We start from the raw sequence: 112512 nt of genomic DNA, 5'->3' as shown, positions 1-112512 counted from the left end.
GGGCAGTCGACGCAGGTCACGGCCGATGTCGTGGTCGCGGGCCCGGCTCCGGAGGGTCGCACGTTCTTCGGTGAGCTGTCGCTGGTCAACCAGGCCGGCACCAGCACCGGCGGCGGCAGCGTGCAGATCGCCAAGGTCATTCCGTAGCACGCGGTAGTACGCGGTAGTACGCGGCCGGCCCCCGGACCGTCGCCCGACAGGCGGCGGCCCGGCGGGGCCGGCCCCACACCCGGCGGGGCGAGCCGACGCCATCGGCTCGCCCCGCCGCGCCGTGCCGGGACCGGCCACCGGGCGAGCGGAATATTCGACGGGGCCGCCCCGCGTGGCGTGGAAGGATGGCTGGTCACTACGGCTCACGTACGTCGAAAAGTTAGGAGATGCCCAGGTGCCTGGCACGAATCTGACCCGCGAAGAGGCGCAGGAGCGGGCGCGCCTGCTCACCGTCGACGCGTACGAGATCGAGCTCGATCTCTCCGGCGCGCAGGAAGGTGGCACGTACCGCTCGGTGACCACGGTCCGGTTCGACAGCGCCGAGGGTGGCGCTTCCTCGTTCATCGACCTGGTCGCGCCCGCGGTGCACGAGGTGGTGCTGAACGGCACGGCGCTGGACGCGGCCGAGGTCTTCGCCGACTCCCGGATCACCCTCCCGGACCTGCGCGCGGGCCGCAACGAACTGCGCGTCGTGGCCGACTGCGCGTACACCAACACCGGCGAGGGGCTGCACCGGTTCGTCGACCCGGTGGACCAGCAGGCGTACCTGTACACCCAGTTCGAGGTGCCGGACGCGCGCCGGGTCTTCGCGTCCTTCGAGCAGCCGGACCTGAAGGCGACGTTCCAGTTCACCGTGGTGGCCCCGGAGGGCTGGACGGTCATCTCCAACTCACCGACGCCCGAGCCGAAGGACCGCACCTGGACCTTCGAGCCCACGCCGCGCATCTCCAGCTACATCACGGCGCTGATCGTCGGCCCGTACCACAGCGTGCACAGCGCGTACGAGAAGGACGGGCGCTCGGTGCCGCTGGGCATCTACTGCCGCCCCTCGCTGGCCGAGTACCTGGACGCGGACGCGATCTTCGAGGTCACCCGGCAGGGCTTCGACTGGTTCGAGGAGAAGTTCGACTACGCGTACCCGTTCGCCAAGTACGACCAGCTCTTCGTGCCGGAGTTCAACGCCGGCGCGATGGAGAACGCGGGCGCGGTCACCATTCGCGACCAGTACGTCTTCCGGTCCAAGGTGACCGACGCGGCGTACGAGGTGCGGGCCGAGACGATCCTGCACGAACTGGCCCACATGTGGTTCGGCGACCTGGTCACCATGGAGTGGTGGAACGACCTGTGGCTGAACGAGTCGTTCGCCACCTACACCTCCATCGCCTGCCAGGCGTACGCCCCGGGCTCGAAGTGGCCGCACTCGTGGACCACGTTCGCCAACTCGATGAAGACCTGGGCCTACCGGCAGGACCAGTTGCCGTCCACGCACCCGATCATGGCCGAGATCAACGACCTGGACGACGTGCTGGTCAACTTCGACGGCATCACGTACGCCAAGGGCGCCAGCGTCCTCAAGCAGCTCGTGGCCTATGTCGGGCAGGACGAGTTCTTCCGTGGCGTGCAGGCGTACTTCAAGCGTCACGCGTACGGCAACACGCGGCTGAGCGACCTGCTGGGCGCCCTTGAGGAGACCAGCGGGCGCGACCTGAAGACGTGGTCGAAGCTGTGGCTGGAGACGGCCGGCATCAACATCCTGCGCCCGGAGATCGAGACCGACGCGGACGGGATCATCACCTCCTTCGCCGTCCGCCAGGAGGCCCCCGCGCTGCCCACCGGCGCCAAGGGCGAGCCGACGCTGCGCCCGCACCGGATCGCGATCGGCGCCTACGACCTGGACGCGAACGGCAAGCTGGTGCGCGGCGCCGGCGTCCCCGACGGCGAGGACTGGGGGCGGATCGAGCTGGACGTGGACGGCGAGCTGACGCCGGTCCCGCAGTTGGTCGGCAAGCCGCGCCCCGCCGTGGTGCTGCTCAACGACGACGACCTGTCGTACGCGAAGGTGCGTCTGGACGAGGAGTCGCTGCGCCGGGTCACCCAGCACCTGGGCGACTTCGCCGAGTCGCTGCCGCGCGCGCTGTGCTGGGCCTCGGCGTGGGACATGACCCGCGACGGCGAGCTGGCCACCCGCGACTACCTGGAGCTGGTGCTGTCCGGCATCGGCAAGGAGTCCGACATCGGCGTCGTGCAGTCGCTGCACCGCCAGGTGAAGCTGGCCCTGGACGCGTACGCGGCCCCCGCCTGGCGCGAGACCGGGCTGGCGAAGTGGGGCGAGGCGGCGCTGGAGCACCTGCGGGCCGCCGCGCCCGGCAGCGACCACCAGTTGGCGTGGGCCCGCGCGTTCGCCGCGACCGCCCGCACCGACGAGCACCTGGACCTGCTGGCCGCGCTGCTCGACGGCAGCCAGACCATCGAGGGCCTGGCCGTGGACACCGACCTGCGCTGGTCGCTGCTGCTGCGGCTGGCCGCCACCGGCCGCGCCGACGACGCGGCGATCGACGCCGAGCTGGAGCGGGACAAGACGTCGGCCGGCGAGCAGCACGCGGCCAGCGCCCGCGCGGCGCGCCCGACGCCGGAGGCCAAGGCGGAGGTGTGGGCGGCGGTCGTGGAGTCGGACGCGCTGCCGAACGCCATGCAGGAGGCGGCCATCAACGGCTTCGTCCAGGCCGACCAGCGCGAGTTGCTCGCGCCGTACGCGGAGAAGTACTTCGCGGCGGTCAAGGGCGTCTGGGGGGACCGCAGCCACGAGATCGCCCAGCAGATCGCGGTGGGCCTCTACCCCTCGTTGCAGATCTCGCAGGCCACGCTGGACGCCACGGACGCGTGGCTGGCCAGCGCCGAGCCGAGCGCGGCGCTGCGCCGCGTGGTGACGGAGAACCGCGCGGGCGTGGAGCGGGCGCTGCGGGCGCAGCGGGCCGACGCCGACGCGGCAGCGGCGGCATAACGCTGTCGCGGCAGCGGCGGCATGACGCTGCCGCGGCAGCGGCGGCATGACGCTGCCGCGGCAGCGGCGGGTTCACGGTCTGTCGCGACAGCGGCGGGCTCACGCCGAGTCGCGGCAGCGGCGGGTTCGCGGTCTGTCGCGGGAGCGGTGGGCTGAGGCGAGCCGTGGTCGTCGGTTGACAGGGGTCGGCCCCCGTCCCTCCTGGTGGGGGGCGGGGGCCGATCGCGTGCTGGGCGGGGCTCGTGTGGCCTCCCCCGGTGGGGGTTAGCGGCCCCGGGCGGCCCGGCGGGCGAGCAGCGCTTCGCGCCGCTCGTCGAAGCGGGTCGCCTGCTCGTCGAGCCCGCCCATGTACATGCCCAGCTCCTCCTGTGCCGCGAGGCCGTCCGGGCCGAGACCGGAGATCTCCAGCACCTTGAGGTAGCGCAGCACGGGCTGGAGCACGTCGTCGTGGTGGATGCGCAGGTTGTAGATGCCGCCGATGGCCATCTGGGCCGCCGCCCGCTCGAAGCCGGGGATGCCGTGGCCCGGCATCCGGAAGGCCACCACCACGTCGCGCACGGCGCACATGGTCTGGTCGGGGGCCATCTCGAAGGCCGCCGAGAGCAGGTTGCGGTAGAAGACCATGTGCAGGTTCTCGTCGGTGGCGATGCGCGCCAGCATCCGGTCGCACACCGGGTCGCCCGAGTGGTGACCGGTGTTGCGGTGCGAGATGCGGGTGGCGAGTTCCTGGAAGGCGACGTACGCGATCGAGTGCAGCATGCTGTGCGCGTTGTCGGACTGGAACCCCTCCGACATGTGCGACATGCGGAAGCGTTCGAGTTCGACCGGGTCGACGGCGCGCGAGGTGAGCAGGTAGTCGCGCATCACGATGCCGTGCCGGCCCTCCTCGGCGGTCCACCGGTGCACCCAGGTGCCCCAGGCGCCGTCCCGGCCGAAGAGGGTGGCGATCTCGTGGTGGTAGCTGGGCAGGTTGTCCTCGGTGAGGAGGTTGACCACCAGCGCCACCCGGCCGACCGAGCTGACCTTGGACTGGTCGGGGGCCCACGCCTCGCCGCCCATCACGCCGTCGAAGTTACGGCCGTCGCTCCACGGCACGTACTCGTGGGGCATCCATTCCTTGGCGACGCGCAGATGCCGGTTGAGTTCGGTCTCGACTACCTCTTCGAGCGCGTACAACAACTGGCTGTCGCTCCAGGCGGCCTTTCCCGTACGACGAGTTATAGCGGTGGTCACAGCGGAGACTCCTGGGGACGGGGAGTAACGGACTACTGGGGACGTGTCCGACCTACGGTTCCGTAGGTTACGACAACGTAGGTTAAAGCGTCCGTAAACACCAAGCCGTCCCCCTCCGCCGCGCCTTCGTGACGCGTGGGGCGGCCGGGTCAGTCGGTGAGGGCCGCGTACCGCTCCACGAGGCGGGCCTGGCCGGTGGCGGTGAGGGCGCCGTGGGCGCGCAGCCGGGCGATGCCGCCGTCCGGAAAGACGTCGAGGCGCAGGTGGGTGGCGGTGGCCGGGGCGGCGAGACGGAAGCGGTGTGGGGAGTCGGGTCGCAGGGCGGTGCGCGGCAGGATCTCGTACCAGGACGCCGCGTCGGCCGGGTCGGCGGCCGTGGCGTCGCAGCCGTACACCGCGGCCCAGCCCGCCGCGTTGCCCTTGAGGTAGGCGGTGTCGATCTCCAGGGCGCGGATCTCGCCGTGCCCGGCGAGCCGGAACCGCACCCAGTCGTGGCCGCCCCGCGCCCGGCGCCGGCGGGTCTCCCAGCCGTCGTCCATCTGGCGGGCCAGGTCGGGCCGGATGATGTTGGTGGGGGGCGAGTAGAAGCGGTCGGACGCGTCCTCGACCGCCCCGCCGTGCACCACCGACGCCAGGTCGAAGGTGCCCAGCAGGCCCAGCCACTCGGGGTCGGGCACCACCGTGCCGTGCACCCGCAGCCGGGCGATCCCGCCGTCGGGGTACTGGCACAGGCGCAGGTGGGTGAAGCGCCGCTCCGCGTCGACGGCGAAGCCGTTGGCGGCGTGGCCCCGTACGGGCGTGGGCGGCACGAGCGGCTCCCAGCGCACCGCGTCCGAGAGCAGGTCCCGCGCGCTCGGCGTGCCCGGGACGGCCGCGGCCTCGACGCTGACGCGCTGCGGATAGTTCCCCCGAAAGTGGGCGGTGTCCACGATCACTCCGTGGACGACACCGGGCGCGCCGAGCCGGATCAGCGCCCAGTCGTGGTCCCCGTCGGCCGGGAAGGGGTGATCGGCGTCGACGCCCCTGCGGCGCCGGGTCTCCCAGCCGTCCATCACCTTGCCCTTGTGACCGAACGCCCGCGGGTCGAACACCGCGGGCCCGGGCAGCAACAGGTTCTCGCGCTCCGCGAAGAACTCGTCGTTGGCGGCGATGACCCCGCCGCCCAGCCGCCGGTCGGCGAGGTCCACGAGCGCGGCGAACGGGAACTCGCCGCCCCGGTAGTCGGCGTACGGGTCGCCGCCGCGGTAGGGGCGGGCGTCGGTGGCGGTTTCGGGACTGGTTCCGGTGTCCGTTAGGGGGGCGATGGCGGATTCGGAGCCGGTGGCGGATTCGGGGCCGGTAGCGGGTGGCGGTGGTGCGGTGGAGGTGGCGGGGGGCGCGGGGGTCGGGTCGGGGCGCGCGTCGGAGCTGGTGGGCATGGGTGGCCTTTCGTGAGCGGGGTCGCCTGTCGAGGGTCGCGGGGTGGGTTCGCCTGGCGAGAGTGGCGGGGTTCGCTGGCCCGGGTGGAGGGGTTCGCTTGGTGGGCGTGGCGGGCTCGGCGATGGCGGGGGACGCCCGACGAGGGTGGTTCGCCCGACGGGGGTGGTTCACCTGGTCGCGGCGGGTGGGTGAATCGGCGGGCTCGGTGGCCGGGCAGAGGAGCGACGTGCCGTTGGGGCGATCCGCCACCGGGTGCCTGCGCCGAGCGGACGGACGAACACGAACGACAGACGGCGGGCGAGCGGTGGCAAACGGGGCGGCGGGTGGGCGAGGTTGGTCCGCTTCCCGAGCGTGGCAGTCGCGACCTCGCCGGTCCATCGAAAGTTTCTGACCGGACTTTTCAGTTGAGCTGAACGTTCTTGTCCTTGCCCGCGCGGGCCACGCCCGGAAGGGGTTCGATGCGCTTCGCCGTCGGCCGACCGGGCCGCGTAGCGGCCACGGCGTGCAGCGCGTCCAGCACCCGGGCGAGCCCCGGCGCCCCCTCGGCTCCCTTGCGTACGGCGGCCACGACGTGCCGGCACGGCCGGTCGGCGCGCAGCACCCGCACGGCGACCGCCGGATCAGCGCCGCCGTACTCCGCGGCCATGGCCATCCTCGGCACCAGCGCGACGCCCATCCCGGCGGCGACCAGGGCCAGGATCGAGGGCCAGTCGGCGGCGGCGTGCGCCTGCCCGGGTACGAATCCGGCCGCCTGGCACGCGACGGTGGTGATCTCCGACCAGGGCCCGCTGCTGCCGTAGATCCACCCCTCCCCCGCCAGGTCCGCGAGGCGCAGGTCGGGCGCGGCGGCCAGCGGGTGCCGGGCGGGCAACGCGACGTCCAGCGGATCGGCGAGCAGGGGTACGCGCGTGAACTTCGGGTCCCGCGCCGGCGGCGCGTGCGCGGCCAGCGACAGGGCCAGGTCGACGGTCCCACGGGCGAGCAGTTCGTACGCCTCCGCCGCCTCGGCCTGGTGCACCCGTACCTCAAGTGCGGGGTGGCGGCGGCGCAGTTGCTGGGCGGCGGGCACCACGAGGGCGGGGATGGCGGTGCTGAACGCGCCGACCCGGACCCGCCCGCTCTCCCCGCGCCGGTACCCGGCCAACTCCGCCTCCGCCCGTTCCAACTGGGCGAAGACCTCCTCGGTGTGTCGCAGGACGAGTCGGGCGGCGTCCGTCAGCCGCACCCGCCGCCCGTGCGCCTCAAGGAGCGGCACGTCCAACTGCTTGGCCAGCCCCGAAAGCTGCTGCGAGACCGCCGACGGCGTCATGCGCAGGGCCTGGGCCGTCGCGGTGACCGTGCCCAGCTCATCGAGGGTGCGCAACACGCGGAGCTTTCTGACATCCCAGTCCGCCATGGGGAAAAGCTACCCAGCCCGGCCCCACGGGGAGCCCACCGCGCACGCCCGGGGCCGACGCCTCCCCCACCCGGCCGACGACTGGCCGGGCACGGCCCGCAGCGCGCGGTGGTGTGGTGCGTCGGGGGTCGTACGTGTGCGACCCGGCGGCGGTCCGGCGCGCGCTAGCGGATACGGTCCCGGAGTCCGGGCACACCAAAGGCGCTCACGGCGTGCGCCGCGAGCGCCTGGCGGTGGAGCGGGGCTTCAGCTCGTGGTCTGCTTGTCGCTCTTGCTGCCGATCATCACGAGGCCCGCGATCACGAGGAACGACACGATGGGAGCGGCGACGTAGAGGCCGAGCGTCTCCATGACGCTCAGACCCGGACCCGGGTCGTCACCGTCGTCGCGGGTGAGCGCGAACGCGGGGGACGACATCAGCAGCATCAACGTCAGCCCGGCGGTGATCGTACCGGCGCGCAGGGCGTTCTTCTTGGCCTTAGTGCTCACAGCAGCAATTTACCCAACGGGTCCCGGCACCGCGCGCCCGGGGTGCGCGTAACTCCCGCCCGGACTCGTACGGGACAGCCGGCACGGGCGGTCCGGTCCGGGTCGCCGCGGCGTTGGCGTGACGGGGGGTGGGGGCGGCGTGACGCGTGCGCGGGAGGCGGGGCGGCGCACGGCGCGGGTGGAGACGCCGCCGGCAGGTGGGCGCGGGGCGATGTAGTGCGGCGTGCGGCGTGCGGCGTGCGGCGTGCGAGGGAGGCTGAGGTCGGGGCCCGGTACGGCGCGCAGGTCGAGGCCCGGTGTGGCGCGCGCGGAGGTTGGGGTCGTCCGTGCTCGTTCTCGGTGCTCGGGTTCCAGCGGCCGGTCTCGGTGCCGGCGCTGGTTCACGCGTCGCGCGGGTCACCGTGCCCGCGGCGCACCCGGCCCCTGTTCTCCCGCGCGCGCTGTGGTCATCGGGCGGCGGCGGTCAGCAGGCCGCGGGCGCCGGACCCATGTCGACGCGCTCGACGGGGTAGGCGGCGGCCGTGGGCTCGCTGGTGAGCGGACGCTCGGCGCCCAGCGGCGGCTCGCTGGTCAGCGGCGCGGCGTCGGACAGTGGCGGTTCGCTGGTCAGGGGTTGCTCGAACCCGCAGGCACCGGAGCCGTCCAGCGCCGACTCGAGGTCGGACACGCCCTCGTAGAGATCGGGCTGGGACGGCTCCGTCTGTTTGGAGAGGGTGTGCGGGAAGATGTGCACGGGCGCGGCCACACGGGCCTCCTGATGTCGGTGGGCAGTGAGACACGTCGAGCCCTACCCATTACGGGCCGGGCCAGACGCATCTCACCCTCGAACGTGGTCCAGGTCACATTCTCGCCCCGGCAGGCGATTCCTCGCTCCCCACGGCCGTTCACAGCGAGATGTGGCCCGAGCAGCGCACTGTGACGACGGATTTACGGAGTAATCCGGGCCGCCGATCCTCCATCGGAGCACCCCGATAACCGGCAATCGCGGCACTTCGGTCACCGCCGTTGACACCTCGACCGGCCGAGTGGTGGGCTCGGCGAGCCGATCAACTCACGGCACCCACACGCCACTCCGCGCCCGCCCGCGCGGCCACCGGGTCAGCCCACTCCCCCCGCCCGCGCGGCCACGGACGCCGTCGACTCCGGGGGCGCGCCGCGTACGGCGACAGGGTCGGCGGAACCGCCAGCGGGCACGGCACAGGGCGGGTTCGGGGCCGCACTCGGGCTCTGGGGACGGGACCTGCGTACGGGGGCAGCGAGGACACGATCGAGAGCAGCGAGGACACGACCGTAGCGCGTTGTGGCGGGCGCGATGACTCGTCATCCACACCCCCATTCGCGTTATCCGTTTATCCGACAACAGTTATCCACAGCCCTCGTCACGCCCTCCCCGCATCGACCACAATTCGCTGTATCCGCCACGTCCCACGGCTCCCGCCGCGGACGACGCAAGGCGCTGGAAGAGTTAAGGAGGGGGCTGTGCGGCTCCGGGGGAACAGGGCGCGGGCGACACGGACCACGGGCGCCGCGGGGGCGACCGCCATGGCCGCCGCCATCATCGGGGGACTGCTCGGCCCCGCGCCGAGCGCCGTCGCCGCCCCCGCGCCGGGGCGACCGGAGGTGCCCAAGACCGCGGAGTCCCAGACCTCCGCCGACGGGCTGCCCCCGGTGTGGCCGCGCCCCCAGTCCATGCGCGCCGCGGGCCCGCCCGTCCCGGTCTCCACCACCGTGACGCTGGTCGCCCCCGCCGACGCGGACCCGCACGCGCTGGGCGTGCTGCGCTCGGCGCTGCGCGCCGCCGGCGCCCGCACGGTGACCGACGCGGCCCCCAGCGACCGGCTGGCCGCCGACGGCCTGGTCGTCCACGCCGGAGGCCCGAGCGCGGACGACGCGCTGCGGGCGCTGCGCGCCCCGGCCAGGGGCGACCTGCCCAGCGGCGGCTACCGGCTCGCGACCGGGCTGGTGCGGGGCCGCGCGACCCTGGCCCTGTCCGGAGTCGGCCCCGACGGCCTCTTCCACGCCGCGCAGACACTGCGTCAGCTCGCCGTCGACCGCGCCGAGAAGGCCGGCGCGCCACGCACGCTGCCCGGCGTGAGCGTGCGCGACTGGCCCGCCACGCGCACCCGCGGCATCACCGAGGGGTTCTACGGGACGCCGTGGTCGCACCGCCAGCGCCTGGCCCAACTCGACTTCCTGGGCCGCACGAAGCAGAACCGCTATCTGTACGCGCCGGGGGACGACACCTTCCGCCAGGCCCGCTGGCGCGACCCGTACCCCGCGAGGCAGCGCGCCGAGTTCCGGGAGCTGGCCGACCGTGCCCGGCGTAACCACGTCACGCTCGGCTGGGCACTCTCCCCCGGGCAGGCCATGTGCTTCTCCTCCAACGAGGACCTGCGGGCGCTGGAGCGCAAGGTGGACGCGATGTGGGCGCTGGGCGTGCGCTCCTTCCAGCTCCAGTTCCAGGACGTGAGCTACAGCGAGTGGCACTGTGACGCCGACGCGGACACCTTCGGCTCGGGCCCCGAGGCCGCCGCGCAGGCGCAGGCGACGGTGGCCAACGTGCTGGCCGCGCACCTCGCCAGTCGGCACCCGGGCTCCGAGGCCCTGTCGCTGCTGCCGACCGAGTACTACCAGAAGGGCGCGACCGAGTTCCGCGAGGCGCTCGCCGACGCCCTGGCCCCGCAGGTGGAGGTGGCCTGGACGGGGGTGGGCGTGGTGCCCAGGACGATCACGGGCCAGGAGATGGCCGAGGCCCGCACCGCCTTCGACCACCCGTTGGTCACCATGGACAACTACCCGATCAACGACTACGCGCAGGACCGCCTCTTCCTCGGCCCCTACTCCGGCCGCGACCCGGCCGTGGCCAGCGGCTCGTCGGCGCTGCTCGCCAACGCGATGAAGCAGCCGACGGCCTCCCGTATCCCCCTGTTCACCACCGCCGACTTCGCCTGGAACCCCCAGGGGTACCGGCCAAGCGACTCGTGGCGGGCGGCGATCGACGACCTCGCGGGCGGCGATCCGCGCACCCGCGCCGCCCTGAACGCCTTCGCCGGCAACGACGCCTCCTCGCTCCTCGGCGGCTGGGGGCGCGACCGCTCGCGGACCGTGCCCGAATCGGCGTACCTGCGCCCGCTGCTCGACGAGTTCTGGGCGGCGCGGGAAGCCGCCCAAGGCGGCGGCCACCCGCGTGCCGCGCGGGCCGCCGAGACATCGGACCGGGCCGCTGAGGAGCGGTTCGCGCGGGCGGCCGAGCGGCTGCGCGCCGAGTTCCACACGCTGCGCACGGCGCCCAAGCTCCTGGCCGGCACGTTCGACGGCGAGGTCGCGCCGTGGCTGGAGCAGTTGGGCCGGTTCGGCGCGGCCGGCGAGCAGGCCGTCGCGGCCCTGACCGCGCAGGCCGGCGGCGACGGCGCGGTGGCCTGGCGGGCCCAGCGCGAACTGCGCACGTGGCGGGCCCGGATCGCGGCCAGCCCGGTCACGGTCGGCAAGGGCGTCCTGCCGGAGTTCCTCACCCGCGCGGTCACCGAATCGGACGCCTGGTGGGGGCTCGACGCCGCGGGCGGCAAGGAGCGGGCGCGGAAGCTGTCGCCCGACGCGGGCGCGGAGCGAGCCGCCGACGGCGACCCGACGACGGCGTTCCGGCCCCCGGCGCCGCCCGCGGCCGGTGCCCCCGGCGACCCCGCGGGCGAGGCCCAGCGGGCGGAACCCATCACCGTCACCTTCGGCGAGCGGCGCCCGCTGAGCGCCGTGACGGTGCTCACCACGGGGCCCGCCACCCCGGACTCGGGGCGGACCGCCCGCTCGATAGGTCAGGTGGAGGCCCGCGTGCCCGGGCACGGCTGGCGGCGGATCGGCGAACTGTCGGCCAGCGGGTGGACCCAGGCGGCGGGCAAGGGAGTGCGGGCCGACGCGGTGCGGCTGCGCTGGGACGCGGGCGTGCGACCGCCGGCCGTGCAGGAGGTCACGCCCTGGTTCGCCGACGCCCCGGCGGCCGAGTTGCGCCTGTCCCAGGCGGAGACGGACGCGGAGATAGGCGGCCGGCCGGCGCGGGTGAAGGTCTCGGTGGTGGGCCGCCGACCCGGCGACGTCAGCGGCAACCTCACGGTGCGCGCCGGCCACGGCTTGCGCGTCACGGCACCGTCCCAGGTCACGGCCCCGAGGGGCGGCACGGCGACCGCTGAGGTCGAGATAGCCGTGCCGGCGGGCACCAAGCCCGGGGCCTACCGGCTGCCGATCCGCTTCGGTTCGGAGGAGGTCACGCTGACCGTACGAGCCCACCGGCGCACCGGCGGCCCGGACCTGGCCCGGACGGCGCGCGCCACCTCGTCGGCCAACGAGACGGCGAAGTTCCCGGCCTCGGCCGTGATCGACGGCGACCCGACCACGCGCTGGTCATCGCCCGCCACCGAGCACGCCTGGCTCCAACTGGAGCTGGACCGCCCGACCCGGCTCGGCCGCGTGGACCTGCACTGGCAGGACGCGCACGCGGCCCGGTACCGGATACAGGTCTCGTCCGACGGCCGCACCTGGCGCACGGCGGCGACGGTCCAGGACAGTGCGGGCGGCCGGGAGACGATCCACCTGGACGCGCCCAACACCCGCTTCATACGGGTCCAGGGCGACGAGCGCGCGACCCGCTTCGGGTACTCGCTGTGGTCGGTACGGGCCCACGCGGTCACGCCGTAACCACGCGAGGCACGGCGCCGGCCAAGCGGTGGGCGAGTGCGGAGGGCCGGGGGGCGGGGCGGAGGGGGAGGGGCGGGGGCGGGGGCGGGGGGGGGAGCCCCCAAGGAAGGCCACTTCTCCCGGCGGCCCACCCACCACCGGCGGACCGCACCCGACCAGAGCCGCACCCAGCCCGAACCACACCCGGGCGTAACCACGCCCGCCCCGAACCACACCCAGCCCGAGCCGCACCCCAACCGAAACCGCACCCGGCCAGGGCCGCACTCGACCCGAACCACGCCCAAACCCGCACCGCACCCGGCCCAAACCGCACCCCAACCCGAACCGCACCCGGCCGGAGGCGTCAGGCGCGCCGCGCACTTGGTGCGCGGCGCCGCGTACACACGACGATGGCCCGGTTCTCAGGCGGATACGCCGTCGATCCGAGCCATCGCATCTTCCGCGCCGTACGGCTGCAGGTATGGCAGCCAGCGCGGATCCCTATGCCCGGTGCCGATGATGCGCCAGGCCAGGCCGGACGGTGGGGCGGGTTGGTGGCGCAGCCGCCAGCCGAGTTCCGCCACGTGGCGGTCGGCCTTGACGTGATTGCAGCGGCGACACGCCGCGACCACGTTCTCCCAGGCGTGCTGGCCGCCCCGACTGCGCGGGATGACGTGGTCGACGCTGGTTGCGACGCCACCGCAGTAGGCACAGCGACCGCCGTCCCTGGCGAACAGGGCGCGGCGGGTCAGCGGAACGGGGGCCCGAAAGGGGACCCGCACGAACCGCTTCAAACGGACGACGCTCGGTGCGGGTATCACGCGGGTCGCGCTGTGCATCAGGGCGCCTGACTCCTCAAGGCTGACAGCTTTGTCATTGAGGATGAGTACGAGCGCGCGGCGGAGCGGTACGACGCCGAGTGGCTCGTACGACGCGTTGAGGACCAGAACATGCGGCACGGGTGCCTCCCTGTACGCCGGCGGCGCGTGGCTCGCGCCGGGACGATCTCCCCTTAGTGTCTACGCAGCCCTGGTGAGAGCGCCACCACCACCAGGTAACGGACCAAGAGTGTTTTCAACCACAGCCTGTTCATCTCCTTGTTCATCCCCGCGCTGCTCGTGGTTGTCGTTGGTTGTCGTTCGAACATCACAACGAGACACCTGGCGTGCCCCGTTAGTGTGGAGGGTCTGCCGAGGCGCTTTTGCCAGGCATATCCCCACAGAAGGGTTACTTGCCGTGCTCCGGTCCGCCGCTCCGTCCGCTGACGCGACGCCACGCGCCACGGCGCTCGACGAGACGCAAGAGGCCGCGGAGAGCGCCGCGAGCTGGCTCGGGGAGAACTGGTCCGACTGGCTGGGTCTGGGCCTGCGCATCCTGCTGATCGTGATCATCGCGTTCGTGCTGCGCTCGGTGATCCGCCGGTCGATCACGCGGTTGATCTCCCGGATGAACCGCACGGCGCAGGCCGTGGACGGCACGGCGCTCGGCGGGTTGCTGGTCAACGCGGAGCGCCGCAGGCAGCGCTCAGAGGCGATCGGCTCGGTGTTGCGCAGCGTCGCCTCGTTCATGATCCTCGGCACGGCGGCGCTGATGATCCTCTCCGCCCTGGAGATCAACCTCGCGCCGCTGCTCGCGAGTGCGGGCGTCGCGGGCGTGGCCATCGGCTTCGGCGCCCGGAACCTGGTCACCGACTTCCTCTCCGGCGTCTTCATGATCCTTGAGGACCAGTACGGCGTGGGCGACTCGATCGACGCGGGGGTGGCCTCCGGCGAGGTGATCGAGGTCGGGCTGCGCGTGACGAAGCTGCGCGGCGATGACGGCGAGATCTGGTACGTACGCAACGGCGAGGTCAAGCGGATCGGCAACCTCAGCCAGGGTTGGTCCACGGCGGGCGTCGATGTGCAGGTCCGGTACGACGAGGACCTGGAGAAGGCGAAGAAGGTCATCCTCCGCGCGGGCGAGGAGATGGGGACCTCGCAGCCGTGGGACGAGGCGCTGTGGGAGCCGGTGGCGGTGCTCGGCCTGGACGCGGTGTACCTGGACTCGATGGTGATCCGGGTCTCCGCGAAGACCATGCCGGGCAAGGCGCTGAGCGTGGAGCGGGAGTTGCGCTGGCGGATCAAGCGGGCGCTGGACGCGGAGGGCATTCGCATCGTGGGCGGCCCGCCGCCGGTCGGCGAGGGCGCCGCGCCGGCCCCCGACCCGACGGCCGGCGTTTCCGCGCCCTCCGCCCTGGCCAGCCCGACCTCGCCGCAGTCCCTCGCGGCGTCGCCGATACCGCCACCGCCCCCGAACCTCCAGAAGTAGCCCGCCCCTCCCCTGCGGCCCCCGCCCCGTAACCCCACACCCCGGCACGCCCGCGACCCGCCCCGGCACGCCTCCGCACCCTGGCCGCGCCCGCCCAACGCCGCCCACCCACCACTACTCACCCCAGGCCCATCCCGTCACACGCGCCCCGAACCACCCCACCTCACGCACCTCGCCCCACCCACTCCTCCACCTCGCCCCACCCACCCCACTCTTCGCCGACCCGACCCGACCTGAGCCGAGCCGAACCGCGCCGCGCCTGTCCGGGCGCGGCGCGGTTCGGCGTTGCGCGGGGTGCTTGGAGGGCGGGCCGTCGATAACGCTTTGGGCAGGCGTGGACGGACGTTCGGATCGAACCATTGACGAGGCGCGGATGGACGCCTACCTTCCTGTTCACCGTTAGGAAACTTTCCTAATAGATGGCGCGGCAACGGGGCCCGTCATCTGAGCAGCGAAGGGCGGTGGTCAGCCATGGTCGGTACGCCAGGAACGCCACGCGTGTTGCGGGCCATGAACGACCGGGCGGCCCTGGACCTCCTGGTGGCGCACGGGCCGCTCACCCGCACCCAGCTCGGTGAGCTGACCGGCCTGTCGAAGCCCACCGCCTCGCAGTTGCTCAGCCGGCTCGCGGCGGCGGGCCTGGTGCGCGCCACCGGCACCGCCACCGGACGCCCCGGCCCCAACGCCCAGCTCTACGAGATCAACGCGACCATCGCCCACGTCGCGGCGCTGTCGGTCGACCCGCTCGGCGTCACCGCGGTCGTCGCCGACCTGGCCGGTACGGTCGTCGGCGAGCACCGCCTGCTGGCCGACGCGATGGCTGACGGCGTGCGCGACCGCACGTCCACCGTGGTCGTCGAGGCCGTGGACGGTGCGCTGCGGGCGGCCGGGCTCGGTCGCGACGCGCTGCACCGTACGGTCATCGGCACTCCCGGCGCGCTCGACCCGCGCACCGGCGCCCTGCGGTACGCGCCGCATCTGCCCGGGTGGCAGTCCCGTACGGTGCGGGAGGACCTCACCGCCGCGCTGGGCACCCCGGTGGTCATCGAGAACGACGTGAACCTGGTCGCGCTGGCCGAGCACGACCGGGGCACCGCGCAGGACTTCGACAACTTCGTGCTGGTCTGGGCCGACGAGGGTGTGGGCGCCGCGATCGTGCTGGACGGGGCGCTGCTGCGCGGCGCCACCGGCGGCGCGGGCGAGATCGGCTACATGCCGTTGCCCGGCGCCCCGCTCGCCCGCGAGGCCGAGACCTTCGCCCGACCGGACGCCGGCGGCGGGTTCCAGCGCCTGGCCTCGTCGCCCGCCGTCCTCGCGCTGGCCGAGGCGCACGGCATCTCGGCCCGGGACGCGCCGGCGGCGCTGGCCGAGGCGTTGGTGACCCCGGGCGCGGGTGACGCGGTTCTCGCCGAGTTGGCCCACCGGCTCGCCACCGGCATCGCCTCGGTGGTCGCCGTCGTGGACCCGGAGTTGGTCGTGCTCTCCGGCGAGGTCGCGCAGGCGGGCGGGGAACGGCTGCTCTCCCTGGTCCAGGAGGAGTTGACCGGACTCGCCCTGCCCCGGCCGCAGTTGCGGCTCAGCGCGCTCGACGGCAGCCCCATCCTGATCGGCGCGCTGCGCACCGCGCTGGCCGACGCCCGCGACACCGTCTTCGATACCGGCTGACCGCACCGCCACCACCGCGACCAGCACCGCCGCCCCTTCCGCCACCGCCCTCCCCCGCTCCTCGTCTCCTGACCTCCTCCGCCCGCCGACCGCGCCGCTTTCCCAGCGCCGTCTCACAACCCCGGTGTGCCGCCATGTCTCTCGTACGACTCTTAGCCCCGTGACCCCGCCGGTTTCCCGGACTCCCGAAGCCCGCTCGGTTCCTCGCTCCCGTGGCTCCGCATAGCTCTCGTCGCTCTCCTGGCTCCTGAAGTCCCCGGCTCCGCCGAGCCCCGCGATTCCCTGTCGCTCCGCTCGCCCCTCCTCACCGCTCGTACCACCCGTGTCCCTTTCCCCGCCGCTAAGGAAGTCCGCCATGCCGCGAACGCGTACGCACCGCGCTCCGGCCGTCCTCGCCGCCGTGCTCGCCACCACCGGGCTACTGCTGGCGGGGTGTGCCAATCCCAGCACCGGTAGCGCGAACGACGACCCGACCAAGCCCGTGACCCTGAAGTTCTGGCACGGCTGGGCCGAGAAGAACGAAGTCAAGGCCATCAATGACAGCATTGACCGGTTCGAGAAACTGCATCCGAACATCAAGGTGAAGGCCACCGGCAACGTCACCGACGTCACCATGAACCAGGCGCTGCGCGCCGGCGGTGGCAAGGCTCCGGATGTGGTGTCCTCGTTCACCACCAACAACGTGGGCCAGTACTGCTCGTCGGGGATGTGGGTCGATCTCGACCCGTTCATGAAGAAGACGGGGCTGGACAAGAACAAGGTCTTCCCGAAGACGTTGTTGGACTACACGCAGTTCGAGGGCGAGCAGTGCGCGTTGCCGCTGTTGGCCGACGCGTTCGGCATGTACTACAACAAGGACGCCTTCAAGAAGGCGGGCATCGAGCGCCCGCCGCGGACGATGTCGGAGCTGAAGCGCACCGCGGTGAAGCTGACGCAGCGCAAGGGCGACGGTTATGAGCAGCTCGGTTTCATGCCCAATTTCCGGCTCTACCAGAACAGTCCGGACCGGATGTTCGCGCAGTGGGGTCCGCGTTACTTCGACGAGGACGGCAAGGCCCGGTTGGCGGACGAGCCGGCCGCGAAGGACTTCTTCACCACGCAGCGGGACCTGATCAAGGCGCTGGGCGGGTACGGGGCGCTGGAGAAGTTCCGTACGACGTTCGGTGACGAGATGTCGTCCCAGAACGCGTTCCTCACCGGCAAGCTCGCCATGCACATGGACGGCGAATGGCGCGGCCTGATGTTGAACGACGCGAAGGCCGACTTCGAGTGGGGCACCGCGCCGATGCCGGTCCCCGATGACCAGGCCGACACGTACGGTCGCGGCTATCTGACGGGGACCGTCGCGGGTATCGCGCACAGCAGCAAGCACCAGAACGCCGCATGGGAGTTGGTGCGTTTCCTGACCGCGGACACCGATCAGGTGGTGGCGTTCGCCAACGCCATCCACAACGTGCCGTCCACGAAGGCGGCGCTCGCCTCGCCGAAGCTCGACGCCGATCCGACGTTCCGCACGTTCCTCGGCATAGCCCAGCACCCGGACAGCGTCGCGCTGCCGCCGTCCATCAACGGTGGGCAGTACGTGCTCGCGCTCCAGGACTTCGCCTACGACGCGGAGTCGGGAAAGATCGACGATTTCGACAAGGGGCTGCGAAAACTCGATGACCAGATAGACGCCGACACTCTCCAAGCGCAGAATTGACGGGGCCCACCATGGCAAGAACACGTAAAGCAGTGGAGGCCGTCCCGTCCGGCGGGTCGGACAACGCCGCGGCGTTGCGCCGCAAGCACCAGCGGGACCGGTTGCGCACCCTCGGGTTCCTCTCTCCGTGGCTGATCGGCTTCACCGTCTTCTTCGGTTATCCGCTGGTCGCCACCGTCTACTTCTCGTTCATGCACTACAACCAGATCGAGCCGGCCACGTTCGTGGGCTGGCGGAACTGGAAGTACGTGTTCGAGCAGATGCCGTTGTTCGGCCCCGCGCTGTGGAACACGCTGTGGCTGGTCGTGGTGATGGTGGCGCTGCGCGTCGTCTTCGGTATCGGCATCGGGTTGTTGATCACGAAGTTGAAGACGGGTGTCGGCTTCTTCCGGACGGCGTTCTACCTGCCGTACCTCGCGCCGCCGGTGGCCGCGACCGTGGCGTTCGTCTTCCTGCTCAACCCGGGCACCGGGCCGGTGAACGAGATGCTCGGCGCGGTGGGCATCGAGGCGCCGAACTGGTTCAACGATCCGAACTGGGCCAAGCCGTCGCTGGTGATGCTCTCGCTGTGGGGCATCGGTGACCTGATGGTCATCTTCATGGCCGCGCTGTTGGACGTGCCCAAGGAGCAGTACGAGGCGGCGGAGTTGGACGGCGCGGGTTCCTTCGCGAAGTTCCGCTACATCACCTGGCCCTCGATTCTGCCCATCGTGATGTTCGCGGTGGTCACCGGGACCGTGCAGACCATGCAGTACTACACGCAGGCCCTGGTGGCCGGAAAGCTCGCGTCGGGTGTGAGCGTCGGTCCCGGCACGACGATTCAGCCGGGTTATCCGGACCATTCCACGCTCACCGTGCCGCAGCTCGTCTATTCGCTGGGCTTCCAGAACTTCAACACCGGCGCGGCATGCGTGCTCTCCCTCGTGTTGTTCGCCATCGCCATGGCCGTGACCACCCTGCTGATGCGCAAGCGCGCCGGGCTGCTGACGGCGGAGGACTGATCCATGACCACCACCGCACTTCCCCCGCGCGCCACACGCGCCTCCCGGCCCACGCCGACGCCCGCGCAGGCGGCGGCCCGCGCGCGCCGTAAGTCCGTGCTGCACTGGATAGCCGTGCACACCGGCGCGCTGGCCGCCGCGCTGTTCTTCGTGCTGCCGTTCGTCTTCGTCTTCCTCACCTCGGTGATGAGCGACAGCCAGGCGATGAGCGGTGACCTGTGGCCGCACGAGTGGCGCTGGTCGAACTACGCGGACGTGTTCAACACGCCGGGCTTTCTGACCTGGTGGCGCAATTCGCTGCTGTACGCGGGACTGGGCACGCTGTTCACGGTCTGTTCGTCCATTCCGGTGGCGTACGCGCTGGCGAAGTTCCGCTTCCGGGGTCGGCGCGGCGCCATGATCCTGGTCATCTCCACGATGATGCTGCCGCCGCAGGTCATCGTGATCCCGATGTACCTGGTGTGGGCCCAGCAGTTCGGGCTCTCCGGGTCGCTGTGGCCGCTGATCATCCCGATGGCGTTCGGCGACGCGTACTCGATCTTCCTGTTGCGTCAGTTCCTGCTGACGATCCCGAAGGAATACCTGGAGTCGGCCCGCGTGGACGGCTGTGGGGAGATCCGTACGCTGCTGACGATCGTCGTGCCGATGGCCAAGCCGGGCATCGCGGCGATCGCCCTGTTCCAGTTCTTCTACTGCTGGAACGACTATTTCGGCCCGCAGATCTATGCGGCACAGAATCCCGGAGCCTGGACGCTGAGTTACGGTCTTGAGTCGTTCAAGAGCGCGCACAGCGTCAACTGGAACCTGACCATGGCGGCGACGCTGCTCGTCATGGCGCCGGTCATCATCGTTTTCTTCTTCGCACAGAAGGCCTTCGTCGAAGGCGTCACTCTCACCGGAGTAAAGGGCTAATTGGCTATGAAGCTCGCAGTGGTCGGCGGGGGTTCGACCTACACCCCCGAACTCATCGACGGATTTGCCCGGTTGCGCGACGCGCTGCCGCTGGAGGAACTGGTTCTCATCGACCCGGCGGCCGACCGGTTGGAGTTGATCGGCGGCCTGGCGCAGCGGATCTTCGCGAAGCAGGGTCACCCCGGCAGGGTCTCGTGGACCTCGGACCTGGACGCGGGCGTGGACGGCGCGTCCGCGGTGCTGCTGCAACTGCGCGTCGGCGGCCAGGCCGCCCGCAACCAGGACGAGACGTGGCCGCTGGACTGCGGCTGCGTCGGACAGGAGACGACCGGCGCCGGCGGCCTGGCCAAGGCGCTGCGTACGGTGCCGGTGGTGCTGGACATCGCGGAGCGCGTACGCCGGCGCAACCCGGACGCGTGGATCGTGGACTTCACCAACCCGGTGGGCATCGTCACGCGCGCCCTGCTGACGGCGGGCCACCGCGCGGTGGGCCTGTGCAACGTGGCGATCGGCTTCCAGCGCAAGTTCGCCAAGCTGCTCGACGTCGCCCCCGAGCAGGTCTACCTGGACCACGTGGGCCTCAACCACCTCACCTGGGAGCGGGGCGTGCGCATCGGCGGCCCGGAGGGTGAGAACGTGCTCCCCCGGCTGATCGCCGAGCACGGCGAGGCGATCGCGGCCGACCTGCACATGCCGCGCACCCTCGTGGACCGGCTCGGCGTGGTCCCCTCGTACTACCTGCGTTACTTCTACGAGCACGACGCCGTGGTGCGCGAGCTGAAGTCGAAGCCGTCGCGGGCGGCCGAGGTCGCGGCCATCGAGAAGGAGCTGCTGGGCCTGTACGGGGACCCGGCGCTCGACGAGAAGCCGGAGCTGCTCAGCAAGCGTGGCGGCGCCTTCTACTCGGAGGCGGCCGTGTCGCTGACCTCCTCGCTGCTCGGCGACACCGGCGACGTGCAGGTCGTGAACACCTTCAACAAGGGGACGCTGCCGTTCCTGCCGGACGACGCGGTGATCGAGGTGCCGGCCGCGGTGGGCGCCGGCGGCGCTACGCCGTTGCCGGTGGCGCCGCTGGAGCCGCTGTACGCGGGGCTGACCTCGCACGTCACGGCGTACGAGCACCTCGCGTTGCGGGCCGCGCTGCTGGGCGCCGACGCGGGCGAGAAGGCCGGGCGGCGCGCGGTGTTCGAGGCGCTGCTCGCGCACCCGTTGATCGGCCAGATCGAGTACGCGGACCAGCTCACGGACGCGCTCATCGCACACAACCGGGAGCACCTGGCGTGGGCCTGACGGGTTCTGTGCTCGCCGTCGACGCGGGCAACAGCAAGACCGACGTGGCGCTGCTCGGCGCGGACGGATCGGTGCTCGGCTCGGCCCGCGGCGGGGGCTTCCAGCCGCCGATGGTCGGCACCGAGCGTGCCATCGCGGGCCTGGCCGGCATCGTCGCGCGGGCGGCGGCCGACGCGGGGCTCGGCGAGGCGCCGGGCGTGCTGGCCGAGCACGTCTCGGCGTGCCTGGCCAACTGCGACCTGCCGATCGAGGAGGAGCGGCTGACCGAGGCAATAGCGGCGCGGGATTGGGGGCGTACCGTCACGGTCACCAACGACACCTTCGCGCTGTTGCGCTCCGGGCTGCCGGACGGGGGTGAGCCGGCCGGCGTGGCCGTCGTGTGTGGTGCGGGCATCAACTGCGCGGGGCTGGCCCCCGGCGGGCGCACCGCGCGTTTCCCCGCGATCGGCCGGATCTCCGGCGACTGGGGCGGCGGCGGCCACCTGGCGGACGAGGCCCTGTGGTGGGCGGCGCGGTCGTGGGACGGGCGGGGGGAGCGCACGGCGCTCGCCGACGCGCTGCCCGCGCACTTCGGGCTCACCGACATGCTGGAGCTGATCAGCGCGCTGCACCTGGGGGACGTGGAGCGCGGTCGGCGCTACGAGTTGACGCCGGTGCTGTTCGCGGTGGCCGACGCGGGGGACGCGGTCGCGCGCGCGATTGTGGACCGGCAGGCGGACGAGGTGGTCACCATGGCCACGGTCGCGCTGTCCAAGCTCGATCTGCTGGGCGAGGAGGCACCGGTGGTGCTCGGCGGCGGGGTGTTGGCGGCCCGGCACCGGCTGCTGGACGACGGCGTGCGCGAGCTGCTGGCCGAGCGCGCGCCGAAGGCCCTGGCCCGCGTGGTGCAGGCGCCGCCGGTGCTGGGCGCCGCGCTGCTGGGTCTGGATCACATCGCGGCGGCGCCCGCGCTGTACGAGCGGCTGCGCGCGGAGTACCCGGGGTAGGCGGCGTGGCCCGCCGTGGCGTGGTCCCGCGCGGTGGTGCGGGGCGGCCTTGGCGGGCCGTGCCGGGCCGGCCGTGGTGGAGCGGTGCGGAACGGGTCGGGTGGGGCGCTCGGGGCAGATGCCCGGAGCGCCCCGCTCGTCGCACCACCCGGTGGGCGACGCGGTCGCGGGTGGCGCACGCCCGCGGGTGCGTGCCTCGGCCTCCGCGCGGGCCCGCGCGCCCGGCCGTGGAACGGCGGCCGTGGCGGGCCGGCCGTGACGGGTCGGCGAACCCGCGTCCGCCACCCGGCTTATCCGTCTAGTCCGTTTTGCATAACAAGAGGCCGTGAGTAGTAACTTCCCATCTATTGTCCCTCATTCGGAGCACCCCCCAGCAGGCCATCCCGTCGTTAACCGGACGTGACTTCATCCACCGCGCTTCCCGGTCCGACAGTCCCGGCCGCGCCCCTCACGGAGTCTCATCGCATGGGGGACTGGGTTCTCACGGCCACACCACCAGGCAGCCCCCGAGGCTTCACTCACGCCCATCTGCAACGCGGCGCCGAATGCGTGCAACTCCGCTACTGCCAAGCCGAGTTGACCGATCTGGCCGCGACCATCAAGGGCATCGAGACGGACTTCGCCCGGCGCTGTGACGCGCTGCGCGCGTCCGGCGGAGCCGAGTCGGCCCGCGCGCCGGCCAGCCGCTTTGAGACCCCGTACGCGGACCAGCGCCCGCCGCTGCCCCTGGACCGCCATGCATGAGCGCTACGACTACGGCGGCTACGGCGGGCGTGGCCCCGAAACCTTCCCGCACCCCGACTTCGGCCCGGGCCACGAGTCCGGGCTCGGCTTCACGTCGACCTTCGGCACCGGCCTCTCGGCGTACGACTCGACGCCCGTCGGGCCCGAACCGGCCACCGGGTTCACCACCTACGACACCTTCACGGCCACGCCCGAAACGCTCACCGCCCCCGACCTCGCCGTGCTCGGCGGGCACTGGGACTCCGAGGCCGAACTGACGCAGCTCCTGCGGGAGTCGGCCCAGACCGAGCACCTCGATCCGCTCACGACGACCGGGGCCATCCCCGCGCCGCGGCTGCCCCAGCCGCCGACCACGCACCGCCGCCGCCGCTTCCGCCGGCTGCGCAAGGCGCTGCGTACCCGGCCCGAGCGGACGGTGACCCGGGCCGAGGTGCTGAGCTGTCTGATCGCGGTGCTCGTCGCGGTCATCGTGGCGCTGGTCAGCGTGCTCGGCGGGATGTGCGCGCACGAGCCGCTGCGCCAGGTGGTGGCGCCGAACGTGGCGCACCACCTGACGACCTGGTGGCCGGTGCTCATCTACGGGCCGTGGCTGGCCGCCTCGTTGTCGATCATCCGACACGCGGTGCACTACCAGCGGGCCCCGCACGCGTGGCTGATCGTGGTGCTGTTCAGCGCGTTCTCCGTGGCGCTGGCCGTGGCGCACGCGCCACGGACGGTGGGCGGCGTCGCCGTCGCCGCGCTGCCCGCGATCGCCGCGCTGACCTGCTTCCACCAACTGGTCCGCCAGATCACGTTGACCAGGCCGCCCCGGCGCTCCGTCCCCGGCCAGCACGGGGCGCCCCGCCGCTAGCCACCCATCGGCCCGGGCCACGGCACGCCGGACCTCCGGCGCGCGCCGCGAGCCCGGGCCTTCGCACGCCCGGGCCTTCGCACGCCCGGGCTCGGAGCCACCTGGCGGGCCGGCCCGGCCGGCTGGGCGGCCACCTGGTGAGCTGGGGCCCCGGCGGGCGGGCGCCCGCCGTGCGCCGGGCCCAGAGCCGGACCCGTGACCGGCGACCGGCGACCGGCGACCGGCGACCGGCTCAGAGTCGGACCCGGATGCCCTCCGGGGCGTGCCGCTCCACGGCGACCAGGAGGGCTTCCCGGTCCATGCCGGGGCCGAAGCGGGCGAGCAGGGCCGCGCCCTCGTTGGTGTGCCGCCGCCTCGGCAGCCGGTCGACCCCCTCGATCGCGTCGTCGATGACCCACAGGCGCAGCCAGCCCGCTTCCCGCCCGGCGCCGGCGTCCAGTCGCCGCACGCGGCTCCACGGCACCCGGAAGGTGGTGCGGCCCGCGGAGCGGGCGATGACGCCGCGCTCGTCGAGGCCGACGGCGTCGGGCGCCAGGTAGTCGTCGCGCACCTCCCGCAGCACCCGCAGTCCGGGCGGGAAGGAGAGCAGGCCGAGGACGACGAGGCCGGGCAGCGCGATCCAGGGTCCGACCTGCTCCGCGATGGCGCCCGCGATGATCAGCGGCAGGCCGAAGTGGGCGAGGAGGCGGAGCCAGGAGGCCGTGTCCGGCGGAACCCGTTCTCGGACAAAAAGGGCGCCGGGCCCGAAGTCGGAAGGTGGCTGGAAAACGCGCATACGCGTTCCTTTCGGCTTTTCTCTCGCTCTCTCGCGTTCCGGCCCCGCGGGGGTGCCGTTCACCATGCCGTGGTCCGGGTGCCGCAGCATGAGCCGCCCAGGGTGCCATGCCGCGGTGCCGGCGCCGCGACCAGCCCCTCCCCCGAAGGCGCCGGCGCCGACCCGGCGGCCGGGCCCGCGCGGGAACCGAACGGCCCCGACGGGCGTGTTGGGTGGCGGGAGCGCGGGGGGAACGGCCGGGCCGCGGCGGCCAGTCCGGGCCCCCGGCGCACGATTCGCCCATGTCCGGTGTGGTAGTCAGTGCTTGCCGCCATACTGCTTCCGACAGGTGCCGACCGTCCCGGTCCACCGGGCTCGGGCCCGCCGCCAGCGAACCAGGGGGAGGTCTCGTGTCACACCCGCCGACCGGCGGTATCGCGCCAACGACCGCGCCCGAGCGGCCGACCGCCTCCCCCGCCCGGCCGACGCCGACCACGCCGGCGCCGCCCGCCGAGCCCGCCGCCCGCCGCCCGGCCTGGCGCGAGGGCCTGGACACCCTGCGCGCGGCGGCGGTGACCGAGCCGGGCCGGCTGCGGGCGATCGGGGCCGTGCTGGCCGCCCTCGTGCTGCTGTTCGGCGCGCTCGCCGCCTGGCAGGTCGACGCGCGTACGGACGCGGCCCGCGCCGTCACCGGGCGCAGCCAGCCACTGAGTTCCGACGCGGCCGAGATCTACCGCTCGCTGGCCGCCGCCGACGCCACCGCCGCCAGCGCCTTCCTCGTCGAGGGGCCGGAGCCGCCCGCCCTGCGCGAGGACTTCGACCGGGACCTCGCGCACGCCTCCAAGCTGCTGGTCAAGGCCGCCGCGTCGAGCGGGGGTTCGGGCGCGGCCCGCGCCCAGATCGACCGCCTCGTGCGCGACCTGCCCCGCTACACCGGCCTGGTGGAGTCCGCGCGCGCCAACAACCGGCAGGGCCTGCCGCTCGGCGGGGCCTACCTGCGGCACGCGAACGCGCTCATGAGCACCGAACTCCTGCCGGCGGCCGACGAGTTGTACCGCACGCAGAGCGACCAGCTCACGGCCGACTACGCGGACGCGCGGGCCTGGCCCTGGGTGGCGTTCGGCGCGGGCGTGCTGGCGCTGGCCGCCCTGGCCTGGGCGCAGCACCGCACGTACCGGCGGACCAACCGGGTGTTCAACCTGGGCCTGTTGGCGGCGACGGCCGCGACCGCGGCGGCGTTGGTGTGGCTGGCGGTGGGACACGCGGTGGTCCGCTCCGGGCTCGGCGAGTCCGACCGGCACGGCGCGCGGTCGCTGCGAGTGCTGAGCGAGGCGCGCATAGCCGTGCTCCAGGCGCGGGGCAACGAGAACCTGGTGCTGGTGGCGCGGGGCGCGGTGGTCCGCGAGTCGCCCCCGGAGAAGGGCCAGGACGCCTACGAGGTCGGCTACGACGAGCGGATGCGGGCGCTGCTCGGCACGGCGCCGGCCGCGGACGCCCCCGACGCCGAGGCCGGCGGGCTGCTGGGCCGGGCCCAGCGGCTGGCCGACGACGCGTCGGGGCGCGGGCCGGTCGGCGAGGCGATCCGCGCGGCACGCGAGTGGCAGCACCGACACGAGGGGGCCAGGCAGGCCAACGAGGAGGGCGCGTACGACGCGGCGTTGGGGATGGTCACCGGCGCGCGCGGCAGCACCGGCGAGTCCTTCGAGCAGGTGGACGCCGCGCTGACCCGGGCGATAGCGCACGAGCAGCGGGAGTTCGAGCGGGCCGCGGACGACGGGCGCGGCCTGGTGGCCGAGCTGCCCGTCGGCGCCGGGGTGCTGGCGCTGGTCGGCGCCGTGAGCACGGTGCTCGGCGTGGGACGCAGGCTCTCGGAGTACCGGTGAAGGGGGGCGCGAGGATGAGGACGGTGACACGCGGGAAGGGCGCGGCGGGCCGGCGCCCGCCGGAGCGGCGGCGCGCGGTGGCGCTGTCGGCGGTGGGCTGCGCCCTGGCGGCGGTGGCCGCGCTGCTGGCGCCGGCCGCCCTCGACGGCCCGGGTGAGCGGAGCCGGCCGGCCCCCGAGCGGCGGGCCGCGGCCCCGGCGCGGGACGCGGAGGGCGCCACGCACGAGAGCTGCGAGCGACCGGAGGCCAGCCTGCGTCCCTCCCCCGACTCCGGGCCCGCGGTGCGCCGGATCAAGGCCCGCGCGTCCGGCAAGCTGATCGCGGGCGTGGACCAGAACAGCTACCGCTGGGGGTACCGCGACCCCGCCACCGGCGACCTCACCGGCTTCGACATCGAACTGGTGCGGGCCATCGCGGAGGAGATATTCGGTGACCGCGACGCGGTGATCTTCCGTACCATCCCCACCAACCAGCGCGTCCCGGCGCTGCACGAGCGCAAGGTGGACATCGTCGTACGGACCATGACGATCAACTGTGACCGCATCACGGGCGAGGACAAGGTCGCGTTCTCCACCGCGTACTTCCAGGCCGGGCAGCAGCTCCTGGTGCCCCGCGACTCGCCCATCACCTCCTACGGGCCGACGTTGCGCGGCAAGCGGGTGTGTACGGCCAAGGGTTCGACGGGCGAGCAGCGGCTCGACGACGGGCGGCGGGGCGTGCGGTCGCTCGGCGCGACCAAGGTCACCGTGCCCAACCAGCTCGACTGCCTGGTGCGGCTCCAACTCGGCGAGGTGGACGCGGTGTTCACGGACAGCGCGCTCGCCGCCGGCCAGGCGGCGCAGGACCCGTCGGTGAAGCTGGTCGGCGAGCCGGTCACGCGGGAGCCGTACGGTGTGGCGATGCACAGCGACGACACCGACCTGGTGCGCCGGGTGAACAAGGTGCTGGAGGATTACCGCAGGGGCGGGGCGGACAGCCCCTGGATGCGGGCGTACCGCACATGGCTCCAGGACGACCTGCCGGGGATCAAGGCGCCACCCAAGCCCGCCTACAAGGACTGACCGCACGCACAGGAGAGGTGATCGATGGCGGCCTCGGGACCCGCTCCCAGCTCGTCGGGGATGCCCCAGCTCCCGGTCATGGACCGGGAGGAGGTGGACCGCGCGCTCGCGCGCCTCGGCGCCGAGCACGAGGCGATCGAGACGTCGCTGTTGGCGTTGCAGGACCACGCCGGACGCAGGCTCCTGGAGGGCGCCGACCTCGCCGGCACCACCAAGGTGCGCTGGGCCGCCGCCGAGCAGACGATCTCCCAGCTGTGGACGTACTACGACGCGTACGCCGCGGCCTGCGCCAAAGCCCGCGAGGTGCGCGCCCGGCGCCGCTGGCCGGGTCAGGCCGAGCTCGCGGAGCTGACCGACCTGCTGCGCGGCGAGCACGTCACCGTGCCCGGCGACGCGCTGGCGCCCTCGCCCCGGCTCAGCGAGCGGTTCACCCTGGAGGCCCTGGTCGAGCGCATGAACAGCGGGTACGCGCAGGCGCTTGACGTGGTGGTCACCGCGGACGCCGTCTGGTCGGCGCTGCCCGCCCGGATCGACATGCTGGCCGCCGAGTTACAGCGCACCCGTTCGCTGGCGCACTCGGTGGGCGTGCGGCCGGGCGAGCACCCGTCGGGGGACGACCTGGAGGAGATCACCGCCGAGCTGACCGCGCTGCGCGCGGAGGTCATCCGCGACCCGCTGGCCTTCTGGTCCGGCGCCTCGCCGAGTTCGGCGCCCGGCGGCGGCCGGCCCGACACCGAGCGCTACGACCGGGCGGCGCGCGCCCTGGAGGACGTGCGGCGCGAGATCGAGGCGGTGCTCACCGTGCGGCAGGACGCGGAGCGGCGGCTGATGCTGCTGCGCGACCTGCTCTCGCGCGCGGACCGCACGCTGACCGAGGCCCGGCAGGCGCGCGGTGAGGTGCTGGCGAAGATCGCCGCGTCCGACGTGCCCGCCGTCAGCGGGCCGTCCACGGCGCTGCACGAGCAGTTGGCGCTGGCCGCCGAGTACCGCAGGCGCTCCCAGTGGCACCGGCTCTCGCCGCTCCTGGAGAGCCTGGAGCAGCGGGCCGACGACGAACTGCTGCGGGCCCGCGAGTCGTTGACGGCCGTGACCGCGCCGCTGGCGGTCCGCGCGGAGCTGCGCGGCCGGCTCGACGCGTACCGGGCGAAGGTCGTCCGGCACGGCCTGGCCGAGGACCCGCTGTTGGTCGAGCGGTACGACGCGGCCAGGCGGCTGCTGTGGAGCGCGCCGTGTGACCTGCGCGCCGCGGAGCAGGCCGTGCTGCGCTACCAGCGGGCGGTGGCCGAGACGCTGCCGCCCCATCCGCCGGCCGGGCTCGCCCCGGAGTCGGAGGTCGGTGGGCCGGGGCGGGCGGGTCCTGGGGGGCGCGGGTGAGCGCCGACGACTGCCAGCGCCCGGACTGCGGGGGCGCCTACGAGGACATGGGCGGCGGGGAGCTGTACTGCGACACGTGCGGTCTGGCCCCGGTGGTCTCCCCCAGCGGGCTGTTGACCGCGCCGCCGACGGGCGTGGCCGCCGAGGGGCGGGCGGCCGGTTCGGGCCGCTCGGGCAGCGCCGGCTCCGCGACGGGCTCCTCGGTGCCCACGCACTCCGCGCGCTCGGCCTCGGGAGGGTCCACGGGCTCGCGCCGCTCGGTCTCGGGCCGGCTGTCCCGGACGGCGGGGCACGCGTCGGGCCGCTCGGTCTCGGTGGTGACGTCCTCCGGGCAGGCGTCCTCGTCGGGCCGCAGCCGGCTGGGCGCGGGCCTGGTGAGCGTGCCACAGGTGCCGCGCCCCGACCCGCACACGGCCGTGCTGGCCCACCCCGAGGTGCCCGAGCGGAAGCGGTTCTGCAGCCGCTCGGAGTGCGGCGCCCCGGTGGGGCGGGCGCGCGGCGCGCGGCGGGGCCGTACCGAGGGCTTCTGCACCAAGTGCGGCCACCCGTACTCCTTCGTGCCCAAGTTGCGCCGCGGCGACGTGGTGCACGGGCAGTACGAGGTGGTGGGCTGCCTCGCGCACGGCGGACTGGGCTGGATCTACCTGGCCGTGGACCGGGCGGTGGCCGACCGCTGGGTGGTGCTCAAGGGCCTCCTGGACACCGGCGACGAGGACGCGCTCGCGGTGGCGCTGGCCGAGCGGCGGTTCCTCGCCGAGATCGAGCACGCCAACATCGTGCGGATCTACAACTTCGTCGAACACCTCGACCAGCGCACCGGCAGCCTCGACGGCTACATCGTCATGGAGTACGTGGGCGGCAAGTCGCTCAAGCAACTGGCCAACGAGCGGCGCGGGCCCGACGGGCGGCGCGATCCGCTGCCGGTGGAGCGGGCGTGCGCGTACGGCATCGAGGCGCTGGAGGCGCTCGGGCACCTGCACAGCCGCAACCTCCTGTACTGCGACTTCAAGATCGACAACGCGATCCAGCAGGGGGACCAGCTCAAGCTGATCGACATGGGCGCGGTGCGGCGGATGGGCGACGAGGACAGCGCCATCTACGGCACCGTCGGCTACCAGGCGCCCGAGGTCGCCGAGCGCGGCCCGTCGGTCGCCTCCGACCTGTACACGGTGGCCCGCACGCTGGCCGTGCTCACCTTCGACTTCCAGGGCTACACCACGGTCTTCGCGGACAGCTTCCCCGACCCCGGGCACATCGAGGTCTTCCGCCGCTACGAGTCCTTCTACCGGCTCCTGACGCGGGCCACCGACCCGGACCCGGAGCGCCGGTTCGCCTCCGCCCAGGAGATGGCCGACCAGCTCACGGGCGTGCTGCGGGAGGTCGTCGCCCTCCAGTCGGGCCGGCCCCGGCCGGCGCTGTCCACGCTGTTCGGGGCGGAGACGCGGGTCGTGGACACCCAGGTGTTCCCCGACGGCACGGAACCCGACGGGCTCGGCGCGCGGCTCGGCACCGGGCGCGGGCGGCGCGCGCGGCTGGCCGCGGCGGCCTCGCGCACGCCCCTCGCGCCACCGGGCCCGACCACCGCTGGTTCCGCCGTCGCTGGCCCCGCCGTCGCGGGTGGGCCGGCCGCCGTCGCGGGCGCGCCGCCGGGCGGCAGCGCGCCGGCGCCGGGCGGCCTGCCCAGCCTGCCCGGCGTGCCGAGTCAACCCACGCACCTGCGGGGACGGGTACCGCTTTCGGGGACGGCCGAGCCGGGTGCGGCGGGCGCGGTGGCAGGACCCGCGAGCGGCGTGGCGACCGGCGCGGACGGCGCGGGCGGGTCGGGCGAGGCGCCGGTCGGCGGCGAGCCGAACGCGGTCGCCGCTGTGGCCGCGTCCGGCGCCGGGGCCGTCCGGCCGTTGGACGTACGGGCCGCCGCGCTGGCGCTGCCGGTGCCGCGCGTCGATCCGGACGACCCCAACGCGGGCTTCCTGGCCGGACTGCTCGCCGCGGCACCGGCCGAGCTGAGCGCCGCCCTGGCCGCCGCCCCCGCGGACTCGACGGAGCTGCGGCTGCGTCGCGTGCGGGCCGAGTTGGCGCTCGGCGACGACCGGGCGGCCGGGCAGCTCATCGACGCGCTGGAGGCGGTGCGCCCGGACGACTGGCGCGTCGTCTGGTATCGCGGGTTGCACGCGCTGGCCAGCGGCGACCGGGTGACGGCCGCGGTCTCCTTCGACGCGGTCTACGACGCCTTCCCCGGCGAGACCGTGCCCAAGCTGGCGCTCGGCGTGTGCGCCGAGGCGCTCGGCCAGCTCGACAACGCCGCCGCCTACTACCACCTCGTGTGGGCGACCGACCCGAGCTTCGTGAGTGCCGCGTTCGGGCTGACCCGGGTGCGGTTCACGACGGGCGACCGGGCCGGCGCCGTGGCGGCCCTGGAGTCCGTGCCCGAGGCGTCCATCCACTACACGGCGGCCCGCGTGGCGGCCGTACGGGCGCGGCTGCGGCCGGGCGCGCGGGCGGCGGGCGGGGCCGCGCCCGCCGAGCGACTCGCCGAACTGACGGCCGCGGCCGATCAGGTGGAACGCCTTGCGGAGTTCGGACTTGACCCGGTAAGGCGCGAGCGACTGCACACCGAGGTGCTCGGCAGCGCGTTGGACTGGGTACTCTCCAGCGGCAGCGGAATCCCCCAGGCCGCCGGACCCGAAGCGGCGACGGGAGCCCGACCCGTGTTGCTCGGCAGCCGCCTGGACGAGCGCGGGCTGCGCTTCGGTCTGGAACGCTCGTATCGGGTACTCGCCCGGCTCGCGCAGCGGGGCGAGGAAAGGATCGAATGGGTGGAGCGGGCCAACCGGCTCCGCCCCAGGACGTGGGTGTGATCGATGTCGCAGAAGCCTCGGCTGTCAACCTGCCCGAGCTGTGCGGAGCCGCTTGACGCGGAGGACAACTTCTGCGGCGCGTGTGGCACCAGTGTCAACGCCGCGAGAGCGGCGGCGCCTGGCGCGCGCGGGGCTCACCCCGCGCCGGCCGGCGCGGGCGACGGCCGGGGCCACGGCCCCGCCGACGCCCGCGCGCGCGGCGCGGACGCGGGCGCCGCCGCCGGTCCCGCCGCCGAGCCCGCGCTCGGCTTCGCCCCTGGCTACGCGCCACACGTCGGCCCGGCGGCGCCCGTCGCGGGCGCGCCGGGCGCCGTGCCCGGAGCGTGGGACGCGCGGGCCGCCGCCCGCTTCCCGTACGCCGACACCGCCGTACCGCCGGCACCCCGCGCGGCGGGCGGCGCGGCCCAGTCCGACTTCGCGCCGCGGCCCGGGTCCGCGCCACCACCCGGTTTCGCACCACAGCCCGACTTCGTACCGGAGCCGGGTTCCGCGCCGCAGCCGGACGTCGGACCGCAGCCGGGCGCGGCGGAGTCCGGCGCGGCGCGCCGTGACTCGGCGGGCGCCCCCATGGCCGGGGCGCCGATCCCGCAGCAGTCGGGCGGGGCCGCGCCGTGGCCGGCGGCGCAGGCTGGCCCGGCGGATGCGGGCGCCGGGGTGGCGGGCGGAGACGGGGCGGTCGGGCCCGCTTTCCCCGCGCTGACCCCGACGGTGCGGCCCATCGCGGGCGCCGAACCCGCCCCGGGCCAGGCGGTGGCGCCGCAAGCCGCCGCCCCGGCGTACGGGAGCGCCGCCGCGGCGGCCTGGGGCACGGCGGACGCGGGGGTGGCGCCGCCCGACCCACGGGAGTCGGCCGCCCTCGACCCGCTGGCCGACATCGACGAGCCCACCCTGGTGATCTGCTCCGGCGCCGACCCGGCCGACGACCACGAGCCGCGCCCCGACCGGGAGCCGGCCGGCCAGCCCCCGGCCCCCGACGCCACGCCGGCCGGACCGGCGCAGCCGGCGCCACCGACACAGCCAGCACAGCCAGCACAGCCCGGCGGTGGGGCGACGGCGCCCGTGGGGGCCACCGCGGCGGGCGCGGGGGGCGCGCCGGGGGTCGGGGCGCCGCGGCCGGAGCCGCGCCGGTGCGCCGAGTGCCGGGCCGGCGCCATCGATGACGACGGATACTGCGAGAACTGCGGGCACGCTCAGCCTCGGGAACGGGATCACATGGAAGAGGAGTTGGCGTTCGTCGCCGCGGCCAGCGACCGCGGGCTGCGACACCACCGCAACGAGGACGCCTTCGCCCTCTCGGAGGCGGAGCTGCCGGACGGTTCGCCCGCCGTGGTCGCCGTCGTCTGCGACGGCGTCTCCTCCGCCACCCGCCCTGACGACGCGTCGGCCGCCGCGGCCCGGGTGGCCGGCGAGCGGCTGCTGACCGCGCTGCCACGGGGTACGCATCCGCAACAGGCCATGCACGAGGCGATCATCGCCGCGGCCGAGGCGGTCAACGCGCTGGCCCAGGAGGCCCGCCCGGCCCACCGCGACCCGCACCGCCACGAGAACGCGCCGGCCTGCACGATCGTCAGCGCCGTCGTCGCTTCGGGCATCCTGACCGTCGGCTGGATCGGCGACAGCCGCGCGTACTGGGTTCCGGACGACCGCGCCACGCCCGCCGCCCGGCTCACCGAGGACGACTCGTGGGCCGCGCAGATGGTCGCGGCCGGCCTGTTGTCGGAGCAGGAGGCGTACGCGGACGAGCGGGCGCACGCCATCACGGGCTGGCTGGGGGCGGACGCGTACGAGATCGAGCCGCACACCGCCGCGTTCAAGCCCGACCGACCGGGCGTGGTGGTGGTCTGCACGGACGGGCTGTGGAACTACGCCGAGTCCGCGCCCGAGATGGCGGCGGCCGTGCCACCGGACGCCCGGGTCCGACCGATGGACAGCGCACGGAAGTTGGTCGGTCACGCGCTGGAGGGCGGGGGCCACGACAACGTAACGGTGGCGGTGGTGCCGTTCCCGCTCCCGCCGGAAGGGGCAGGATCGGCCTGACGACGGGGCGGCGCCGGGGGGCGCCGACGGCGGGAGGAGAGCGGGGCCCGCCGACGCTCCACGGGGCGGCGGCGGGGTGCGAGGAGGGGCGGCGGCCGGGTCGAGCGGGCCGCCGCCGAAGAGCACGAGGCCACGGGGGCGAGGGGGCTCCCGTGGCGCCACGGGGGATCACCGGGGTACGGGCAGGCCGTCAGGGAGCCGTCGGCGAGCGCGTCCCCCGTCCGCCCATGTGCCGATGAGTCCACGCGGAGCGTTGAGGGACGTCAAGGAGCGGAACAGATGGCCAACTTCTCCAAGTCGAACGTGCCACGGTTCTCGGTCGAGGTGTACCAGAACGAGTTCCTCCCCGAGGGCGGACGCGACGTCAGCGCGATCGTCACCGTCACCGCCACCGGCGGCGGCACCACCGGCCGTCTGCCGCTCGTCTCCGTCGGCCCGCACGACGCCGCGGCGCGGCAGCGGGGGCCGAGCGCCGCCGTGGCCGTCATGGTCGACTGCTCCGGCTCGATGGACTACCCGCCCACCAAGTTGCGGCACGCGCGGGAGGCGACGGCCGCGGCGATCGACACGCTGCGCGACGGCGTGGCCTTCACCGTGATCGCCGGCACCCACAAGGCGGCCGAGGTCTACCCCGGCGGCGGCAGGCTCGCCCGCGCCGACGCGGCCACCCGCGCGGCGGCCAAGGACGCCCTGCGCGCGCTGCGCGCGGGCGGCGGAACCGCGATCGGCGAGTGGCTGCGGCTCGCGGACCGGTTGCTGCGTACCCAGGACGCGGCGATACGGCACGGCATCCTGCTCACCGACGGCCGCAACGAGCACGAGAGCCCCGAGGCGTTGCGCGCGAGCCTGGACGCCTGCGCGGGGCGCTTCACCTGTGACGCGCGCGGCGTCGGCACCGACTGGGAGGTGAAAGAGGTCACAGCAATCGCCTCGGCCCTCCTGGGCACCGCCGATATCGTGGCGAACCCGTCCGAACTGGCCGAGGACTTCCAGCGCATGATGGAGTCCGCTATGGGGAAGGAAGTCGCGGATGTCGCGCTGCGTATCTGGACTCCCCAGGGCACGGACGTCACATTCGTGAAACAGGTCGCCCCCACCGTCGAGGACCTCACCCACCGCCGCGCCGACGCCGGGCCGCGCTTCGGCGACTACCCCACCGGCTCCTGGGGCGACGAGTCGCGCGACTACCACGTGGCGGTGCGGGTGCCGGCGGCCGACGTGGGTCGGGAGATGCTGGCCGCGCGGGTGGCGCTGGTGCTGCCGAGCCCGGACGGCGCCCCGCCACGACCGCTGGCGCAAGGGCTCGTACGCGCCGTGTGGACGGCCGATCTGGCGGCGTCGACCTCCATGAATCCGCAGGTCGCGCACTACACGGGGCAGGCGGAGCTGGCCCAGGTGATCCAGCAGGGGCTCGATGCGCGCAAGTCGGGCGACTGGGACGGAGCGACCGCGAAACTGGGCCGCGCGGTGCAGCTCGCCGCCGCCTCGGGGAACGCCGAAACGGCGAAACTGCTTTCGAAGGTGGTGGACGTCGTGGACGCGGTGACAGGTACTGTGCGACTGAAAGCGAAGGTCGCGGACGCGGATGAGATGACCCTCGAAACCCGCTCCACCAAGACCGTTCGCGTAAAGAAATAACGCGGGTACGCGGCCGGGCGACCGGGCGGGCCGCCCGCCACACAGCGGGTCACGACGGGCCGCCACGGCCCCGTCCGACCACCAGTTCCACCAGCGACACCAGCAGTACCCGTAGTACACAGCAGCACCAGCAACACCTGTAGCGAACAGCAGCAAACAGCACCAACGCCAAGAAACGGCACACGAGGGGGAATCACCGACATGCCGACTTGCCCAAACGGCCATCAGTCGTCGGCCGAGGACTACTGCGAGGTGTGCGGGCACCGCATGTCGGCCGCACCCGCCGGCGCCGTTCCCCCGCCTCCGCCGCCGCCCGGGATGATGGGCCCGCCCAACCCGCCACCGCCGCCCGGCCACCAGGGCCCGCCAGGGCCCGGCGCGCCGGGCGGGTACGACGGTCCTGGCGGCCCGGGGCAGGGCCGTGGCTTCGACGGCCAGGGCGGTCCCCCCGGTTCCGGCGGCCCCGCTGGCCCGCCCGGACCTCCCGGCCCCGGCCCCGGCCACGGCCCGGGTCCCGGCGGCTTCGACCACCAGGGCGGCCCCGGTGGCTTTGGCCCCGGCGGCCCGGCCGGCCCACCCGGACCCGGCGGCTTCGGCCCCGGCCCCGGCGGGCCTGGCGGTCCCGGTGGCCCCGGTGGCCCCGGTGGCTACGACGGTCAGGGCGGCCAGGGCGGCCCCGGTGGCCCGCGCGGCTTCGACGGCCCCGGTCGGCCCGGCGGACCCGGTGGGTTCGACGGTCCTGGTGGGTTCGACGGCCCCGGTGGACCTGGCGGCCCCGGTGGCCCGTTCGGCCCGCCCGGCGGCCCTGGTGGCCCCGGAGGCCCTGGCGCGCCGGGTGGTCACGGTGGGCCGGGTGGTCACGGTGCTCCCGGTGGGTACGGCTACCCCGGTGGGCAGCCCGAGTCCGGCTTCCCGTCGGAGCTGTGCCCGCAGTGCCGTACGCCGCGCGAGGCGCAGGCGCCGTTCTGCGAGGAGTGCCGCTACAACTTCATCACCCAGTCGGCCACCTCGTACACGCCCTACAGCCCGGCCCCGGCGCCCGGCCAGGGCGGCTTCCCGCCGCCCCCGGCGCAGGGACAGCCGCCGCAGGGCCCGCCACACGGCCAGCCCGCGCACCCGCACGGGTCCGACGCCTCCCAGCCGCCCGGCCCGCAGGGTCCGCCGCAGCCGGGCCAGGACTACCGGGGCGGTCACCAGCAGCAGAACCGGCCGCCGGAGCCGTCGCACCCGTCCCCGCTGCCGCCGCACGCCGGTGGCCCGCAGGGTGGCGGCCAGGGCGAGCAGCGGCCCGGGGGCCCGCCGAGCGGTCAGGGCTTCGGGGGCGACGACGACTGGATGCTCCCGCCGCCGAGCACCCCGGAGGCGTCGGCCGCCGCGCCGCCGCACGGCGCTCCGGCGCCCCCCGCGCCCCGTCCGTTCCCGGACGCGCCCGGCCAGGGCCCCGGTGGCCGGTCGCCCTTCCCGGGTGACGACGGGTTCCCGGGCGCGGCCCCGCCGCAGCACGGGCAGCCGGCGTTCCCCGGCCAGCCCGGGCAGCCGCCGTCCGCGCCGCCCCACCAGGGGCAGCCGCAGCACGGCCAGCAGCAGCACGGCCAGCCGCCGCAGCAGCAGGGCCAGCCGCAGCACGGGCAGCAGCAGGACGGTGGCTACCGGCCCGACGGCGCGTACCAGCAGGGTCCTCCCGGTGGCGGGCAGGCCGGGTCGGACAACTGGGTCGCCGTCGTCGCGCCGGACCGCGAGTACTTCATGGCGATGATGACGCGCAGCGGCCCCGAGGCCGCCGGGCTCAACCTGCCCGCGTACTCGCCCGAGCAGCAGTTGCCGCTCTCCGGTAACCAGATCACCATCGGTCGCCGCAGGCACAGCACGGGCGAGGCGCCCGACATCGACCTGTCGCGCCCGCCGGAGGACCCGGGCGTCTCGCACCAGCACGCGGTGCTCGTGCCGCAGTCGCACGGCGGCTGGGCGGTCGTGGACCAGGACTCGACCAACGGCACGACGATCAACGGCGGTGACGAGCCGATCCAGCCGTACGTGCCGGTCCCGCTCCAGGAGGGCGACCGGGTGCACGTCGGCGCGTGGACGACGATCACCCTCCGCAGGGGCTGACCAGCCCCGCCCCGGCGACATCCGGTCGCTGACGGGCCCGCCCCCCGGGGCGGGCCCGTTCGCGTCGCCAACCCCCGCCGCCCCGTGGCGCGCCGGCCGCCTCGTGGCGGGTCGCGCGGTGGCGGGTCGCGCGGGGGCCCGGGGTGGTCCTACGACTTCCGGCCTCCGTCGCGGCATCTGCGACCATGGAGGGGTGAATGAGATTCCGCGCGGCACGCTGCAGGAGCAGACCTTCTACGAGCAGGTCGGCGGCGAGGAGACCTTCCGGCGCCTGGTGCACCGCTTCTACCAGGGCGTCGCGGAGGACCCGTTGCTGCGGCCCATGTACCCGGAGGAGGACCTCGGCCCGGCCGAGGAACGCCTGGTGCTCTTCCTGATGCAGTACTGGGGCGGCCCCCGTACGTACAGCGACCAGCGCGGCCACCCCCGGCTGCGGATGCGGCACGCGCCGTTCACGGTGGACCAGGCCGCGCACGACGCCTGGCTGCGGCACATGCGGGACGCCGTCGACGAGCTGGACCTCGCGCCCGAGCACGAGCAGCAGTTGTGGAAGTACCTGACGTACGCCGCCGCTTCGATGGTCAACACCCCCGGCTGAGCGGCCAGTACGCCGGGCCGGGCCGCCGGCACGAGCGGTCGAGCCGCTACGCCGAGCCCCCCGGCGCCCCGAGCCGGCGGCGGGCCCGACGGCGGCCGGCGGCCGGGCGTCGATGCCCCAGGAACCGGCGATTCCGGACGACGTCGGCGATGACGCCGCATACCCTGCGTATCGCATAGCGGACACTGCGTATCGCATGTCGGTCACAATCGGATCAAGTCCAGACCGCAACCGCTTTCAGACCGCACCTTTCTCTGACAACATCCAGGCACGCTGCCGAGTCGACACACCGCCGTCACCTCCGTGACCGCGCGCCGTCGCCGGCTGGCGACGGGTCCGTTGGGCGGGGAGCAGCGCGGGGGGTTCAGTGGCGGGCTTTGTGTTCCTGCGTGTCCGCGCGCACCGATTGCTGTTGTCGGCGGCGCTGTTGACGGTGCTGCTGACCACCGCGGTGCTGGCCACGCTCGGGGCGTTCAGCGCGGCCATCGGTGACGCGGGGTTGCGGCACGCGCTGCGCGAGCGCAGCGCCGCGCCGGCCGCGCTGCGGGTGGCCACGGACCTGCCGGAGTCGGAGCGCGCGGCGGCCGAGCAAGCTGTGCGGCGCGGGGCCGAGCGGACCTTCGACGGCCTGCCGGTGACGCTGCGTTCGATGGCCCACTCGGGCCCGTACGCGCTGCCCCGCGAACTCCAGTCCGCCGCGGCCCGGCAGGGCGAGCCGGACCTGACGCTGTTCGCCGCGATGGACCGCACCCGCGTCACACTGACCACCGGCGCCTGGCCGAGCGGCGCAGCCCAGGGGCCCGGCAGGAGCGGCAAGAGCGGTGCGCACGACAAGGACGGCGAGGGCGACAAGGCCGCCGCGGCGCTGCCCGTCGCGCTCCCGGAGACCGCGGCGGCCCGCCTCGGCCTGCGCGTCGGCGCTCATCTGACCCTCACCGACCGGCTGTCGGGGCCGCCCGTGCAGATCCGGGTCACCGGCCTGTACCGGCCCAAGGACCGCACCGACCCGTACTGGCAGTTGGACGACCTGGGCGGCAGCGGCGTGCGGACGCTGGCGTTCACCACGTACGGGCCGCTGCTGACCGACGACGCGGCCTTCCGGGACGGGCGCGTCGCCCAGGCCGGGATGTCCTGGCTGGCGGCGGCGGACTTCTCCGGGGTGAGCGCGGACGACGTGGACGGGCTGCGGTCGGCAGCCGAGCGGGGGCGGGCCGCGCTCGCGAAGGACCCGGCGCTTGGCAGCCCGGAGGTGAGCACGGGGTTGCCGACCGTGCTCGACCAGGCCGACCGTTCGCTGCTCGGGGCCCGTTCGACGCTGCTGATCGTGACGCTGCAACTGGTGTTGCTCGCCGGGTACGCGCTGCTGCTCGTGGCCCGGCTGCTCAGCACGGAGCGGGCCGGCGAGACGGAGTTGCTGCTGGCCCGTGGCGCCTCCGGGCCCCGGATCGCGCGGCTCGCGGCCGTCGAGGCGCTGCTGCTGGCCGGGCCCGCGGCGGTGGCGGCACCACTGCTCGCCGGGCCGCTGATGGAACTCATCGCCGCCTACGGCCCGTTGGCGCGCATCGGCCTCGACCTGGACACCGGGCTGACCTGGCAGACCTGCGTCATCGGTGGCGCCGTGGCGCTGGGGTGCGCCGCGGCCGTGGTGGCGCCCGCGCTGCTCGGGGCCCGGGCGCGCGGCGGCCCGTTCGTGGTGCGCGCGCGGGCCAACGCCCTGCCCGCGCCGCTGCGCGCCGGCGCGGACGTGGGCCTGCTGGTCATCGCGGGCGTCGCGTACTGGCAGCTCGACCAGCAGTCCGGCGACGGCGGCGGCGTGCTCAGCGGTGACGGCGGCGCGCTCGGCGTGGACCCGGTGCTGGTCGCGGCCCCCGCGCTGGCGCTGCTCGCCGGCACGGTGCTCACGCTGCGGCTGCTGCCGCCGGTCGCCAGGATCGCCGAGCGGCGCGCGGCGCGCGGGCGCGGCCTGCCCACCGCGCTCGCCGGTTGGCAACTCGCCCGCCGCCCGCTGCGCGGCGCGGGGCCGGTACTGCTGCTCGTACTGGCCGTGGCCATGGGCATGTTCGCGGTCGGCCAGGGCGCCTCCTGGGAGCGTTCGCAGGACGACCAGGCGGACTTCGCGGCGGGCACCGACGTGCGCGTCCTGTCCAGCCGCATCCCCCAGCTCGGGCAGGGCGGCGCGTACGCGTCGGTGCCGGGGGTGGCCGCCGCGGCGCCCGCCGCCCGCGTGCGGTTCGGGCTCTCCGGCGGGCGCGGCGCCTCGCTGCTCGCGCTCGACGCGCGGCACGCCAGGGGTTCGCTGCTGATGCGCGACGACCTGGCCGACCGCGACGCGCAGGCCGTGTTGGACACGATCGCGTCGCCCGAGGCCGACGAGCGCCCCGGGATCACGCTGCCCGGCACGCCCGACGAACTGCGCCTGACGGCCCGGCTCGGCGCGCCCGGCGCACCCGGCGGCACCTCACCCAGCAAGGCTTCGGCCGCCGTCACCGTGACCGTCGAGGACCGCTTCGGCGTCCCGTACCCGCTGCGGATCGGCCAACTGCCCGTCGACAACAAGGCCCGCACCCTGGTCGCCGGGATCGCGCGGACCGCGGGCGCGCCGGGCGGCAAGCCCGCCGGACCGCTGCGGCTGACGTCGATCAGGTTGGACCTGCTCCAGTCGGCCCGCGCGGAGCGGCACGCCTTCGAGGTGAGCGACCTGCGGGCGGTCGGCGCTGACGGCGCGGCCGAGGCGGTGCCGGTGCCGGACGGCTTCGACTGGCGGGCCACGGCCACGTTCGCGGAGGAGGAGCCCGGCAACGTCCGGGCCAGACCACGGGCCGATCGCCCCCGGCACACGGCGGACCGGCCGCTGACCGCCGGCTACGACACGGGCCACCACGTCGGCGACGACCTCGTCCCCTCGCGCCCCACCAGCACCTTCACCTTCGCCGCTCCCTGGCCTCGGCAGCCCGGCCCGCTGACGGCCGTGGCCACCGACCGCTTCCTGGACTCCAGCGGCGCCAAGGTGGGTTCGACGGTCAGCGTGCCCGTCGCCGGCGAGACGTTGCCGGTGCGCGTCGTCGCCGCCGTGCGCGCGCTGCCCACCACGGGAGCCGCGGCCGAGCGCACCAGCGGTGTGGCCACGGCGGCGGGCGGCGACCAGGGGGTGGCCGACGCGGCGGCCACCGGCGGTTCCACGTCGGACGGTGGCGCGCTGCTCGTCGACTTCCGGTCCGTCAACCAGGCGCTCGCCGCCCGCGACTCGGCCGCCCTGCCGCCCAGCGAGTGGTGGCTGCGGCCGGCGCCGGGCAAGGGCGAGCAGGTGGTGGCCGCGCTGCGGCAGCGGCCCGACACCGACCCGGCGCAGGTCATCGCCCGCTCGGAGATCGCGGACGAGTTGCACGACGACCCGTTCGGCGCGGGCCCGCAGGCCGGGCTCGCCGCCGCGGCCCTGGTCGCGGCGGCGCTCGCCGCGGTCGGCTTCGCCGTCAGCATGGCCGGCTCGCTGCGCGAACGCGGCGCCGAGTTCGGCGTCCTGCGCGCCCTCGGCGCCCCACGGCGCCAGCTCGCCCGCATGGTCGCGGCGGAACAGGCGCTGCTCATCAGCCTGGCGCTGGCCGTGGGGCTCGCCCTCGGCGCGGTGCTGACCCGGGCGGTGGTGCCGCTCATCGTGTTGACCGGCGAGGCGGCGCAGCCGGTGCCCGAGGTCCTGGTCGAACTGCCGTTGTGGCAGGTCGGCGGGGTGCTCGCGGCGGTCGCCGCCGTGCCCGTACTGATCGTCGCGGCGGTGGCGCTACGACGCGGCGACCCGGTCGCCACACTCCGCCACCGGGGAGGTGAGTAGGCCATGCCCGCGTCCACGGCAGACCACGAGGGGCCCGAGCGGCCCACGGAAGGCGGGCCGACCGCCGCCGAGGCGGCGGCGCCGGACCGGCCCGACCGGTCAACGGGCCGCGACGGTTCGACCACCGGCCGCCGCGCCCCGGTCGTGACCAACTGGGTCAGGCTGCGGCTGCGCGCCGCGCCCGGCGCCGCCCTCGCGCTGGGCGTTCTGGTGCTGCTGACCTCGTTCCTGGCCGCCGCGTTCCCGCGCGGGGTCGACGCGTACGAGTCGCACGCCATCCGCGACCAGATCAGCGCGGCCTCGCCGGACCGCAGCGCCTACCAGGTCACCTCGGGTCCGCCGGGCGCCCAGCGTCCGCAGCGCGAGCGGGCCGCCGCGCTGGCCCCGGGACCGCTCGGCGAGCAGTACCGCGAGGTGCGCGAACGCCTGCCCGACCTGGTGCGGTTCGACCCCGCGCAGTCCGCGTACGGGGTGCGCACCCCCGAGGCGCTGGTGGCCAGCGACGCGTGGCTGCCGCGCCCGGACGGCCTGCCGCCCAAGCTGACGCTGACGGCCCAGTCGGGCCTGGCCGAGCACAGCCGCGTGCGCGAGGGCCGGCTGCCGCGCGGCACGGGCCCCGCCACCGACGACGACGGCGGCGCGGAGGGCGCCGGGCAGGCCGACCGGCTGGAGGTCGAGGCGGCGGTCACCCGGGAGACCGCGAAGGCGCTGGGCCTGCGGATCGGTTCGCGCGTCCACCTCGACGCGGTGGGCACCACCGCGCTCTCCGCGCGGATCGTGGGCGTCGTCGACCCGCGCGCCCCGCAGAAGACGTACTGGTCCATCGAGCCGCTGCTGCGCTCCCCCGGCCTCGCGACGGAGAAGGTGGCGGGCGACACGCCCAAGCGCTTCTGGGTGGGGGCGCTGCTCCTGTCCCCCGACGCCGGGCCTTCCCTGCTCTCCGCGACCGGCACCCCGCAGACCTTCTGGCGGCTGGCCAACGACCCGAGCCATCTCACCGGGCGCGACGTGACGCGCCTGCGCGAGCAGGTCGCCGCGCTCGAGAACGGGCCGACGCTGGTCGCGATGCGCGAAGCGCTCGGGCCCACCGCCGCGATCAGCACCGAAGTGGACACCATCGTCGGCGAGTTCGGCGACATGCGGAAGGCGGTGGCACCGGTGGTGGCCGTCGCCGCGTTCGGCGTGGGCACCGTCGCCGCGATCGTGTTGCTGATGGCCGGCGGCCTGGCCGCCGCCAGGCGCCGCGCCGAACTGACCCTGCTGCGCTCCCGTGGCGGCTCGCTCGTCGGCGTCGGCCGCCGGCTGCTGGCCGAGACCTCGGTGGTCGCACTGCCCGCGGCGGCTCTCGGGTTCACCCTGGCGCTCGTGCTCGTACGGGAGGCGCGGCTGGCGCCGGCGCTGCTGGCCGCCGCCGCGGTGGCCGCACTGGCCTGCTGCGCGCTGCCCGCGCGGGCGGTCGCGGCCCACCGCCGGACGCTGACCAGCATGGAGCGCACCGACGTGGTGCGGGCCAAGCCGTCGCGCCGCCGCGTGGTCGCCGAACTCACCGCGCTGGTCCTGGCGGTGGGCGCGGTGGCGGCACTGCGCCAGCGCGGCACGGCGGGCGGCGAGGTGGACGCGCTGGTCAGCGCGGCGCCCGTGCTCGTCGGGGCGATCGCCGCGCTGCTGCTCGTGCGGCTGTACCCGCTGCCGCTGCGGCTCGCCGCCCGCCCGGCGACCCGGCGCCGTGGCGTGCTCGGCTTCCTGGCGCTGGCCAGGGCCGGCCGCGCGCAGGCGACCGGGGCGCTGCCGCTCCTCGCGCTGATCATCGCGCTGTCCACCGCGTCGTTCGGCGGCTCGGTGCTCGCCGGCGTCGACGACGCCCGCGAGCGCGCCTCGATCCTGGCGGTCGGGGCCGACGCGCGCGTGGACGACAGCAAGGGTCTGCCGAAGAACCTGGCCGCCGCGCTGCGCGAGGTGTCGGGCGTGCGCCAGGTGGTGCCCGCGCACATCGAGTACGACCTGTGGCTCAACGACGACGGTGACCAGGTCGCCCTGGTGGCCATCGACCCGGCCGCGTACAACAGGCTGGCCCGCCACGTGGGCACGGACCAGGTGCCGGAGAAGGCGCTGCGCGGGGACCGGGGTGCCGTGGTGCCGGCCATCGCCTCGCCCGGAGTCGCCAAGCGGCTGGGGACCGGGCCGCAGAAGCTGCGCCCGCTCGGCGGCGACATCACGGTCAAGGTGGCCGCCGTGCACGAGGGCACCCCGGCGACGCAGACCAGCGAGTACCTGCTGATCGACGCGGACCGGCTGGCCCGCCCGTACCCGACCGCCATGCTCATGGCCGGGTCCGGCTCGCACGGTTCGGGCATCGACATGGCCGCGGTGCGCGCGGCGGTGGGCACCGGCGCGACGGGCGCCGACCGGGGCGCGGACGCCGCGGCCCGCGCGGCCGGCCTCACGCCGCAGCAGGGCGGCGACGCCGGGAAGGCGTCCGCGCGGGGCGAGGGCTCGGTCCGCGTCAAGGCGCGGGCCGAGGAGTACGCGGCGCTGGCCGACTCGCCGCTCCAGGACGGTACGGAGCGGTTGTACGCGGCGGCGGTGGCAGCGGGCGCCGGGTACGCGGCGCTGGCCGTGCTCCTCTCGCTGCTCCAGGCCACGCCGGAGCGCACGGCGCTGCTGGCCCGGCTCCGCACGATGGGGCTCACCCGGCGCCAGGGCCGGCGACTGCTCGTCCTGGAGGCGCTGCCGCAGGCCCTGCTCGCCGCGTGCGGCGGCGTGCTCGTCGGATACGGCACGATCCGGCTACTGGCGCCCGGCCTCGATCTGACGCGGCTGGCGCTGTCCGCCCGCGCCGGCTTCGACGAACTCGGCACCGTACGCCTGCACGCCGACGCGCTGTCGCTGGTGGTTCCCGCGGTGGGCGTGGTGCTGCTGACGCTGGCGGTGGTGCTGGCGCAGGCGTGGTGGAGCGGGCGCCGCAAGGAGAACACCGAGCTGAGGGCGGGAGAGAGCCGATGACGCAGACGGCGGCAGGCACGGGCGGGCACGACGGCGACGGCGGCACGCGCGGGCGCGGTACGCGGGGGGCCGCGGCGGACACCGCCTCCACGGCGGCAGGCCGGGCGGCCGGAGACACGGCGGTCGCGGACGGGCCCGCCATGGGCGGGGGCGCTGCGGGCGGAGACGCTTCGGGTGGAGGCGCTGCGGGCGGGGGCGCTTCGGGTGGAGGCGCCGGGCGCCGGCCGGCCGTGCCGTCGCTGGCCGAGCTGGAACGCCGGGCCACCTCGCACCGCGACCGCCCCGCCTTCGGCCACGACGCGCTGATCACCTGCGACCGGCTGGTCCGCGTCTTCTCCACCGACGGCGTCGAGGTGCAGGCGCTCCAGGGGCTCGACCTGCTGGTGTCCGAGGGCGAGTTGATGGCCCTGGTGGGCGCGTCCGGCAGCGGCAAGTCCACGCTGATGAACATCCTGGCCGGCCTGGACGTACCCACGGCCGGCGCGGCCTCGGTGGCCGGCAGCGACCTGCTGAACATGGACGCGAAGGCCCGGCTGCGCTACCGCCGCGACATCGTCGGCTTCGTCTGGCAGCAGACGGCTCGCAACCTGCTCCCGTACCTGACCACCATCCAGAACGTGCTCCTCCCCATGCAGTTGCGGGGCCGCGGCCGGCAGCGCGCGGCGCGCCTGAAGCACGCCGACGAGCTGCTCCGGATGCTGCGGATCGACCACTGCCGGGACAAGCGCCCGCAGCAGATGTCCGGCGGCGAGCAGCAGCGCGCGGCCATCGCCGTGGCGCTCGCCAACACCCCCTCCGTACTCCTGGCCGACGAGCCGACCGGCGAGCTGGACTCGGCCACCGGCGAGGAGATCTTCGCCGCCTTCCGCACGGCCAACGCCGAACTCGGCACCACCATCGTCATCGTGACGCACGACCAGACCGTGGCCAGCGAGGTCCGTCGAACGGTGGCCATCCGCGACGGCCGCACCTCCTCGGAGGTGCTGCGCCGCACCGAGGTGGACGCCGAGACGGGCCAGGAGTCCCTGGTGGCACGCGAGTACGCGATGCTCGACCGCGCCGGCCGGCTGCAACTGCCCGCCGACTACACGCAGTCGCTCGGCATGGAACACCGCGTCCTCCTCGAACTCGAACCCGACCACATAGCCGTCTGGCCCGACCACTCCCCACCGCCCGACGCCCCCCAGAACGGCAGGGCTGGCGAGGACAGCGAGAGCAGCCAGGGCGACCAGGACGACGACCAGAGCGGCCCGGGCAACGCGGGCGGTGCACAGCCGTAGCCCCACCTACCCCGGCGGCACCCGTGGTGGGGCGCGCTCGGGAAGCCGCTGCCCGCCCGGCCCGCCGACCACCGCCTGGCCGGGTGGGTGACCGCACGGACAGCGCGTCAGCCGGCGGTGGTACGGGCGGGGCCAGCAGGAACAGCCGGGGTAGCAGGGACAGCCGGGGTAGCGGGGTCAACCGGGGCGTACGAATTGCGGGTCGCCAGACGCCGCACGGGCGCGGGTCAGCGGGCGGTAGCGCGCTCCGCGAGCCAGCGCAACGCGGCCTCGGCGCCACTCAGAACCGAGATGTGCCCGTCGCCTTCCCGCAGGAGCAGCTCGGCCGCGGGGATCTGGTGGGCCAGCCACCTGGCGTGTGCGCTGGGCACGATGCGGTCAAGGCCGCCGTGCAGGACCAGCGTCGGCGCGACGACCCGCGCGGGGTCGAACCCCCAGGGGGCGACATAGGCCAGGTCGTCGGCTATGAGCCCGCCCGGCCCCGCCGCCACCGCCGGGCCCACGATGTCCTCGAACCACGCCCACTCCCCGGCCAGGGCGGCGTGATCGGCCGGAACGAACATCTCCGGGTCGTACGCGGCGTTCGCCTCGTACCGTTCCTTCGCCGCCCGGCCCGCGACGGCCGCGCGCAGCGACGCCGCGCCCGACTCCGTCATGCCGGCGAACCAGTCGAGCCCCTCCGCGTCGAACGGCGCCAACCCCGCCACGCTGACGACGCCCACCACCCGCTCCGGCAGCCGCGCAGCACAGGCCAGGGCGTGCGGGCCACCGCCGGAGTGGCCCAGCACCGCGAACCGGTCGATGCCCAACGCGTCGGCCACGGCAGCGGCGTCGTCGGCCGCGGACGCCACGTTCCGGCCCGGCCGCGGCGTCGAGCCGCCGTACCCGGGGCGGTCGTACGACACCCAGCGCAGCCCCAGTCGGGCCGCGGCCGGCAGGAGGGGACGGGGCGGGGCGCCGATGTTCGGCGTGCCGTGGTGCCAGAACAGCGCGAGCCGGTCATCGCCGCCCGGGCCACCCGTGTCGTACACCCGTAGCTTGCTGCCCCCGCCCAACTCCAGATCGAACTCCGCCACCCGGTCGCCGTCCACCACACCCGCCCTCTCGTCCGTCCCACCGCTACCGCACGCCATCACAGCTCACGCCGCGCGTCCCGCCCCCGGCACACGACAGCGCCCGGGCCCCTCGGGCCACCGGTGTCACGGCACCCCGACCGCTCTCCGCGCGGGCGCACCCCAGCCGTGCGTGCTCGGCCCCCGGCCTGGCGCCGCTCCCGCACCATCGCAGGCGGTGAGCGGCCCTGCGGCGGGGACGAGCCCGCTACGCCGGGGTGACCGAGAGGCCGGGTGGGCCCGCCGTGCGCACGGCTATGGACCCGTACGGCGTCCGCAGCCGCAGCCACCCGCGGGCGGCGAACAGCACCAGCGGCGGCTCCGCCGCCCCCGGCGTCGCCCCGGCCCGCTCCGCGCCGTGCGCGGCGGAGGACGCCACCGGCGTCGAGGTCGCGGGCGCGGTCGCCGTGCCCAGCGCGGATGCCGGGCTTTCGGCTACCGCCGTGGTCGGCGAGCCGACCGTTGCCACCCCGGTCTCGGGCGCCCGGGCCGTTCCGGTGCCGAGCGCGGCGGTGGGCGGTGTGGGCGACCCCGGGTGCGCAGCCGTCGCCGTGCCACCGCTGGGGTGGGTGGGACGCAGGAAGCCCAGGGCCTGCGCCGCGTGCGCGGCCCGCAACGGCAGCTGCGTCTCGCCTAGGGTGCGGGACCAGATCTCACGGCCGATACGGTCGCGCTCGGCGCGTGTGCGCAGCTCGGGTGCCAGCGCCTCGTCCCGGGCCCGGAACTCCGCGACCGCCGCCGCCACCGCCCCGCGCACCGCCCGCGCGTCGGGCAGCCCGGCCACGCGCTGCCAGCCGCCACGCGGCGGGAGCACACCCGCCCACGGCGGACCGGTGACCGGCTGCGGCACCACGACGGTCAGCCCGCGCGGCCCGCCCGCGCCCGGCGCGGCCCGGTCCGAGCCGGCCTCGTCCATGACGGGCCCGGCGCTTTCTCGGGCCGCGTCCACCGCGTCGGCGAACTGCCCGGCCGAGACCGTGACGTCCAACTCCCACGGCGCACCGGCCACACCGTCTCCGGCGCTCGCCTCGGCGGCGCCGGCGCCCCCTGCGGAGGCGTCCGCCGCCGCTGGCACGGGTTGAGCCGCTGGCGGGGGCGGTGCCAGCAGCGCCGTACGGATGGCCAGCACTTCGAACGAGGCCGGGCGGCCGAAGACCGCGAGTACCCCGCCCGGCCGCGGGCCGGCACTGGTCACGCTCGCCTGGAGCCGCACCGCCGCGGCCCGGTCGTAGTGGATCAACCGGGCCAGGAAGGCGGCGAGGTCGGCCGCCTCCCTGGCGTCGGCGAAGTGCAGCGCTGGCGCCGTCATGCGGCGACGGCCTCCTCCGACTCGTCGTCGCGCTTGCGCCTACCCTTGGCCGGCGCCTCCTCCAGGTACGCCGTGAGGAACCGCTCCTCCACCGGCGTGAGCCGCCGGGGGCGACCGGCGTCCAGGTCGTACGGAACGACCACGGTGGAGGCTCGCACGTACACGGTTTCCTCGTCCTTGACCTCGTACGAGAGGGTCAGCGACGCGGCGCCGATCTTCGTCACCCAGGTCTCGACGAGCACCGGCTCGTGCCGGTGCACGAGCGGCTTGCGGTAGTCGATCTCGTGTCGGGCCACCACGGAGCCGCCCGAGAACGCGTCACCCTCGGCCTCGGCCGCCAGCCGCCACATCAGGTCAACGCGCGCCTCCTCCAGATAGCGGAGGAAGACCACGTTGTTGACGTGCCCGAAGGCGTCCATGTCCGACCAGCGCAGCGCGCACGCGTACTTGTGCCGTGCCATCGCAGCTCAGCCCCTGGTCAGCTTCTTGTACGTGGCGCGATGGGGCCGGGCCGCGTCCGGGCCGAGCCGCTCGACCTTGTTCTTCTCGTACGACTCGAAGTTGCCCTCGAACCAGAACCACTTCGACTCGCCCTCGTACGCCAGGATGTGCGTGGCGACGCGGTCGAGGAACCAGCGGTCGTGGGAGACGACCACGGCGCAACCGGGGAACTCGAGGAGCGCGTTCTCCAGCGAGGACAGCGTCTCGACGTCGAGGTCGTTGGTCGGCTCGTCGAGGAGGAGCAGGTTGCCGCCCTGCTTGAGGGTGAGCGCCAGGTTGAGGCGGTTGCGCTCACCACCGGAGAGCACGCCGGCGGGCTTCTGCTGGTCCGGGCCCTTGAAGCCGAAGGCGCTGACGTACGCCCGCGAGGGCATCTCGACCTGACCGACGTTGATGTAGTCCAGCTCGTCGGAGACGACGGCCCACAGCGTCTTCTTCGGGTCGATGTTGGAGCGGTTCTGGTCGACGTAGGAGATCTTGACGGTGTCGCCGACCTTGATCGTGCCGGAGTCCGCGGTCTCCAGCCCCTGGATCATCTTGAACAGGGTGGTCTTGCCCGCGCCGTTCGGGCCGATGACGCCGACGATGCCGTTGCGCGGCAGGGTGAAGGACAGGTCGTCGATGAGGACCTTGTCCCCGAACGCCTTGGAGAGGTTCTCCACCTCGACCACGACGTTGCCCAGGCGCGGGCCCGGCGGGATCTGGATCTCCTCGAAGTCCAGCTTCCTGGTCTTCTCCGCCTCGGCGGCCATCTCCTCGTAACGGGTCAGGCGCGCCTTCGACTTGGCCTGTCGGCCCTTGGCGTTGGAGCGCACCCACTCCAGTTCTTCCTTGAGGCGCTTGGCGCGCTTGGCGTCCTTCTGCCCCTCCACCTTGAGGCGGGTGGCCTTCTTGTCGAGGTAGGTCGAGTAGTTGCCCTCGTACGGGTGGGCCCGGCCGCGGTCGAGCTCCAGAATCCACTCGGCGACGTTGTCGAGGAAGTACCGGTCGTGGGTGACGGCGACGACGGTGCCGGCGTACTTGGCGAGGTGCTGCTCCAGCCACTGCACGGACTCGGCGTCCAGGTGGTTGGTGGGCTCGTCGAGGAGCAGCAGGTCGGGGGCCTCAAGCAGCAGCTTGCAGAGCGCCACGCGACGGCGCTCGCCACCGGAGAGGTTGGTGACCGGCCAGTCGCCCGGCGGGCAGCCCAGGGCGTCCATGGCCTGCTCGAGCTGGGTGTCGAGGTCCCAGGCGTTGGCGTGGTCAAGATCCTCCTGGAGCTTGCCCATCTCCTCCATCAACGCGTCGGAGTAGTCCGTCGCCATCAGCTCGGCGACCTCGTTGAAGCGCTTGAGCTTGCCCATGAGCTCCGCAGCGCCGTCCTGCACGTTCTGCAGAACGGTCTTGGACTCGTCCAGCGGCGGCTCCTGGAGGAGCATGCCGACGCTGAACCCGGGCGCGAGGAAGGCGTCACCGTTGGACGGCTGCTCAAGACCGGCCATGATCTTGAGAACGGTCGACTTACCCGCGCCGTTCGGGCCGACGACACCGATCTTCGCGCCCGGCAGGAAGTTCAGGTTGACGTCGTCGAGGATCACCTTGTCGCCATGGGCCTTTCGGGCCTTGCGCATGGTGTAGATGTACTCAGCCAAGAGAAACCGTCCGGCAATCATGAGAGTGGGCAGATAGAACCATCTTGCCGTACGGGTAGAGCTGGGCGAAAACGAGTAAGGTCCCCGGTCGCCAGCCGTCTCCTCCGGCATCGCGCGGCCCTGTCGGTAGGCCGCGCACGAGCTGTACACGTCATCCGGTCGAGCGCCCCGCCAGCCCGCCGCCGCACGCTCGCCTTCCCCGCCCGGGGCACCCCCGCCGCCGCCCCCGGGGCTCGCTCCGCACCCGGCTCGGGCCGGGCCGGCCCGAGCCGGCTGGGTCCGGGCCGCCCCCTACGACGCGGCGGCGGTAGTGACGGGTCCCACAGTCGGCGCCGGTACGCGACCGCTCACATTCGGTCACCCGGGCCGGCCGTCGGGCGACCACCGGGCCGCCTGCCAGCCAACGGTCACCGGCCGCCAGACACCGAGCGGCACTCGCCCCCCGTACGCGCCGCCGACGCAGAGCCGCTCCGTGGCCGTGGGCCGTAGGTCGCGGACCCTACTCGTTCGGCTCGCTCGACGGCGCCGTCCTCTTCCTGCGGACGAGGAACAACGCACCGCCGCCGACGACCAGCAGCCCACCCGCTATACCCGCGATCAGGGCAACCGGACTGCTGCTCCCCGTGTCGGCCAGGTCACCGCTCTCGGGTGCCGCCACCTCGTCCCCCGTGGGGCCGTCCGCCGCGGCGGGGCTCGGCCGCGCGGTCGGCGGGGCCCCGCCGCCGGCGACGATGGAGGCGTCGTCGGCACGACCATCCTCGGTCACGGTCTGGCAGTCCAGCGCCCCGGTGAAGGTCTTCTCCAGGCCGTCCGGGCCGACGAGCGTGAAGCGGTACGCCTGGTCCTCCCGCGCCGGCACGGTGATGGTCTTGGTCGCGGACGACGCGACCGTGTGCTCGCGCCCCGCCAGTGTGTAGGTGAACGGCGCGTCGCCCTTGTTGGCCACCGTGACGTCCACGCCGCCCTTGGCGCAGTTCTGCCTGGCCGAGACCGCCGGTATGGCCCCGCTCCTGGCCCAGACCGCCGTGGCCTTGGCCGAGACGGTGCTCTCGCTGGAGCCCGCCAGGATCTGCGTCTGGCTCTTGGTGTGCTGCCCGACGCCGGTGAAGGCCCGGCCGACGGGCACCTTGGCGGACGCCTCCACCGTCAGCCCGGCCGTGCCGTCCGGCGATCCCGCGGGCACGTCGAGGAAGAGCTTGGTGCCGTTGACCGCCCGCGTGATCGGCTTGCCGTTGCCGCCGACGACCTTCACCCCGGAGGGCACGGTGGTCGTGGGCGGCGCGACGGTGACGCTGCTCGCGTTCGTCCGCACCGTCACCGGGCCCAGCCGCTTGCCGGTCTTTCCGGCGATCGCGGGCGGGTCGAGCGTGAGCGACGCCCTGGGCTCCGCGACGGTTCGCGCCGCCTTGTACAGATAGTCGGCGAGTTTCTCCGCCTGCGGGTCCACGGCGTCCACCCGGATGTGATCGGAGTAACGCCAGATCGCCACCTGCGTACCGGCTGCGGCGGTCTTCTCACTCAATGTGCCCGTGCCGGCCACTTCGGCCAGTCGATCGAGGTCGTTTATCTGCGGGTACGAGTGCTGGAGAATCCAGCGAATCTTTCCCGCGTCAGGGTTGTCGTGGAGCGACGAGGACTTCCAGGGGACTTCCTGGTACTTCGCCTGGTCCTGGGTCGGGTTGCGGATGTCGATGCAGTAGCTCTGCAGCGTGCCGCCATTGTCGACGGACATCTCGAAAAGGCCGGCACCGATCTTCTCCGTCTTCCCGCCCTCGCGAATGATCGCCTGGTCGAAGGTCTTGAGGCCGCCGAGCGTCGCCGTCGCGCCGCCGCGGTGCATGGGCACCTCGTCCGCCGCGGCCGGCCCCGCCACGCCGATCGCACCCGCAGCGACCAGCCCGAAGGTCAGGGCCGCGACGGCAAGGCGGCCGGTACTCCGCCTCGTGACAGAAAGCATGGATTTCCCTTCCAGGGCAGGCGCGAGCGGTCACCGACCTGCGTCGCCCTGACAGCGAACTCAAAACCCGGGAGCCCTCGTTACTACGGACGGCGATCCTAAGTACGGGCCAGACCCTGACCCCCTGGTAGCCAGCCTTGGCCACCGATCCGACTCGGAATCGTTATCCGCATCGCGGTTCACGGGCCACGATTATCGATAAATCCCCGTGGATTCATGGGGGTGTTGCCCCCATAGCCGAGATTTCCGACACCGCCTCACGGGCTCCCCCGCCGGCCGCCGCTGCCACGAATGGTTCAACTCCCGTTGGCACGCCCGAAGAGGGGGATTCAAGCGCTCCGGATGTCGGCTGCCTCACCTGGGTCACCCGCCGGAACGCCGACGTACCGCGCGCCAGATCGTGGCCGATGGCGAACGCGTCGAGGTCGGCCGAGAACCACCACTTCCCGTCCCGCTCCCGCTCCTGAATACGCAACCGGCCCCGCACGATGAGGGGTTCACCGAGCGTCACCGACGCGGCCACGTTCCCCGCCAGAGCCCGCCAGGCCCGCACCGTGTAGAAACTCGTCCCGCCGTCCGCCCACTGCGTGCGCTCACGGTCCCAGCGGCGGGCGGTCACGGCGAGCCGGAACCGCACCACCGCGACCCCCGCCGCCGTCTCCTTGTACTCCGGCCGCGTCGCCGCGTTGCCCACCACCGTCACTTCGGTCTCGTTCATCTCGCTCCTCGCTCTCTTGGCCACGCATCCGTCAGCCACTCACCCGGGCAGCGCGTGTGACCCGCGCCGCCGGGTGGTCGGCTGTCCGGGCCGGCCCCGTCGCGCCCGGTGGCACAACGGGGCCGCCCCGCCACTCGCCGCTCCTGCGCTACCGCCTGCTCTGTGTGCTTCGTCGGTCGCAGCCGCCGCGAGTGGTCCCATCGTGCGCTCGGCCCGCGAATCTCGCTGGGGCGTGTGGACAGACCGACGCCTGTGGATAACTCGCTCACACGTAAGGGCTGTTCGTCCCCTCGAACAGGCTGTTCGCCTCTCTTGACCCCTAGCGTCGGGAGCGTGAAGACGAACGACGACTCATCACGCTCAGGCTCCCTGCTCGGCCTCCTGCCCAGCGGGCTCCGCCACATCTGCCTCGTCGCCCTCCGGCTCATCGGCGCCGATGGTGCCGACGTGCCGCAACACAACGGCCGACAGGAACGCGAGCACCAGGGTGCTCACCGCGGCGACCAGCATGGCGACGTGCAGCCCCGAGGTCGCGGCCTCCTTCGCCTGGTCGAGCCAGCCGGCGGGCAGCCGGTCCGCCGTCGAGGACGCGCCGGCGAGGCTGTCACCCGCCATGTCGGCGACCTCGGACGGCGTACCGGCGGGGAGCTGGTCGTCGACGCGGGCGCGGTAGACGGCGGTGGCCAGGCTGCCCAGGATTGCCACGCCCAGGGCGAGGCCGAGCTCCTGCACGGTCTCCGACATCGCCGACGCGGAGCCGGCCTTCTCCGGAGGCGCGGCTCCCACCACCAGGTCCGTACCCAGGGCCGCGATCGACCCGAGCCCCAGGTAGACCAGCCCGAAGCCCGCCACGAGCAGGGCGACACCGCTCGTGGCCGTGACCTGGGTGAGCAGGACGTATCCGAACGTCGCGAGACCCAGCGCGGTAGCCACCACGATCCCCGCCGGGACGCGGCGCGCGACCAGCGGCGACCCGATCGCGGCCACGAGCATCATCAACGCGGGCGGCCCCATCCACAGGCCAGCTTCGATCGGCGGCAGTTCCGCGACAAGTTGGAGTTGCTGCGTGATCAACAGCATCGCGCCGCCCACGCCGACCAGCCCGACGAGCAGGACGCTCAGCGCGGCGCTGAACGTGCGGTTGACGAAGAGCCGTACGTCCAGCAGCGGGCTCGCCAACCTGCCCTGCCGGCGGACGAACAACACCGCGCCCGCCAGGCCGATCACCGTGGCGCCGACGGTGGGGGCCTGGAAGCCGTCTGCGGCGACCCGCTTCACCGCGTAGATGACCGGCAGGATCGCGACCAGCGACAGCGCCACGCTGAGCAGGTCGAACCGGCCGCTCCCCGGCGCCCGGTACTCGGGTATCAACACCGGTGCGGCCACCAGGAGGACGATCGCGACCGGGACCGCGAGGAGGAACGCCGAACCCCACCAGAACCGGTCCAGCATCGCGCCACCCACCACCGGCCCGAGCGCCATGCCGAGCGCGAAGCTCGTCGCCCAGACACCGATGGCCAGCGACCGCTGGCGTGGGTCGGCGAACATGTTGCTGATCAGCGCCAGCGTGGACGGCATCAGCGTGGCGCCGGCGATGCCCAGCGCCCCGCGCGCGGCGATGAGCACGTTGACGCTGTCGGAGTACGCGGCCACAACCGAGACGACCCCGAAGGCGGCTGCCCCGATCATCAGCAGCTTGCGACGACCGATGCGGTCGCCCAGCGTGCCCATGGTGATCAGGAAGCCGGCGATCAGGAAGCCATAGGCATCCATGATCCACAACTCTTGGGTGGCGCTCGGGTGCAGGTCCTCCGCGAGCGAGGGAAGGGCGAGGTACAGCACGGTGACGTCGAGGCCGAGCAGCACGGTGGGCAGCGAGAGGACGGCCAGCCCTCCCCACTCCCGAGGGCCGGCTCTGCGTGCGGTCGGTGTGCTCATGGCGCTCTCCTGCGTTCCGTGTGCGCCGCGCGACGTACCGGGACGCCGCACGACATGGGGGTAGAGATCAATGGAGGTCGACGGAGATCTGTGGAGATCGGTCGAGAGACGCGCGTCGGCTCGCGTCACCGTCCGCCGAGGTGGCGGGAAAGCTGCGAGGACGTGCGACGTCACCCTGCCGACGAGCGCGCACGGTTTCCTGATGGTTCGCCGGAGCTAGGCTGTGACCATGCGCTACGGGGTGCTCGGCCCGCTGGCCGTCTGGGACGCCGAGGGGCGGCAGGTCAAGGTCCCCGAGGCGAAGGTGCGCGCCCTGCTGGCGAATCTGCTGATCCACGGGGGCGGCCCGGTCCCGGCGGACCGGCTCATCGAGGATCTATGGACGGGCAACCCACCGGGCGGGGCGGCCAACGCGCTGCAGACCAAGATCTCCCAGTTGCGCCGCGTGCTGGGCCGGGAACAGGTGATCCGCGAGCCCGCGGGCTATCGACTGTTGCTGGCCGACGACACGGTCGACGCCCTGCGGTTTCAGGAACTGGCCGAGGATGCCCGCGCGCACGAGGAGTTGGCGGTCAAGGGGGAGCTGTTCGCCGACGCGCTCGCGTTGTGGCGGGGCCCTGCCTACGCCGATGTCGCCGAGTCGTTGTTCGCCCGCGGCGAGATCTCGCGGCTGGAGGAGTTGCGGCTGACCGTCCTGGAGGACCAGGCCGAGGTACGACTCACGCTCGGCGAGCACACGGCGTTGGCCACGGAACTGGGCGACCTGGTGGCGCGGCACCCGCTGCGCGAGCGACTGCGCATGGCCCACATGCGCGCGCTGTACCGGTCCGGGCGGCAGGGCGACGCGCTGCGCAGCTTCGAGGAGTTGCGGTGCCAGTTGGACGAGGAGTTGGGAGTGGCGCCCGGGCCTGCGGCCTGCGCCCTGCACGAGGCGATCCTGCGCCAGGACGCGCACCTGGCGCCGCCGACCGTCGCGTCGCTGTCGTGCCGTACGAACCTGCCCGCGCCGCTGACGTCGCTGATCGGGCGGAGCGAGGCGGTCGGTCAGGTGCGGGCGTGGCTGGGTTCGGAAGCGGGCACCCGGCTGGTCACGCTCACCGGCCTCGGCGGCGTCGGGAAGACGCGGCTGGCGATCGCCGCGGCGCGCGAGGTGGCCGACCGGTACCCCGACGGGGTGTGGCTGGTCGAGCTGGCCGGTCTGCGGGCCACGTCGACCCCGGACGACATCGCCGAACGGATCACCACGACGCTGGGGCTGTGCGACACCGCGGCGACCGAACCGAACCTCGACGACCTGGTGGGCTGGCTGTGTCAGGCGGTGGCCGCCAAGCGGCTGCTGATCCTCCTCGACAACTGCGAGCACCTGGTCGAGCCGGTCGCCGCGCTCGTCAGCGCCGTCCTGACCACGGTGTCCGATGGGCATCTCCTGGTCACCAGCCAGGAAGCCCTCGGCATCCCCGGCGAGGTGGTGCACCCGGTGCCGCCGCTGGCGTTGCCGGAGCACACCGACCCGGGCACCGTCGGCCGGTCCAGCGCGGCGAGGCTGTTCGTGGAGCGGGCGGCGGCAGCGGCGCCCGGCTTCGCCTTGGACGCGGCCAACGCAGCGGCCGTCTCCGCCATCTGCCGCCGCCTCGACGGCATTCCGCTCGCACTGGAACTCGTGGCTCCGCGACTGCGCACGCTGAGCCCGGACGAGCTTGCCACCTGCCTGGCCAGCCAGTTCCCCCTGCCCGAGGTGCGGGCGCGTGGGTTGCCCGCCAGGCAGCAGACGCTGCGCGGCATGCTCGACTGGAGCTGGCGGCTCCTGAGCGCCGACGAGCAGACCGTGCTGCGCCGGCTGACCGTGCACGCCGACGGCTGCACCCTGTCATCCGCCGAGGCCGTCTGCTCCGATGGGGAACTGCCGGCCGAGCGGGTGGCCGACCTGCTGTCGCGGCTGGTGGACCGGTCGCTGGTGGTCCGCACGGCGAACCGGTTCCGGCTGCTCGAATCGGTGGCCGCCTACGGGGCCGAGCGGCTCGCGGAAGCGGGCGAGGTGACCGCCGTACGCGCCCGGTTCGTACGGTGCTACGTCGAGTTGGCCGAGCGGACGAACGAGCGACTGCGCGGCCCGGACCAGCGGCACTGCCTGGAGCGCCTGGACGCCGAGACGGTCAACCTGCGCCGCGCGCTCGACCTGGCGGTGGCCGAGGACGCCACCGAAGACGCGTTGCGGCTGGTGAACGCGTTGACCTGGTACTGGTACCTGCGCGGGCGACTCACCGAGGCCCGCAGGGCGCTCCGGGCGGCGCTGGCCACGGGCGGCGACGGCGCCCCGTCCGCACGCCTGGCGGCGCGGGCCTGGCTGACCGGCATCGAACTACGCACCTCGTCAGCCGACACGGTCCCACTCCCGGTCGGCGACGACCCGACCGCTGGCCTGGCCGACCCGGTGCTGCGGGCCCGGTTGCGGTGGTTCGTCGGCGCCGGTCTGACCGGCCAGGGCCAGCACCACGCGGGCCAGCGCCTGCTGCTGGCGAGCCTGACCGGCGCGCGCGCCGCCCGGGACCGTTGGGGCGAGGCCGCGGCGCTGGTCGAGCTGGCCAGCCACGAAGGCGCCCACGATCATGGCCAAGCGTCCGCGGAACTGGCCGCCGCCCTGTTCCACGAGGCCGGCGACCGCTGGGGACAGCTTCGTGCCACCCGCTCCCTGGCGCTCGCGGCCGAACGCGATGGAGACCCCGCGCGAGCGGAGCGGCTGCACCGCGAAGCTCTGCTGGTGGCCGAGGAACTCGGGCTGTGGACGGAGGTGATCGAGACGTTGATCTGGCTCGGCCACACCGCCCTGGCCGGCGGCCACGCCCGACAGGCCACGGAACTGTACGAGCGCGCCCTGACCGCCTCGACCGAACGGGCCTACACCCGCGGCGAGATCGGCGCCGAAATCGGCCTGGGCCGCGCCGCGCGCCTCCGCGACGACCGGGACGCCGCCCAGCGCCACCTGAACCGCGCCCTGGCCAGAAGCCGTTCCTCGGACCACCCCGCCGGCGCCACGGCGGCCCAGGCGGAGCTGCAACTCGTCCCCCGCCCCTGAGCACGTCGCCCCGTACGGAACCCGCCCCTCCACCTCCTCACCCGGCCCGCCGTTCGCCGCCCACTACCACTCACCACCCGCCATGCAGCCGACACAGCTTCCGCTTACGCCGGCACTACGCACGGCTCGTTAGCGTGCCCGTGATCGGCGAGCCGGCCCTCTCCGGGTACGGGGAGGCCAGGGCGCGGCGGGCGATGCGGGTCCGGGGCGCGACGGTGGCTGCCGACGGCCGTGGGCAGGGCTGGGGCAGGGTGCTTGGCCGAAGAGCGGTGTGGCGCGCCGCACAAAAGAGCCTCACCGGCGTTCGCGCTGGTGAGACTGGGTGTGCGCCCCCGGCAGGACTCGAACCTGCGGCCAAGCGCTTAGAAGGTGTGCGAGGTTGAGCGATGTGCTCGCCTGCCATTTCGCTGGTGGCGCCAAACCGAACCACCGAAAGGCGCTTGGTCTAAATTCTCGGCGAGGTTGGCCGAGTCTCGACGGCCTGACAGCGCACCGCCCCGGCGCCGAGCGTACTGGCGCCGGGGCGGCTCTGTGCCAGGGCTCCGTCATCTGGACGGAGGGCGCACCTCGCGTGAAGCGCACACCCTGACACGACTGTGGGGAACGCGAGCACCTTACATACTGGGCAGTAACATTCCTGCCCGTAGGTCGGCCGCCGCCGGCCCGGGGGCGAGCACGACGGCGGCCTCGGGCCAGCCACGGCGCGGGCGGGACGGTCGCCTCGCGCGCCACGGCCGGCAGTCAGGTGCGCCGCTGGACCTGGCCCGCAGGCTCGGCGGCGCCGCGGGCTATCGGCGTGAGGCGGTGGTACCGGCAGCAGGCCGGGCAGGCGTAGACGGGCCTGCCGGGCCCGGAGGTCTGCTCGATGACGCGAACCGCTATCGCGTCGTCGGCCTCGCCGCGGTGCCATGAGCACCAGTGGGTCATGCTTTCTCCTCGCGGTGGCAGGGGCAGTCGCACCGGCCGGCGAGGACCAGCTCGCCATCGGGGCCCGGCACTCGATACGGGCCGGGGCAGACGGCGTGCATGTCGACAATGTCCTGCGGATGGTCGGCGGCGAGTAGGCAGGCCGGCGCGATGTAGGGGGCGTCGGTCACCTCGGCCGCCGGCCCGCCGTGGCCGCAGCCAGGGCAGCGGCCAGGGCCGGCATGGGGGTCAGCGCCGGCCGGCCCCCCGTGGGCGGCAGGCACCACCAGATGCCGTCGCCCCGGTCGAGGCCCGGGACGTGGAGCGGGGCGCCATCCCTGATCACGGTCGCCTCGGCCGGCAGCCGGTAGGTGTCGGCGGCCCTGGGGTGGATGAGCCAGGTCAGCAGCCGGGCGCCGTCGTCCTGGATGATCGCGCCGGTGTCTTCGCCGAGGGCGGTGAGGGTGATGGCTCCGGTGATGAGCGGCACGCTGACGGCGTGCCAGCCGGCGTCGCCGACGTACAGCCGGCGCACGGCGGCGCCGGGGGGAATCCAGGCTGGTGGCCGGTCAAGGTCGGTGGGCATGGCGCGGCCTCCTACGGCAGAGGTGGGGATCACCTCCGGCACGGTAGGGCGACGCATTGCGCACATGCCGGGCCATTGCGCGGGATTGCGAATCACGCGGCGGCATTGCGCGAGATCGCTTACGCCGTACTCTCCAGCGCAGTCTGCGCCCGGACGATCAGCCGGCGCGCCTGGGCCCCGCGGACCGCGACTTCCTCCTGCCACTCCCACGCCCGCTCGTACAGCGCGATCGACTCGGCGCTGTCGAGCCACATCTCAGTGCTCACCGTCTCCACGATCACGAGCCGCCGATCGTAGATCCAGAAGCCGTGCGAGGGAGCGCGGCGCAGGCGCGCGCTGAGAGGGATGATCGCCAGATCGACAGTGTCCAGCCCGATCAGGGAGGCGAGCCGGTCGAGCTGGGCGGCCATCACCTCCGGCGGGCACGGCAGGGCGTACAGCGCGCCTTCCCAGATGAGGAAGCGGAACATCTTGCCCGGCTCGTAGAGTGCCTGCTGGCGCCGCATGCGGGCCCGGACCGCGTCTTCGGTGTCGCGTGGCGTCTGCCGGAACTCGGCGGCGGCGGAAAGCAGGTGGCGAGCGTAGTCCGCGGTCTGCGCCAGACCAGGGATGCGCGTCACTTCCAGGGCGCGGATCATGCGGGTGGCCTCCGTCTCTGCGATGGCGACCTCTTGCCGCGGCCGGTGCCCGTCGGCGAGCTGCCGGCGCCACGACCGGTACGTGGTCTCCAGCCCGACCAGCCGGCCTCTCAACTCACTCGCCAGCTCCGGCCGGCCGACAGCCGTAGCCCACTCGGCCAGGTCGGCCGGCGCCGCGGTCTGCTTGCCGGTCTCCAACCGTGACACCTTCGACGGGTGCCAGCCCAGTGCCTCGGCTAGGCCCTTGCCGGACAGGTCGGCCTCGGTGCGCAGCTCGCGTAGCCGCGCGCCGAGGGCTACCCGTGCGCTCTGGAAGTCGGTGCTCACATGGGGGAAGTTACCCCGTCCGGCCGGGCGGCGTGGTGCCATGCGGCGTCACGGGCCTGGCAGGCCGCGACGACCTCGGTCGGGTCCTCGGAGAGGTAGACGCCCAGGGTGGCGTCCTCGTCATCGAAGGCGAAGCGGGCGACGAGTCGCGAGTCGAACAGCCAGAAGTCGTAGTCGGGCAGCCGAAGTTCCAGCGCCCGGGTGCGGGTGAGGGTGCGGATGTCCTCGCCGGCGCGGATGTTGCTGGGCGCGGTGGCGGCGAGGAACCGTTGGCCCTCGGTGATCGGCTCGTCCACCAGCCGCACGCGCTCGAAGCGCTTCCCCGCGGCAACCTGGGTGCGCACGTTGCGCCGCCACGCGTTGTCCAGGTCGGCAGTGATGTCCTCACCGGACACCCACCGCTGCCACCGCTCGCCCTTGCGGTCCGAGGCGTAACCGCGGCGGGTCTCCAGGCGCCACGCGGTGTGCCGGAACTCGCTGAACAGGTGCGCGATGTCAGCGAACGGCGTCAGCTCGGGCGCGGCTGTGCGCGGTGCGTACCGGGTGAGGAGCGAGCGCGGCACCCGCACGAACGTCTCGCTGGCCTTCACATCGCGGAGTTGGGCGAGGTGCTCGGGGTCGGTCTCACGGTCGCCTTGGACCAGGACTTCGTCGGTCTCCGGAATGTCGTACAGCGTGGGGCAGTCGCCGTCTTCGCTGGTGGTGCCGAGGAACCTGAGCGTCATGTGCCGTCCTCTCCTTGGTCTGGGTGAGATCAGCATGCGCCGGATAGCTGGCGCGTACCCACGGGTTGCGGCAGATTGCGGTCAGGCACGGCTGCGGGACGGTTGCACGCAAGCCCCGGCTCGCCATGGTGTACTAGCCCCGCCGCTCCCCGTCGCGCGGGGATGCTCCCTTTTCACGTCTCACCACCAGGTCGGCCCCGCCGTCGCGGGGAACGCAGATGGCCCCCTCGGCGAGGGGGCCATCGTCTTCACGACCGCCGGCGGTCAGGTAGCGCCGGCTCCTGCGACCCGGTCGGCGTCGGCTCCGGCCCGGGCGCCGGCGCGCCGTCCCGCCGGCACACCAGCGCGGCCGGGTCATCAGCCGGCGGCTGGAGGCTGTATCCCTCCGGGCAGGCCGGGCCGGGCGGCCCCTGCTCCCCGGCCGGGCCGGGCTCCCCTCGCGGGCCCTGCTCACCCGCCGGACCGGCAGGACCCTGCGGACCCGCCGGACCGGGCTCACCCTGCGGACCCGTCGCACCATCGGTGCCCGCTGCGCCGTCCGCCCCCGCCTCACCGTCGGCACCATCCGCGCCAGCCGGCCCCGGCGAGCCGATCGGCCCGGCGGCGCCCCGCTGCCCGGTCTGCCCGTCAGCGCCGTCCGGCCCCGTCCGGCCGGCCGTACCGCGCGCCCCCGGCTCGCCGCGCGGGCCCGCCGCGCCAGCCGGCCCCGGCGGGCCGGTCGGTCCCGGCGGCCCGGTGCTGCCGACCGGCCCGCGGCTGCCCGGCTCGCCGGCCACCGGGTCCCCGCCCAGATCCTGCACCTGCCGCGCGAGCGCATCTCTCGCACGATTCGACTCACGCAGATCCGCACTGAGCTGCTGCACGCTCCACACGACCCACGCCAACGCCAGCCCCAGCAGCAGCGCGCCGGCCACCGCGAGCGCGTCCCCGCGGCGCCACCGCCGCTCCTCTGCCCGTAGCCCGCGCCGGCTCATGACCTGCCTCCTTGGGTGAGCATGATGATGACCGGGAGGAGGACGCCGATGAGCGGCACGATGACCGCGCCGATCAGCCACCGGCGCGTGGCCACCAGCTTCTCGGTGTCCTTCTCCCTGAGCGTCTCCAAGGTGGCGACCCGCTGGGCCAGCGCCTCGTGTCGCAGGTCGTAGACGTCTTGGCTGACCTTGCTGTCGATGCGGCGGCCGAGCTGGGCGATGTCGTCGCGCACGTCGGAGAGCCGGTCCTCTACGCGTCGGCTGAGCTCGCCGAGAGTGATCGGCTCGTCCGGCATGTCTTACCTCCTGGTCTGCGCTACAGGCCCTGGACGGGCGGGTTGCGGTAGGTGTGCCGCGCGGTGTACCCGCCGAGGAAGGTGACCAGGGGCGGGACGATGAGCGTGGCCAGGTGCTGGAGCCACGCGGGGGCGGAGCCGAGCAACTCGGCGTCGCCGACGGTGGCGTTCAGCAGGGTGATCGCGACGGCGGCGGCCAGGCTGCCGAGCGTCGCGGCCGACACCTTCGCTTCTACGGACTTGGCCATGGCGTGCCTCACTTCTTGTCGGCCGCGAGCGCGGCGATGAGCTTGTCGAGCTTGGCTTCGATGGCCCGCACGCGGTCGCCCGTGTTGATCAGCACGCTCTGCGCGGTCCAGTAGCGATTGGTCGAGTCGCCGCGCCAGGCGGCGGGGATGCCGATCACGTCGTCCGTGCGCCACACGGCCTCGGCGATCTCGCGCTTGCTGGGCATGTCGTCCTCCTCTTTCGGGGGTGTCGGGGGTGTGCTGCCGCCCTTCGCGCGGGCGACGATCTGCGGGAACACCAGCTCGTGGAACTGACGCACCCTGACTTCGCCGGGGCAGGCCGTGCCGCCCAGGGACCACGCGGCATGCAGCCGGTGGTACCCGAACCCGGGGTCGGCGGCCGACCGGCAGATGCGGAGCGGGACGCCGTGGTGCTGATGCATCCACACGCCGAGCCGAACCAGGGTCTCGACCTGCAAGCTCGTCCACGGGTCCGAGTTCTTGAGGTTGGCGGCGGTCTCGACGGACACCGCGCCCGTCCCGTCCCCGCGCCGGTTGGCCCCGGCGTTGGCGTCGGCCCGGGTCTCGGTGCCGATGAACTGCGCGATCGACCCGTCGTAGCCGACCGCGAAGTGCGACTCCAGCGACGTCGAGTCGCGCCAGTACTCGTACGTCCGCCGCGGCGTCCACGGCGCGGCGATGCTGTGCAGGATCACCTGCGTCGGCCGGATCGCGGGCTGCGCGTCCGACTCCGGCTGGAGTTCCATCTTCGTGGCGCCGGGGTACCAGGCCATGGCGTGTCCTTTCAGGTGATGCGGGCGTAGCGGATGCTGCTGCCGATGCAGCCGCCGGTGCCGTACCGGCCGCCGGTCGTCGCGCCCGAGGTGCGGCGGGTCTGGAGGAGCAGCAGTAGCGACTGCGCGGTCCGGTACGGGGTCATGTCGATGGCCACCGTCGGCATGACGATCACGTTGGTGGCGGGCACGGTGCCCGACCCGACCACCACGCCCGCTGCGAGCAACTGCCAGTCGCCGGAGGTGTTGATGCCGCCCGTGTTGTCGCCGAGGAAGGACAGTCCGATCGACAGCAGCGAGCCGCGCGGCGCGATTGTGGTCTCCCAGACGTTGATGAAGGTCGTCCGGTCGTCAAAGGCCATGGTCCGGCCGCTCGTCGGGAAGAACGGCACCTCGTCCCGCACGGCGGGCGCCCGGCGTTCGAGCACCGCCACCCGGTCGGCGAGCTGGGCCACCTGCTGGAGGAGATCCGGGGTGCGCGCGTACTGGGCCATCACGTCGCCACGCAGGTCAGGGTCACGCGCTCCGGGCCGGCCGACGCGGTGACTTCCATGCCGACGATCCGCAGCTCGGCCTGCCTGCCGGCGGGGGTGCGGGGATCGGGGTCGATGATGAACAGCGCCACGTCGCCGACCGAGTACGACCCGAAGGCGGGGTCGCCGTCGGCCAGGACGGTGAAACGTGCCTGTACGTCGGCCTGCGACTGGGCGGCCAGCGCGGCGCGCGCGTTGGCGTCCAGCCGCGACTGCTCAATCACACCCTCGTACGTCTGCACGCTCTCCAGCAGCGGCCACCCGGCTGAGATCATGTCCGTCGCGGTGGCCGTGCTCCGCAGCCGCGCCTCGCCGGAGCCCTCGCCCAGGGCAGACACCTCGGTCGCCCGGTCGATGCCGGCCTCCGGCCAGTCGTACGACAGGATGCTGCTCGCCGCGCCGCCCTTGACGAAGACGAGCCCGCTCTCGGCCGACGACGCGCGGCCCCGGCGCGGGTACCAGACCCGCGCGCGCCGGTAGCGACGCGGCGGGTCGTTCGCGCCGGCCTCGGTCCAGCCAGTTTCAATGCCGAAGTCGAAGCCGTCGTCGGCCGCTGCGAGTTCGCTGATCAGCTTGTAGATGGTCGGCCGCTCGTACCCGTAGTACGTGACCGATCGGTTGATGCCGGTGCCCGGCCCGAGGTACTCGATGGTCACGCCAATGTCCCCACCGGCCTGGGCGTGCGCGTACCGCAGCAGCGACCACACGATCGGCCGCTGATCGTCATAAAGCCTCTGCCCGTCCGGCACGTAGTCGGTGTCCAGGATGGCGCTCGTGTCCGTGGACAGGGTCGTCTTGACGTGGCGCTTCGTGTAGTACGACATGAACTCGCTGGCCTGGATGGCCTTGCCGCCGTCCACGCTCTCGCGCGTCCACACGATCCCGGCCCACACGATCTGCCCATCCCTGTCCACGTACAGAGCGGTGCGGCCGGGGACCGTCGCGGCCTCGGGGTCGAGCGGCAGCGTGTCGTCGTTGTACGGCACGACCCCGCGCAGCGTGCCGATCCCGTTCAACTCGGTGCTGTACTGCACCCCTTGCAGCGGCAGTTCAGCCAGCAGGGTGTCCGTGCGCAGGTCGGTGAACAGGTAGGTGTAGGTGTGCGCCGGGTAGTCCCCGCGTCCGTACCCCCCGGCCGGCGCCAGCATGTCGGTCATGCGATCGGCTCCACAGTCAGGACCCCACCCGAGAACGCACTGGTGGCGGGCGAGCCGCTGCTGATGCGCCACTGCGGGGTGATCGTCAGGCTCGCGCCCGGCGTCATGCCCTCCAGCATGCGCACGCGGGTGGCCGCGACCTTCACGCCGCCGGTGGTGACCACCGAATTGAAGATGCTCGCGGTGACGCTGCTGGCGCCGGTCGCGCGCCATCCGAGGGACGCCGTGCTGCTGCCGCTCGCCGAGTTGTGGACCTCCCCGCCGATGCTGATCTTCACCTGGCCGCTGGCCGGCACGGTCACGGTGACCGCCGGCCAAGACCCGGAGAGGAAGTCCACGTAGGTGCCGGACTGGTCCAGCGGCGGCGGCGCCGACTGCGTGGTCTGCGCGGCCGACACGCCCTCACGCACCTGCCGCAGCGCGCCGTCCATCTTCCCGACGTGGAGACGGTCCGTGTCGGTCATGTAGATCACTTGGCCCGGGTGCGGGCGGTTCGGCGCGATGTTCGAGGGCACCGGGAGGATGCCGCCTGCCGCCACCGAGAAGTTGCGCGCGTCGAAGATCTGACCGTTCGTGATGCTGGTCTGACCTGGGGAGATCAGCACACTGGCCAGCAAGATCCCGTTCGTCGGCAGGGTCCCCATCACCACCGCACCAGCGCTCGCGGCGTACGGCCCCTGCACGACCTCAAGCCGCCACTCGCTCGACGCGCCCCCCGTCTCCGCGTCGTACAGCGCGGCCACGAAGGCATCGCGCCTGTACTGTCCAGCCGCGCCGGCCGGCGCCACGGTCAGGGTCCGGTCGGCGTCGTTGACCAGCGCGTAAGCGCCAAAGCCACCGACGTCGTGGTTGTCGATCCACCCGGTTCCGGCGCTCACGATGACGGACATAGACGGCGTTGAGGTGGCGCGCACCTTCAACTGGTAGTTCTGATAGCTGGGCTTGACCCCCTGCCTGATACGGAGCGGGGTGCTCTCATCGACGGCGAAGCCCGGGTAGCACAGGAACCCGGAGATGAGGCCGAGCCGGTCGTTGCGGGCCGGGTAGCTGCCGGCCTGCATCCACGCCGGGGGGTTGATCTCTGCCACGGGGTGGCTCCTCTCTACAGGCTGGCGTCGCGCCAGGTCACGGTCAGGAAGGACGGCTGGCCGGGGGCGCTCGGTAGCTCCGAGCCTCGGTAGGCGATCTCGTTCGAGCCGGGCTGGAGGATCGGCCACTTGCTGCCGGCCCGCACCCACTGCCGGCGCGGCGCCGACCCCTGGAGCAGCACCGCGCGGGTGCGCGTGTCGATCACCAGGTACTCGCCCGGCTGGAGCGTGGCGTCGATGAGCAGCGTCACGCCGGTGTTGACCTGCTCCACCTGGGGATTGATCACCGGCCCGTCGATGCGCAGCACTGGGTACGACGGCGCCGCGCCGGCGTTGACCGCCTGGATGCGCCCGCTCGTGCCGGCCGACCCGTACGTGCGGGGGAAGAGCAGCGGGTACGTCCGGCCGGCCGCCGGCGCGTACGCCTGCGTCGTCGCCGACCGCTCCTCCAGGCTGTAGAGATAAGGGTCGGCGCAGTACAGCTCGATCGCTGCCGTGCCGGAGCGCCACAGGTACTCGGCGTCGTACGGCATCGCCCGCTTGCGCACCTTGGCGTAGACGAGCATGTCCCAGTCCAAGAGTTGCAGCGGCGCCGGCGCCACCTGCGGCTGCGTCGCCGCGCGCAGAGCCAGGGTCAGCGCGCGCAGCTCGTCGGGGCTGTCGGCCACCATCGTCAACCCGAGCTGCACCACCCGCGCGCCCACGTAGTCCGGGCCCGTGTACGTGCCGTGCGAGCCCTCGCGGTCCATGTCGTCCTGCCGGACCTCGGGCATGTCGTCTATGCCCTCGACCGTCGACACGTGGTACGCCGACCCCGGGCCGAAGACGAGGCCGCCCCACTGGATGCGGCCGATGCGCTGCCCCATGCTCACCGCCCTCCCACGAGCCCGCGCCACGACAGCGCGCGCAAGATCCCGTCGGGCGACGCGTCCGTGCCCTGCAAGTAGAAGTTGTTGGTCGTGCTCGTCGCGCCGGCCCCCGCGTACGCCGCCGTCAGCGCCCCCGGCTGCGGCACGGACGACATCGCCCGGCCCGCCACATCAGCCGCCCTGCTCGCAGCCGTCGCCAGTGCGGCAGACGCCGAAGCCACAGCCGCCCGCGACCGCGCCGCGCCGAGCGCGATGCCATCACCGAAGCGCTCCCCGATCCCGACGCCCACACGAGACGGAGACCGGATGCCCAAGCTCTTGCGGATCGTCTTCGCCATGCTCTCGGCGATGCGGCGCATCTGGGCCTCGATGTCGCCCTGCTTCTTCTTCAGCCCGTCCACCAGGCCCTGAGCCGCGCGCACGCCGCTGTCGTACAAGGCGCCGGCCGTGGTGTTGCCGGCCTTGCCGGCCGCCGCCGCGAGTTGGGCCTGAAGGTCGTTGATCTTCTTCAGCTCGGCCGGCGTGGCGCGGGCCAGCGCTTCGGCTGTGGCCGCGCCGTCGAGGCCCTTGCTACCGATGTCGTCCAGCAGGTCCGACCGCAGCCCGCGCTTCCGCAGGTTGGCCAGGTTCGCGGTGAGGCCCTGGGCCTTCTTCGCCGCGATCTGGAGCCCCACCGTGATCGCCGAGACGCTGTTGACTACGCCGCCGCCGGCGGTGATGTCGGCGCCCTGGAGGATGCCGTCGCGGACGCTGGCGGCCTTGTCCGACCGCTCCTTGAGCCGGTCCTTCAACCGGTCCTGCGCGCTCTTGAGCTGGGCCGCGACCGCGTCCCTGGCCTTGGCCGCGCGCTTGAGGACTTCGCTCTGGATGGCGACCTGCCGCAGCACTTGCCCACCCGCGCGCTGCACCCCGCGCGCCGTGGCGATCTCCCCGCGCAGTGCGGCCTGCTGCCGCTTCGAGGCGCCGCGCATCTTCTTGCTGGCGGCGTCGATCACCCGGTCCATGTTGGTGATGTACGCCTTGCGGATCAGACCCTGCACCTTGGTGGCTGCGGACTTGATCTGCGCCGCCGACCCGGTCAGGGCCGGCACAAGGCCCGACCTGACGTAGCCGGCCAGGTCGCCCGTCACGTCGCGCAGTGTCCTGCGCAGCGCGGGCGTCGTCGCGGTGATGCCCCGGATGAACCCCTGGATGATGAGGCGGCCGGCGGGCGTCAACAGCCGCCGGTCCTTGGCCGGCGGGCCCTTGACGTTGGGGATCATGTCGGTGATCGACCCGAGCACGTCCTTGACGCTGGGGATCTTGGACTTGATCCCGGAGATGAACCCGGTGATCAGCGACACGCCCGCGTTCCACAGGGCCGAACCGATCCCCGCCAGCGCCGACGCCGCCTGCCCCGGCAGACCACGCACGAACCCGATCGCTTCCGCGCCCTTCGAGCGCAGCGCCGACACCATTCGGGCGCCGGCCGCCGTCGCTGTCGAGGAGAGCTGGCTACCCAGGCCGCTGAGCGCCGACACGGCCTGCCCCGGCAGGCCGCGCAGCCAGGACACCAGGCCGTTCAAGGCGCTCACGGCCGCGTTCTTCGCGCTGTTGAACCACCCGGTGAACAGACCCGGGAGCGACCCGAACCATGCGATGGTCGACTTGATCGCGCCCACCGTCGCCGAGGTCGCCGACTTGATCGCACCCCACGACGCGCTCCAGGCCCGTTGCAGCCAGTTGGTCTTGGTCGCGATCAGCACGACAGCGGCCACCAGTGCGGCGATCGCCACGATCACGATGCCGATCGGGTTGGCGGTGAGCGCCGCGTTCCACGCCCACTGGGCCGCCGTCACGATCGCGGTGGCCGCCGCCTGCGCCCGCTGCTGCACCCACAGCGCCGCGAGCTGCACCTGCAACAGCGCGAGCTGCGCCCTGGACGCGCCGTTCGCCGTAGAGAAGAGCCACTGCCCGGCCGTCGCCAGCGCGAGGGCCGCCGCGTACCCGCGCGTGGCCACGGCCACCACCGTGAGCACCGTCGCCAGGGCGGTCAGGACCGGCGTCGGCACGGCGGCGACGAGCTGGGCGAAAATGTTGATCAGCACGGTGGTCGTCCCCACCAGGGGACCCAGAGCGACCACCAAGTTGAGGATCGCCCGTCCCAAGTTGCCGAGCGTCTCGTTGCCCTGGCCGGCCAGTTCGTTGAACCGTGCGAAGCCCTCGCTGCCCTCCAGCCCTTGGCCGAACGCGGCGAACCGCTCCGTCAACCCCACGAGGCTGCCGGACGTCCGCTCCGCCGCAGGGAAGAACGCGCTGAAGATCCCGCCGAGGCCGCTCCCCACGTTGCGGGCCGCAGTGAGGAAGGCAGGCAGCGAAACCTTCGCCACTTCGTTGATCCGGACGATCGCCCGGGCGAAACCGCCGTGGTCCACGCCGGCTTGGAGCTTGTCGATGAAGGAGCCGAAAGCCGCCGACGCGGTCTTCACCAGCGGTGTAAGGCCCGGCAGCAGGCTGCGCATGAGGTTGAGGGCCTTGGTGAAGACCGGCATGGTGGTACCCGAGAGGGAGTCCGACCAGCTCTTGTACGAGGTCTTCAGCTTGGCCATGGCCAGCGCGCTGTCGGCCGTGGCCTTCGGTAGGCCGGCCGTCTGCCGGTCGTATGCCTTCTGCGCATCGAGCGCGGCCAGCCGGGCGGCGGTCGCGGCCTTCTCGGCCTTGCCCGCCAGGTCGCTGCCCTTGGCCTCCAGCTCCTTGGCCAACGCGGCCTTCCGCGCGGCGGTCTCTTGGGCCTTGGCCAACTTGTCGGCGGCGTCGGCACTCTCGCCCATCGCCTTGACCTGCGGGCCCACCGCCAGGCCGAAGGCGCCGGCGGCCACCCCGGCGGTCCCCAGGGCAGTGACCAAGCCACCCAGGGAAGCGACGAGCCCGGCCGCCAGCGGCACCGTCTGGAGACCAGCGAACGCCTTGAGCACACCGTTCGCCGCGCGGGTTGCTGCTGCGGGGATACGCCGCATCTCCCCGTCAGCGGTCTGCGTCAGGTTGCGCAGGCCGTTGCGGATCGCGGTCCGCGCCGCCGCGAGACCGGCCACCAACCCGGCAAGGTTCAGGTTGATGTGCCCGGTGAGGTCGGGGTCTCCGGCGGCCACGGGCCCCTCCTCTCAGGTCAGGTGCGGCGCATCGACGCGAAGCCCAGCAGGGACGCGCCGTCGGCGGGAGTAGCAGTGGTGGTGTGCTGCTCGCCTGTCCCAGCCGCAAGGCGGTGCTGGTCAGCGAGCGTCATGAGCTGCGCGAGCGTCAGGTCCCAGAAGGCCCGGTCGGTGCGGCCGAGGACGACGGTGCCGAGGTAGAAGAGTTCGGCCCATGGAAGGTGCTCGGGAGCTGCACGTCCGTCACCGGGGCCGCGGCGTCCGCCATCTGCCCCGCCTGCGTAGGGAAAGCTTCCTCGAACGCGGCGGTCAACGCGGCCACCAGGTCATCGAGGGCGGAGAAGTCCAGCAGGTGGCCCAGCTCCACGCGATCGGACTGGCGGACGAACCGCACGCTCGTCACCTGACGGACGTCACGGCTGATCTTCCGGCCGTCGGGCATCTCTTCGCGCTCGGTGGTCACGCGCTCGGTGATGTGCGGCACGAACCCTGAGCCGCTGAGGCCGGCGCCGATCATCTCCAGCAGTGGGCCGATCGCGGGGCCGGTCGGGGTGCCGTCCTCGGCCGAGCCGCCGATGGCCTGGAAGGACTGCATCAGGCCGTCGATGCTGCCGTGTCGCTGCTCGAGCAGGGCCATGGCGCCGAGGCTGTAGCGGAGTCGTGCGGTGCTGCCGTCGGCGAAGACGATCTCGCGGCCGAGGCTGGTGAGTGGTGCGGCGGTACTGCTCACGGGGGCTCCCCTGGGTGGGCGGCCGGGCTTCGGCCGGTGGGTGCGCGGTCGGGGGCCGGCCGGCGGCGGGGTAGGTGAAGGGTCCGCCGCCGACCGGGGCTATGCGATGGCGGTGGCGGTCTCGTTGATGACGACGGAGAGCCACTTGCCAGTGGAGAGGAGGGGCACGGCACGCGCCTCGGTCTCGATGATCTTGTAGTCCTCCTCGGCGAGGCCCAGCCCGGGGAAGGAGGACAGCACGCACTTGTGCAGCACGAAGTGCACGTCACCGCCGATGAGATCGCCACCCGATACGGGGGTGACCCCCTCCAACTTGAACGGCTTCGGCCGGCCGGTGTTCGTCATCTCCCAGGTGCTGGTCTGGGCGGGCGTGGTGCCGGCGTCGGTGACCGTGCTGTCGATCCACGCGGCCAGCACGTCCAGGCTGAGCTTGCCGTGGTTGATCGCCACGCTGATGTTGCTGATGGTCGAGTCGGAGTCGAGCAGGGTGTTGTCGCCCCTCAGCTCCTTCACCTCGACGTCGCCGCTGATCTCCACGCTCTTGATGGCGGGCACGTCGATGAGGGCGCCGTACGTGGGGCTGCCGCCGGCGGGGTCGCTGGTGAGCGGCGCGATCTTCGCGTCCTGCACGGCGTAGAGCTTGGTCACTCGGCTGATCGGCATGGGCTTGTCCTTCCTGGGTGCCGGGTTCCGGCAGGCGGCTATGTGGGCTTGGGCAGCACTTCGGCGACGAGTAGGGAGCGACGGACCTGGACCGTGATGCTGTGCCGCACCCGGTTGTCGGCGATGGGGAAGCGGTCGAGATCCTGCACGGACACGGCGTGCACCGGCGCCGGGTGCGCGGTGAGTTGGCAGCCGTGCAGCGCGTGCGCCAGCGCCTCGGCCAGGCCGTACCGCTCGACGCTCTTCGCCGTGCCGGCCGTCGCCCGTGTCCGGGCTCGCTGGATCAGGTCCACCGTGACGACCTCGATGATCGGGACCTCAGCGGCCGGGTCGCCGAAGTCGCCGCGCGCAGCCGCGTCGATGCCGGTCGAGACAGCCTCGGTGACGACGATGTACGGCTCCGACTGGCCAGGCTTGGGCCCGTCGCGGAAGACCGGCACCCCGGAGCCGAGCCCTTCGAGGTACGCCTTGATGGCGCCCGAGGTCGAGGCGGCCATCAGCGGACCCTCCGTCCGGCGCGCTCCAGCTCCTCGCGGAGCCAGGTCTCGGCCATCGCGATCGCCGGCCGCAGGTACGGGTGGGGGGCCGTCCCGGGGTGGTCGACGTACGCCACCGGGTGGCGGGCCCCGGGCCAGTAGAGCGCCTGCCGGGTGCGGGGGTAGATGCGGTGCGGGCGCGTGCCGTACTCGACGTGTTCGGCGTACGCCACGTTCGTGCCGACGGTCACCGTGTACGTGCGCCCGCGGTCCTCGGCGCGATGCACGATCGATGATCGGAGCCGGCCGGTGTCCACCGGCGCGAGCCTGCGCGCCTCGTTCTGCACGCGGATGCCGGTACGGTCCGCAGCGCGCTTCGACTCGCGGGACAGGCCGCCGATGAACCGCCGGATGCCGCGCTCGAAGGACCGCGCGTCAAGGGAGAAGGAAGCCTCGGCCATCACACACCGCCGATCAGGCTGACGCCGTGGTTGAGGTACCCGACGAGGAGGGCGTCTACCTGCGTCGATCCCGTGGACGACGACGCGGCGACGGGCGACGACGGGGTGTCGGGCGTGATCCTCACGTTGTTGCCCTCGTCGTCCACGTCCAGCCCGCCGTCAGGCGCGTCCGGGTCGGTCGGGCTCGCGGCGTCCTGGAGGTGAGCGGCGAGGAGGGCCGTGGCCTGGGCGACCAGCGGCGGCGTCTCGGCGTATCCGAAGGTTCCGGAGACGGACACCTGCTCGGTGCGCCACCGGCCGAGCAGGCCGCGCCAGCCGCCGGCCCACGACTCGGCCCCGACGATCAGGTCGTCGTAACCGCCCCACGCCAGACGGATGGCGTCGACCTGTCCGAGCACGTCAGACGAGGTGACACGCCACGCCGACGGCGGGAGCGACGGGGCGTCGGACGGGCCGCCGACGGGCGTCACGGCGGTGACTTGGCGGACGCGGCGCGGGAGGATGACCAGGCCGTCCGGCGCCACGTCCGCCACCACCACCATCACCGTGGGCTCGAAGGTCTGCTGGGTGTAGCTGGTGATCCGCTCCTGCGCAGCGGTGATCCACGCGGTGACCTCGGCATCGGTGCCAGTGGTCCCCGCGTCTTTCGCCTGCTGCACGGAGCAGTACATCGTCAGTCCTCGGCGCCCGGCTCGGCCGCGCCCTCGGCCGCGTCGAGTTCGCGGCGCACGCCCTCGGTGACAACCGCTCCCTTGGTGACGATCTGCCGGGCGTAGCCACCCGGATGCTCGTGGACGACGGGGCCGACGGGGGCGCCGGTGCCGGACGGGTCGAGCGCGCGGAAGGCATCGCTCGGCGCGGTCTGGCCGACCTGCCAGCCGGTGCCGGCGGCGTACTCCTGGGTGCGGACGGTCGCGGCCGGCGGGGTGGGCTGCTGGTCGGCGGGTTCGGGCTTGCGTGTGGCCATGGGGCTGCTCCTCACGGAAGGGGGGTGTGCGGGGCGCGGCAGGGGGTGGGCGCCCCGCACAGGTCAGGTCGCGGCGGCGAAGGTGATCCGCACGAAGCACTGCGGGGTGTGGACCGCCAGGTTGGCCCTGCGTTCGGCCAAGATCACCAGCGTGTTCTTGACGAAGAAGTCGGCGTGCGAGTCGGTCATCAGGATGGTGATCCCCTGCCGCTCCCACAGCGTGGCGCCCATGCGGAACCCCCCGAGGAGCGCCGTGCCCGCGCTCATCGCCACGGTGGTCACGACAGTCAGGCCCCACAGGCGCGTTGCGGCGCCCGCGTCCAGCACGGAAGTGATCACGCGGAACTGGCCGTTCGCGTCCTCATCGAGCTGGATGTCCTGCCAGTCGATGGGGTTCATCACCACTGCGTCCGGCGGGTACATCGCCAACTCGGCCTGGGTGCGGGCCTTCCGCACCGTGATGAGCTTGACGTCCGTCGAGCCGACGCCCGGCTGGTACACCCCGATGCCCGGCGTGGTCAGCACGCCCTGAACCTCGGTGGTGCCGTTGCCAACGAGGGTCTCGCGGTCGAGCTTGTAGTCGAGGCCGTAGCTGAGGCGCCCGTTGATGTAGCCCGTGATCTGACCGTTGTCGTCGGCAGCCTGCCGGGTGATCGGCACCCAGTGGGCGATGGTCTTCAGCGTGGTGGTGATCGTGTCGAAGCTGAACGGTCCGGTCTGCGGCTTCGTGTCACCCTCGGGCACCACGGCTGCCTTGTTCCACGTGGACTGCGGGCCGGAGGTGTCGCGCAGGTACTCCAGCGTGCTGCCGTCCGAGGTCTGCCGGTCGAACAGGTTCGCCACCAGCAGGGGCAGGTCCGGGTTGTTCGGGATGATCCCCGGGACCCGGGTGTTCTGCTGGGGGACTGTGCCGGTGGTGACGGCCCCGGCGACCGGGGCTCGGAACTCGACGGCGCCCGACTCGCCCCGGCAGCCGCGCTCGCGGAACGCGGTCAGGGCGCTGCTGCGCACGAAGGCTTCGGCGGCGGAGACCGGGTGGGGCACACCCTGGGCGTCCGGCTGCATTCCGGGCTGGTGGCGAGTGTCGGGCGCCGGGTCGCCGGCGGGGAGGCTGGCGGCGCGCAGGGCCCGCAGCTTCGAGTCCCGCTGGGTGGCCTGCTCGATCTTCGCGGCCAGGTCGTCGGCGCGCTGCATCAGCTCGCCGAGGTCGCCTTCATACGACTCGTCTTGGAGCAGGCGCACGATCTCGTCGCGCTGCTCGGTGAGGGACGGTGCCTGGGGCATCGGTGCCTCCTCGGTCCGTGGGACGGCGCGCAGCCGCCCAGATGACTGGGGGTCTGCGGTCCGTCTTTCACGGCCGGTGGATCGCGCCCGGCATGCTCGCGGCTTTCACGTCCGGTGCGAGCGGCCCGGATGATCGGAGGGTAGATCAGACGATCGGTGCGATACCAGGGGGTACCACCTGGTGGGGACGGCCGACGGGCGTCTACCTGCGTCGTCGGCCGCCCGTCAGACGCCCGTCGTCAGCCGCAGCAGCGCCGCACGCCGCTGCCGGCGCCGCATCTCCTGCTCGTACAGAATGGCCGTGTCCCGCCTGTGCTCCCGGTCGTACTCCGCCAGCCGCTCAACCAAGGTCGGCTCGCCCACCTCGCGGTACATGTCCGACAGCGCCGAGCGCACCTTCTTCAGCTTGGAGCCGGGCACTGCTGCCATGCGGGCCGTGATCTGGCTGACCTCGATCAGCCTCGCTGAGGTGATGTTCTCCATTACCTCAGCCCGGGCCTCGTCGGTCATCTTCGCCAGCTTCTCCCAGGACGGTAGGTCAGTGCGGATGAAGCCCACGGACAGCTCTGCCGCAGACCCAGAGAGGGCCATCTCTCGCTTGTCGCGGCCGGCTGTCGTGTTATCGAACTTCCCTACGATGTGCAACAAGCGGGATTGCTCATCGCCGCCAAAGACCCCGATTGGCTCGACCGGACTGTGCATCCACAGGTAGGCGTAGGGGTCCCTGTCGATACCGCGTCGGAAGACGCCCGGGTGCCAGGTGGTGCCGTAGCTGTCCTTGACGCCGTACCGGCAGGCCACGCCCTCGAACGTGCCATCTTCGTCGGCGCCGACGCGGAACTTACGCTCCTCGAAGACGCGGAACTCGACCTCAACCATGGCTCTCTCCTGCCTGCTTAGCGGCGTGCTCGGCGTACACCTCGGCCACGCCCCGCATCACCTCGACATGCGACGGACTCAACCTGGGCGCGTACCGGTACACCGCCCGGCCCCGCTTGTCGGGCCCGTCGTACTCGTAGACCACCCGGCCGCCACCGAATGTCATGTGCGCCGGCAACCCGCCGTCGGCGTCCGGCCGCACGACGATGTCGGCTTTGCCGTCGAACGGGCCGCGCCTCACCTCGACCGGCGGCACACCCGGCGGGCAGTACGCCCCCTGGTACTGCCGGTGGCCGGCCGGCTGGAGGACCACCGGAACCTCACCGCGCAGCAACGTCGCCATGGGTCTTCCCCTCTCGTGCGAGCGCGCGGGTGTGCGCGTCCAGCCGGGCGTACTTCTGGGCGGTGGTGTGGCCGTCCCAGCGCGTGCCCGCGTCCCGGGGCACATGCTCGAACAGCAGCACGTCATCGGGCGACACGTGCCAAGAGAGCTGCCCCTGGGGTGTGGTGATGAAGACGACCGGCCACTCCGGTTCCTCCGGGTCGACGCCCATCGTGGAGGGGTAGACGGCGGCGAGGTGGGCCACGAGATGGGCGCGTTCGCGATAGACGGCGTTCACGGCCTCCGGCGTATTCATCAGGCCGCCTCCGTCCGCACAGCCCACGTGCCGCCGGTCGTCCCCTCCGGCACGCGCCGCCGCCACAGCTCCGCAGCACGGCCGTTGAGCCGCACGCACAGATCCGCCGTGCCGTCCTCCCGGGCCAGCAGCACGTGAGCCATGTACTGCTGGTTCAGGACCGGCCGCTCCATGATGCTCTCCAGGTAGGCCGTGTCCTCGCCGGCCCACTCCTGGTCGTACGGCAGCACGTCCTCGGCATCCAGCCGGTACAACACCACATCGCCTACAGCAGCCATCAGTTCTCCTCGAACTCGAAGGTGAGGGCACACCTGCACTGAATGGATTGCGAGGCGGGGGCGGCCGGGTCGGCCGGCCACCGCGACTCGGTGAGCGGGAACCGCTTGTTCATCGGCACCGAACTACCCTGCGCGGCACGGTGTGTGGCCCGCGTCCGGTGGTCGTCGGTGCTGAGCCAGGTCTTACGCTTCGCGCCCGCGTCCAGAGCGGCCATGTGCGACGCCGCGCTGTACGCGCCGACGCTCTCCGTACGGGCGATCATGTCCGCGCGGTAGTCCGACAGGTTGTGGAACACGAGCTGAATCCGCCAACGCAGATCGGCGATCGAATCGCCCTGGGCCAGGCCGGCTTCCAAGATCTTGGTGCGGAGCACCTGCTCCGTCGTCCGGGTCACCTGCCCCGACAGCTCATCAAGCCTGTCCTTCAACGCGGCGACCACGGCCGGCTCGTCCAGGTCGAAGCTGCCGGTGATGCTCACGCCGCCGCGGCGCCACGCCCGCTCAACGAACGGGCGCAGGATCTCGCGGGTGCGGCGGCGCCAGTACGCGCCGTCGAAGATGTCCCGCAGCGAGATGCGAGCCTCCCACCCGTCCGGCCCGGTGGCCACGTCCAGGTCGGTCATCCGCGCCGCCGGCGTGCGGGTCGGGTCCGGCGGCGCCAGGGTCACGTCCGGCGCGAGGGCGCGCGCCTCGGCCTGCACGCTGGCCAGCCAGGTGGTGCTGCGTTGCGGCTTCTTCATCAGCCGGTCGAAGTCGCGCAGCACCCGCTCGCGCTGTTCCTTCGCCAGAGCCCGGACGGCTGCCCGGCCGACAGCCTCCAGCCGGTCGTACTCCTCGTTGATCTCCGCCAGCGACGGCGACGACGGGCCGTCGTCAGCACGCGTCAGCTCGGCCTTCGGCGCCGGCTGACGGCCGTCTACCTGCGTCGATGCCGCGCCGAGAATGCGAGTCAGCGCTGCCTCGACGGCGCGCTCGACGGCCGGGCCGACGTCCGTCGTCGGCAGCAGACGGGACCAGTCGGCGTCCCAGGACCGCGCCTCATCACCGCCGGCCGCGCCCTGCACCGGAGCGAACTGCGCGCGGTACGGGGTGAGGGTCATCCCGCCGATACCGTCCGGCAGCGGGTCCAGTCCCAGGGTGCCGCGCGCCTCGTCCACGGTGGTGATGTCGGCGTACATCGCGGCGCGCGCTCGGTTGGCCTTGGAGTCCTGCGCCTCCTGGAGCGCCTCGACGCCGCTGAGATCGAACTCCGCCTCCTCGCCGTCGCTCGGCAGGAGGATGCGGTCGATCTCCGACCCGATCAGTTCGAGCTTCGGCTTGATGGTCTGCGACCACAAGGCGGCCACCGCCGCCTGCTGGTTCTCGTACGTGCTGCCGCCGGTGAGGACGTCACGTCGCACACCGAAGGCCATGGCCACCTCGTCGGCGTTGGCCATCCGCGATTCGAGATAGTCCATCTCCTCCGCTGTCAGGCCGATCCGAGCGTACGAGACCGGCGTCCCGCCGCCGGGCGGGCTGGCCACGAGGAGATTCTTCCCAGCGTTGGCGGGGCCCTGCATGCTGCTGCGCCACGACGCCTTGGCCGCTGCGAACTGACTCTCACCCATCTCGCCCAGGTAGACGACGCCCGTCGGGGACGCTCCGTTGGCGTACGAGGAGCGTTGCCACTCGCGGGCGTAAGCATCCATGTCCACGGCGTGGCGTGCGGCCTTCCAGGGTGCGAGGCAGCCGAGCGGGTCGAACGGGTGCGGATACCTCAACCACAGCATTTCGCCCGGTAGGACCGGGACTTGGGTGCCGTCGGCGCGCCGGATCATGAAGCCAACCAGGTCGGCGGTCGTCGGCCGCTGCGCGAGGGGCTTGGACACGATGACGTCTACCTGGTCGAACACGGGGTGGGCTTCGGCCACGTCACCCATGCCGGTCTCGCCTCGGTCCAGCCAGACGAACGCCTGACCGGCCAACTCGCCCTGCTGGAGCAGGAGGCTCTTGAACACCCGGGCGCTCATCAGCGGGTTGGGTCGCTTGTTGAAGAGATGCGCGATGGGATGCCCGTCGATGACCTCGCCGTCCGGCCGGCGCACCACGAGCGGCACCGACGACCCGTTGTCAGCGATGGCCGCCACGCACCGGTACGCCACGGCCGAGTTGGCGTACCCGCGCGCTTCGGCGTCCAGGTCGAGCGTGAGCGACTGCTGCCCGCCGATCGACGCTACGGTGATCGGCCGCCGGTCCCGCAGTGTGTCCAGCCCGCCGGCACGCCGGCCCATCGCGGCGTCGAGCACGTCTCGGAATCGTCCCATTGCGTCTCCTATGCGACCGCGGCCAGGTTGCCGGCCGGTGCCAGCATGAGATCGGTGAGCGCCCACACGTACGCGTCGAGCCGGTCAGGGGATGCGTCCCCCGGCACCCACGTAGACAACTGCTCCTCCAGCTCCGGCAGGCTGCCGACGATGTGCGCACTGGCCTGCTCGGTGAGCGCGGCCACCGGCTCGGCTCGGGTGGCCTTCCCCCGGCTGGCGTGGACGGTGCGCACGTTGACGGTCGGGTCGATCTGCCGGATCGTCGTTGTGATCCATTCGCCCCCGTTGTTGACCTCGACCACGATGGCGTCTGCCTGGTGCTGGTGGTACGCGGCGATGGCGCGGCGCGCGGCTTCGATCGGGGGCATGCGGCCGGAGAGGTCATCGAGCGCGTATCCGTGCTGACGAGCGAAGCCGTTCCGGTCTGGGATGTGCTGCTGACCGAGGCCAGCCACGATGATGCCCATCTCGTCGGCCTCGGTGCCGCTGGTGGCGGCGGGGTCCATGGCGACGACGACGCGGGCGAGCGGCGGTGCGGCGCCCACGCGGGTGCGGTCGAACTTGTCCACGGACCACAGTGCGCCCTCGACGTCCGTGATCAGCTCGCCGTCCAGCTCCTGCCGCTCCAGCCGGGTGCCGGCGTACTGCTGGATCAACTTGCTCCGCATCAGCTCCGGCAGGTGCACCGCGTCCCGGGTCCGGCCGCGGGTGACGTGCACGTCGGTACGGGCGATCAGGTCGCGGATCTCCTTGCGGGGCTTCGGCGTGGTAGACGCGATGTAGTGCGGCCGGGGCCCGAGGCGCAGGCCCATCGCGGAGTGGGTGAGCGCGTCCCCCAGCCGACGCATGGCCGCCGCCTCCTCCAGCCACACCAAGCACCGGTTACCGCCGGAGCGTAGGCGCTCGATGTCGTCGGGCGAATGCGCTCCGAACAACTTGGCCTCGGCGCCGCTAGGCCACCTGACGTGGGTGCCGCCGACGGTCGTACGGACGACAACCCGCGGATCGTGCGCGCGCAGCCCGGACGGGCCGTTGACGGCGGACTCGACGGCGTCGCCCTGGGTGGGCGCGATGATGCTGAGCCGGTGGCCGCCCGGCACGCGCGGGTCGCAGGCCGGGCCGTTGACGTGCTCCACGACGTAGCGCGCGCACCCGTCGGTCTTGCCCGTGCCGCGCCCGCCGAGCTGGAGCCACATGCCGTGCGTCTCCACCTCGGCCGGCGGGATCTGCCACTCGTACGGCGTCCACGACTCCCAGCGGTCCTGCCACAGGCGGGCGGCCAGCCGGTCGCGCAGTGCGGTGAGCGCGGCCGGGGGCAGCCGGTCGAGCCGTGCGCGCAGGTCGGGGGTCAGGGTGGTCACTGCCGGGCCCGTTCGGCTATCTCGTCGGCGAGCGCTTCGACTTCGGCGGTGAGGGCGTCGGTGACCTTGGCGTCTACCTTCATCGGCGCGTCGAGGCCGAGGAGCCGGGCGTGCCGGTCGAGCGCCTTGATGACGACCTCGGCGGCGCGGGCGTCGCCGGCGACGGCCTTGGGCATGAGGCCGTCGAGGAGGGCGTCGAGGGTGGCGAGCTGCCGGCCGATCTCCTCGTCGCGGTGCTCGGCGGCGGTCTGGGCCCACTTGCGCATGCCGCGCTTCCACGCCTCGTGGACCGTCTTGACGTCGATGCCGAGTTCGGTGGCGATCTCGCGGAAGGTCAGGCGACCGCGCACGCGGAGGTCGATGACCTGTTGTTCGCGTGCGGTCGCTACGTCCGAGTTGAGCTTGGTGGGGCCTGGCATGCCGGTACCTCCCTGGTGGGGAGGGTACGGAGATCAGCCGCCGTCCGGGAGGGGGTACCACCTGGTGGGGACGTGGTGCGGCCCCGCGCGACGGGGGACGCGCGGGGCCACGGAGCTAGCGTACGAGGGTCAGCAGGCGTCGTACCGCCACTCGCCACCCTCGCGCACCCAGGGCTGGGACTTCTGGTCGAACAGCGGCAGACCCACGCCGTACGACACGCGGGCCATGTCGCCGCTGAGCTGGTCCACCTTGAACGTCTTCACGCTCTGCTTGCCGTACTGCTTGCTGGCGGTCTCCACCTGGGCGGTGTACGCGGCCTTGTCGATCTCGGCGGCGCAGCGCTTCGACAGCGCGTTGTAGCCGGCGGTCGCGTCCGGCTTGAAGAACGCGGCCGTGTAGGCGCGGACCGCCGCTTCGAGTTCGGCTCGGCCGTCGTCGGCGGCCGGCATGCTCGCGGTCTTGCCGGCGGTGGGCTTCGCCTTGTCGTCTCCGCCGTCGTCGGAGCAGCCGACGAGCGTGAGCAGCGCGGTGAGGGCTGCGGCGGTCAGGGCGGTGGTGCGGCGCATGGGTGTCCCCCAGGGGGTCGTCGGTTGGTGGTGTGGGGGGACGGGCAGCGTACCGGGCATGAGCGCGCCCCCGCCCGAGTCTTCGGGCGGGGGCTTTCGTGCTGCCCTCTACGGGCGCCACTTCTCCTGGTAGCCGGGCCGGGCAGAGTAGGCGAGCGCGAACCGGCGGAGCACCTGCTCCATCGCGGCTGCAAGGCCGCTCACGAAGGTCTCGTGGTAGTCGTGCACGCGCTCTGCGAGGCGCACCAGCTCCCGCTTGGCGTCGATCTCGCGCAGCACCCGCTCCGGACCCCACACCGACCGGCGCCACTCTGGAGGCTGCACCGTATCCTCCACCCACTCGCCGCCGATCCACCGTCGGGTGGTCGTGGTCCGTCGTAGGGCATCTCGGGCTTCGACCTCATCCTCCTCCAACTGCACGAGGAGCCACTGCGTCAAGTCGTCCATCCTGCACCTCTGCCTTCTCGGGACGGGGGCGGGCACCATCAGTCCTGCGGCGGTCTCTTCGCCGCCTGCTCCGCCTCCTCGGCGAGGTGGAGCAGGCCGGTGACCTCCGCGACTGACACGTCCATGTCGGCCTGCACGTGCTTCGTGAGGGCGTTGGCGGTGGCGGAGCCGTGGTGCTCGGCGACCCACCGGACGCTTGTGGCCAGCGCGTGCGCGAGGCGTGCGACGGAGGTGGCTTGGTTCATCTGGACGAAGTCGTCGCGAGTGAAGTACAGCTTCGCCCGCCGCACGTTCCCATCGTGGACATCCTCCCAGGCTTCGGCCAGTTTCTCCCACGTCTCGTCGTCCATATCGATCCTTCTCGTCCTGGGTGGCTGAGTGGCCGGGTCATCCTCTCGTGTCAGTGGCCGCAGTGGGGCCGGGTCCACCAGCCGCAGCGGGCGCAGTACTCCATGTTGGTCACCCCCTCTCGACCGCGTGCCGCTGGCCGGCGCCCCGATGGAGGACGGCGCCGCACTGACCGATGGGCCGTACACGCAACCCCTTCTCCGCTTCGGTCGGCGCGCCGTTGTTGCTGTTGTTGTTGTTGGCCTGACCTGCACTAACAACGGCCGCCAGGGCGGTGTCCTTGACTCCGGTTGAGGCGCCCGCGCCCCGCATCCGGACCGTCTCAACCGCCACCCCGTGCGCGCGCAGTGAGGCCCGTACGCGCGCGGGGGTCGCGTCCAGGTGGGCGGCGAGAGCGGCCAGATGGGCATGAGGAGTGCCGACCCGGGAGAGAGCGGCGGCGAGGTCGGCCAGGGAGATCGGCGCGTCCGGGTCGGCGGCCTCCTCCCCCTCCTCGGTCCCCTCTTCCTTCTCCTGCGGCTTCCAGTCGGGGTGCCCGACGCGCCACGCAGCGACGAGCCACGCGCCGGCCGCCACCCACATCAGGACCGGGCGGGCGCGCACCAGGCGCAGCGCGGCGTAGCCGGCGCTGGCCAGGATGGTGGCGCGGATGGCTGGCCCGAGCGCGGCTCGCCAGCCGGTCAGGTCCGTGCGGCGGGCGCGGCGGCACCAGGTGCTTGCGCGGGTCGCGAGGTGTGTGGCAAGCCGGGTGCTGCCGGTGGTCAGCCGGTCGGCGGCGCCGGTCACGCCGGGCCATGCGAGCCGCTTCACAGGAAGCTCCCCGTGCTGCTCAGCGCGCCCTTCAGTTCCGTGCCGGCCCAGTTCACGGTGTCCGGCCACCACGTCAGCGTGGCGGCCACACCTGGCAGGAAGCCCAGGACGGCGAAGCTGGCGAAGCCCCCTGCAATCCGCCACCGGTCCTTCTTGTTGGCCGCGCGGAACAGGATGATCAGGGCGAGGAAGAGCAGGAAGACGACCACGCCGCCCTCGTCGGTGAGGACGCCCATCCGGCCGGTCGGCAGGCTGCTCTGTCCGGTGCCGACGGTCTTGGCGACGCCCTTGTCGCCGCCGGCTGTCGCGACGCCAGCGAGGCCGGCGGCACCCCAGCCCAGGGCGCCGCCGACGCAGATGGTGGCGAGGCTGCCTACGGCCGCACCTGACCCGTAGGGCAGCAGCGCCTTGGGATCGCGCCCACCCTTCAACCAGGGCCGGAGGTTGGCCCACACGATGGCGATGGCGACGGCGGCGCCGGCGAGGCTAAGGCCGACGGAGGTGGCGTTCACGAGCGGACTCCTGTGACGAAGGTGACGAGGTCGTACCAGCCGAGGGCACCGGTGCCGCCGATGAGGGTGACGACGAGGAGGCACCGGGCCCACCAGGTCTGGCGGCGGTGGTCGATGAGGACGGCGAGGCCAGTCGCGGCGCCGGCCATGAGGTAGGCGGTGCCGAGGTCGCCGGGCGAGCCGTCGGCACGGAGGTCGTTGAGGCAGGCCGCCCACGCGGTGGTGAGGCTGTAGTGCTCGTAGGCAGGGGATGGCAGGAGCGCCAGGGTGATGCCGATGAGGGACTGGCGGGGGCGGAGCCAGCGCCACAGCCAGGCCCAGTTCCGGCGCGGGGGCTCCGGCTCGGGAGCGGGCGGGAGCAGGTCGACGGTGACGTGGATGTGCAGCGGCCCGGCGGCGGGTGGTTCGGGCCAGGGCCACGGCCGGCCGGTGGTCGGCGGAACCGGCGGCGGGGGCGGCGGCGTGGCGGGCGCGCGCCAGGGCGGCACGGCGCCGGGCTCCGGCGGGCCGGGTGGTAGCGGGGACGGGCCGAGGGGCCACTCCCCGGCCGGGATGACACGGGTGGGCTGGATCGGGTCAGGCATCAGGGGTCCTTCAGCGGAGGGCGGCGACGAGCGCGATCAGCGTCAGCAGGACAGCGACCACGCCGGCGACGCGGGTGGCGGCCCGGTCGCGGCGGTGGTACGCGGCGGCGGCGAGGGCGACGACGCCCAGGGCCGCGCCGGCGAGGTAGACGAGCAGCAGGGCGAGCGCGAGGGCGATGGCCATCACGCGGTCCGCAACGCCGGCGGGTACGCGGCGAGCGCCGGCTCGTGCCGTTCGACCTCGGCGCGGAGGGCGCCGCGGATGGTGCTGTCGGCGACGCGGCCGTGTCCGGCGGCGACCAGGGCGGCGCGCATGGCGCCGGTGCTGGGCCTGGTGCCGGTGTCGTACAGGGCGCGGATGGCGGTGCAGCGGGGGTCGCTGTAGGCGATCGGTGTGGGGGCCGGCGGCGCGGCCGACGGGGTGGTGACGGGTGTCGGCGGGGTCGTCGGCGGCATCGGCCCGGGGGGCGTCAGCGGCGCGCTGACGGGCGTCGGCCGGCTGACGGGTGACGCAACGACGCTGGTCGACGGGGCGACGACGGCCGGCTCCTCGGCCTGGGCGAACCAGATGTGGAGCTGCCTCATCAACGCGCCGAACGCGAGGAGGGCGGCGACCGGCGGGACCGCGGCGACGACGTACTCCAGGGCGGGCGCCCCCGGGCCGACGCCAGCGACGTTGAGGCCGATGCTGCCGAGCGCGCCGACCGCGGTCAGGGCGATGGCCCAGGGGTCCACGGTGCGCAGGTACGAGGCGCGGAGGATCAGCAGCTCGCCGGCGAGGTAGAAGAGGTCGAGCACGGCGGGCCATGCCCAGGCGCGGCGGCTGTCGGCGGCGAGGCCGTGTGCCGCGGCGACATCATGCAGGTGGTGGTAACTGAGCCAGAAGGCGATGCCCGTGATGGTGGTGATGATGAGGGCGGCGCCGATGGCGAGGCCGAGGCCGGCGGTGCGGTGTGGGTCGCGCATCACATGCCGCCCTGCGTGTTGCCGCGGAGGTCGAGGGTGCGGCGGTCGCGCCGGCGCATGGACTCGCCGGACTCGGCGACGGCCGCGGCGGAGGCGGCGTCGATGGCACGGCACCGGTCGCAGTGGTCGAGGTGGTCCTGCCAGGCGGCGGTGGTGAGGCTCTGGCCGGGGGCGGGGGCGGGTACGCTGCGGTCAGCCATGGGAGGTCTCGTCTCCTGTGGTCAGAGCCTCGGCCGGGATGCCAGTCCCTGCCGGGGCTCGTTCAGTTGTGGGGCGTCGTCAGTCCGTCACGACGGGCCAAGGGGTACCCCTTGGCTCCAGAGGGTACCCCTTGGTTGACCCGTTGTGCAGACCTACTCTCCGGCCGGGAGGCGGTGAGTCATGGCGGGTGAGGTCGAGCGGGTGCGTGCGGCGCTGCGGGCGTTGGAGGCGATCCCTGATGCGATGGATCGGGCGGCGGCGTGTGCTGAGGTGCTGCGGGAGTGGCCGGAGCTGCATCGGCTGGTGGCTGACGTGCGTCAGCAGGCGGTGATCACGGCCAAGGAGCAGGGGCACACGTACCGGGCGATCGGTGCGCGGATGGGTGTGTCCGGTGAGGCGGCTGGCCAGGTGGCAGCTGGGCGCGGCCGGGCTGCTCCTGTACGCGCCGACGCCCCGTCGCCGGAGGGGTGACGGGGCGTCGGACGGGTGTCGGCTAGCGGGCAGGCCCTGCGATGCGTACAGCCCAGAAGCGGCGCACCGCGCGCTCGAAGTCGTCGAGCAGCTCCTGCTTCGTGCCGCTGTTCGGCCCCTCGTGGGTCAGGACCGCGCGGCGGGCGCGCGCCACTGCGGTCTCAGCGGCGTCGAAGGCACGGTCGAAGTCGGGATCGGTGAGCCTGGCGAACCGCTCCTGGGCAGGGCGTTCGTATTCCACGGTGTCCTCCTCGGTGGTGTCGTCTCCACCGTGGCAGTGCCTCGGCGGCGGTGCGCGGAAAAATTTCCGCTGCGGAAAAATTTCCAGTCACCCGCTGGCCGGTGGGTCGAGCGCGGCGCGGATGCGGGCGACGGCGGCGTGCACGTCGGCGTCGTCGGTCTCGGTCTCGATGGCGTCGCACTCGACGCGCACGCGGTCGATGGTGGCTTGGAGTGCCTGGATCTGGGGGCGGTAGTGGCTGCCGGCGCCGACTTGGGCGCGGGCGTGGGGTCGTCCGGGCATGTCAGGTCTCCTTCGTGGTCGGGTTGTCGAGGGCATCCACCAGTTCGCACCACAGGCCGGCGAGGTGTGCGTGGAACGCGAGGCCGGCGTAGGACATGGCGTCGCGTAGGCGGCGTTCGGCGGCGCGGGCGTGGTCGAGTGTGGCTCGGGCTTGGTCTCGCTCGGCGCGGACGCGGGCCAGCTCGGTGTCGGCCGCGATGGCGGAGGCGTACCGCTCGCGCAACCCGTCGGCTGGCCCGTCGTCGCCTGTCGTCGGCGCGTCGTCGGTGGGCGTCGTCAGGGCGTCGGCGGCCCGTCTGACGTGCGTCGTCAGCAGGTCGACGTGTCGGGTGAGGGCGTCGAGTTGGGCGGCGATCTGGCCAGCGGGGTCAGTGGTCACGGTCGGCCTCCGGGGCGTGGTTGACGGCGCCCAGGTGTTCCTGGCACTGGCACCCGTCTACGGGCCCCCAGGACGGGCAGACGCTCACGGCTTCGGCGTTGTGCTCGCACGGGTCGAGCCAGCAGGGGCCTGAGCAGCCGCACTTGTCGTTGTTGTGCCAGCGGGGTGCGGGCTGGCGGCAGAGGTCGCAGACGAGGTACGGATTCGCGAACGCGACGTAGACGTGAGTCCGGGTTCGGGTGTGGACCATGGCGGGTCTCCGGTGGTTGGGGCCCGGCCGCGCGCGGCGGCCGGGCAGGCGGGTCAGGTGGGGCGGGGAGCACCGCAGTGCAGGCACCGCTGGTCGGTGAGCCCGGAGACGCCGCGGAAGGGGCAGCCGCGGTGCGTCCAGAAGACGCCGGCACGCTTTCCGATGCGGAAGAGAGCGGTTTGGTCTGCTCTGCTGCGTGCGCTCCCGAGCAGTCGAGTCATGATCAGGTCGATCTGAGCGGGGGTGGGTTCGGGCATCGGGGTGGCGGCCATCAGGGGGTCTCCTCGCAGTCGTGGTCGGTGGGCTGGCCGTCCGCGCCGTGGAGCACGAGGCCGTCGTCGGGGTCGTACCAGCCGTCGCCCGTCGCGCCGCATGCACCGCACTCCCATCGGCCGGCCAGGCTGATGCCGGTGTAGCCCCTGCTGCTGCTCATGTGTCTCCTCGTTGATGGTGGGTGGGTGGTGGTTATGCGGCGGCCTGTGTGGGCGCCTGACGGGCCACCACCGGCACGGACGCGCCCTGTGCCTTGGGCGGGGCAGCGAGACGCCTGGCGGCCTGCCGCGCCCGCCGGTACACCCGCTCCGCCTCCCGGCACCGCGCGCACGGCGGGAGGCCCAACCGCTGCTCCAACCGCAGGCCCTTGAGCGTGCCGCCCGCCGCGTGCTCCACCTCCAGCGCCGCCGTCCACCGGGCCCGGCGCCGGTCGGACTCGGCCTCCCAGCACAGCGCGCAGTGCTCGCGGGCGGCGCAGTGCCGCCGGTAGGCGCGCTCGGTACCACAGGGGGCGCGGCGGGCCCGGGTGGCGGGTGAGGGCTGGAGGAGGCGGGCCCGGTCCCGCCGGGTGAGGCCGCCCCAGGTGCCGGTGAGGTCGGGGTCGGTGAGGGCGTAGGCGCGGCAGGCGGTGAGGAGGGGGCAGCCGGCGCAGATGGCACGGGCGTCGGCTTGGTCGGTGGGGTCGACGGAGTGCCAGAGGTCGGGGTCGTGGTGGGGGGTGGCGCAGGCGGCACGGCGGTCGAGGAAGCCGGGCAGGGTCAGGGTGGGCTCGGTGGTCATCGGGGGGCCTCCTCGGGGTGGTTGGCGGTGTGGGCGTTGGGGGTGCGGGTTGTGGCTCTTATGTCCGGCGGCGGCGAGTCCGGGGTTCCTCGTTGGCCTGGCCAGGCGTTGGGCAGGTCACTGGGGCACCCTCGTCCACTGGAAGGCCGCGTGTTGGGCCGCGGTGAGTTCCTGGATGTGCAGCGCCAGCCGGCCGCCCTTGATGACGGGGCCGATGCGCATGTCGGGTCCGATGACGCGGGTGTGGTCGTCGTCCTCCAGCACGCCCGCGTCGACCAGCCCGTCCACCGCGGCCTTGAAGGAGGGGTAGAGGTTGGCCGGGTCGAGCCGGCGCCGCGTGGCCGGGTGGATGATGGCGAGGATGTAGGCGTGGCTCATCACCGGGGCGGGCGAAGCCGCGGCCAGCGCGGCGCGGAGCCCATCGTGTTCGGAGCAGGCGGCCATGGCCGCGCCGCGGATGGTCGCGGTGACCTCGGCGCGGACACGGTGGTGTACGCGCTGGTTCGCGTTGAGCAGCTTCATCCCCACTGGCAGGGCCAGCGTGTAGCTGCGGAGTCTGGGCGGTGCCGTGGTCATTGGGTGCCCTCCTTCGGGCAGTGGTGGTCGCGGAGTACGGGGTGGCGCGCGGGCCCCGCGGTGATGTGGGTGGTGCCGCGCCAGGTGATGCGCTGGGTGCCGAGCGCCCCGATGACCAGGTGCCAGGTGAGCCGGCCCTCCAGCAGGGCCTGGACCTCTTCGAGCGGAGTCAAAGCCTCGGGGTCAAGGGCGACGTCGAGGGCCGCCACCCGCCCCGGGCGCGCAGTGAGCACGGGGGCGCCGCAGCGTTGGCACGTGGTGGGGACCGCGTGGTCGGCGGTGGCGGCGATCTTCGCGGCTATGCCTGGGTGGAGGTAGCGCTCAGCCATGGGGGCCGCCGACGCTCACGATGCGTAGAGGTGTCCTGGGGGGCCGATGCGCCCGCGGGGACTTGCGGGGACTAGTTCGGGTCGATCCGCCGCTATACGTGAAACACGTCTTGGTATGCACTCCCCACGTAAAGACCCTGAAATAGTCCCCGCAAGTACCCGCAAGTACCCGCAGCACTTCACTGACCAGCATCTTTGCAAGATCAAATGTGCGGGGACTAGCAGTCGCCACCCCGTTTTCTAGTCCCGCATTCGCCCAGCTAGTCCCCGCAGGGACGAAGAAGGGGCAACCGTTGCGCCCTGGGGCGGCCCCGAGAAGGAGTGAGGCGCCCCTCCCATCCCCGCTAGTCCCCGCATTTGCGGGGACTGCGGGGACTAGAAATTCGTAGTCCCCGCAGTCCGCGCCCTCACCGAGAGCGACCATCCAGGCCATGTCAGGCCCCGCTCTCGTCGGCGCCTTCAGCGGCTTGCGGGTCGCGCTTCACGTGGTAGAACCACGTCTTCGTGTGCGCGTCCTGAGTGCCTCGCAGCACGAGGTCGCCGAAGTACCGGCCGCGCCGACTGGCGAGCATCATGCCCAGTCCCTTCGGGGTGGGCAGGACTCCGTTGGCACGGGTAACGAACGTGCCGTTCCACGGGTCGGGGAGCCCGAACCCAGGTGTCGCTTGAACGCTGTTGAGAAGGCCGGACGCGGTCTGCGGTGTGCTTCCGTACCGCTCGTGCCAGGTCGAGAGGAACCCCGCCCAGGCCGCGGCCTCCTCGTCCTGCTGCTCCAGTTGTGCGGCGTTGCCCAGGAAGCCCTCGATGCGGTGGTAGGCGAGGAACCCGCCCAACCCGCGCGCCCATCGACGGAACGACCGCATCGCGTACTCGCCACGCGGCGCGCCACCGACGATCCACGCGCGCGCCAAAAGGAGCAGGCTGTGCAAGAGCCGGGCTCGGTTGCGCGAGTCCTCAAGCCATTCGCCGAGGTCGGGGATACGGAAGCCGGTGCGCAGGTCGGGGCGGGCGCACTTCGGATCGAGCTGAACCAGGACGGTGCGTTGCGCGAGGTCTCCGCCGAAGCGAATGTTGTTCCCGGTGACGAGCCACAGCCGGTCGTTGGTCAGGCGCGCTTGCTCGCTGCGGCCGAGCACGCGGTCGTCCCAGGCGGGGCTGGTGAGGAGTTTCGCCAGCGTGGGGGCTTCGACGCTGTCTTGGTCACCGACGTTGTCGAAGGTGACCACGGCGCTGGTCCCCATCAGCGCCGCTGTGATGGCCTTGCGAAGCTCATCGTCATCGCTGACCCAGGGGCGGACGACTGCGCCGTACAGGGTGCCGATGACGTCCGCGAGGAGGGTCTTACCGGAGCCTCGGTCGGATGCGCTGATCGCCCCAAGGGGAATGAGGCCCCCCACGTAGGGCCGGAGGATCGGAGAGACGAGAAGCGCGATGAAGTTCGCGCGGTCGGAGTTCGTCGCCCACGGGAAGTCGCCGAGCACGTGCCGGAGCACGAACTCCAGCGCGGTGTCGACCTCCTCGCTCGTCGGCGTGGTCGGGACCGTGGGGAGCTCGGTATGTGGCGCGTAGTAGAAGGCGGTCGGCGCGTCGTACCCCGGAGTTTGCAAGACGGTTCCGTCCGGGCGCAGGACAGGTGCGCCGACGAGGTTCACGAGCGGGCGCACCCCTGGCCAGTTGGTCTCGGTGAGGACCGCCTTGCAGATGGATACGGCCGGGCTGGATGGCACTTCGGTGGGGGGCTCGTCCTTCTTGCCTGCCTTGACGCGGTAGACCGCTGCGTGTCGCGCGAGGAGTCGGCGGAGACTGTCCGGCCCCACGCCCTGGATCGCGGTCTTCAGCATGTGCTGCTGCTCGGTGAGCACGTCGCCGCTGACCTCGGCGACCTGGACCAGTTCTCCGTTACGGACGTAGGAGTCGGGGATGGCGCCGCTGCAAATCGCCGCAGTGATGTTGATGATCGCTTCCGGCTCGTACGAGATGTCGATGCCAGACACAGGCGCGGGAAGGCGGTGGGGCTCAGGAGCGAGGGCAGCAGTCCCGTCCATGGCCGGTTGAGGGCTGGGCACCGCAGCTAGGTGTCGTACCGGCTGAGGCCGCTCCCCGTACCCCCGCCGACGCAGTTCGCGGGCCGCGCCTGAGTGGTCGCCACCGTGGACGAGCAGCGCGTAGGCGCCGAACTTGGTGTACGGGGTCTCCGCGTCGAACTCGGTGCTCGTGGTGAACACGTACAGCCGGCTGCGGTCGGCCGCCCGCCCGGTGGTCGCCGATATTCCTGGCGTCTCCTTGCCGGGGCGGCGCCAGTAGGTGGTGCCGCCGATGGTGCGCAGCGCGGTCCATCCGTGTGGGGTGAGGATCTCCGCCCAGGTGGTGCGCGCCTCGAAGTCGTCCCCCGGGGTGAGGCCCCCGATGGCTCCGGCGGGGCCATCGTTGGAGAAGAGGAAGGACGTGGCCTCGTCCATGGCTGGCGGCTGTGCAGCGGGTGCCAGGGGCTCGGCCATGGGCACCTGGTCGACCATGCGGCACAGCAGGTGCAGGGCGCGGTGCTCGTCCGCGGTGATGGTGGGGCAGGTCTCCGGGCCGCCAGAGATGATCTGGTACGGGCGGCCGCTCGCGTGGACTGGTCCACTGCTCGGCGCGGTGACGACGAAGCCGCCCTCGCCACGGGTCTCGATCAGTCCCCGGGTGATGACCTTGCCCGGGTGCTTGGTCAGCAGTTCGCGCTCAATCTGGGTGAGTTCGTCCTCGCGGGCCGGGCGTGAGGCCAGCTTCGTGTTCCCGGGGACAGCGCCGTCGCTGACGCGGTAGTGGAAGTGCAGGCCGCCACCGGGCGACCGCTCCAGCCACCCTGTGGCAATGCGCATCCACAGCTCGGCCAGCCCGGAGGCGTTGGCGATGTCCGCGAGCTGCTCGAGCACACCCTCGTCAACGGCGCGCCCCTCAAGCTCCAGCATCTCCAGGCCACCGCTGGCCGAGCCAGTGATGACACCGAGGCCAGGGTGTCCCTCGGCGAACCAGCGGCGCAGCGTCGCCTCGTCGGCACGGGCCTGCTGGTAGTGCCGCCACGTGCCGCGGGGCCGCTTGCTTCCGTCCGCGTGGACGGAGATGACCGAGCACCCGGCCGCGTGCAGTGCGAGCGCTGCGGCCAGCGTGTCCGGTGGCGGCATGGTGCTCAAGGGGCTCTCCTCGCGTCGTACGGGGTGGTGCAGTTGGGGAAGTGCCCGCCCGCGGGGTTGCACCGCGAGCCTCGGCGTGGCTACCGATCGGGCTGGCCGACCCGTGGCCGCGGAGTCGAGTCACGCGGCCACGGGGGCGGCTGAGGGGATCAGAACGGAGGCGGGGTGGTCGAGCCGCCCGCGGCCTGCTGCGCCTGCTGCTGGGCCAGCAGCGCCGCCGTGGCCGGGTTCTGGGCTGCCGCGGCGAGCTGCTCCGCGGTGAGTCCGCCGATGGCGCCGCCAGGCTGCTGTGCGGTGGCGCCAGGGTCGGGCGTGTTCAGCTCGTTCTGTGCCGCGGGGACGTACACCGCGTCGTAGTTCTTGGGCGCGTTGAAGCGGGGGTTGGTCTTCTGCCCGTCGCGGGCGTAGGTGACGGTGAGGGTGCCGCCGATCTCCAGCCCGCGGGCCCCGGAGGCGCGGACGGCCGCAGCCACCGCGTTCTTCATCTGCCCCTTGACGTACAGCCGCCGGGCCCCGTCGTCCTCCGGGTTGAGCGGGTCACGCTCGCTGGTGGCCAGGGTGACGACGAGCTGCATCTGCGGCTTCCCGTCGTCCCAGAACTTCAGCTCGCCGGTGGTGAAGTCGCGCTGCTGCTCGACGGTGGGCCGCTCGGCGATCCGCCCGGAGACGGTGGTGCCCAGGGTGGGGAACTTGGCGCTGGTGACGCCGCCGCCCATGAGGAAGTCGTCGGCGGAGGGGGTGGTCTGCTGCGTGGGAACGGTCATGAGGTGGGTCTCCTTATGCGATGAGTGCTTCGAGCTGGGTGCTCTGGGCTTCGGTGTTGGCCCCCGGGCATCCGACGGACAGGTCGGTGCTACCGGGGCGTAGCCATGGGCAGAAGCGGCAGTTGGGCCGCTCGGCCATGGGGATCTGGTGCCAGCGCTCGGGGTGCGCCTCGGGGTCGAGGTCGAGCACTCGCTGGCGGATGCGGTCGAGCCGGGCCAGCGCGGCCTCGGCGACGCTGCGGTCGTACGGCTCGGACCACACGTGCACCTTGAGCTCGTGGTGCCGCGCGATGAACACGACCACTACGCGGTCGGGTGCCTGGCCAGCGTTTTCCTGACCGAGTCCGTACAGGTGGGCCTGCACGCGGTACTTCTCGCCCGGGCCTTGCCGGCGGTAGCGGTCGTGCGAGCTGCTGCCGACGAGCTTCCAGTCGTAGTTGAGCCTGGCCAGCCGGTCGTACAGGTCGGCGCTGCCGCGCAGCGAGGACTCCTCGGTGTAGCCCTCGCGGACGGTGACCTTCTCCTCGATGGCGTAGCGCAGCACCCCGCCACCGATGTCGACCTGGCGCGCGGCGAACTTCTCGGCCATCCACATGTGGAACCCGGTGCCGATGATCGCGGCGATCGGGTCGAGCCGGTCGTTGGTTCGTGGCCAGGCGAGCATGCGGTAACTGAGCTGCCGCTCGCACGGTTCCCCGACGTCGGAGGGCCCGATGGCGACTTGCCGGCTGCGGTCGCTGGCAGCGTCAGAGGCGATGATGAACTCGCCGATGCGCTCAGCAAGCCGCTCGCCGAATTCGTCGCTCCCGGTGGCGATCACGCGGCACCTCCCGGGTGAGCGGAGATCACCGCGCGGATCGCCTTGACCGAAGGCGCGTCCCCGCCGGCGGGCTCATCCGGGGTCACGGCGTGGCCGCGACCGAAGAGCCGCACGCGGCCCGGCGGGCAACCGCGGGAGTGCCAGGTGACCTTGTACGTCCACCGGTCGCCGCGAGCGTCGGGCCGCTCACTCTCCCGAAGCAAGCGGCCGACCTGCACGGTGACGAAGGGCTCACGGGTGTACCCGGGCGGAGTCCACTGCACCAGGGCCAGCCAGCCATGCCCACGTGCGTGGTCCACCAGGCCCGCGGCGATGGAGGGCAGTGCGTACCCGACAGGAGGGGTAGCGAGGATCTCTCGCACCCTCCCCGTGATGGCAGCCAACTCTTCCCGCGCGGTGGACGCCAGCGCGCCCGCGGCACGTGCGGCAGCTCTAAGCTCGCCCTCTCGGTTGAGCAGTTGGCGATACTCGCGGGCCAGCGCCGCCTGACCTGTCACCGGGGCGCTGGTGGCCCCGGCCTGCACGGTCGTCGTCATGCGGTATCACCGCCCGTCGGCGTGCCCCGGTGGGCCAGGAAGAGGCGCACCGCACCCCGATCGATCTTGCTGGCCATCGTCGCGACGGCGTGCGCCTCACGGTCGCGGCTGCCGACGGAGCCGTACTCGCGGGACTTCTTCGTCAGCCACTGCACGACCGCGGCCTTGGCCTCGGCGAGCGCGGCGGCGCGCACGGCCGCGTCGTGCCGGTCGAGCAGGGCCTCCGGCGTCTCGTCGCCGATGGTCGTCGCCTCGGAGGCGTGGAGGCCGGCGAGGATGTCGGCCCTGGCCGGCCCGTCGGTGCTCGCCGGCGGCAGGGGTGCGTCCTGGTAGGTGCTCACGCGGCACCCCCGGCCTGGCTGTCGCGGCACTGCGGGCACAGGTCCCGGCTGCCGGTCTGCCAGCCCTCGGCGCGCGCCTCTCGGCGGACGGCGGCCAGGCTGGGGGTGTCCGGGTCGCCGCCGTACTCGGCGTCGCACACCTCGCCGTCGGCGGGCTGGCCGTCGCAGGTGATGATGCGGATCGTCAGGGCGCTCACGCGGCACCGCCCGTCTCGGCGGCAGCCGCAACCGCGTCCGCGTTCAGCAGCGCCACCATGTACGCGGCCAGCCAGGCCGACCCGGTCTCGATGTGCGGGTCGGGGCAGCAGTCGTAGACACCATCCGGGTCGGGCGCGGGCCCGCCGGGAGCGTCCGTGATCACGGCGTGCTGGTCGTCTACCCCCTCGGCGGTGCACACGGGGGCGATACCGGTCGGCCCCTCGCTGTCGGTGTAGATCACACGCCAGCGCGTGTCGATCCCGTCCGGCAGGATGCGGCCGGCAGCCTCACGGGCGGCGGCCAGGTCTCGGGCGCTCACGCGGCGCTCCTCTCGGTGGTCGCGGTCGGCGCGGCGGGGCGCCGGGTGGTGGTGGGGTGGCCGTCCTCGGCCAGGGCTCGGGTCCGGCTGTCGGCGGTGAGGTCCCAGCGGATGCAGTCGCTGGTGTGGCCGCAGGCGTCGCAACACGAGCCGCAGTCGCAGTCGGGCATCACTCGTCACCGCCCGCCGGCTCGTCGGGGCCGTGGTCGTCGTCGGCGAACCTGCAGCGCGTCGAGCAGTAGACGCGCCGGCCGGCCGGGATCTGCGCGTCGCACTCGGCGCACGTCGGGGCGGCCTGGGCCGTGGCGGCGGCGAGCGCGAGCGTCGCGTGAACCTGCGCCGCTGCGATCAGCCGGTCCGCCTCCGGGTTCTCCCCCTCATACGTCGTCTGGTCGCTCGACGCCGCGTTGGAGAGGAGGTTCTCCGCCTCGCGGAAGTGCTCAGGTCCGGTCATCGGGGGCTCCCAGGGATGTCGTGGCGGCAGTCGGCGCGGAGAGCGGAAGCGCGGGCGCGGGAGGCGGCGACCGGGTCCGTCACCGGCCGGGGCCGGCGCTCGGCCCGGACGCTGACGGCCCAGCACACGGCCAGCCAGCCACCGAGCAGCAGCGAGATCAGCGCGAGGAACGTCACGACGCACCCCCGTCCGCGAGCCGGATCGGCTCCCAGATCGCGGCGATCGTCGTCGCCCGGTCAGCCAGCCACGCGCGAACGGCCGGCTCGTCGGCCTCCGTCACCACGCAGACCGTGGACCGCAGGATCGCCTTGCGCTGGAGCACCCAGAAGATCTGGAGTCGGTCGGCAGGGACCTCTTCCTCGTAGGGCGTGTAGTCGTCGGGGTCGGCGCGCTGCCAGTCCCAGCGGAACACCAGGTTGAGGTCGGGGTCGTTGCTCCCCCACTCCTCGTAGAACTCCGTCCACGATTCGTACTCGGTGTGCACCTCGTGCCAGCGGATGCCGGGGACGAAGTAGTTGCCCTCGGTGCAGTAGTAGGGGTGGTCGATCTCCCACAGGTGCGGCTCGGTCACGACGCGCCCCCCGGCGTCCACCCCGGGTAGTCCGCGTCCGTGGACACCGCGACCTCCGGGTGCAGCACCAAGTGCAGCGAGCAGGACAGCGCCGCGACCTGCCCGTCGGAGGCCAGCGCGGCCTCGCGAGCGATGGCGTCCCGCAGCACCTGCGGGTCAGCCGGCGGCGGCGAAGTGCGCGCCTCCAGGTCGGCCAACTTCACGTCCAGGTCGGCGATGTCGGTCCGGCGCGGGGCCGGCGTCGGTACGGTGGCCATCACCGCTCACCCGCCTCGGTGCGCTCGGTCAACGCGTACTCGACCGGCGCGTCCGCCACCTGACTCGCCCAGGCGCGGACCACCACGCCCTGCACCACGCCCTCGGCCTCCGTCTTCCACCAGCCGTCAGCCTGCGGCGTCACCACCGGGCTGACGCTCAGCCACTCGGCCAGCAGCAGCACGTCGGCGGCGGTCGTGCAGTGAGCCGACAGGCGGTACTCGCCGTGCTCCAGCGGCCCGAACCTGTACGTGCTGGTCTCGATCGAAGACGGCAGGGCAGGGGCGTACGCGGTCAGGTGCTCGGCCGCCGCCAGGGCGTGCATCAAGCTGTCGCGCAGGGCCGCAGACGGCCGGGTCGGCAACGGCGGCAGGGAGGACGGGCGTTCGGTAGGCTGAGCGCTCATGGCTCTACCTCTTTCTCTTGTGTGAGGTGGGGTCGGGGTCGTCCCAGGCCGGGCAGTCGGGGGCGGCCCCTTCTTCGTGGGTCAGGCGGCCGGACGGCGGCCGGCGGCGCGCAGTTCGCGCAGCTCGGCCTCGATCCGCTTCTGCTTCGCCTCGGCCCGCTGCTTGCTCTTCGCCCGTCGGGCTCGGACTCCCTCGATGGCCAGGGCCGAGAAGTACGCCGACCGAAGCGAGGCAGCGATCTGCTGGATTTGCTCGTCCGTGGCGGTCGGGTGCTCGCGCCGGGCCTGGTCGAGGAAGCGCGTGTGGTGCGAGGCGCGGCGAGCGGCCTCAGTCCGGGCCCGCCGGTCGGGCGTCTTCGACCAGCTCACATGCGCCGCGAGTCGTGCTTTCAGGGACTTCTCGCTGGGGGTGTCCATGATCTGGATGGTCCTTTCGAGGAGTGTCCACGTCCGTGGACGTGGACAGTGGCTCAAAAAAGAGAGCGCCCTGATGGACGCCGAGCGCGGCGCTTATGCGTTGCGCCCTGTCGGCGTCCGCCGTGGCGCGGCGGCGGGACAGGAGGGCGTGCACGAGGCTCTTAGAGACGCCCGCCTCTGCCGCCAGGCCCCGGACGCTAAGCGATCTGCCGCCTGGTGCGTAGCGCATCAACAGGCGGAGCAGTCGTTCGTCGGTCAGGGTGAGGCGGTGAGGCATGCGGCTGCTCCTTGGTGCTGTCCACGATCGTGGACATGCACTACTTAAGCACATCGCTCAAGCGGTGTCCACGTTCATGGACGCTCTCCGTGGCGCCATTTTTCAGCCGCTGCGCCCCCCGGTATCACGCGGGCGCCCACGATCGTGGACAATACTTGCGACAACAGGAATGGTTGTGTCCTCTGACCAGGGACTTTCTCCTGCGGCGCCCTGCGCTGGTGTGGACACCTAGCGGAGAGGCAGACGATGCCGGAGCAGCAAGACGCCCTAACGGAGCTGGTGCAAGCGCACGTCGGGCGCGGACCCGGGCGCCGGTGGAGCATTCGCGAGTTCGCCGAGCGCGCCATCGACCCGGAGACCGGGTGGTCCCCCTCGAAGAGCCTGATCGGGAAGATCACTTCTGGCCAGGGGTACACCGTCAGCCCGCCGCTCATCTCCGCACTAGCGGCCGGCCTAGAGCTGCCGCGTGACGTGGTTGCTGCCGCAGCCCATTTCCAGCTCATCGGCTACGAGGACACCGAGCTGCAAGGGCAGGCACAGGTGACGCTGCGTCAACACCTCGACAGGGTGGGGCAAGGCTCACCTAAGTCGCGGGCGGTGGCCGACCGATGGGCAAAGGATGACTCTGAGCAGTAGAAACGGCTCACCCATGGGCGCTCGTTTGATGCAAATCTTGCCTCGGTCATTGCATTCTGTACGACTACTGCATGAGATGGACGAGTAGTCGTACAGTGATGTGACCTCGCGCTAATCGAACGCGTGAACGGATTCGGCATGCCCGAACCCGACGGCGGGACAGGGGGTCATGTGACAGATGTCTACGTGGAGCGAGCAGCATTGGATGATGGGGTTCCCATGATGTGCAAGGACTCCGGCGGCACCACCCCGGTACGAGTTGCCTACGACCCCTCGCAGGCCGACGAGGCCGCAGCACTCCTCTGGCTCATCCTCCGAGTGCCGCGCCTCGTCGGCGATGGCCTCACCATCCATCGCACGTAGCCCCTACCGGCGGCCGGCTACGCGAGCCGGTCGCCGGGGCTCAACTTCGCGTGCGCCATGCGGGCCCGCTCAGCGCCGGCCGACGACGCGTACCGGCTGAGCATCTGCCGCGACCGCCACCCCGTGATCCTCATCAGGTCATCCTCGTTCCCGCCGCTCACCTTCCACTGGTGCGCGAAGGTGTGCCGGAACTGATGCGGATGCACCGGCGGGATGCCGGCGATGGCGCACCGTCGCTTGAGCATGGCCCCCACCCCCCAGATCGTCAGCCGCTGCCCCCTGTTGCGGTCGCCCCACCACAGCCACGAGTCCTCATCGAGCGGCTTGCCCTTGTGCTTCGCCGCAGCGCGCAAGTACCGGTCGAGAGCGGTCACACACGTCCTGCCGAAAGGCACGGATCGGGTCCGGTCGCCCTTCCCCAGCACACGCAGCACCATCAGGTCGAGGTCGAGATCCCCGACGCGGCGGTCGGCGACCTCGCTGAGCCTCACCCCCGTGTCAAGCAGGAGCAGCAGCAGCGCGGTGTCGCGGCGGTCGGCGTACGCCTTGCCGCTACACGCCTTGAAGAGTCGCTTCAAGGCGGCCTCGGGGATGATGGGCACCTCAACTTCGGGGACCGTCGGCGGCTTCATGGTCCGCATCGGGGAGCGGTCGATCTCCTCTTCGTCCGCCAGCCAGTTGAACATGGTCTTCAGCGAGCGGAAGTGTTGGTTCGCGTTGCTCGCGGAGGTGCGTTGCATGGTGGCGGTGATGTACGCCTCGACGTGCTCCCGGTGGATCTCGTCCAGGTCGGCAGGCGCCGGCCGGCCCGGCGTGCCGTCGTCGTGGACTGGCGGCTGGTAGCCGGCCTCGGCATCGAGGAGGAAGGCGGCGAAGGCCCGCCCCGCGTGGCCGTAGATCCGAAGCGTGTTCGCCGATTTGTTCTGGGATCTGAGCGCCCGCAGCCAGGAGTTGACCATGGGCAAGAGGTCGTACCGAGGCGGTGTCTCATTCATGCCGGCCATAATGCGTCCACGGTCGTGGACAGTCAAGGCGCTTGGCCTATAAGCGATGTGCGTGCGACACCGAAGGGGCCTCTCGCGCGTTCGCGCTGGTGAGGCTGGGTGTGCGCCCCCGGCAGGACTCGAACCTGCGGCCAAGCGCTTAGAAGGCGCCTGCTCTATCCACTGAGCTACGGGGGCCGGTTGTGGCCGCGAACGGCTGGTGAAGCCCCGGGCGCCTGCGTCTCCGACCGTTGGGCCGTTGTGCCGACGGCCGAGCGGGGCGGAACCGTGACGTTGCCGGGACAAGGATAGGGCTCCGTACGCCTCATCCCGGTTGCTTCACCTCCGTGGCACGTTGTGGAGGTTCCGTGAAGCGATGCCGATAATCGCAGGCAGGTGCGAATCCTGCACGGGTTTTCACGCAACAGCGGGCGGGTGTTGTGCACTCGTTATGCCTGCGCCTCAGCCACCACGCCGCTTCCCTGTCCCTTCTGCGGTGATCCGGGCGGGTCTCATCGGCGCGCAGAGGGGGGTATACGCTTCAAAAGCTAAGCAAAATTGGGCATTGTTCCCATGTGGCGACCTTGGACGTACGGCCCCGACTGCTTGACGCGCTGTCCGCACTGCGTGACCGTGTTGACGCCACACGCTTCCCGCTCCCGCTTCCCGGCGCGGCGCGCGCCCGGCGCAGCCGTGCCGAACTCCTCGCCCAGCTCGACGACTACGTCGTGCCCCGACTGAGCGCTCCCGAAGCGCCGCTGCTCGCGGTGATCGGCGGCTCCACGGGGGCCGGGAAGTCCACGCTGGTCAATTCGCTCGTGGGGCGGCGGGTCACCGAGGCGGGCGTGCTGCGGCCCACGACGCGTACCCCGGTCCTGGTCTGCCACCCCGAGGACCGCCACTGGTTCTCCGGCCGGCGCGTGCTTCCGCACCTGACCCGCGTGTGGATGCCGGTCCAGGACGGCCCGCAGGGGACGGGCCACGAGGCGTACGACGAGGCGTACGACGCGCCGTACGACGGCCCGTACGGCATGGGGGACGGGCGGGTCGGGGGCGGGACCGGGCTCGGGCTGCGCCCCGGCCCACGGGATGGGCCGGGACGCGGCTCCGGGCTCGGGCTCGGGGGCGGCGGGGTGGCCGGGGCGTATCCGGTCCGGGGGTTCCACGGGGAGTACGGCGGCTACGCGGGCGGCGCGGGCCACGGGAGGTACGCGGACGGCTACGCGGACTACGACGACTACCCGGCGCTCGGTGGGCTCGGCGCCACCGGGTCGCGGGCGGCTGACTACGTGCCCGACGAGCCGTACGACGCGCTGGTGGACTCGTTGCGGCTGGAGACGGACCCGGCCCTGCCGCGCGGGTTGGCCCTGCTGGACGCGCCGGACATCGATTCCCTCGTCACCGAGAACCGCGAACTCGCCGCCCGGCTCATCTGCGCCGCCGACATCTGGGTGCTCGTCACGACCGCGACGCGGTACGCCGACGCGGTGCCCTGGCACCTGTTGCGGACCGCCAAGGAGTACGACGTGACGCTCATCACCGTGCTCGACCGGGTGCCGCACCAGGTCGCCGTCGAGGTCGCCCGCAAGTACGCCACGCTGTTGGACGAGGCCGGGCTCGGCGAGGTGCCGAGGTTCACCATTCCGGAGCTGCCCGAGTCAGCGGGTGGCGGCAGCGGGCTGTTGCCGGCCTCGGCGGTGGCGGCGCTCCGGGGCTGGCTGGCGCGGCGCGCCGAGGACCCGGTGGCCCGCGCGGCGGCTGCCGCGCGCACCGCCGAGGGGGCCGTCGCCGCGCTGCGTACCCAGGTTCCCGCGCTGGCCTCCGCCGCCGCGGCCCAGCACTCCGCCGCCGTACGGGTCGCCCAGCGGGTGGTCGACGCGTACGCGCGGGCCGAGGAGCGGGCCCTGCGGGAGATCGCGCAGGGTGCCCCGCTCGCCGGCGACGCGCTCACGCACTGGCACTGCTATCCACGGGACGTGCCCCCCGACGCGCTCCTGGACGCCCTCGCCTCGTCTCTGGCAACCCTGTTGACCTGCGTCGTCAGCGCCGCCGACGCGGAGATCGACCTGGCGAGCCAGCGCGACCCGGCGGCGGAGGCGACGCTTCCGGCGCCGGACGTGGCCGGGGTCGCGGGCCGGGCCGGGGTGGCCGCGCGGCACTGGCGGCGTTGTGTCGAGGAGCTGGCCGAGGAGGAGGCGAGCGTCGCCGAGCGGGCCATGCTGCCCGACCCGGACGCGGTCGCGGCCCTGGCGGTCACGGGGCTGCTCGGCGGGCGCCGGGCCCGCACCGCCGGCGAGGCGCTCGCGGACCTGCTCGGCGTGCACGGCGCGCTCCGGTTGCGGGAGCGCGGCGGGGTGCTCCTTGAGGAGTGCGTACGGCGCGTCCTGGACGCCGAGCAGGATCGGTTGCTCGCCCCGTTGGACGCACTCGACATCGCGGCGGAGCAACAGGCCGACCTGATCGCCGCCCTTTCCGTACTGCGGAAGGAACACCCCCACGCGGCGGCATGGCCGCCGGCACGGCATGCATCGGAGCGGAGAGAGAGGTGACCGAGATGACGGCCATGGAGCCGGGCCCGGAGTCCGAGGGCGACCGCGCGACCACGACGAGCCGCGCCGGGGCGGGCAACGGGGCGGGCAACGGGGAGGGCCCCGGGGCGCCCCCTGGGGCGAGCCCGGCGGCGGGCCCTGGGGCGGGCCCTGCGAACGGGGTCGAGGCGGCCGTCGTCGTTCCCGCCCCTCCGCCCGTCGCCACGTCTGTCGCCGCGTCCGTTCCTGTCGCTGTTCCCGCGTCCGAGCCTGCCTCGCTTCCCGTTCCCGACCTCGCTTCCGATGGCGATGTCGGTGCCGATGGTGAGGGTGGTGGCGATGTCGCGAGCGGTGGCGATGCTCAGGGTGGTGGCGGTGGCAGTGGCGGTGGCGGCGGCGATGTGACTTCTGTGGTCGGTGGCGTGGAGGGGGTGGAGGGGCTCCACGTGGCGGAACGGGGTGAGGTTGCGGGTGTTGACGTTCCGGCGGTGGACGTTCCGGCGGCGGAGGTGGCGGGCGTTGAGGACGTCGATGGTGGCTCCGGTGACGCGTCGCGGCGCGGCGGGGCCGAGAGCGGTGGGGTGGCGGATGGGGCGGCCGGGGGGCCGGCGGAGTCGGTGTCCGGTGCGCCGGAGTTGAGCGTTCCGGGCGGGGCTCCGGCGGTCTCGTCACGGCATTCCTGGGACGACGGGTTGATCGCGCGTCGGGCCCCGAAGCCCGTGGAGACGGAGGTAAAGGAGGCGCCGGCCGCGCTCGACGGCGACGGCGGCGGGGGTTCGGAGGGCGCGGGCGACGGCGAGGGGCCGGGGAGCGCGGCGGGCCCGGCGTGCTCGGGGGACGCGGCAGCGGGCTCGGAGGATGCCGGGGCACCTACGGACAGGGTGGAAGCCGCTGGAAGGACGGACGCCGTCAACTCGGGGGATGCTGGTGGCTCGGAAGTGGGCCAGGACCTGGGGGCGGGTGGGGGTGCCGCTGTCGCGGACGGTGCTTCCGTGCGCGGGGGCGCGGGGAGTGCCGGCGAGGGGCCGGTAGCCGACGGGGCGCTCGGGGAGGGCGCCGACGCTGACGCGTACGCCCTCGCCCGCGCCGTGAGCCTCCCGGGCCACGGAAGAGACGGGTACTCGTCGGCGTACGGCATGGGGGGCGGGGCCTCGTCGGCGTACGGGGGCGGGGGCGGGTACCGGCGGGGGGCGCTGGGGTACGGCGTGGCGAGCGGCACCCTGGGGGCGGCGGCGTTGCGGAACCGGCTGGCGGCGCTGCGCGAGGTGGTCGCGCTGTCCCGTAGCCGGGTGGACGGGCGGACGCTCGCCGAGGCCGAGAAGGTACTCGACCAGGCGGCGGCCCGGGACCGCTACTCGCACGGCCACACCGTCGTCGCCCTCGCCGGCTCGACCGGCAGCGGGAAGTCCACACTGTTCAACGCGCTGGTCGGGGCGCCGCTCGCGGCGGCCGGCACGCAGCGGCCGACCACCTGCGCGCCGCTGGCCTGCTCGTGGAGCGAGGACGCCGAGGGGCTGCTCGACCGGCTCGGCGTCCTGGTCGCCGACCGCCACCGCCCGGCCCGGCCGTACGACCCCGCGTTCGCCGGGCTCGTCCTCATCGACCTTCCCGACCACGACTCGGTCAGCGTGGGGCACCGGGCGAGGGTGGAGCGGCTGCTGGGGCTCGTGGACGTGATCGTGTGGGTGGTCGATCCGGAGAAGTACGCCGACGCGGTGTTGCACGAGCGCTATCTGCGCCCGCTGGCCGGGTACGCCGAGGTGATGGTCGTCGCGCTCAACCAGGTCGACCGGCTGCCGGGGAACGCCGCCGGGCAGGTGGTGGACGATCTGCGGCGGCTGCTCGACGAGGACGGGGTCGCGCTCGGCGAACACGGCGAGCCCGGCGCGACGGTGCTGGCTCTGTCGGCGCTGACCGGCGAGGGCGTGGGTGAGCTGCGGGAGACGCTGGGGCGGTTCGCGGTCGACTGCGCGGCGGCCGAGCGGCGGCTGACCGCGGACGTCGACGGGGCCACCCTGCGGCTGCGCCCCGCCTACCTGGCCGAGCACCACGCCGGGCTGAGCGAACGGGCCTGTGAGGAGTTCGAGGACGGGCTCGCGGACGCGGCGGGCGTGGTGGCGCTCGGTCAGGCGGCCGAGCGCGCGTGGTTGCGCGCGGCGGCGCACGCCTGCGGCACGCCCTGGGCCCGGCTGGCCGAACGGCGCGCCTCGGGCCCGCGCCAGCGCCCCGCGCCCGTGGAGTCCGCGACGGCTCGCTCGTCCGACACCCGAGAAACCAGATACACCCGGGACACCAGGGACACCAGGGACACCAACAGCGCCAACACTCGCAGCAGCACAGGAAGCAACACCCGCACCAACGCCAGCGTTGCGGCGGGGTCGGCCGGCACGGCCGGTGCCGTGGCCGCGATGGTCGCACCGGGCCTCGCGGGTTTCGCACGCTTCACCGGTTCGGTGGACGCGACGTTCGCGCCGGGCCCGACGTTCACGCCGGACCCGACACTCGCACCGGACCCGACACTCGCGCGGGGCGCACCGAACGCGCCGGACGCGGACCGGTGGCCCGCGGGGCGAGGCGAGGCGTGGGAGCGGCGCGCGGGGAGTGAGGCCGCGGGGGCCGGGGAGTTGGTGGGGGCCGGGGGTGTCCCCTCCCCGACAGCCGAAGGCGGCGGGCCCCCGGCGGCGGAAGGCGGCGGGCCCGAGTTCTGGGTCGGCCCGAGCGACCTCGCGGCCACCCAGCGCGGACCGGTCACCGACGCCGCCCCCTCGGGCAGCGGTTCGCCGGCGGCTGGCCCCGAGGCGTTCCCCGCCGCCGTGCCCCGGGGCCGGCTGGCCGCGCCGGCGCCCGGCACGCCCGTACCGGCCGAGCCCGCCACCTCCGTACCGGCCCAGCACGCCGCCCCCGCGCCCGGCGAGCCCGCCACCCCCGTACGGGCGGAGCGGGTGGCTGCTCCGTCGGTGGCGCGGCCCGCCGTCGAGCACGCCGTACGGGCCATGGCCGACGATGCCGCGGCCGGGCTGCCCCGGCCCTGGGCCCGGGCCGTGCGCGAGGTGGCGCAGAGCGCGGCGACGGGGCTGGCGGAGGCGTTGGACGAGGTCGTGGAGGAGGTCGCCGACCGCGCGGTGAACGCCCCGGGGCGGGGTGGTTCGCCATTGCGCCGGCCGCGCTGGTGGGCCGTAGCGGAGCTGGCCCAGAAGGCGTGTCTGGTGGCCCAACTGGGTGGCCTGTGCTGGTTGGTGGCCGCCATCGCGGGGCTGGTCGGCGGGGCGTGGTGGGTGCCGACGGCGCTGTTGGTGGCCGGCTGGGTCACCGGTCCGGCGCTGGCGCACCTGTGCGCGTGGGCGGCGCGCGGCCCGGCCCGCCAGCACGGCGAGGAGGCCGAGCGGCAGTTGCGGGAGCGGGTGGCGGAGTGCGGGCGCGAACGCGTCCTGGAGGCGGTGTTGGCGGAGCTGGCGCGCTATCGACAGGTGCGCGAGCGGTACGTGGTGGCCGCCGGCGGGGTGTGAGGCGGGGCCCGGGACAGACGCGGTGACGACGAGCCCCGGGCCGGGGACGGTCTCCGGGCCCGGGGGACGGACGCGGGGCCGGGAGGAGAGTGGGCGCGGGCCGCGCGCGAACCGAGCAGAGGATCCCAGCCACCCGGCATGAGCGCTCCCGCCCCACTCCCCCACCTCCCCACCGCCACCCACGCCGCGCGTCCCGTTCGACTTCGACATGAGACGGTGGCAGGGGCACGGCGCGCCCCCTCGCGAGGCGTACCGCGCCCCCACGCGAGGCGTACCGCGCCCCCACACGGGGCGTACCGCGCCCCGGAGCCGGGCGCGGAGCGTACCTCGCCGCCGCGCAGGCGGTGCCGTGGAACCGGCACGACGCCTTCGGGCGTCAGGGTGGGATACGGACGGAGGGAGTCGGGGTGTTGGAGGACTTGGTCCTGGCGGGCGGGGGCGCCGTGGTGGGGGCGATGGCCACCGACGGCTGGCAGGTGGCCCGCGACGGCGTGACGCGGCTGTTCAGGCGCGGCAGCGACGAGGAGGCCGCGGGCATCGAGCGCCAGTTGGACAGCGACGCCGAGCGGGTCGCGCGGGCCGAGGACGCGGAGCGCGTACGGAACCGGTTGCTGGTGTTGTGGGCCGAGGAGTTGGAGACGTTGGTGCGCCGCCACCCGGAGCTCGAGCAGGAGTTGCGGGCGCTCATCGACGAGATCAGGGCGGCCACTCCGCAGGCCGAGCCGCGCATCAGCCAGCACAACTACGCCAGGGACAACAGCCAGCAGTACAACACCATCAACGGCAACGTCATCGTGCACCACGGGACCCCGGCGGAACGGGCGACGGAGATCACCGGTGAGCCGTGACCTGCCGCCGCGGCAGGTCTTCCACGTCACCAGCGGGCATGTCTACGGCGCCATCGGCGCCGACCTGCACGTCTACCGGGACCGCGGGCCCGTCTACGTGCTCGCGCCGTACCGCTCGCGCGCGGTAACGCCCGAGCGGGTCCCGCTCTCCCAACCCAGCCGGTTGCTCAACGCGCGGTACGAGGTCGTCGCGTTCACCGGCCGGCAGCGGGAGTTGGCGAAGCTGGCCGAATGGCGCGACGGCACGGACGCCCGGCTCGCCCTGACCTGGCTGCACGGTCCGGGCGGGCAGGGCAAGTCCCGGCTGGCCGCCCAGTTCGCCGCCGAGAGCGCGGCGGCGAACTGGCGGGTGGTGACCGCGACGCACGGGGCGGGCGCGGTGGTGGCCGGGGTGGGCGGCGATGACCTGAGCGTGGCCGGGGCGGCCGGCGTGCTGCTGCTCGTGGACTACGCCGACCGGTGGCCGGTCTCCCACCTCACCCTGCTGCTGAGCAACCAACTGCTGCACCACGACGTGCCCACCCGGGTGTTGTTGCTGGCCCGGGGCGTTTCGGCGTGGCCGGCGCTGTGCGGGGCGGTGGAGCGGGCGGACCTGGGGGCCGACACGGCGGACCTGCCGCTCGGCCCGCTCGACGCGGGGGCCGGCGCGCCGGCGGGCGGGGGTGGGGCCGACGGCGCGCGGGGCCCGGGGGCGCGCGCGGAGATGTTCCGTACGGCCCGCGACTCCTTCGCCGCCTACTACCGGATCGACCCGGACGCCGTCGCCCCGCCTGACTACCTGGACCGGCCCGAGTTCGGCCTCACCCTGGCCCTGCACATGGCCGCCCTGGTGGCCGTGGACGCGCACGCGCGCGGCGACGGCGTACCGCGCGGGCTGCCCGAACTCGCCGCGTACCTGCTGCGTCGCGAGCGCGAGCACTGGAACCGGCTGTACGAGAACCGGGTGGAGGGCCTGGAGTACGCGACGCCCACCGAGGAGATGCGGCAGGCGGTGTTCGCCGCGGCGCTCACCGGCGCCACCGGGCACGGGGCGGGCACCGCCGTGCTGCGCCGCCTGGAGGTGGCCGAGCCGCACCGGCTGCTCGCCGACCACGCCACCTGTTACCCCTCGCCCGGGGGCGACACCGTCCTGGAGCCGCTGTACCCCGACCGGCTGGCCGAGGACTTCCTGGCGCTGAGCTTCCCCGGGCACGGGGTCACGGAGTTCGGCAGCGTGCCGTGGGCCGCGGAGGCCGCCCGGGCGCTGCTGGCCCGCGACGCGCGGGGCGAGCCGCCGGCGTACGCGGCCCGGGCGGTGACGTTCCTCGCCTCGGCGGCGGCGCCGCACCGCTGGCCGCACCTGACGGACGGGCTCGCGGGCGTGCTGCGCGCCGACCCGGCGCTCGCCGTGGACGCCGGCGGCGCCGCGCTCAGCGCGCTGGCCGAACTCGACCTGGACCGCGCCCTGTTGGAGGCCATCGACGGTCACCTGCCGGAACTCGGCCAACTCGACCTGGACGCGGGCATCGCGCCGTTCGCCGAACGGCTGAGCGCGCTGCGGCTGGCCGCCAGCCGTACTCCGCTGGAGCGGGCGCGGCTCCACCTCGATCTCGGGTTCCGGCTGTGGCGGGCCGGCCAGCCGGACGAGGCGCTCGCGGCGACCGAGCGGGCGGTCACGGACTTTCGGCGAACCGACCAGGAGACGGAGTTGGCGGCGGCGCTCGCGCAGGCCAGTGAGTACGCCAGGCGGGTGGGCGACCGCACCCGGAGCCGGGTCGCGGCGCAGGAGGCCGTGGACCTCTACCGCCGGCTGGCCCAGAGCGACCCGGCGACCCACGAGCCGGGGCTCGCCGTGTCGCTGTCCCACCTCGGACAGGGGCTCCTCACCGAGCAGCGGGGCCGCGAAGCACTGCGGGCGATGGACCGGGCGACCGAGATCTTCCGACGACTGGTCGACGCCAACCCGGTGGCGTACGAGCCGGGCCTCGCGATGGCCCTGGCCAACCAGGGCTCGCTGCTGTGGAGCCACCGCCGGTGGGACGCGGCGCGGGAGGCCACCGAGCGGGCCGTCGCCCTGTTCCGGCGCCTGGTCACACCGGGCGGCGGGGCGCCGGCGGCGGACGCGGGGCCACCGGCCGAGGCGGACCCGGACGCCGGGGGCGCGGACGTCCGGAAGGCAGACGTCCGAGACAAGGACGCCCGGGGCGCGGATGTCCGGAAAGCAGACGCCCGGGACACGGACGCCGGGGGCGCGGAGAGCGGGCCCGGGCTCGGTCGGGCGGTGACGGTGGACGAGAGCGACCTCGCACTGGCACTGAGCAACCTGGGGGTCATGTACTGGAGCGCGCGGGACCGCCCCCGGGCGCTGGCCGCCGCCCGGGAGGCGGCCGACATCTACCGGCGCGTGGCGCGCGCCAACCCGGCCGCCTTCGAGCCCGAACTGGTCCGGGTCCTGAACGACCTGCGCGGCTTCCTGTTCCGCAGCGAGCGGTGGCGCGAGGGACTGGCCGTGGCCGACGAGGCGATGGGCATCGCCCGCGAGCGCGCGGCAGACGACCACGCGGCCCGGGCCCGGCTGGCCCGGCTGCTCGTGCAGTGCGCGCGAGGCCGCGTGCGCTCCGGGCTCGACGTGCACCAGGCCGAGCACGAGGTGGCGGAGGCCATCACCCACTACGAGCACCTGGCGGCGGCCCACGCCGACTTCGCCAGCCCGCTACGGGACGCGCGCGAGGCCCAGCGGGAGGTACGGGACAAGCTCCAGGGCATCCCGCCCGAGCCGCACCGCAACTGGACCGCCGAGGAGCACTGGGTCACGCTCCTCGGCCAGGACGAGGTCTGGCAGGACGCCCAGGACCACCGCTACCTGCTCGACACCATGACGCCGCGCTACTGCCGCAACGTCGAACGGTTCATCCTGAGCCAGGCCGACGCCGTCTACGACCTACTCGTACGCACCCTGCGCGTCGCGCCCGACACCCTGGACCGCGGCCCAGGGGAAAGCGCCGCCCAGTGGCTGCGCCGGCAGCCCCTCCTGGTGGCCCTACGCCGCCGCGCCGACGGCAAGCCCGCCAGGCCCCCGCTGTGCCACTGCGGGTACCCCATCGCCCCGGACTGGCAGCACGACCACTGCTACCCGGGCATCATCGTGGACTGAGCGGGCGGGGGCCGGCGCGGACTGTGCTTCCGTCCTGGTCTCGTCGGCTGACCAGTTACGATGCCGGTCCCCCCACGCTCATCAGTCCGTACGTGATCCGCCTCGGGGGACCCATGCACATCCGTACCGCCGCCACCGTCGCCGCCACCATGGTGCTCGGCTTGTCGCTCACGGCCTGTGGCGGCGACAGCGACAGCGGCGCCAAGCCGACGGGCTCTGGCCAGCGCAGCGACGCTCCCGAGTCCACCGGAACGGCCGACTCCGCCGACGCCGACGGCGACGATGGGAAGGCCGCGCTGGAGCACAGCGTGCGGGCGTACACCAAAGCCCTGTTCGGCGGCGACCCGAAGGGGCACGGCCTGCTCTCCAAGCGGTGCCAGAGCGAGATGCCGCAGGACCAGTTCACGGCCATGGCGCAGCAGGCACGACACGACTACGGGGCGCTCACGATCAAGACCTTCGAAGTCGACCAGATCAGCGGCGACATGGCCAGGGTGAGCTACGGCGTCGGTGTGCCGCAGTTCGAGCGCACGGCGCAACCGTGGTCACGTGAGGACGGCACCTGGCGCTGGGACGCCTGCTGAGCCGACCCCTCCACCACCGCCCGCCACCCCCACCGACACCAGGCGTCCCTCACCCCCCGCCCTCACCCCCCACATCCCAGACGCCCGGCCCATGCCGCCGATCGCGCCGCGGGGGTAGCGGGTGGGGCGGGTCCGCGCTTTGCTGGAAGTCCCGCGGAACGCGAGCGTCCTGTTCGCCGCTCCCTGTCCCCCAACTCCCCCCGCCTCACTCGGCACGCGCCGTACGACGCCTCCGGGCCCCGTCCGGCGCGCGGGACCCGCGCGCCGCGACCGCGTCGGGGCGTCCGGCGTGGTTCCCGCACCACACGAGGACTTCCCGCACCACACGAGGACGAGGAGGAGCGAGCGATGCGGCACGGTGACATCTCGTCGAGCCCGGACACGGTCGGCGTCGCGGTCGTCAACTACAAGATGCCCCGCCTGCACACCAGGGAAGAGGTGCGGGAGAACGCCCGCGCGATCGCCGACATGGTGGTGGGCGTGAAGAGCGGGCTGCCCGGCCTGGACCTGGTGGTCTTTCCCGAGTACTCCACCCAGGGGATCATGTACGACCGGTCCGAGATGCTGGCCACCGCGGCGTCCGTACCGGGGGACGAGACCGACGTCTTCGCCGCCGCGTGCCGCGAGGCGCGGGTGTGGGGCGTGTTCTCGTTGGCGGGCGAGCGGCACGAGGAGCATCCGCACAAGCCGCCGTACAACACGCTGGTGCTCATCAACGACCAGGGCGAGATCGTGCAGAAGTACCGCAAGATCCTCCCCTGGTGTCCGGTCGAGCCCTGGTATCCGGGCGAGTCCACCTACGTCTCGGACGGGCCGAAGGGCCTGAGGATCTCGCTGATCATCTGCGACGACGGCAACTACCCGGAGATCTGGCGGGACTGCGCCATGAAGGGCGCCGAACTCATCGTGCGCTGCCAGGGCTACATGTATCCGGCCAAGGAGCAGCAGGTGCTGATGTCCAAGGCGATGGCGTGGGCCAACAACTGCTACGTGGCGGTGGCCAACGCCGCCGGGTTCGACGGCGTGTACGCGTACTTCGGGCACTCCGCGATCATCGGGTTCGACGGCCGCACGCTGGGCGAGACCGGCGAGGAGCCGTACGGCATCCAGTACGCGCAGCTCTCGGTGTCGGCCATCCGGGACGCGCGGACCTACGACCAGTCGCAGAACCACCTGTTCAAGCTCGTGCACCGGGGCTACACCGGCACCGAGGCGGCGGGCGAGGGCGCGGCCGGCCTGGCGGAGTGCCCGTTCGACTTCTACCGGCTGTGGGCGAGCGACCCGCGGAAGGCGGCCGAGCACGCGGAGGCCGTCACCCGGTCCACGGCCGCGGTGCCACCGGTGCCGCCGGTGCCGCCGGGTGGGGGCGGTGCGACCTGAGCCGACGCGGGTGGCGGCGGGCCGGTGGTCGTGCGGGCTAACCCGCCCGCTCCCGGCCCGCCGGGCCGTGTTCGGCGCGTGGGTCGAAGGGGGTGCCGTGTTCCGTCTCGTACTGGTGGATGAGGTAGCCGGCGCGCGTGCGGTTGCGGGCCCAGCCCGCAGGCGCGCACCGGCTCGGCGAGTTCCAGCGGCTCCCACGGCGCCTCCTGCGGCCCACCGGCGCCCGGTTGGGCCGCGAGCACCTCGCGCGTGGCGTGCGCGAGCAGTTCGGCCACGCGGCGGCGGACCGGCAGGGCGCCGGTGACCGCCTCGGTGCCCTGCCCGCGCAGCCGGTGCGCGACGCCCTCCTGGTAGCGGTCGGCGAGGGCGGCCAGCTCGCCGCGCACGTGGCCGAGCGTCTCCTGGAGCTCGGTGATCCGGCGCGCGGCGGGCTCGACGAGGTGTAGCTCCGCGTAGTCCGGCGAGACGGCCGTCAGCCGACCCGGCTGCGCCTGCGCCGGCCGCAGCAGGCGCAGCCGCAGCAGCGCCTGGAGGCAGCCGGTCAGCTCGTCCTCGGAACGGCCGGTGCGGCGTACGAGGTCGGGCAGGCCGATGCTGGTGGTACGGCTCGCGTGCGCGTAGACCTCGAGTGCGGCGGGCTCCAGCGGCGTCAGGGACGCCAACTGTTCGATCTCGGCCTCCGCCGACGCCGCCTGGGGTGCGGGCTGGCGCCCGCGCCGGGGCGCGGCGCCGGCGGAGGGGGCCGGGCGCGGTGCGCGCGGGGGCGGCGCCGCGTCCGGCCCGGGGGCCGTCGCATCGATGTCGTGCGGGGAGGTCGTCACCCCTGTGCCTCCTGCCGGTGGCGCCCTACCAGCGCTTGGTCTCGCCGATGAAGTCCGGGATCTCGATGGCGATGCCCTGGCGGCGCGCCTCGCCCAGCACGTGGTGGCCGACGGCGAGGTCGAGGATGCCGAGGCCGAACGGGGAGAAGACCGTGGGCTTGGCGG

108 protein-coding genes and 1 tRNA gene (2 of these 109 running past the window's edge) are annotated in these 112512 nt (G+C 73.3%); 34 read left to right on the top strand and 75 right to left on the bottom strand.

What is annotated here, in order from left to right:
- Positions 1-147, top strand: the end of a protein-coding gene (locus AC3CHW_RS24500; RefSeq protein ID WP_488467922.1) for a S8 family serine peptidase. Its footprint begins 3183 nt before the window's first position; only the last 147 of its 3330 coding nucleotides appear in the window; its start codon lies off the left edge, out of view; it ends in the stop codon at positions 145-147.
- A gap of 238 nt (positions 148-385) precedes the next feature.
- On the top strand, positions 386-2992 hold the full coding sequence (gene pepN / locus AC3CHW_RS24495) for an aminopeptidase N (RefSeq protein ID WP_488467921.1): 2607 nt from the start codon (positions 386-388) through the stop codon (positions 2990-2992).
- A 264-nt stretch (positions 2993-3256) separates the two neighbouring features.
- Here pepN and AC3CHW_RS24490 read toward each other — a convergent pair whose 3' ends face one another.
- The 5 genes from AC3CHW_RS24490 to AC3CHW_RS24470 form a co-directional block, all read right to left on the bottom strand.
- Positions 3257-4225, bottom strand: coding sequence for an acyl-ACP desaturase (locus AC3CHW_RS24490; protein ID WP_176161625.1), 969 nt, complete (start codon positions 4223-4225; stop codon positions 3257-3259).
- Positions 4226-4374: 149 nt separating this feature from the next.
- The gene (gene alc / locus AC3CHW_RS24485; RefSeq protein WP_488467920.1) at positions 4375-5643 is read right to left on the bottom strand and encodes an allantoicase; all 1269 of its coding nucleotides are present in this window, start codon (positions 5641-5643) and stop codon (positions 4375-4377) included.
- 401 nt (positions 5644-6044) lie between these two features.
- A complete protein-coding gene (locus AC3CHW_RS24480) occupies positions 6045-7040 on the bottom strand; it encodes a LysR family transcriptional regulator (protein WP_488467919.1) in 996 nt (331 codons plus the stop codon).
- A 246-nt stretch (positions 7041-7286) separates the two neighbouring features.
- Complete coding sequence (locus AC3CHW_RS24475; RefSeq protein WP_187059818.1) at positions 7287-7529, bottom strand: hypothetical protein; 243 nt, start codon at positions 7527-7529, stop codon at positions 7287-7289.
- A 463-nt stretch (positions 7530-7992) separates the two neighbouring features.
- On the bottom strand, positions 7993-8274 hold the full coding sequence (locus tag AC3CHW_RS24470; RefSeq protein ID WP_398607268.1) for a hypothetical protein: 282 nt from the start codon (positions 8272-8274) through the stop codon (positions 7993-7995).
- 797 nt (positions 8275-9071) lie between these two features.
- Between AC3CHW_RS24470 and AC3CHW_RS24465 the strand changes: the two genes are divergently transcribed.
- Complete coding sequence (locus tag AC3CHW_RS24465) at positions 9072-12215, top strand: beta-N-acetylglucosaminidase domain-containing protein (RefSeq protein ID WP_488467918.1); 3144 nt, start codon at positions 9072-9074, stop codon at positions 12213-12215.
- Positions 12216-12616: 401 nt separating this feature from the next.
- On the opposite strand, the gene AC3CHW_RS24460 is transcribed toward AC3CHW_RS24465, so the two are convergent.
- Positions 12617-13153, bottom strand: a complete 537-nt coding sequence (locus AC3CHW_RS24460) for an HNH endonuclease (protein ID WP_176161630.1) — start codon at positions 13151-13153, stop codon at positions 12617-12619.
- A 277-nt stretch (positions 13154-13430) separates the two neighbouring features.
- On the opposite strand from AC3CHW_RS24460, the gene AC3CHW_RS24455 reads away from it, so the two are divergent.
- From AC3CHW_RS24455 to AC3CHW_RS24415, 9 genes are all read left to right on the top strand, one after another.
- Positions 13431-14501 (top strand): mechanosensitive ion channel family protein, encoded by a 1071-nt coding sequence (locus AC3CHW_RS24455; protein WP_488467917.1) that lies wholly within the window; start codon positions 13431-13433, stop codon positions 14499-14501.
- 510 nt (positions 14502-15011) lie between these two features.
- Positions 15012-16166 carry an ROK family transcriptional regulator gene (locus tag AC3CHW_RS24450; protein WP_488471156.1) on the top strand — a complete coding sequence of 385 codons (1155 nt, stop codon included), beginning with the start codon at positions 15012-15014 and terminating at the stop codon, positions 16164-16166.
- Between the two features lie 355 nt (positions 16167-16521).
- Positions 16522-17868 carry an ABC transporter substrate-binding protein gene (locus tag AC3CHW_RS24445; RefSeq protein WP_488467916.1) on the top strand — a complete coding sequence of 449 codons (1347 nt, stop codon included), beginning with the start codon at positions 16522-16524 and terminating at the stop codon, positions 17866-17868.
- An 11-nt stretch (positions 17869-17879) separates the two neighbouring features.
- Positions 17880-18869, top strand: coding sequence for a carbohydrate ABC transporter permease (locus AC3CHW_RS24440; protein WP_459249465.1), 990 nt, complete (start codon positions 17880-17882; stop codon positions 18867-18869).
- 3 nt (positions 18870-18872) lie between these two features.
- Positions 18873-19781 (top strand): carbohydrate ABC transporter permease, encoded by a 909-nt coding sequence (locus AC3CHW_RS24435; RefSeq protein WP_187061484.1) that lies wholly within the window; start codon positions 18873-18875, stop codon positions 19779-19781.
- Between the two features lie 6 nt (positions 19782-19787).
- Positions 19788-21071, top strand: a complete 1284-nt coding sequence (locus AC3CHW_RS24430) for a 6-phospho-beta-glucosidase (protein WP_488467915.1) — start codon at positions 19788-19790, stop codon at positions 21069-21071.
- Positions 21062-22057, top strand: a complete 996-nt coding sequence (locus AC3CHW_RS24425) for an N-acetylglucosamine kinase (RefSeq protein ID WP_488467914.1) — start codon at positions 21062-21064, stop codon at positions 22055-22057. Before AC3CHW_RS24430 ends, AC3CHW_RS24425 begins: the two co-directional genes overlap by 10 nt.
- A 465-nt stretch (positions 22058-22522) precedes the next feature.
- Entirely contained in the window at positions 22523-22801 is a 279-nt protein-coding gene (locus AC3CHW_RS24420) for a hypothetical protein (RefSeq protein ID WP_488467913.1), read from the top strand.
- Entirely contained in the window at positions 22794-23651 is an 858-nt protein-coding gene (locus tag AC3CHW_RS24415; protein ID WP_398607276.1) for a hypothetical protein, read from the top strand. The genes AC3CHW_RS24420 and AC3CHW_RS24415 overlap by 8 nt, the downstream gene beginning before the upstream one ends.
- Before the next feature lie 232 nt (positions 23652-23883).
- On the opposite strand, the gene AC3CHW_RS24410 is transcribed toward AC3CHW_RS24415, so the two are convergent.
- Positions 23884-24426 (bottom strand): hypothetical protein, encoded by a 543-nt coding sequence (locus AC3CHW_RS24410; RefSeq protein WP_488467912.1) that lies wholly within the window; start codon positions 24424-24426, stop codon positions 23884-23886.
- Between the two features lie 389 nt (positions 24427-24815).
- Between AC3CHW_RS24410 and AC3CHW_RS24405 the strand changes: the two genes are divergently transcribed.
- The 11 genes from AC3CHW_RS24405 (at position 24816) to AC3CHW_RS24355 (ending at position 46072) form a co-directional block, all read left to right on the top strand.
- Positions 24816-26288, top strand: coding sequence for a hypothetical protein (locus AC3CHW_RS24405; protein ID WP_488467911.1), 1473 nt, complete (start codon positions 24816-24818; stop codon positions 26286-26288).
- A gap of 14 nt (positions 26289-26302) precedes the next feature.
- A complete protein-coding gene (locus AC3CHW_RS24400) occupies positions 26303-27349 on the top strand; it encodes a glutamate ABC transporter substrate-binding protein (protein WP_488467910.1) in 1047 nt (348 codons plus the stop codon).
- Positions 27350-27373: 24 nt separating this feature from the next.
- Positions 27374-28723, top strand: coding sequence for a coiled-coil domain-containing protein (locus AC3CHW_RS24395; protein ID WP_398607280.1), 1350 nt, complete (start codon positions 27374-27376; stop codon positions 28721-28723).
- A gap of 47 nt (positions 28724-28770) precedes the next feature.
- Positions 28771-31581 carry a serine/threonine-protein kinase gene (locus tag AC3CHW_RS24390; RefSeq protein ID WP_488471155.1) on the top strand — a complete coding sequence of 937 codons (2811 nt, stop codon included), beginning with the start codon at positions 28771-28773 and terminating at the stop codon, positions 31579-31581.
- Between the two features lie 567 nt (positions 31582-32148).
- On the top strand, positions 32149-33618 hold the full coding sequence (locus AC3CHW_RS24385; protein WP_488471154.1) for a PP2C family protein-serine/threonine phosphatase: 1470 nt from the start codon (positions 32149-32151) through the stop codon (positions 33616-33618).
- A gap of 279 nt (positions 33619-33897) precedes the next feature.
- Positions 33898-35256 (top strand): vWA domain-containing protein, encoded by a 1359-nt coding sequence (locus tag AC3CHW_RS24380; protein ID WP_398607281.1) that lies wholly within the window; start codon positions 33898-33900, stop codon positions 35254-35256.
- A gap of 201 nt (positions 35257-35457) precedes the next feature.
- The gene (locus AC3CHW_RS24375) at positions 35458-37365 is read left to right on the top strand and encodes an FHA domain-containing protein (protein ID WP_488467909.1); all 1908 of its coding nucleotides are present in this window, start codon (positions 35458-35460) and stop codon (positions 37363-37365) included.
- A 193-nt stretch (positions 37366-37558) separates the two neighbouring features.
- Entirely contained in the window at positions 37559-37963 is a 405-nt protein-coding gene (locus AC3CHW_RS24370) for a globin (protein WP_176161644.1), read from the top strand.
- A 367-nt stretch (positions 37964-38330) separates the two neighbouring features.
- Positions 38331-41789 carry an FtsX-like permease family protein gene (locus AC3CHW_RS24365; protein ID WP_488467908.1) on the top strand — a complete coding sequence of 1153 codons (3459 nt, stop codon included), beginning with the start codon at positions 38331-38333 and terminating at the stop codon, positions 41787-41789.
- Between the two features lie 3 nt (positions 41790-41792).
- Positions 41793-44792, top strand: a complete 3000-nt coding sequence (locus tag AC3CHW_RS24360; RefSeq protein ID WP_488467907.1) for an FtsX-like permease family protein — start codon at positions 41793-41795, stop codon at positions 44790-44792.
- Positions 44793-44932: 140 nt separating this feature from the next.
- Entirely contained in the window at positions 44933-46072 is a 1140-nt protein-coding gene (locus tag AC3CHW_RS24355) for an ABC transporter ATP-binding protein (RefSeq protein ID WP_488471153.1), read from the top strand.
- Positions 46073-46299: 227 nt separating this feature from the next.
- Here the strand turns inward: AC3CHW_RS24355 and AC3CHW_RS24350 are convergent, their stop codons facing one another.
- The 7 genes from AC3CHW_RS24350 to AC3CHW_RS24320 form a co-directional block, all read right to left on the bottom strand.
- The gene (locus tag AC3CHW_RS24350) at positions 46300-47205 is read right to left on the bottom strand and encodes an alpha/beta fold hydrolase (RefSeq protein ID WP_488467906.1); all 906 of its coding nucleotides are present in this window, start codon (positions 47203-47205) and stop codon (positions 46300-46302) included.
- Between the two features lie 187 nt (positions 47206-47392).
- Positions 47393-48493, bottom strand: a complete 1101-nt coding sequence (locus AC3CHW_RS24345; protein ID WP_488467905.1) for a DUF8185 domain-containing protein — start codon at positions 48491-48493, stop codon at positions 47393-47395.
- Positions 48490-48954 (bottom strand): acyl-CoA thioesterase, encoded by a 465-nt coding sequence (locus tag AC3CHW_RS24340; RefSeq protein WP_187089190.1) that lies wholly within the window; start codon positions 48952-48954, stop codon positions 48490-48492. The genes AC3CHW_RS24345 and AC3CHW_RS24340 overlap by 4 nt, the downstream gene beginning before the upstream one ends.
- Positions 48955-48960: 6 nt before the next feature.
- Positions 48961-50625 carry an energy-dependent translational throttle protein EttA gene (gene ettA, locus AC3CHW_RS24335; RefSeq protein WP_381156353.1) on the bottom strand — a complete coding sequence of 555 codons (1665 nt, stop codon included), beginning with the start codon at positions 50623-50625 and terminating at the stop codon, positions 48961-48963.
- 499 nt (positions 50626-51124) lie between these two features.
- Positions 51125-52582: a thioester domain-containing protein gene (locus tag AC3CHW_RS24330; RefSeq protein WP_488467904.1), complete on the bottom strand. Its 1458-nt coding sequence runs from the start codon at positions 52580-52582 to the stop codon at positions 51125-51127.
- 214 nt (positions 52583-52796) lie between these two features.
- Complete coding sequence (locus AC3CHW_RS24325) at positions 52797-53324, bottom strand: single-stranded DNA-binding protein (protein WP_488467903.1); 528 nt, start codon at positions 53322-53324, stop codon at positions 52797-52799.
- 336 nt (positions 53325-53660) lie between these two features.
- A complete protein-coding gene (locus AC3CHW_RS24320; protein ID WP_488467902.1) occupies positions 53661-55238 on the bottom strand; it encodes an MFS transporter in 1578 nt (525 codons plus the stop codon).
- Positions 55239-55467: 229 nt separating this feature from the next.
- Here AC3CHW_RS24320 and AC3CHW_RS24315 point away from each other — a divergent pair, with 229 nt between their 5' ends.
- Positions 55468-58311, top strand: a complete 2844-nt coding sequence (locus AC3CHW_RS24315) for an AfsR/SARP family transcriptional regulator (protein ID WP_488467901.1) — start codon at positions 55468-55470, stop codon at positions 58309-58311.
- A 741-nt stretch (positions 58312-59052) separates the two neighbouring features.
- Here the strand turns inward: AC3CHW_RS24315 and AC3CHW_RS24310 are convergent.
- A complete protein-coding gene (locus tag AC3CHW_RS24310; protein WP_488467900.1) occupies positions 59053-59238 on the bottom strand; it encodes a hypothetical protein in 186 nt (61 codons plus the stop codon).
- A 14-nt stretch (positions 59239-59252) separates the two neighbouring features.
- Here AC3CHW_RS24310 and AC3CHW_RS24305 point away from each other — a divergent pair, with 14 nt between their 5' ends.
- Positions 59253-59375, top strand: coding sequence for a hypothetical protein (locus AC3CHW_RS24305; protein WP_488467899.1), 123 nt, complete (start codon positions 59253-59255; stop codon positions 59373-59375).
- 29 nt (positions 59376-59404) lie between these two features.
- Here AC3CHW_RS24305 and AC3CHW_RS24300 read toward each other — a convergent pair whose 3' ends face one another.
- The 34 genes from AC3CHW_RS24300 to AC3CHW_RS24135 form a co-directional block, all read right to left on the bottom strand.
- Positions 59405-59803, bottom strand: coding sequence for a hypothetical protein (locus tag AC3CHW_RS24300; protein ID WP_488467898.1), 399 nt, complete (start codon positions 59801-59803; stop codon positions 59405-59407).
- Positions 59804-59922: 119 nt separating this feature from the next.
- Positions 59923-60768: a helix-turn-helix domain-containing protein gene (locus tag AC3CHW_RS24295; RefSeq protein WP_488467897.1), complete on the bottom strand. Its 846-nt coding sequence runs from the start codon at positions 60766-60768 to the stop codon at positions 59923-59925.
- The gene (locus AC3CHW_RS24290) at positions 60765-61493 is read right to left on the bottom strand and encodes a DUF6879 family protein (protein WP_488467896.1); all 729 of its coding nucleotides are present in this window, start codon (positions 61491-61493) and stop codon (positions 60765-60767) included. Before AC3CHW_RS24290 ends, AC3CHW_RS24295 begins: the two co-directional genes overlap by 4 nt.
- A gap of 970 nt (positions 61494-62463) precedes the next feature.
- Positions 62464-62763: a hypothetical protein gene (locus AC3CHW_RS24285; RefSeq protein WP_488467895.1), complete on the bottom strand. Its 300-nt coding sequence runs from the start codon at positions 62761-62763 to the stop codon at positions 62464-62466.
- 20 nt (positions 62764-62783) lie between these two features.
- Positions 62784-63011 carry a holin gene (locus tag AC3CHW_RS24280; RefSeq protein ID WP_488467894.1) on the bottom strand — a complete coding sequence of 76 codons (228 nt, stop codon included), beginning with the start codon at positions 63009-63011 and terminating at the stop codon, positions 62784-62786.
- An 8-nt stretch (positions 63012-63019) separates the two neighbouring features.
- Positions 63020-63784 (bottom strand): peptidoglycan recognition protein family protein, encoded by a 765-nt coding sequence (locus tag AC3CHW_RS24275; protein ID WP_488467893.1) that lies wholly within the window; start codon positions 63782-63784, stop codon positions 63020-63022.
- Between the two features lie 11 nt (positions 63785-63795).
- Positions 63796-64278, bottom strand: a complete 483-nt coding sequence (locus tag AC3CHW_RS24270) for a hypothetical protein (protein ID WP_488467892.1) — start codon at positions 64276-64278, stop codon at positions 63796-63798.
- Positions 64278-65474, bottom strand: coding sequence for a hypothetical protein (locus tag AC3CHW_RS24265; RefSeq protein ID WP_488467891.1), 1197 nt, complete (start codon positions 65472-65474; stop codon positions 64278-64280). Before AC3CHW_RS24265 ends, AC3CHW_RS24270 begins: the two co-directional genes overlap by 1 nt.
- Positions 65471-66562, bottom strand: a complete 1092-nt coding sequence (locus tag AC3CHW_RS24260; protein ID WP_488467890.1) for a hypothetical protein — start codon at positions 66560-66562, stop codon at positions 65471-65473. The genes AC3CHW_RS24265 and AC3CHW_RS24260 overlap by 4 nt, the downstream gene beginning before the upstream one ends.
- 14 nt (positions 66563-66576) lie before the next feature.
- Positions 66577-67428: a phage distal tail protein gene (locus AC3CHW_RS24255; RefSeq protein WP_488467889.1), complete on the bottom strand. Its 852-nt coding sequence runs from the start codon at positions 67426-67428 to the stop codon at positions 66577-66579.
- A 2-nt stretch (positions 67429-67430) separates the two neighbouring features.
- Positions 67431-70559 carry a phage tail family protein gene (locus AC3CHW_RS24250; protein WP_488467888.1) on the bottom strand — a complete coding sequence of 1043 codons (3129 nt, stop codon included), beginning with the start codon at positions 70557-70559 and terminating at the stop codon, positions 67431-67433.
- Between the two features lie 148 nt (positions 70560-70707).
- Positions 70708-71289, bottom strand: a complete 582-nt coding sequence (locus tag AC3CHW_RS24245; protein WP_488467887.1) for a hypothetical protein — start codon at positions 71287-71289, stop codon at positions 70708-70710.
- A gap of 99 nt (positions 71290-71388) precedes the next feature.
- On the bottom strand, positions 71389-71952 hold the full coding sequence (locus tag AC3CHW_RS24240) for a phage tail protein (protein ID WP_488467886.1): 564 nt from the start codon (positions 71950-71952) through the stop codon (positions 71389-71391).
- Between the two features lie 38 nt (positions 71953-71990).
- Positions 71991-72449 carry a hypothetical protein gene (locus AC3CHW_RS24235; RefSeq protein ID WP_488467885.1) on the bottom strand — a complete coding sequence of 153 codons (459 nt, stop codon included), beginning with the start codon at positions 72447-72449 and terminating at the stop codon, positions 71991-71993.
- Positions 72449-72889, bottom strand: a complete 441-nt coding sequence (locus AC3CHW_RS24230) for an HK97 gp10 family phage protein (RefSeq protein ID WP_488467884.1) — start codon at positions 72887-72889, stop codon at positions 72449-72451. Before AC3CHW_RS24230 ends, AC3CHW_RS24235 begins: the two co-directional genes overlap by 1 nt.
- Complete coding sequence (locus AC3CHW_RS24225; RefSeq protein ID WP_488467883.1) at positions 72889-73548, bottom strand: hypothetical protein; 660 nt, start codon at positions 73546-73548, stop codon at positions 72889-72891. Before AC3CHW_RS24225 ends, AC3CHW_RS24230 begins: the two co-directional genes overlap by 1 nt.
- Before the next feature lie 14 nt (positions 73549-73562).
- On the bottom strand, positions 73563-73856 hold the full coding sequence (locus tag AC3CHW_RS24220) for a hypothetical protein (protein ID WP_488467882.1): 294 nt from the start codon (positions 73854-73856) through the stop codon (positions 73563-73565).
- Positions 73857-73919: 63 nt separating this feature from the next.
- Positions 73920-75140 (bottom strand): phage major capsid protein, encoded by a 1221-nt coding sequence (locus tag AC3CHW_RS24215; RefSeq protein ID WP_488467881.1) that lies wholly within the window; start codon positions 75138-75140, stop codon positions 73920-73922.
- Positions 75141-75365: 225 nt separating this feature from the next.
- Positions 75366-76019 (bottom strand): HK97 family phage prohead protease, encoded by a 654-nt coding sequence (locus AC3CHW_RS24210; RefSeq protein WP_488467880.1) that lies wholly within the window; start codon positions 76017-76019, stop codon positions 75366-75368.
- Positions 76012-76362: a hypothetical protein gene (locus AC3CHW_RS24205; RefSeq protein ID WP_488467879.1), complete on the bottom strand. Its 351-nt coding sequence runs from the start codon at positions 76360-76362 to the stop codon at positions 76012-76014. Before AC3CHW_RS24205 ends, AC3CHW_RS24210 begins: the two co-directional genes overlap by 8 nt.
- Complete coding sequence (locus AC3CHW_RS24200; RefSeq protein WP_488467878.1) at positions 76340-76657, bottom strand: WDGH domain-containing protein; 318 nt, start codon at positions 76655-76657, stop codon at positions 76340-76342. The genes AC3CHW_RS24205 and AC3CHW_RS24200 overlap by 23 nt, the downstream gene beginning before the upstream one ends.
- Positions 76657-76935: a hypothetical protein gene (locus tag AC3CHW_RS24195; protein ID WP_488467877.1), complete on the bottom strand. Its 279-nt coding sequence runs from the start codon at positions 76933-76935 to the stop codon at positions 76657-76659. Before AC3CHW_RS24195 ends, AC3CHW_RS24200 begins: the two co-directional genes overlap by 1 nt.
- The gene (locus AC3CHW_RS24190; protein WP_488467876.1) at positions 76935-79238 is read right to left on the bottom strand and encodes a phage portal protein; all 2304 of its coding nucleotides are present in this window, start codon (positions 79236-79238) and stop codon (positions 76935-76937) included. Before AC3CHW_RS24190 ends, AC3CHW_RS24195 begins: the two co-directional genes overlap by 1 nt.
- Before the next feature lie 8 nt (positions 79239-79246).
- A complete protein-coding gene (locus tag AC3CHW_RS24185; RefSeq protein ID WP_488467875.1) occupies positions 79247-80599 on the bottom strand; it encodes a phage terminase large subunit family protein in 1353 nt (450 codons plus the stop codon).
- The gene (locus tag AC3CHW_RS24180; RefSeq protein ID WP_488467874.1) at positions 80596-81018 is read right to left on the bottom strand and encodes a sigma factor-like helix-turn-helix DNA-binding protein; all 423 of its coding nucleotides are present in this window, start codon (positions 81016-81018) and stop codon (positions 80596-80598) included. The genes AC3CHW_RS24185 and AC3CHW_RS24180 overlap by 4 nt, the downstream gene beginning before the upstream one ends.
- A gap of 129 nt (positions 81019-81147) precedes the next feature.
- The gene (locus tag AC3CHW_RS24175) at positions 81148-81585 is read right to left on the bottom strand and encodes a hypothetical protein (protein ID WP_488467873.1); all 438 of its coding nucleotides are present in this window, start codon (positions 81583-81585) and stop codon (positions 81148-81150) included.
- A gap of 108 nt (positions 81586-81693) precedes the next feature.
- Positions 81694-82032 (bottom strand): DUF6221 family protein, encoded by a 339-nt coding sequence (locus AC3CHW_RS24170; protein ID WP_488467872.1) that lies wholly within the window; start codon positions 82030-82032, stop codon positions 81694-81696.
- Positions 82033-82070: 38 nt separating this feature from the next.
- On the bottom strand, positions 82071-82382 hold the full coding sequence (locus tag AC3CHW_RS24165; protein WP_488467871.1) for a hypothetical protein: 312 nt from the start codon (positions 82380-82382) through the stop codon (positions 82071-82073).
- A gap of 109 nt (positions 82383-82491) precedes the next feature.
- Positions 82492-83190: a hypothetical protein gene (locus AC3CHW_RS24160; protein ID WP_488467870.1), complete on the bottom strand. Its 699-nt coding sequence runs from the start codon at positions 83188-83190 to the stop codon at positions 82492-82494.
- A complete protein-coding gene (locus tag AC3CHW_RS24155) occupies positions 83187-83702 on the bottom strand; it encodes a hypothetical protein (protein WP_488467869.1) in 516 nt (171 codons plus the stop codon). The genes AC3CHW_RS24160 and AC3CHW_RS24155 overlap by 4 nt, the downstream gene beginning before the upstream one ends.
- Positions 83699-84286 (bottom strand): hypothetical protein, encoded by a 588-nt coding sequence (locus tag AC3CHW_RS24150; protein WP_488467868.1) that lies wholly within the window; start codon positions 84284-84286, stop codon positions 83699-83701. Before AC3CHW_RS24150 ends, AC3CHW_RS24155 begins: the two co-directional genes overlap by 4 nt.
- 10 nt (positions 84287-84296) lie before the next feature.
- On the bottom strand, positions 84297-84470 hold the full coding sequence (locus AC3CHW_RS24145) for a hypothetical protein (RefSeq protein WP_488467867.1): 174 nt from the start codon (positions 84468-84470) through the stop codon (positions 84297-84299).
- Positions 84470-85252 (bottom strand): DUF2637 domain-containing protein, encoded by a 783-nt coding sequence (locus tag AC3CHW_RS24140; protein ID WP_488467866.1) that lies wholly within the window; start codon positions 85250-85252, stop codon positions 84470-84472. The genes AC3CHW_RS24145 and AC3CHW_RS24140 overlap by 1 nt, the downstream gene beginning before the upstream one ends.
- Positions 85252-85452 (bottom strand): hypothetical protein, encoded by a 201-nt coding sequence (locus AC3CHW_RS24135; protein ID WP_488467865.1) that lies wholly within the window; start codon positions 85450-85452, stop codon positions 85252-85254. Before AC3CHW_RS24135 ends, AC3CHW_RS24140 begins: the two co-directional genes overlap by 1 nt.
- Positions 85453-85633: 181 nt before the next feature.
- On the opposite strand from AC3CHW_RS24135, the gene AC3CHW_RS24130 reads away from it, so the two are divergent.
- Positions 85634-85924, top strand: coding sequence for a hypothetical protein (locus AC3CHW_RS24130; RefSeq protein ID WP_488467864.1), 291 nt, complete (start codon positions 85634-85636; stop codon positions 85922-85924).
- A 22-nt stretch (positions 85925-85946) separates the two neighbouring features.
- Here the strand turns inward: AC3CHW_RS24130 and AC3CHW_RS24125 are convergent, their stop codons facing one another.
- The 23 genes from AC3CHW_RS24125 to AC3CHW_RS24015 form a co-directional block, all read right to left on the bottom strand.
- Positions 85947-86165, bottom strand: coding sequence for a hypothetical protein (locus tag AC3CHW_RS24125; RefSeq protein WP_488467863.1), 219 nt, complete (start codon positions 86163-86165; stop codon positions 85947-85949).
- 87 nt (positions 86166-86252) lie between these two features.
- Positions 86253-86447 (bottom strand): hypothetical protein, encoded by a 195-nt coding sequence (locus AC3CHW_RS24120; RefSeq protein WP_488467862.1) that lies wholly within the window; start codon positions 86445-86447, stop codon positions 86253-86255.
- Position 86448: 1 nt separating this feature from the next.
- Positions 86449-86826: a hypothetical protein gene (locus AC3CHW_RS24115; protein ID WP_488467861.1), complete on the bottom strand. Its 378-nt coding sequence runs from the start codon at positions 86824-86826 to the stop codon at positions 86449-86451.
- Positions 86816-87076 (bottom strand): hypothetical protein, encoded by a 261-nt coding sequence (locus AC3CHW_RS24110; RefSeq protein ID WP_488467860.1) that lies wholly within the window; start codon positions 87074-87076, stop codon positions 86816-86818. The genes AC3CHW_RS24115 and AC3CHW_RS24110 overlap by 11 nt, the downstream gene beginning before the upstream one ends.
- Positions 87077-87129: 53 nt before the next feature.
- On the bottom strand, positions 87130-87348 hold the full coding sequence (locus AC3CHW_RS24105; protein ID WP_488467859.1) for a hypothetical protein: 219 nt from the start codon (positions 87346-87348) through the stop codon (positions 87130-87132).
- On the bottom strand, positions 87348-87509 hold the full coding sequence (locus AC3CHW_RS24100) for a hypothetical protein (RefSeq protein ID WP_488467858.1): 162 nt from the start codon (positions 87507-87509) through the stop codon (positions 87348-87350). Before AC3CHW_RS24100 ends, AC3CHW_RS24105 begins: the two co-directional genes overlap by 1 nt.
- Before the next feature lie 32 nt (positions 87510-87541).
- The gene (locus AC3CHW_RS24095) at positions 87542-88129 is read right to left on the bottom strand and encodes a WhiB family transcriptional regulator (protein ID WP_488467857.1); all 588 of its coding nucleotides are present in this window, start codon (positions 88127-88129) and stop codon (positions 87542-87544) included.
- A gap of 117 nt (positions 88130-88246) precedes the next feature.
- Complete coding sequence (locus tag AC3CHW_RS24090; RefSeq protein ID WP_488467856.1) at positions 88247-88705, bottom strand: hypothetical protein; 459 nt, start codon at positions 88703-88705, stop codon at positions 88247-88249.
- The gene (locus AC3CHW_RS24085) at positions 88702-89034 is read right to left on the bottom strand and encodes a hypothetical protein (protein ID WP_488467855.1); all 333 of its coding nucleotides are present in this window, start codon (positions 89032-89034) and stop codon (positions 88702-88704) included. The genes AC3CHW_RS24090 and AC3CHW_RS24085 overlap by 4 nt, the downstream gene beginning before the upstream one ends.
- A gap of 434 nt (positions 89035-89468) precedes the next feature.
- Positions 89469-92198 (bottom strand): bifunctional DNA primase/polymerase, encoded by a 2730-nt coding sequence (locus AC3CHW_RS24080; protein WP_488471152.1) that lies wholly within the window; start codon positions 92196-92198, stop codon positions 89469-89471.
- 158 nt (positions 92199-92356) lie between these two features.
- Positions 92357-92971, bottom strand: a complete 615-nt coding sequence (locus tag AC3CHW_RS24075; protein ID WP_488467854.1) for a hypothetical protein — start codon at positions 92969-92971, stop codon at positions 92357-92359.
- Between the two features lie 13 nt (positions 92972-92984).
- Positions 92985-93791, bottom strand: coding sequence for a hypothetical protein (locus AC3CHW_RS24070; RefSeq protein WP_488467853.1), 807 nt, complete (start codon positions 93789-93791; stop codon positions 92985-92987).
- Positions 93788-94327: a hypothetical protein gene (locus tag AC3CHW_RS24065; RefSeq protein ID WP_488467852.1), complete on the bottom strand. Its 540-nt coding sequence runs from the start codon at positions 94325-94327 to the stop codon at positions 93788-93790. The genes AC3CHW_RS24070 and AC3CHW_RS24065 overlap by 4 nt, the downstream gene beginning before the upstream one ends.
- Positions 94324-94668, bottom strand: coding sequence for a hypothetical protein (locus AC3CHW_RS24060; protein ID WP_488467851.1), 345 nt, complete (start codon positions 94666-94668; stop codon positions 94324-94326). Before AC3CHW_RS24060 ends, AC3CHW_RS24065 begins: the two co-directional genes overlap by 4 nt.
- Entirely contained in the window at positions 94665-94865 is a 201-nt protein-coding gene (locus AC3CHW_RS24055) for a hypothetical protein (RefSeq protein ID WP_488467850.1), read from the bottom strand. The genes AC3CHW_RS24060 and AC3CHW_RS24055 overlap by 4 nt, the downstream gene beginning before the upstream one ends.
- Positions 94862-95185, bottom strand: a complete 324-nt coding sequence (locus AC3CHW_RS24050; RefSeq protein ID WP_488467849.1) for a hypothetical protein — start codon at positions 95183-95185, stop codon at positions 94862-94864. Before AC3CHW_RS24050 ends, AC3CHW_RS24055 begins: the two co-directional genes overlap by 4 nt.
- On the bottom strand, positions 95182-95355 hold the full coding sequence (locus AC3CHW_RS24045) for a hypothetical protein (protein WP_488467848.1): 174 nt from the start codon (positions 95353-95355) through the stop codon (positions 95182-95184). Before AC3CHW_RS24045 ends, AC3CHW_RS24050 begins: the two co-directional genes overlap by 4 nt.
- Positions 95355-95639, bottom strand: a complete 285-nt coding sequence (locus AC3CHW_RS24040; RefSeq protein WP_488467847.1) for a hypothetical protein — start codon at positions 95637-95639, stop codon at positions 95355-95357. Before AC3CHW_RS24040 ends, AC3CHW_RS24045 begins: the two co-directional genes overlap by 1 nt.
- Complete coding sequence (locus AC3CHW_RS24035) at positions 95636-95815, bottom strand: hypothetical protein (RefSeq protein ID WP_488467846.1); 180 nt, start codon at positions 95813-95815, stop codon at positions 95636-95638. The genes AC3CHW_RS24040 and AC3CHW_RS24035 overlap by 4 nt, the downstream gene beginning before the upstream one ends.
- Positions 95812-96210 carry a hypothetical protein gene (locus tag AC3CHW_RS24030; RefSeq protein WP_488467845.1) on the bottom strand — a complete coding sequence of 133 codons (399 nt, stop codon included), beginning with the start codon at positions 96208-96210 and terminating at the stop codon, positions 95812-95814. The genes AC3CHW_RS24035 and AC3CHW_RS24030 overlap by 4 nt, the downstream gene beginning before the upstream one ends.
- Positions 96207-96467 (bottom strand): hypothetical protein, encoded by a 261-nt coding sequence (locus tag AC3CHW_RS24025; RefSeq protein ID WP_488467844.1) that lies wholly within the window; start codon positions 96465-96467, stop codon positions 96207-96209. The genes AC3CHW_RS24030 and AC3CHW_RS24025 overlap by 4 nt, the downstream gene beginning before the upstream one ends.
- Positions 96467-96871 (bottom strand): hypothetical protein, encoded by a 405-nt coding sequence (locus AC3CHW_RS24020; protein ID WP_488467843.1) that lies wholly within the window; start codon positions 96869-96871, stop codon positions 96467-96469. Before AC3CHW_RS24020 ends, AC3CHW_RS24025 begins: the two co-directional genes overlap by 1 nt.
- 81 nt (positions 96872-96952) lie before the next feature.
- Positions 96953-97288, bottom strand: a complete 336-nt coding sequence (locus tag AC3CHW_RS24015; protein ID WP_488467842.1) for a hypothetical protein — start codon at positions 97286-97288, stop codon at positions 96953-96955.
- Positions 97289-97811: 523 nt separating this feature from the next.
- Here AC3CHW_RS24015 and AC3CHW_RS24010 point away from each other — a divergent pair.
- The gene (locus tag AC3CHW_RS24010) at positions 97812-98201 is read left to right on the top strand and encodes a hypothetical protein (RefSeq protein WP_488467841.1); all 390 of its coding nucleotides are present in this window, start codon (positions 97812-97814) and stop codon (positions 98199-98201) included.
- A gap of 219 nt (positions 98202-98420) precedes the next feature.
- Positions 98421-98564: a hypothetical protein gene (locus AC3CHW_RS24005; protein WP_488467840.1), complete on the top strand. Its 144-nt coding sequence runs from the start codon at positions 98421-98423 to the stop codon at positions 98562-98564.
- A gap of 17 nt (positions 98565-98581) precedes the next feature.
- Here AC3CHW_RS24005 and AC3CHW_RS24000 read toward each other — a convergent pair whose 3' ends face one another.
- Together AC3CHW_RS24000 and AC3CHW_RS23995 are read right to left on the bottom strand one after the other, a co-directional pair.
- Positions 98582-99559, bottom strand: a complete 978-nt coding sequence (locus tag AC3CHW_RS24000) for a tyrosine-type recombinase/integrase (RefSeq protein ID WP_488467839.1) — start codon at positions 99557-99559, stop codon at positions 98582-98584.
- A gap of 113 nt (positions 99560-99672) precedes the next feature.
- Positions 99673-99745 (bottom strand) — tRNA-Arg (locus AC3CHW_RS23995).
- A gap of 377 nt (positions 99746-100122) precedes the next feature.
- Here AC3CHW_RS23995 and AC3CHW_RS23990 point away from each other — a divergent pair.
- The 6 genes from AC3CHW_RS23990 to AC3CHW_RS23965 all read left to right on the top strand — a co-directional run bounded on the left by AC3CHW_RS23990 (position 100123) and on the right by AC3CHW_RS23965 (position 111526).
- Entirely contained in the window at positions 100123-102096 is a 1974-nt protein-coding gene (locus AC3CHW_RS23990; RefSeq protein WP_488467838.1) for an ATP-binding protein, read from the top strand.
- A 1115-nt stretch (positions 102097-103211) separates the two neighbouring features.
- A complete protein-coding gene (locus tag AC3CHW_RS23985; protein WP_488471151.1) occupies positions 103212-105581 on the top strand; it encodes a GTPase in 2370 nt (789 codons plus the stop codon).
- 407 nt (positions 105582-105988) lie between these two features.
- Positions 105989-106429: a DarP family protein gene (locus tag AC3CHW_RS23980; RefSeq protein ID WP_398607308.1), complete on the top strand. Its 441-nt coding sequence runs from the start codon at positions 105989-105991 to the stop codon at positions 106427-106429.
- A complete protein-coding gene (locus AC3CHW_RS23975; protein WP_488467837.1) occupies positions 106419-109562 on the top strand; it encodes a tetratricopeptide repeat protein in 3144 nt (1047 codons plus the stop codon). The genes AC3CHW_RS23980 and AC3CHW_RS23975 overlap by 11 nt, the downstream gene beginning before the upstream one ends.
- 113 nt (positions 109563-109675) lie before the next feature.
- The gene (locus AC3CHW_RS23970; RefSeq protein ID WP_488467836.1) at positions 109676-110146 is read left to right on the top strand and encodes a hypothetical protein; all 471 of its coding nucleotides are present in this window, start codon (positions 109676-109678) and stop codon (positions 110144-110146) included.
- A 348-nt stretch (positions 110147-110494) separates the two neighbouring features.
- Complete coding sequence (locus AC3CHW_RS23965; RefSeq protein ID WP_488467835.1) at positions 110495-111526, top strand: aliphatic amidase; 1032 nt, start codon at positions 110495-110497, stop codon at positions 111524-111526.
- Between the two features lie 846 nt (positions 111527-112372).
- On the opposite strand, the gene sbnB is transcribed toward AC3CHW_RS23965, so the two are convergent.
- Positions 112373-112512, bottom strand: partial view of a 2,3-diaminopropionate biosynthesis protein SbnB gene (gene sbnB / locus AC3CHW_RS23960; protein ID WP_488467834.1) — the 3' end only. It continues 862 nt past the right edge of the window; 140 of the gene's 1002 nt are visible here — the last part of the coding sequence; its start codon lies beyond the right edge, outside the window; it ends in the stop codon at positions 112373-112375.

Source organism: Streptomyces sp. MGP-BFMKR1, assembly GCF_057766585.1.
The sequence above is the reverse complement of the archived record's forward strand: the minus strand, read 5'-3'. Positions and strand labels throughout refer to the sequence as shown.

What these genes read in the sequence shown, in the direction of transcription:
- AC3CHW_RS24205 (WP_488467879.1), bottom strand. Translation starts at nt 76,362, where the DNA reads ATGGCGACGTTGCTGCGCGGTGAGGTTCCGGTGGTCCTCCAGCCGGCC.
- AC3CHW_RS24270 (WP_488467892.1), bottom strand. Translation starts at nt 64,278, where the DNA reads ATGGCCCAGTACGCGCGCACCCCGGATCTCCTCCAGCAGGTGGCCCAG.
- AC3CHW_RS24020 (WP_488467843.1), bottom strand. Translation starts at nt 96,871, where the DNA reads ATGAGCGCTCAGCCTACCGAACGCCCGTCCTCCCTGCCGCCGTTGCCG.
- AC3CHW_RS24350 (WP_488467906.1), bottom strand. Translation starts at nt 47,205, where the DNA reads ATGGCGTGCGGTAGCGGTGGGACGGACGAGAGGGCGGGTGTGGTGGAC.
- AC3CHW_RS24340 (WP_187089190.1), bottom strand. Translation starts at nt 48,954, where the DNA reads ATGGCACGGCACAAGTACGCGTGCGCGCTGCGCTGGTCGGACATGGAC.
- AC3CHW_RS23985 (WP_488471151.1), top strand. Translation starts at nt 103,212, where the DNA reads ATGGGGGGCGGGGCCTCGTCGGCGTACGGGGGCGGGGGCGGGTACCGG.
- AC3CHW_RS24045 (WP_488467848.1), bottom strand. Translation starts at nt 95,355, where the DNA reads ATGCCCGACTGCGACTGCGGCTCGTGTTGCGACGCCTGCGGCCACACC.
- AC3CHW_RS24395 (WP_398607280.1), top strand. Translation starts at nt 27,374, where the DNA reads ATGGCGGCCTCGGGACCCGCTCCCAGCTCGTCGGGGATGCCCCAGCTC.
- AC3CHW_RS24310 (WP_488467900.1), bottom strand. Translation starts at nt 59,238, where the DNA reads ATGACCCACTGGTGCTCATGGCACCGCGGCGAGGCCGACGACGCGATA.
- AC3CHW_RS24140 (WP_488467866.1), bottom strand. Translation starts at nt 85,252, where the DNA reads ATGCGCGACCCACACCGCACCGCCGGCCTCGGCCTCGCCATCGGCGCC.
- AC3CHW_RS24075 (WP_488467854.1), bottom strand. Translation starts at nt 92,971, where the DNA reads ATGACCGTTCCCACGCAGCAGACCACCCCCTCCGCCGACGACTTCCTC.
- AC3CHW_RS24085 (WP_488467855.1), bottom strand. Translation starts at nt 89,034, where the DNA reads ATGGCTGAGCGCTACCTCCACCCAGGCATAGCCGCGAAGATCGCCGCC.
- AC3CHW_RS24435 (WP_187061484.1), top strand. Translation starts at nt 18,873, where the DNA reads ATGACCACCACCGCACTTCCCCCGCGCGCCACACGCGCCTCCCGGCCC.
- AC3CHW_RS24235 (WP_488467885.1), bottom strand. Translation starts at nt 72,449, where the DNA reads ATGGCCGCCTCGACCTCGGGCGCCATCAAGGCGTACCTCGAAGGGCTC.
- AC3CHW_RS24200 (WP_488467878.1), bottom strand. Translation starts at nt 76,657, where the DNA reads ATGAATACGCCGGAGGCCGTGAACGCCGTCTATCGCGAACGCGCCCAT.
- AC3CHW_RS24480 (WP_488467919.1), bottom strand. Translation starts at nt 7,040, where the DNA reads ATGGCGGACTGGGATGTCAGAAAGCTCCGCGTGTTGCGCACCCTCGAT.
- AC3CHW_RS24130 (WP_488467864.1), top strand. Translation starts at nt 85,634, where the DNA reads ATGGCGGGTGAGGTCGAGCGGGTGCGTGCGGCGCTGCGGGCGTTGGAG.
- AC3CHW_RS23965 (WP_488467835.1), top strand. Translation starts at nt 110,495, where the DNA reads ATGCGGCACGGTGACATCTCGTCGAGCCCGGACACGGTCGGCGTCGCG.
- AC3CHW_RS24275 (WP_488467893.1), bottom strand. Translation starts at nt 63,784, where the DNA reads ATGGCCTGGTACCCCGGCGCCACGAAGATGGAACTCCAGCCGGAGTCG.
- AC3CHW_RS24420 (WP_488467913.1), top strand. Translation starts at nt 22,523, where the DNA reads ATGGGGGACTGGGTTCTCACGGCCACACCACCAGGCAGCCCCCGAGGC.
- AC3CHW_RS24215 (WP_488467881.1), bottom strand. Translation starts at nt 75,140, where the DNA reads ATGCCCCAGGCACCGTCCCTCACCGAGCAGCGCGACGAGATCGTGCGC.
- AC3CHW_RS24165 (WP_488467871.1), bottom strand. Translation starts at nt 82,382, where the DNA reads ATGGACGACGAGACGTGGGAGAAACTGGCCGAAGCCTGGGAGGATGTC.
- AC3CHW_RS24410 (WP_488467912.1), bottom strand. Translation starts at nt 24,426, where the DNA reads ATGCGCGTTTTCCAGCCACCTTCCGACTTCGGGCCCGGCGCCCTTTTT.
- AC3CHW_RS24290 (WP_488467896.1), bottom strand. Translation starts at nt 61,493, where the DNA reads ATGACGCTCAGGTTCCTCGGCACCACCAGCGAAGACGGCGACTGCCCC.
- AC3CHW_RS24380 (WP_398607281.1), top strand. Translation starts at nt 33,898, where the DNA reads ATGGCCAACTTCTCCAAGTCGAACGTGCCACGGTTCTCGGTCGAGGTG.
- AC3CHW_RS24010 (WP_488467841.1), top strand. Translation starts at nt 97,812, where the DNA reads ATGCCGGAGCAGCAAGACGCCCTAACGGAGCTGGTGCAAGCGCACGTC.
- AC3CHW_RS24385 (WP_488471154.1), top strand. Translation starts at nt 32,149, where the DNA reads ATGGCCGGGGCGCCGATCCCGCAGCAGTCGGGCGGGGCCGCGCCGTGG.
- AC3CHW_RS24285 (WP_488467895.1), bottom strand. Translation starts at nt 62,763, where the DNA reads ATGCCGGACGAGCCGATCACTCTCGGCGAGCTCAGCCGACGCGTAGAG.
- AC3CHW_RS24375 (WP_488467909.1), top strand. Translation starts at nt 35,458, where the DNA reads ATGCCGACTTGCCCAAACGGCCATCAGTCGTCGGCCGAGGACTACTGC.
- AC3CHW_RS24150 (WP_488467868.1), bottom strand. Translation starts at nt 84,286, where the DNA reads ATGCCTGACCCGATCCAGCCCACCCGTGTCATCCCGGCCGGGGAGTGG.
- alc (WP_488467920.1), bottom strand. Translation starts at nt 5,643, where the DNA reads ATGCCCACCAGCTCCGACGCGCGCCCCGACCCGACCCCCGCGCCCCCC.
- AC3CHW_RS24300 (WP_488467898.1), bottom strand. Translation starts at nt 59,803, where the DNA reads ATGCCCACCGACCTTGACCGGCCACCAGCCTGGATTCCCCCCGGCGCC.
- AC3CHW_RS24105 (WP_488467859.1), bottom strand. Translation starts at nt 87,348, where the DNA reads ATGGCCGCCACCCCGATGCCCGAACCCACCCCCGCTCAGATCGACCTG.
- AC3CHW_RS24445 (WP_488467916.1), top strand. Translation starts at nt 16,522, where the DNA reads ATGCCGCGAACGCGTACGCACCGCGCTCCGGCCGTCCTCGCCGCCGTG.
- AC3CHW_RS24170 (WP_488467872.1), bottom strand. Translation starts at nt 82,032, where the DNA reads ATGGACGACTTGACGCAGTGGCTCCTCGTGCAGTTGGAGGAGGATGAG.
- AC3CHW_RS24025 (WP_488467844.1), bottom strand. Translation starts at nt 96,467, where the DNA reads ATGGCCACCGTACCGACGCCGGCCCCGCGCCGGACCGACATCGCCGAC.
- AC3CHW_RS24090 (WP_488467856.1), bottom strand. Translation starts at nt 88,705, where the DNA reads ATGACCACGGCACCGCCCAGACTCCGCAGCTACACGCTGGCCCTGCCA.
- AC3CHW_RS24345 (WP_488467905.1), bottom strand. Translation starts at nt 48,493, where the DNA reads ATGACGGCGCCAGCGCTGCACTTCGCCGACGCCAGGGAGGCGGCCGAC.
- AC3CHW_RS24330 (WP_488467904.1), bottom strand. Translation starts at nt 52,582, where the DNA reads ATGCTTTCTGTCACGAGGCGGAGTACCGGCCGCCTTGCCGTCGCGGCC.
- AC3CHW_RS24320 (WP_488467902.1), bottom strand. Translation starts at nt 55,238, where the DNA reads ATGAGCACACCGACCGCACGCAGAGCCGGCCCTCGGGAGTGGGGAGGG.
- AC3CHW_RS24390 (WP_488471155.1), top strand. Translation starts at nt 28,771, where the DNA reads ATGGGCGGCGGGGAGCTGTACTGCGACACGTGCGGTCTGGCCCCGGTG.
- AC3CHW_RS24315 (WP_488467901.1), top strand. Translation starts at nt 55,468, where the DNA reads ATGCGCTACGGGGTGCTCGGCCCGCTGGCCGTCTGGGACGCCGAGGGG.
- AC3CHW_RS24255 (WP_488467889.1), bottom strand. Translation starts at nt 67,428, where the DNA reads ATGGGGCAGCGCATCGGCCGCATCCAGTGGGGCGGCCTCGTCTTCGGC.
- AC3CHW_RS24135 (WP_488467865.1), bottom strand. Translation starts at nt 85,452, where the DNA reads ATGGCTGACCGCAGCGTACCCGCCCCCGCCCCCGGCCAGAGCCTCACC.
- AC3CHW_RS24450 (WP_488471156.1), top strand. Translation starts at nt 15,012, where the DNA reads ATGAACGACCGGGCGGCCCTGGACCTCCTGGTGGCGCACGGGCCGCTC.
- AC3CHW_RS24040 (WP_488467847.1), bottom strand. Translation starts at nt 95,639, where the DNA reads ATGACCGGACCTGAGCACTTCCGCGAGGCGGAGAACCTCCTCTCCAAC.
- AC3CHW_RS24000 (WP_488467839.1), bottom strand. Translation starts at nt 99,559, where the DNA reads ATGAATGAGACACCGCCTCGGTACGACCTCTTGCCCATGGTCAACTCC.
- AC3CHW_RS24415 (WP_398607276.1), top strand. Translation starts at nt 22,794, where the DNA reads ATGCATGAGCGCTACGACTACGGCGGCTACGGCGGGCGTGGCCCCGAA.
- AC3CHW_RS24210 (WP_488467880.1), bottom strand. Translation starts at nt 76,019, where the DNA reads ATGGTTGAGGTCGAGTTCCGCGTCTTCGAGGAGCGTAAGTTCCGCGTC.
- AC3CHW_RS24080 (WP_488471152.1), bottom strand. Translation starts at nt 92,198, where the DNA reads ATGCCGCCACCGGACACGCTGGCCGCAGCGCTCGCACTGCACGCGGCC.
- AC3CHW_RS24355 (WP_488471153.1), top strand. Translation starts at nt 44,933, where the DNA reads ATGGGCGGGGGCGCTGCGGGCGGAGACGCTTCGGGTGGAGGCGCTGCG.
- AC3CHW_RS24430 (WP_488467915.1), top strand. Translation starts at nt 19,788, where the DNA reads ATGAAGCTCGCAGTGGTCGGCGGGGGTTCGACCTACACCCCCGAACTC.
- AC3CHW_RS24195 (WP_488467877.1), bottom strand. Translation starts at nt 76,935, where the DNA reads ATGGCTGCTGTAGGCGATGTGGTGTTGTACCGGCTGGATGCCGAGGAC.
- AC3CHW_RS24220 (WP_488467882.1), bottom strand. Translation starts at nt 73,856, where the DNA reads ATGGCCACACGCAAGCCCGAACCCGCCGACCAGCAGCCCACCCCGCCG.
- AC3CHW_RS24465 (WP_488467918.1), top strand. Translation starts at nt 9,072, where the DNA reads ATGGCCGCCGCCATCATCGGGGGACTGCTCGGCCCCGCGCCGAGCGCC.
- AC3CHW_RS24280 (WP_488467894.1), bottom strand. Translation starts at nt 63,011, where the DNA reads ATGGCCAAGTCCGTAGAAGCGAAGGTGTCGGCCGCGACGCTCGGCAGC.
- AC3CHW_RS24175 (WP_488467873.1), bottom strand. Translation starts at nt 81,585, where the DNA reads ATGCGCCGCACCACCGCCCTGACCGCCGCAGCCCTCACCGCGCTGCTC.
- AC3CHW_RS23970 (WP_488467836.1), top strand. Translation starts at nt 109,676, where the DNA reads ATGCACATCCGTACCGCCGCCACCGTCGCCGCCACCATGGTGCTCGGC.
- AC3CHW_RS24400 (WP_488467910.1), top strand. Translation starts at nt 26,303, where the DNA reads ATGAGGACGGTGACACGCGGGAAGGGCGCGGCGGGCCGGCGCCCGCCG.
- AC3CHW_RS24120 (WP_488467862.1), bottom strand. Translation starts at nt 86,447, where the DNA reads ATGCCCGGACGACCCCACGCCCGCGCCCAAGTCGGCGCCGGCAGCCAC.
- AC3CHW_RS24190 (WP_488467876.1), bottom strand. Translation starts at nt 79,238, where the DNA reads ATGGGACGATTCCGAGACGTGCTCGACGCCGCGATGGGCCGGCGTGCC.
- AC3CHW_RS24180 (WP_488467874.1), bottom strand. Translation starts at nt 81,018, where the DNA reads ATGCCAGGCCCCACCAAGCTCAACTCGGACGTAGCGACCGCACGCGAA.
- AC3CHW_RS24065 (WP_488467852.1), bottom strand. Translation starts at nt 94,327, where the DNA reads ATGACGACGACCGTGCAGGCCGGGGCCACCAGCGCCCCGGTGACAGGT.
- AC3CHW_RS24360 (WP_488467907.1), top strand. Translation starts at nt 41,793, where the DNA reads ATGCCCGCGTCCACGGCAGACCACGAGGGGCCCGAGCGGCCCACGGAA.
- AC3CHW_RS24005 (WP_488467840.1), top strand. Translation starts at nt 98,421, where the DNA reads ATGATGTGCAAGGACTCCGGCGGCACCACCCCGGTACGAGTTGCCTAC.
- AC3CHW_RS24265 (WP_488467891.1), bottom strand. Translation starts at nt 65,474, where the DNA reads ATGACCGACATGCTGGCGCCGGCCGGGGGGTACGGACGCGGGGACTAC.
- AC3CHW_RS24230 (WP_488467884.1), bottom strand. Translation starts at nt 72,889, where the DNA reads ATGGCCGAGGCTTCCTTCTCCCTTGACGCGCGGTCCTTCGAGCGCGGC.
- AC3CHW_RS24095 (WP_488467857.1), bottom strand. Translation starts at nt 88,129, where the DNA reads ATGACCACCGAGCCCACCCTGACCCTGCCCGGCTTCCTCGACCGCCGT.
- AC3CHW_RS24240 (WP_488467886.1), bottom strand. Translation starts at nt 71,952, where the DNA reads ATGCCGATCAGCCGAGTGACCAAGCTCTACGCCGTGCAGGACGCGAAG.
- AC3CHW_RS24100 (WP_488467858.1), bottom strand. Translation starts at nt 87,509, where the DNA reads ATGAGCAGCAGCAGGGGCTACACCGGCATCAGCCTGGCCGGCCGATGG.
- AC3CHW_RS24015 (WP_488467842.1), bottom strand. Translation starts at nt 97,288, where the DNA reads ATGGACACCCCCAGCGAGAAGTCCCTGAAAGCACGACTCGCGGCGCAT.
- AC3CHW_RS24440 (WP_459249465.1), top strand. Translation starts at nt 17,880, where the DNA reads ATGGCAAGAACACGTAAAGCAGTGGAGGCCGTCCCGTCCGGCGGGTCG.
- AC3CHW_RS24145 (WP_488467867.1), bottom strand. Translation starts at nt 84,470, where the DNA reads ATGGCCATCGCCCTCGCGCTCGCCCTGCTGCTCGTCTACCTCGCCGGC.
- AC3CHW_RS24110 (WP_488467860.1), bottom strand. Translation starts at nt 87,076, where the DNA reads ATGGTCCACACCCGAACCCGGACTCACGTCTACGTCGCGTTCGCGAAT.